Source organism: Jutongia sp. (assembly GCF_057878315.1).
Window position 1 is genome coordinate 1 of sequence record NZ_DBLXSO010000005.1, and the last position, 91,096, is coordinate 91,096.

Consider the following 91,096-nt stretch of genomic DNA (forward strand, 5'->3'; position numbering starts at 1 on the left):
GTGAACTTTCTAACTGGAATGGTCGTATATATAAAATTTCTCGAAACGAGCTTTCCGAATTTGCAAAACGTAAGGATTCGGAAAACACTGGCGTGTACTTTTTATTTGGTAAAGATGAAAGTAATTTTGACACGGTCTATGTTGGCGAAGCCGAAAAAATGTTTACACGTCTCAAACAACATCTCAAAGAAGATTACTGGAACGATTGTATCGCAGTAATAAGCAAAGACAACCTTCTAAATAAAGCACATGTAAAATATCTTGAAAACAAATTTTACAATATTGCCCTAGCTACCGGTCGAGCCAATGTGTTAAACAGTACAATTCCTACATGTTCATCCATTTCAGAATACGATGAAGCCATGCTTTCCGAATTTATTAGTAATACAAAATTACTAGTAAACACTTTAGGATATAAAACATTTGATTCCATCGAAGATTCCTCTATCAAAGCTGGACCTAAACAATTACTCTTTTATATTGACGGAGCAAGAGGTGCTAGTTCCAAAGGTGTTATTGTTCCCGATGGTTTTGCCGTTTTTAAAGATTCCAAAATTGCTTCCAGTACCGTACCCAGTATGTCTGCACCTCTAATCAAATTACGTACTTCTCTTATTGAAAAAGGAGTCATTGATTCAAACTTTTGTTTTACAAAAGATTATATATTTACCAGTCCTTCATTGGCTGCTGCTATTGTTATGGGCAGAAACGCAAACGGAAGAACCGAATGGAAAACGGAAGACCATAAATCTATCAAAGATATTGAAGAAAAACTTTAAAACAAAAAAACCTTACCGACTTCAGTCCTCACAACTGAAAATCAGTAAGGTTTTTATATGCAATAAAATAATTTACTCAATGAATAACGGAAAAAATGTTGCCAAATCGTTGCCACATTCTAAACAAATTTGTTTGGAACAGGCATAAATTATAGCTTTATTTTCCCATACACATTATTCAAACTCTATCGTCCCCGGCGGCTTGCTGGTCAGATCATAGAATACTCGATTGACCCCCTTCACCTCGTTGATGATCCTGCTCATCACCTTCTGCAGCACCTCAAACGGGATCTGCGCCGCCTCAGCGGTCATGAAATCGATCGTGTTCACGGCACGCAGTGCCACGGCATAATCGTAAGTACGTTCATCGCCCATAACGCCCACGGAGCGCATGTTTGTGAGTGCAGCGAAATACTGGTTCGGCATCCATGCCGGTGCTTCGCCGTTCTGCTGCTCGTACTCTTTCGCAGCCTTGTCCACTTCCTCGCGGTAAATCGCATCGGAATCCTGAACGATCTTGACTTTCTCGCCGGTTACTTCGCCGATGATTCGAATGCCAAGTCCCGGACCAGGGAATGGCTGACGGAAAACAAGCTTCTCCGGAATACCCATTTCGAGACCAGCCTTACGAACCTCGTCCTTGAAGAGGTTGCGAAGCGGCTCAATAATCTCTTTGAAATCTACATAGTCTGGCAGTCCTCCAACATTGTGGTGGGATTTGATGACTGCTGACTCACCGCCGAGACCACTCTCAACAACATCCGGATAAATGGTTCCCTGAACAAGGAAGTCAACGGCACCAATCTTTTTCGCCTCTTCCTCGAATACGCGGATGAACTCTTCGCCGATGATCTTTCGCTTTGCCTCCGGCTCGGTAACACCGGCAAGCTTCTTATAGTAACGCTCCTGCGCATTGACGCGGATGAAGTTCAGCTCGTATGGACCGTTCGGTCCGAATACTTCCTCGACCTCGTCGCCCTCGTCCTTTCTTAGCAGACCGTGATCAACAAATACACATGTGAGCTGGCTGCCGATTGCCTTGGAAAGCATAACGGCTGCAACAGAAGAGTCGACACCGCCGGAAAGAGCGCAAAGCACTTTTCCATCGCCAACCTTCTCGCGGATCTCCTGAATTGAATGCTCTACGAAGGAGTCCATTCTCCATGTGCCGGCACAGCCACAGATGTTGCGCACGAAGTTGTGAAGCATTTTGGTACCTTCCTTTGTATGAAGTACCTCCGGATGGAACTGGATTGCGAAAAGCTTCTGATCCAGATTCTGTGCTGCCGCTACCGGACAATCTGCTGTTGTCGCAATGACCTCAAATCCCGGTGCTGTCTGTGAAATATAATCAAAATGACTCATCCAGCAGATGGTGTTCTTACTAACATCCTGAAAAATCGGAGAGTCCTGATTTACGGACACCTCTGTTTTACCATATTCGCGGACAGGTGCTTTCTCAACTTTTCCGCCGAGCACATGCATCATTAACTGTGCACCATAGCAAAGTCCTAAAACCGGTACACCAATTTCAAATAATTCTTTCTGATAAGTTGGAGAATCTGCTTCGTAGCAGCTGTTCGGTCCTCCTGTCAGAATGATTCCTTTCGGATTCATTGCCTTGATCTGCTCTAAATCCGTTTTATAGGAATAGATTTCGCAATAAACGTTGCACTCGCGCACACGTCTTGCCACCAGTTGGTTATATTGACCACCGAAGTCAATAACAATAACCTTTTCCTGATTCATCTGTGTCTTCCTCTCTTTCTGTGCAATAATCAGCATGCCCCCTGACACAACAAATTAGATTCTTCATTTATTGTTGTTTACGAATCATTCGTCGTACCGGCATGCACCCTTCTTTCATTATAAATTACTGCCCCAATAATAACAAGGGCATTTTACACTTTCCCTTCCTGCTCTGAAGTCAAATCCCCTGCGGATGCGCTCGGATGGAACAAATTTATTTTTCTATCCTCTCTTTGTCTTCGCGTGAATAAAATTGTAACTTCTATTTTTCTTTGCGCCTGTAAAATGACGCTTTCGATCTACGATCTTTCTTCCAGATAACCGTTCAGATCCTTCCGCAAATCCTCGAACATCTCCGCTGTGTCCGGATTTTCGGACTGAAATGACATCATTTGGTTTAAATATCCCTGCTCTTTTGCAATCCGCAGGCTTTCCGGATAAACGAGTTCAAATGTCAGTGACCCGTGCGCTACGATGTAATCTGCGGGACATTTTTTCAGCTTGCGAAGCACGGCATGATGCTCGTAAAATGCCTGCATAACTTCCGGCGTGATTGCCGAACGGAGAATGTCTTTGGTCTGAAAGCCATACACTTCCTCCATTGGCGTATCGCAGATCACCCGGAAAATGTCGACCTTGTCCGCATCCCGCAGAATTTGGCAAAACATCCGTGTCCGTTCATCCAGTCCCTTCTGAATCCGGTACGCACTGTGTTCCCCAATGGCTATGCGAAGCGTCTGCAATATATCGGATAACGGCATGTCCTCACTCTGGGCAGTGGGGGACTCATTCGCTCCCCCCATCGACCACCACGTCCTCGCGCCAGCAACTAATTCTGTCGTCGATATCTCCGGCACATAATCCGCGATCAATCCCTCGTCATAAAGCAGCTCCACCGCAAACCTTGCATGATCAATGGACTGCGCATCCGAAAATGTATTGTACCGGCGCAGCTGCTCGAATCTTCCGACGTCATGCAGCATCCCGCTAAGCCACGCAAGGTCAACCTCTGCCGCCGAAAGCTCCAGAGACTGCGCAATCTGCTCACACAGATTGGCAACGCGGTAGGTATGATCAATCTTTAATTTGATTTTCGGATTTGTACTGTCATAACGGTCGGTATATTCCTGAAAGGTCTTTTTTATATGTTCACGGTTTATTTTCATTGTCATCCTCTTTTCTCTTGTTGTATTACCAAAAGGAAAAGACACAGCAAAAATAACAAAACTATCTTTGCTGTGTCAAGCTATTCCAATTCATTCTGCTGATCCGGCTATGCCTGCGCTTTCATCTGTGCGTTCAAAGTTGCAGACCGGCTTATCTATTTCGAAATGTCCGCTCTCATGAGAACAGATCAAAAATATCCATAGAGTCCGCCACGCCATCTACGACATTACCGATCACACTGCCACGATCAGCCTTTACTGGGAATCATTTTGGCGATTCGTCCGGCAAATTCGGCAAAGTTCTGCGTCTGCAGAATGACGCGTCCCGGACCGGTAAGCTTGGTAAGGAATAAGCCCTCACCGCCAAGGAAGATATTCTTCAGCCCCTTGACCATCTCGACCTCGTATGCCATTCCCTTCTGAAATGCAACGACATTTCCGGTATCAACCTTGAGAACCTCGCCCGGTGCCAGATCCTTGATGACCTTATCGCCATCGATCTCCAGAAATGCCATTCCCTCTCCACTGATCTCCTCGAGAATAAATCCCTCACCGCCGAAAAGACCGGAAGAAAACTTCTTGGTCAGTGTAACGTTTAAGTTGACTGTTGGCTCTGCGCAGAGAAATGCTCCCTTCTGGCAGATCATTCCACCGGACTCACCGACATTGAGCGGCATAACCTCACCTGCCACCGTAGAGGCAAATGCAATCGTTGCTCCCGGCTTGCTTGCGGTATAGTTTGCCATGAAGAGTGATTCCCCCGCAAACATTCTGCCAACGCCTTTAAACAGACCGCCTCTGGTATTGGTATCCATCTTGACACCATCTGACATCCATGCCATTCCTCCGGACTGTGTATACATGGATTCTCCCGGCTGATCAAATAAAATTTCCACCGCCGGCATGGTATTTCCTACGATTTTGTACTGCATTTTCCTACCTTTCCCTATACAACAATTGTTGTATTAGTACATGTGTCTCTAAACATACTTATGCGTTATCATGTTACGTATGCCTATAGTGTACCATAAAGGTGTCTGCTTGACCATCCCGGATTCTGTATAATTCAGAAATATTCCAGGTATTACTCCGCAGTACAAAATGAACGTGTTCTTTATTTTCAAATAAGGTGTTGGTACCGCAATGCTTGTTAAAATCCGGCTTATATTGTTCTCTAATTTAACTGTATGCACGGATACACTGCCTTATTGTTCTAATTCACCAGTATGCACGGATGCACTTTCTTATTGTTCTAATTCAACAGCAGAAGCGGATCCACCGCCTTGTCATTTTCTTTTACCTGGAAGAAAAGATTGCTTCCTTCCTCGCTGAAATATTTGGTCGGTGCTGCAACATTTCCCAGAAGCTGACCTTCCTTGATCTCATCTCCCTTTTTCACCTTGATGTTTTTCAACTGACCGTAGGTGATCTTATAATTGCTTCCGATATCTGTCGTAACCATTGTGCCGGTGACGTCATCCTTGCTGATCTCCGTCACGGTTCCTGCCGCTGACGCTATAACCTTAGTTCCTTCATCTGCGGATATCTCGATTGCCGGGTTGCTTTTATACTGTGCCAGCGTCTTAAAATAAATATTGTTGCTTTGGCTGAATTTCATCAATACATCGCCCTTGACCGGCCAGCTTAATCCCTTTTCCTCATTAAAGGTTCGCTGTGACGCTGACATCATGGTCGCTTTGGATGATTTTCTGGCTGTGGTCTGCTTTTTGTTCGCTTTCACTTCCACATTCTTTTTGTTTTTGGCGGTTGTTGGCTTTGCTGCATTCATCGTGGTGCTTGCCTGCTTGCTGTCATTCCCTGTGATGTCCTGTGCATCCGCTTCCCACTTTTTGTTGATCGCCGCCTCCCCGGCTGTTGTTGCCACCGGCTGCTCTGCGAGCTTGCTGTTCCCGGCATTTCCGGTTTTCTGTGTCTGAAAATATGCTGTTCCCAGCACAGCAGCGCATGCAAGTACAGCGCACGCTGCTACATAAAAGCTTTTCTTTGACTGCGAGTTCTGATTTTTAAAATCATTGCGTGTGTATTTCATCCTGTCCCTCCATTCTGAGACGCTGCCGCCTCTTTTCATAAAAACCTTATTCTTTTCCCAGCCCATAAGCTTCGGGCTGCAGGTACAAAGGCGCACCTATAAAAGAAAGAAAAGCATCTCAAATCTATCGAGATGCTTTCCGATATCTTCTGTTTTTATTTTTGACAGGCATTTTTGAATTTATTCAATGACTTTAAAAATCTGTCGGATCGTTTTCCTGCTGAACCGCTGTCTCCTGTGACACCGCCGTCGACATATCCGCTTTGCTCTGCGGTGGCATGCTGTCTGCCTCCTGTGCCATCGGTGGATTCGCATTACTCTGTGGTGACATGCTGTTGCTGTCTGCATTCTGCGGTGTCTGTGAATTCGCATTACCCTGCGGTGGCACAGTATATCCCGGCTGTGGCACCATATTGCGATAATTCATCTGTGTATGCACATACACTTTCTTTTCATGGTAATAGATCACACTGGTATCTGCCAGCAGATCGTGAATCCCACGGTGCTCCTTCTGCGCAAGAATCAGCAGATAGCCGAGATTCATAATAACCCCTGACAGAAAGCGACCGATGCTCTCACGGTACAGCACCTCAAAAAACGTCATTTTGCGATCCTCTGTGCTGACCACACGAAGCTGGAATAGCTTTTTGCCAAGCGTTGCGCCTGTGTAATAGGTCATCAGCACGAAGTAGAGTACCGTCAGCAGATAGCAGACGATATCCACGATCGAATACTGAAAAATAAAATTCCGTACCAGCACATTATCCGGATTATTCAGCGATACAAACCACATGGGTACCCGAATCACGGCTAATGCAACACTGACGATGATCATGTCTATCAGGAATGCCGTCAGACGTACGAAAAATCCGGCATATACCTGATCCTTCGTATTAGTCTGCATAATACATCAACACTCCTTTTCCCTTATTTTCAACAATGTCGACTGCCAGCTCACTGTCAGACTTTGGCATTATCTTCTGTACAGATCCCATCAGACCGGAAAGAAAATCAGAGCCGGAACTCTTGGCAACATCATAAACAACGTCCTTGCCGAGCTTATTTTCCTTCCGGATCAGTGCCTTCAGCTCATCCTCGGAACCGATCTCGTCCACAAGACCTTTCTCCTTCGCCTGCTTTGCCGAATAAATACGACCATCGGCAATCTTCTTGACCGTATTGATATCCAGTCCACGTCCTTCGCTGACAATTCCGGCAAACTGATCATACGCCTCGTCAACAAGGCTCTGCAGAATATCGCGCTGCTCATCGGTCAGATCAAGTCCGCCGGAACCCATAGACTTATTCTTACCACTTGTAATATCAATTTCCTTGATGCCAAGCTTATCGTAGAGCTTCTTGTAATTGGTCAGGGATACGATCACACCGATGGAGCCGGTCCATGTATTACGGTTGGTATAGATCTTATCCGCTGCCATGGAGATATAGTATGCACCGGAGCAAGCCTGCGATCCAAAGTATGCGTATACCGGTCGCTTTGTTTTCTCCTTGTACTCCATCAGCTTCAGATAAAGCTCATCGCTCTCGTACACTGTTCCACCCGGGCTGTTCACATATAAAAGGATCGCTTTATTGTTCTTTGATTTTTCAAGCTGATCAACATAGTTCATATAAAGATCATGGTTATACTGTCCATCATCCGATCCGGTCAGGCTGACATTTCTGGAAGAGCTTGCCTGTATAGTACCTACAATATTAAGAACTCCAACAAAATCGTCTGTCGGAAGGGTAATCTCTTCCTCTGACTTTCCCCAGATACTGCTCAGCACATCCGTAGTATTTTTCTTGTCTTCGGTTGCTGCAGTCAGCTTTGACTGAACCACATTAGAGAGAATCCCCGTTGCACATACCGCAATAAATACGGCACCTGCCACAACGATTCCGATTAACTGTTTCTTCTTCATAATGCCTCCTACATGTTTCGTCAGATCTTAGAATATCCAAAACTATTTACGATCGCATCAAGCTTCTGTTTCTGATCACAGAACGGACAGGAACCCGGACGGTATGTCGCATAGTCTGGGATATCACTGGTGGTAAAGATGGAATCCACATCCACGCCTCCCACATTATCTACAGCAGAGAACAATGCGGATACACCCTCTACGATACCGCCATAGTAGCTGATACCATCAATACTCTGCTGAATCGTCTTACCCGTGGTTGCACTTGCAATCAATACCACAACATGCTTATGTAATACCATCGGCTCTACATTCTCACGGAAAATGATCTGACCACTGGAGTTGATCTCCGGCGTAATTACATTGACACACTCATGCGAATTGAGTGACATGATTCCCGCTGCTGTAAGCTCCTCCGCAAGATAAGCTCCGATGACTTCGCACCCATCCATACAAACAATCGCATCAACCGCAGTCGTGTGACGATATTTCTTAACCATTTCCTTTGCCACAAGCTGTGCCTCGGTATGACGGTATTTGATCGGCGTCATATCCAGATAATAATTGATGTGCGAATGATTTGTTGCAAAATGTCCCGGGATCGCCTTTAACTCGATCTTACGATTGCACTTTGCAGGAATCTTAATAATGTTGTCCATACTCATTGTGTCCACCTTCCCTTCTTTTCATAACTGCCCTATGCAAACACAATGCATAGGGCAGCGATACAATGTTTCATAAACTGAAACGGTTATTTAATTATTCGTTATCCTCAGGTACTTCTACTTTTACCTTCTCAAGATGCCAGATTTCCTTTGCATACTCCTCAATGGTACGATCCGATGTGAACTTACCACTCTTAGATACGTTCAGAAGTGCTGATCTGGCCCAGCCTTCCTCATCGCGATATGCTTCCTCTACTCTCTTCTGTGCATCTGCGTAAGAACGGAAATCCTTGAGGATAAAGTACATATCTGGACGTCCTCCGTTGCCATCAAGCAGGGAGTTGTAGATATCACGGAACTCATCAAGATTGCCTGATGCATAAGTACCGTCAACAAGCTGTGTCATTACGGCACGGATATCAGAATCGATGTTGTAGATATCGCGTGGATTGTACTGACCATTCTGCTCATATGCGATAACCTCATCGGAAGAAAGACCGAAGATAAATGCATTCTCCTCGCCAACCTCGTCAACAATCTCTACATTGGCTCCGTCCATTGTTCCCAGTGTCAGCGCACCATTAAGCATGAACTTCATGTTACCGGTACCGGACGCTTCCTTGCTGGCAGTAGAGATCTGCTCAGATACATCAGCAGCCGCAAAGATGATCTCTGCATTGGATACACGATAGTTCTCAATAAATACAACCTTGATCTTATCCTTAATGTCTTTATCGTTGTTGATCACATCACCAACACTGTTGATCAGCTTAATGATTGATTTTGCTCTGTGATAACCGGCAGATGCCTTAGCTCCGAAGATGAAAGTACGTGGATAGAAGTCCATATCCGGATTCTTCTTCAGCTCGTTATACAGATACATAATATGAAGAATATTCAAAAGCTGACGCTTATATTCGTGAAGTCTCTTAACCTGTACATCAAAGATGGAACGAGGATTTACCTCTACACCGTTGTGCTCCTTGATGTATTTTGCAAGACGAACCTTGTTCTGATACTTGATGTTCATGAACTCCTTACGGCTCAGCTCATCGTCTGCATAAATACCAAGCTCGTTGATATGTGCCAGATTTGTGATCCAGTCATCACCGATCTTCTTAGTCACCCAATCGGCCAGAAGCGGGTTGCCGTGAAGCAGGAATCGTCTCTGTGTGATGCCGTTTGTCTTGTTGTTGAACTTCTCCGGCATCATCAGATAGAAATCCTTAAGCTCCTGATTCTTGAGAATCTCTGTATGAAGCTTTGCAACACCGTTTACAGAGAAACTTGCTGCAATTGCCAGATGAGCCATCTTAACCTGACCATCATAAATGATAGCCATCTTCTCAACCTTGCTGTTATCTCCCGGATAAGCAGCCTGGATCTGAAGAATGAAACGGCGGTTGATCTCCTCTGTAATCTGATAAATACGAGGAAGCAGTCTTGAGAACAGCTCGAGTGGCCATTTCTCCAGTGCCTCTGACATGATCGTATGGTTTGTATATGCACATGTCTTATTAGTAATGCTCCATGCCTCATCCCACTCAAGACCATAATCATCTACGAGAATACGCATCAACTCAGATACTGTTACGGTTGGATGTGTATCATTTAACTGGAAGCATACCTTCTCGTAAATCTTACGGATATCGTCATGCTTCTCCATGTATTTTGCAACGGCTCTCTGAACACTTGCAGACACGAAGAAATACTGCTGTTTCAGACGAAGCTCTTTACCTGCCATATGGTTATCATTCGGATAAAGCACCTCGCAGATGGTACGTGCCAGATTCTGCTGCTCTACTGCCTTCTGATAATCACCCTTGTCAAAAGAATCCAGATTGAAGGTATCAATTGCCTCCGCATCCCAGATACGAAGTGTATTTACTACATTATTGTTATATCCAACAACCGGCAGATCGTAAGGCACTGCCAGAACTGACTGGTAGTTCTCCTGTACGAACTTGTCTCTGCCAAACTCGTCTTTGCGCATTGCTACATAGCCGCCAAATTTAACCTCGACAGCGTACTCAGGACGCTTGATCTCGAATGGATTGCCATTCTTAAGCCAGTCATCCGGCTTCTCAATCTGATAACCATTCTCAATAACCTGCTTAAACATACCATATTTATAACGGATACCACATCCATATGCCGGATAGCCCAGCGTAGAAAGAGAATCCAGGAAACATGCTGCAAGACGTCCAAGTCCACCGTTACCAAGTGCGGCATCCGGCTCCTGATCCTCAATGACATCCAGATTCATTCCAAGCTCCTCAACAGCTTCCTTGATTGCCTGATTGCCTTTGAGGTTAATAATAATGTTTCCTAATGCACGTCCTGTCAAAAACTCCATGGACAGATAGTAAACCGTCTTTACATCCTGCTCCTCATAAGTCTTATGAGTTGCCATCCACTGGTCTACCACAATATCCTTTACCGCATAAGAAACTGCCTGAAACTTCTCCTGATCGTTTGCCTCTTTGATGGATTTACGGAACAAGACCTTTGCATAATTCTCAATGTCTTTTTTGAATTCTTCCTTGTTAATTTCGTTCATTCGTAGTATCCTCCCTGAAATTATCTACTTAAAGATTCTATTCATAGTCACCATATCATCATATACTATAAAAGTCAAAAAATCAACGAATGGTATGCAATTTCTTGATAAAATAACCTGATTTATACAACGGTTTCCCACGTTTTTGACATACGTAACATTATTTTGAATAAAATATATCAAAATTGTATTTCGTCCTGTGCATCAGGCATTTTCCTGATCACATCCATACGAGGAGACTCTTATGTTTTCATTTCATATCCCTTTCCGAGCAGCCTTTCGTCACCCATTCCACTGTTTATACCGCATTCCTGCGCTGCTTATCCTGCTTGCACTCTCATTTTCCCTTACCGGCTGTCACAAAAATGAGCTTCCCGCCAAAGAAAAGGAGCTTGACTTTACCGTGGTCGCAGGAACGGATATCCCTGCCGAGCTGCAGGAGCTCATCGATGAACGTCTGAAGGATCCGTTTGAACTGACCTACTCCGACGGCACATGCCTTTATATCGTCAAGGGCTATGGCTGTCAGCAGACAGAAGGCTACAACATTACAGTCAATAACTTCTATCAGTCAGCAGACGGACTCGTTTTTGACACAGAGCTGACCGGCCCCCACAAAAATGAAGAAATCAGCCAGTCCCAGACATATCCTTATATTGTGATCAAAACAGAATTTATTGATGCACCTGTTACCTTTTCATAAAATATTCATACATTTCTAACTTTTACAACATTGAATCCCCTCCCCTTATTTTGTAAAATAAACAAAAGTATTACATTTATTTGCCGAATTACAGAAAAGGAGCTTATACTATGCCAGCATTTCCATGGAAATATCAGTTATCTGATCACTCCTGTGCCATCGAAGCAGGAGATCTCTTAAACAAATATACAAACTGTCCGGGCACACCGCTTCAGATCGAAGCGGTTACCGACAGCACTCTACGCATCCACGCAAGAACACAGAAGTCCTTTGCAGTCGAGACAGCCCCGTCTTCAACCGGTACTCTGCAGCTTGTCGAAGCTGCTTCCGGCGATTCAGCAGAGACGTCTGTTCTTGTTCTTGCCACAGATTCTCTCCGCATCACCATTGATGACGCACTTCATCTGCAGATTTCCTCTTCCGATGGTACTGTTCTTTGTTCCGATTATACCGGACCTTTACAAGAAGCAGAATCTCTCACAGAGGAAGAAATTGAGCAGATGCGCCAGGAAGGACATGTTGTTCATGCCGGGGATGACGCCTGCCGTTTCCAGATTACCAAAAAGCTTTTTGGTGATGAAGCTTTCTACGGTCTCGGAGACAAAACCGGTTTTCTCAATAAGATTGGCTATGACTACACCATGTGGAATACAGACAACCCTGATCCACATGTTGAGAATCCAACCTTCAAGGCACTGTACAAGTCCATTCCTTTCTTCATTGCACTGCGAAATGACTGTGTCTACGGTATCTTCTTTGATAACCACTTTAAAACAAACTTCGATATGGGATACAGTTCTACCGACTACTATTCCTTCGGTGCTGCCGACGGCGAACTTGACTACTACTTCTTCTACGGAGACACCATCGCAGATATCATCAGTCAGTACACTGCCCTGACCGGTCGCTGTCCTCTGCCTCAGCTCTGGACCCTTGGCTACCATCAGTCCCGCTGGGGTTACTCCTCACAGCAGGAGGTTCTTGATCTGGCTCAGAATTTCATTGACAATGATCTTCCCTGCGATGTCATCCATATGGATATTGACTACATGGATAACTACAAGGTGTTCACTGTGGACAAGAACCGTTTCCCGGATCTGACAGCCCTCAGTGACATTCTCCACCAGAAAGGTATCCGTCTGGTTACTATTATCGATCCGGGCACCAAAGTTGAGAATGGATACCACATGTATGAGGAAGGTATTAAAAACAACTACTTTGCTCAGACTCCGGACGGAGAAGTCTACGAAAACGTTGTATGGCCGGGAGACTCTGTGTTCCCTGATTACACCTCCTCCATTGTCCGCAACTGGTGGGGAAGTCAGACAAAGTTCCTGTTAGATCAGGGAATCTCCGGTATCTGGAATGATATGAACGAACCTGCCAGCTTCCGTGGACCTTTACCGGATGATGTGGTCTTCCCGGGGGATGACATGCCTCGTCAGCACAAAGAGGTCCACAATGTATTTGGTCATCTTATGGCAAAGGCAACCTACGAGGGTATTAAAAAGAACAGCGGAAAACGTCCTTTTGTCATAACCAGAGCCTGCTATAGCGGCACACAGAAATACTCCACAGCATGGACCGGTGACAACCAGAGTATCTGGGCACACCTTAAACTTTCCATTCCTCAGTTACTTAACCTCGGCATGTCCGGTATGCCTTTCGTCGGAACCGACATCGGCGGATTTGGTTCCAATACAAATCCAGAGCTTCTTAGCCGTTGGATCCAGGCAAGCTGCTTTGCACCACTTTTCCGTAATCACTGTGCTAAATTCTCCCGCTGTCAGGAACCATGGCAGTTCGACAAACAGACGCTTGATATCTATCGCACCTATGTGCGCTTAAGATATCGGTTCATTCCGTATCTGTATGATCTGTTCTACGAGGAGTCCCGCACCGGTATGCCAATCATCCGGCCTCTCGTCATGCATTACCAGAACGACCCTGAGGTACGCGAATGCAATGATGAATATCTGGTCGGCGACCGCATCCTTGTTGCTCCGGTCACGGACCAGGGAGTGCATGTCAAAGCTGTTTATCTTCCGGAGGGAACCTGGATAGACTACTGGACAAAGGAGCGCATCTCAGGTGGCAAATACATCCTCCGCGATGCTCCGATCGATGTTTGTCCGATCTACATCAAAGGCGACAGCATCATCCCTGCATGGCCACAGCTTGATCATATTCCGGATGGCGGTTCCGAAGAACTGATTCTGGAATATTATCCGGCTTCTGCCGATTCTTCAAAATATGTCCACTATCAGGACAATGGTGCTGACTTCGCCTACGAGGCCGGAGAATACAACCTCTATCGGTTCCGGGCGGACAAAGATGGAGAACTCTCTGTCTCCATGGAACACGAGGGATATGAGCACCATTACGAAACATTAAGCGTGGAAGTGTATTAATATATTATCTCATCCGGTACATAGCAGGTATGTGATATCCGCAAATGAAACGATATCACCCTCCCGGCAAAGTACCGGATGTTCTTTTATCAGACGTTTTCGATTCAGAAACACTCCATTCACCGAGGAAAGATCGGTCAGATAAATTCCATCTTCACCAATCTCCAGCCGTGCATGCTGCCAGCTCACCTGGGCTGCCGGTATCACAACGTCACTCTCCAAACCTCTCCCCACTACCAGCATCTCCCGGTCAAGCTCCACTCTTTCCGGCACATAAGAATATTTTGATGTGTTTTTAAGATAATACGGAAACACCTCCTTTCGACTCTTTTTTCTCTTTGGTATCGGTGTTGCTGCGACTTTTCCGGATAACCTCTTCCGTGTATCACTATTCCTCCTTATATCACTTGAAAAGCTATCTCTACCGGCAACCGTTTCTACAACTGTCCGAACTGCCCCATCCGCTTTTGATGGATCTGTTTCTAACGGCGGCAGGTCTTCTTTTCCTCGATGCATTTCCTCACTTTGATACCCCTCCCTTTTTCTTCCACCACGTTCTTTGCCATATTCTTTCAGATAGGCATCCAGTTCCGAAATATAAAACTCCCTCTCTCGGATCCGGTCATACAGACCATATACAAATGTCCTCCCTTCCTTGTCCCGGTGATCGGTCACTGTCAGAAGATATTCGCACAAAGATTGCATCTGTTTTCCCAAAAGCTCCTGTCTTCCCGGAAAATAGCAAAACGAGAATTCCTTCACATCCGGATTCCAGAAAATGTACTCCGGCTGCATCAGAAAGTGATCCGGATTCAAAAAAAACTTTTCACTTTGGTGACAACACTGACAGATATCACTGCACAACTGATATGCCGTCGTATAATTTAGTTTGTTTTTTTCTAATAACCCGGAAAGCGAAATCTTGCCACGAACCAAATAATAATAAATGCACTGATTATCCACATATCGAAGCTGCAATGGCACAATTCCCGCCACCTCATTATGCAGAAGCATCTTAATATCAAGCTGCTCTCCGTAATCCTCCGCTCCCTCTACCACCAGAGATCCACTCTCCTCCCGAAGCTCCCAGCTATCCCGGCTCGTTCCTGCCATACTCCGCTCCCTCCTTTCCTTTGATCCGCAATGCTTTTTCCGGCTGTACTGCAGAAATGCTATGCGTTATATTACTCTGAAAATGATTTCCTAAAAACATCTGCATTACCGGTATGTGCCATACTGCCGATGCCGACAGCCTGCCTTTGATCACCAATGCATTCTGTTTGATATCCAACTGATCCACCGCTGCGATCCAGAGGCATTTCTGTATCTTTTCTTCCCAGTCATCGAGCTCCGCTTTCCGGTCAGCTCCTTCTTCTGCCAGCGGTTGCAAAATCATTTCCTGCAGCATGCCGTCCATCACCATCTGATCATGCAGATAAAACAGTTGAAACATCCACGCATACATAATCCCCAGTACCATAGGAACAATAAATGCAGCCTCCACCGTGTAACTTCCATCCCACATGTAACGATTCATTCCTCTCACTTCCTCCTCATACCGTTAATTAATTTTAATAACAACCGCTACGAAAGCGTCATCTGCTGCCAGAGCATCGTCAAATATCCCAACAGCAAAAATGGCAGAAATGGTATCCTCGTCTTTCTCTTTTTACGCAGGAACGCCACCAGAAAAACTGCCACCGCAAATGCATAAAACAGGCTGTACGCCATGAAACAAATTCCCTGTTCCATGCCTGCTGCCATAACCAACATCCCCATTACGATCCCATCTGCCCTGCCAATCTGTCCCTGTGTCAGCACACTTGCCGTATACAGAATAACCGCTACAAGCACGCCGGGAAGAAACTGTGTCATAATTCTTTCACCCGAAAATTCTCCTGACATCAGTGTCCAGATCAAAATATAAACACCCATTCCCCAGACAAGCGGCATCCAGACCTTTTTCCAAAGGCAGTCCATCACAGCACAAATCCCCATTATAACGATCACTCCCACATTCCATCCAATTTCCGTCACTCTGTTGTTTCCTTTCTATTCCCACATTTGCTGCAAGGCGGCAGACTGCCCGCCTTCGACCGGCGAACTGACCGTACGGTTCTCTTTAATTTGGGGCAATCTTCCCGAATATGATACCGTTCCCCGTATGAAGCATAGTAAACATGCATTCCTGCCGGCTGCGTTTCCGACCGGCAACAGCTCTCACACGGATAATAAATTCCACCTGACTGGTTCCGTTTTCTTTTCAATACGAACACCGTATCCTGCCTGATCCTCGGTCGCAGATAAGTACATTCGCGGTCCATATGGTATACCCGTCCATTCTCTGCGATATAAACAAAATAATCTCCCTCCTCATCCGAAACCATGCTGAGACCGGAATAATCAACCGCTGCCATCTGCTGGTACCGGTGCAGTCCAAACAATCGTGAGCCAAGAAACGGAATTCTCTGATAATAATCGGTACAGACAAACTCTTCTCCTCCCTGCTCCTCCCAACGGATCAGCACCTTCTGATCTGCTATTCCCTGCAGCGCTGATGTCCTGCTCTGTGTCATTCCATATGCCTGAACCGTCTTCAAAAGCGCCATCTGGACATTATTCTGCTTTACCGCACCGGTAAACAGACAACTAAGAGACATCAACACCAGAAATCCAAGCGGCACCACAAAGGCCGCTTCGACCGTATAGGAAGCCTGCTCCCACCGCCTTTTCATCAAACCATTCCGATTGACCATCTAATCCCCCCTACATTTCTGTTACTGACACACTGTTTATACTGCGTCTGTTGTGTAAACCGCTGTCATCCCTCGATTCTGCCGGAAGTTATGTAGAACGCCTTCTCAAAATTATTGAAGAGAATTATACTGAATTTTTAGTTATCAAAAAGGTTTCGTTTATCAAAAAAGTTTTATTGAGAATGAACATTCTATATCTATAATATATTGGTAGGGAAAGCCTCCGATAATTTTCAATGCGTTTCATTCTATAAATTCCGCAAAGGAAGGCGTCCCACATAACCTCCGGCATACTCGACAGACCATTATCTGAAATCACATCAGGTGTATCCATACACAACACAAATTCTTCGCTGAAGCGTTCCATTACGGCTTATCTTTCCCCGTTCTGATACCAGCCCGCCCGCGAGCCCGGAAAGCAGAACCGGAATCGAATAGGTAATCTCTACCCTTGTGCTGCAGATGCATTTGTCGATGGAAAAGGTCTGGTTAAACTGCTCACGCAGATCAAACTGGATCACATCCAAGGTTCTCTGATAAAGATCCTCCCAGGTATTCATCAGAAGCATAAGCCAGAGATACTGCATGTATCCCAGTCCACTTCTCATATCTGTCAACCGCGTCGCACTTTCTGCTTTGGGATAATTCTGTGCTTTCGCACGAAACAGTGCCTTCCCTGCTGTACAGATCTGGGCATACTTCATCTGGAAGCTGCTCTGATTCTTAAGGACAGGAACTCTTCTGCCCAGCAGTAATGCCGTGACATCCACGCAGGCTTCTTCCATGGCAAGCACCAGCAATATGCCGTGCTGAATCACCGGAATAAATGCTTCTGCCATCAGCGTTGCTGCCAAGGCTGTCGCTGTCTCCAGGCTCTGTGAGAGCAGGATCGGATCCTTTTCGACATACAGAAAATTGATCAATGCCCGCATTGTAAACAAACGACTGACAACGGATGCAAAAGCATCCTTCTGACTGCTTTTCCCACTGACTAAATACTCCAGACCATACGGAACCGCCTCTCCCTGATGGGAAATATACGATCCCAGCTTGTCCATCACATACACGATCAATTCACCCTTTTTCTTCTGATCATCCAACATTTCATCGTTCCACATAGAATCCGACTGCGCAAGAAACTTCTTAAGTATACCTGTTCCCGACTTTCCTTTTGTCCATTCCAGCTCCTCATTCTCCACCACAGAAGCCTCCCTTGTCTCAAGCTGACGTTCACAGAGGGCGGTTTCATCGCATACCAGAGACAATACACCATCCCTCATCAGCTCTTTAACAAACTCCAGCGGATTCTCTTTATTCCTATTTCCACCCTTATTTTTCCTTGTATCGGTTCCACCGTCTGCATCAGCACCAGATTTCTCCTCACCCTGATCCGCCTGCTTTATATCCGAAGACTCTTTTGCCTTCTGCAATCGATCATTTTGTTCCATATCATCAAGAAGACCTTCTCTCTGTCCCCGATCCGTTCCACGAACCTGTCCACGCAGCGATTTGGTCATGTCCCGAAGACCTTCTGTAGTGATCCACTGACGTAGCTGCTTTCGAAAATATTTCTCCTCGGTCAGATAATGCACCTCCTCCAGCTGCGTGCTGATCGCACTCATCTGGTAGATGGAAGCATACCTCCCGGGAAGAATGCTCTTTTCCTGTGATACCGGTCGCTCCCGCAGATTGTCTGACAGAATCTCTTCATAACGTTCCAGCCAGTCCCCACATCCTTTTCCGTTGCAGCCGCCATAGCCAAACAGACCATACTCCGTAAAAAGCTCCCGGTTATATTCTCCATACACAGCAACGTCTGCTCCATATGCCGATGTTGTCACATAACCTCCTGACCCAAAATATCTGGCACTATCCAGCGCCGCCCCGGTAAGGGTGAACAACAACAGGAAAATAAATGTCATGAAAACAGTAATACTCCCATCCTCCATACCATTCTCTCTACATAGTGATCTCATCATTAATCGTTCCTGCTCCGTCGTCAATCTGTGAAAATGCATTGCTGATAATGGTTGATATCTTATCCTTGAAAATTACGATCAACGCAATCAAAATTACAAGAATTAACACAATCTCCACTACACCAATTCCATCCTCGTTATCCCAAAACTCTTTCATAAATCCCATATACTCACCTTTCCTTCCTTTCTGTTCCTCTTACATCGACTGAAATGCTGCCGCCATGATCAATGCAAATACGACGACAAGCATCATGATCATTGGCAATAAAAGCTTTGTTCCGGCTTCTTCTCCGAGCTGTCTGGCAAACTCTCTTCTTGCACGCAATGCATCCTCTGCCTCAACCTCCATCCGCCGCAGCAGATCGTCCGAGCCCTTCCTTAAATTCTGCACCAGAAGCGTGCTGAACTTCATATACGAAAGCATGGAGATCCGCCTGCCAAACGCCTGATACGCTGCCGCCTCGTTTTTCCCGTTCTCCATTTCCATCTGGGTCAATATCATCTCTTCATACAGATAATGACCGGAAATCTCACCACACTCTCTGCGTGCCTCGTAATCCTTTGTGATCCGCTGCCATGCCCCTCGTATTGTAAGACCTGCTCCAAGAAGCAGAATAAAACGCTCTATCATCTCGGGATACTCCTGCTGCAGCTGCAGTTCTCTTTTCCTTATCCCCTGCTCTAACTGATAATCGAAAAGAAACGGCAAAATCAGGCTAAATAATATTCCCATCAGCAAAATCCTGCGCCATAACGGATGATTCACCTCGCTGTAATGCATTGTCTGGTTCCCAATACGTCCCGGCAGCGACACACGTTTCTCCTGTGATGAGTTCTCTTTCTCCATCTGCCACTGCTTTTCCCAACTCTCCCAAAATCTCTGTTCTCTGCTTTTGTTTGGGGGACACAGCAGTAAATTAAGCATCATCGGCTCCTTTACATCACAGTAAACCATCTCTGCTGTAAGCGTGACTTCGGTCTCTTCCTTCAGATCGTCTGTATTTAATGTTCCGTCTTTATTGACATATCCGGCTGCATCCAGTTTCCATCGCACCTTGACTGCACTGTCCTGTATTGTGGACACCAACCGAAGTGGTTTTGTTATCTTCTCTGCAGACGGATTCTCTCCCAGATAATGTTTTTTAATATACTCCCTGCCTTCGGCAAGCTTTGCTGCAAGTTCCTCCTTCCGATACTCCCTCTCGGGAATCTCTATCTCTATGGTTTTCCGGTTGCCACCTCCCTGAACGGTGATCTCCGTCTTCCTGCTCCCTCCCCCGGGTTCAAGCCGTTTCAATTCTCCGGTTCCTGTAAGCACCTTTGTTCCCTGTCCCGCAAACGCTGCAATCGCCACAAGTACAATCGTAAAAAGCACAGTCCACAGCCCTGCCTGAAACCTCCGGCAATCATCCCACACCTCAAGCTCCTTTACCGGACTTCCCGGTCGGAGCATCTGCAGATGCTTTCGCCGTCCCTCCGAAAATGGCACATGCAGCCGTAATCTCCAGAACCGATGCAGACAATATGCTAATTTGTCAATCCCTTTGACGCTCTTCATCCTGTCTTCCTCCCTGTAACAGCTCATTTTCCACTTATCCTCTAATGTGTGCATATCCGCAAGCTCAGACAGTGATCCGGCATATTTTTTCACTGAGCAGGTATGCCGCAAGATAGATCAGCAAGAACACACTCATCTCGATCCGTCCCCGGATTCCACCGTAAAAACCATCCAGAAACCCCGGCGAACATATCCAAAAATAAAGGATCATCCCCAAAGGTACGATATTCATAATACATCCCTCCATCTGCTTTCCGGCGATCATCGTGTGAATCTCCCTGCTCACCTCTATCTTCTCCCCGATCCGGTCTGCACTGGCCCTCGTGATCTCAACCAGATTGCCACCCGACCGGCGAGCTGTCCGGAACACCTCCGCAAAGCTTTTGATATCCTGCACACCGCTTCGCGCGGCAAATTCATCCATAACCTGTTCCACCGGCCGATTCAGCTTTAACTGCTCCAGCATCACCTGAAATTCCCAGCTAAGCAAAGATTCTTTGCCATATACAACCAGCAGATCCCGCCGGCTTTCTTCTATTGCATTTTCAATGGAATAGCCTGCATTTAAAGCTGCCGCAAGTCCCTGAAGCCCCTCCTTAAATTCCAGATTAAGCTGCCAGCGGTGCTGCAGCTCCCACTTTCTTTTCAGCCGCCGGTACTGTAAAAAACACAATGGCGTTCCAATCAGCAAAACCCATAACAGACTCCGGTAAAACAGGATCAGTAATACAATCACCTCTCCTCCGGCGCGGATGCAGTCCCAGACCCGTCTATTATTCATCCGCTGTCTCCTTTCCTGCCATGATCAGTTTGTCCCTGTTCGCCAGCCGGTGATCAGTCGCCACCAGATGCCCTTTCACATGCTCCTTACTGCTGCCCTTCGTCTCTTGAAACTTATACAAAGGACGCAATACAATCTCGCCATCCTCAATGCCGCATACCTCATCAATCTCCAAGACCTTTCTTGACTTATCGCGCAGTCTGCCAAGCTGCACCACGATCTCAATCGCCGATGCGATCTGACTACGCACTGCCTGCAACGGAATATCCATTCCTGTAAGCACAAGCGTCTCCAACCGGCGCAGCATATCGACCGGACTGTTCGCATGACCGGTTGATATACTTCCATCATGTCCGGTGTTCATGGCACTGAGCAGTTCAATCACCGCCGCATCCCTGATCTCGCCGATAATAATTCTGTCCGGACGCTGACGAAGTGCTGACCGTACCAGATCCCGCACCGTAATCTCATTCTTCCCCTCCAGGTTGGCATTGCGTGTTTCCAGACGAACCAGATTCGCAATATTCTGAATCTGTAATTCTGCCGAATCTTCAATTGTCACAATACGCTCTGTGGATGGAATATAGTTTGACAATGCATTGAGAAAGGTGGTTTTGCCGGATCCGGTGCCACCACTGATGAAAATGTTGTATCTCGCCTCTACCAGTGTCCGCAAAAACACGGCTGCCTCTTTCGTGATACTTCCAAGCTCCAGAAGCTTGTCCATATCAAACGGATTCTCCGGAAACCGCCGTATTGTCATGACCGGTCCATCCAGCGCAACCGGTGGAAGCACGACATTCACCCTGGAGCCGTCAAGCAGCCGCACATCCACAATCGGTGATGCCTCATTAACCACCCGGTTCACCTTCGACACGATCTGCTGGATCACATCCTCCAGCTTTGCCTGACTCGGAAACTTCTTACCCGAATCCAGCAATCGTCCTCCCTTCTCGATAAAAATGTGATCCGGTCCATTGATCATGATCTCCGTAATATCCTGATCCTCCAAAAGTTCCTGCAGCACATCCAACCTGCGCACAGAATTAAAGATTTTTTTGACAAGCTCCATCTTCTCTTCGATGGTCAGATATTCCATCTGTCCACGTTTCAGGACACGTATCTCAATTTCATCCTGCATCTGTTCATCTGAGAAGCTGACACCCTGCTCCAGTTCCCGTAACAATTCCTCCTGTATCTCCTGCTGAATCTTCTCCAGACGTTTCTCACTCATATGTTCCCTCCCTCACATTGTATAAAATGCTGTAGGTCGCTCCGCTTTCATCTGCTTTTGCCCCCTTGCGTCATACGTACTGTATATTGTCAATTACTTCCTCCAGTCCTTCGCGCACCAGCAATCGTTCCAATGCGGCACGTCTTTGTTCCTCCCAGCGGCTTTGCGCTCTCGGTATATAGATGCGGTCACAGCAGTACAGCAGATACAACGAAGAATCGGTGAGAAATCCCACATCAAACACAACTCTTTCATATCCGGTTTCGTGTGCAAACAGTGATAACAGCCTGTCCACATCCTCCCGGCAAAGCGTATACAAATCTCTGAAATCCTCAACCGCTCCCAGATAATCCATTCCGTCGCACTGCGTGATCATTCTCCGAAGTTTTGCTGCCAGCTTTTCGCTATGCTGCTTCAAATAAAAGATCACCTCCGACATACCACTGTTCTCTGCAGTCCCGGCAGCTTTCATCACCTGTTGTCCTTCCCCAAAAAGCTCCAGATCAACAAGAATACTCTGTCTCCGGTCCTTCACCTCCGGCAGGAGCCGCTGCAATGGAACCGGTGCCCCGTACGGGCGGTAAATCCCTATAAACTCGGTCTGTCCTCCCGTTTTAGTGGCGGTAACAGACGAAGCTCCCTCCCCCTCTTCCAGAATCTGAAAAATTTCCTGCAGGATCTTTTCTGCCGACTGATACTTAAAGATTAATGGACATGTCTCTCCACCCTCTGCCACGCCGTTGCCCTCCGACATGATCACAAGATGTCTCGCCCGGTCAAGGTATTTTACCCCGGTCCGGTCGACATCCTCTCCCAGAAGCAGAACATCCGGCTGCCTGTCCTTCAAAAATTCATTCAAACTCTCGAGCTTTGTAAACAATCGGCTGTCTAACAGAAAATTCTTTCTGCCAAAATAATCCGCCAACGACCTCATATACCCCTGCGTGTCATACAAAGCCACCAGTAATTTATTCAAAAAATCCCCCCTGTTCTCTCAAGGCACACGATATAATACGCCATTGCCGCCAATGGTGCCAACGGAATTACCATCTCATAGCCATCCCTTTTCACATTGTAATATGTCTTCCTCCTGTGTAAGACCGCACAACAAACGAAATACTTCATTCTTTCTAAAAATTGCCGCTTTCCCAGCATATGAAGCAACGACGCCACCGCCGCCAGAACAGCAAACACAATTCCGGTATGTACCCAGAATTTCATTCCATACATTCCTGCAATTACCGATAACAGCTTAATATCCCCCGCTCCCATTCCGCGGATACAAAACATCGGCAGTAACGCAGCTGTCCCTAACAGAACACAGCAGACTCCGGCTCCCACTCCGACAAGTCCCTGTTCATACCAGCGCAGTAATAACGCCACCAGCCATCCTGCCACGATCAGATCGTTCGGAATCCGATACTGTTTCAGATCGCTGACGGAGCTTAACACCAGCAGGATCGTCATAGCAACACAATGGATTCTCCCACCTCCCTTTGCTTGGTGCCGCCCACTATAGCACCCGTCGATCCAGTCTGTCAAACGGAGCAATTCTGTGCATTTCTGCCAAAGTTTTTACCCATGAATTGTAAAAAACAACTGCAAAAGATAGAGACCTGCTACACCACTTATTCCTAAAATCGTGGATACACAGATTGTAATTTCGTTAATTTTGACGACGATATTTCCGCCAAAATAGCTGATCAGACCGTTACACACATAGACACAAACTAAGCAAAACAGGCACCTGATCAGTGCATTCAAAATAATTTTCCCAAGATTTCCCCAGATACAAATGATAAATAAAGTACATAAAATGATAAATGCCGCCATATACACTGCAATTTTCTCCATTTGCAACTTTGTACGTTGCATTTCTTTTCATTCACTCATAATTACTAACAGTATATGCACGTCCATCGGCAGTATTCCCGCAAAAATTTTACCGATAAAATTTCACGTGTGAAATGTATAATTTCCTATTTGCATACCTATACTTTAGATATGAGTCTTGTACAAAAATATGGAGGTAATGATTCATGATCCGATTATTATGGAAAGAAAAAAAGAAAATCCCCCCAAAACGGAAGGATTTCCTAAAAAAAGCAATCTGTGATTGTCAACAGGCGATCAATGACGCCTATCTCGGTCTGCAAAATACCAACGAGCCGGATTTGATCGACCGATATATTTATGAAATGAACGCTGCAAATGTGCGCTACCGTTTTCTGCTCAAGGAAATGCGTGAGCTTTCTGCGTCTTCTGCACCGAGCATCTCCCCGACAAACCTGGAAACCGACACCTCTTTGCTGAACCGTTCTTTCAGATAATAGATATGCAGATGCGACTTTGCACGCGTCATTGCAACATAAAACATCCGACGCTCCTCCTCGATGTCCTCTGTCAGCACTGCCTTGCTGTACGGCGTCACTCCCTCATTGACATCCGGGATAAACACGCACTCAAACTCCAGCCCCTTAGCACCATGCATCGTCATCAACAACACGGCATCCTCCGGCTGCCCGTTATCCCTCTGGCGGCTTTTCTCGCTCTGCTTTTTCAACTCTTCCCCATAGCTTTCAATATAGGCAAACCACTCCTCAAAATCCTTAAAGCCCTTGCTCGCCTCCTGCAGCTCGTCTAAGATCTCGTACATATCTCCCGCACGGATCCCGCGGTACTCCGCATATTCCTGAATATAATCGTCATACCCCACGCCACGGCGGATAAAATTGACCGCTGCATACGGACGCATATCTGCGATCAGTCCCAGATCCGCGCGCAAATTCACAATACGGTCCACCATCCAGTCCTTATCCTCATAGAAAAGCTCCAGCTCCTCCAGATCAATATAGGCATCGGTCAGTGCATTCCGGTGGACATAACGTTTCGGACGGTTAATAATGCGCATGACATTGCCACGCTCGCGGTTGCCGCACGCCACCTTAATATACGTGAGAATATCCCGCACGATCCAGTGATCGTAAAGATTCGGCACCATCTCCTTCATGACAAACGGAATATTATATTCCTTCAGCTTCGCACTGATCGCACGCGCCTGCGTATTCGTCCGGAAAAGCACCGCCATCTCCCGATAAGGGATTCCCCGATTGCGATAGACAAGAATCTCCTCACGGATCTTTTCATTTTGCTCCGTCATCCCCTGAAATTCCTGCACTTGCACGGCAGAACCCGGCTTAAAATCCTTCTCGGTTCCAATAATTTTCTTGTCCAGACGATTCTTATTGTGACCGATCACACGTCCGGCAAGCGCAATGATCTCACCTTTACTCCTATAATTTACATTCAATTTACAGATCTCCGGAGAAAATTCCTTTCCAAAGCTCTGCATAATGTCCGGTCTCGCCCCGCGGAAACCATAGATCGACTGGTCATCATCGCCCACGATGAAAATATTATTGGCAGGCTGTGCTAACAGCTTCACCACATCGTATTGCACCTGATTGATATCCTGAAACTCATCGATCAAAATAAACGGAAACCGCTGTTGCCACATCTTACGGATATCCGGACGCTGCTCCAGCAGCTCATAACAGTACACAAGCATATCATCGAAATCAATCAGCCGCCGCTTTACCAGACCATTCTGATATTTCTCATAGATCCGTCGAAACGTATCTCCCGGACAATTTGGCGAATAGTAATGTGCCAGATCCATTCTGCCGCCTTTCACACGGCTGATCTCCGAACCAAGATCATTCAAAAATTCATTTTCGTCCTGAATCTCAATATCGGTCTCGTCCACAATCTCCTTCAAAAGCTGACGTCTGACGTCCTCCTTGATGATATTGCTCGCCTTATAATGATATGCATGCTTCAAAATAGTGAAAAAAATCGAATGAAATGTACTGAAAGATACCGGTGCACCGTATGCCGGTGCCATCTGCTGATAACGCTGGCGCATCTCCACGGCAGCCGCCCTGGTAAATGTGATAACAAGAATGTTGAACGGATCTATGCCTTTTTGCTCTATTAAAAAACGGACCCGGTGGGTTATGACTCTGGTTTTGCCAGAGCCCGGACCCGCCAGGACCATCATCGGTCCCTCGAAATGAGAGACCGCTTTCTTTTGTGATTCGTTTAATTCCATACTAAACCCATATGTCTTTCTCAGCCCACAAAGTCTGCCGTGCGAAAATCATGTCCACACGGAATCTGATAACATATTACTGCGCTGCTTCCAACAGTTCAATTCCCTTTTTGATACGGGCGATCGTCTCATCCTTACCGATGATCTCAATGATCTCATACGCTCCACCCGGTGTCATCTGCTTGCCGGAAACTGCAGTACGAAGTGGCCATAAGCACAGCCCGTTCTTAATCTCCTTCTCGGCAATATACTCCTTGCAAACAGCCTCAATACCCTCATGACTGTAATCCTCAAGCTGCTCCAGACGTGGAAGCATCTCCTTTAATACAACAAGTGAATTTTCGCTGTTTGTTTTCATTTTCTTGTGCGTATACATTGCGATATCATACTCCGGAAGCTCCTCAAAAAAGTCGATCTTCTCCTTGATATCCGGGAAGATCTCAATTCTTGTCTTCACAAGATCTGCAATCTTCCTGAGATCGTAATCCTTTGTAATAACCTCTTTGATCACAGGAAGTGCTTGCTCATAATACGCCTCATTGTCCATCGCCTTGATATATTCGCCATTCATCCATTTCAGCTTGACAATATCAAATACCGCCGGTGACTTGCTGATATGATGATAATCAAAGTTCTCCACCAGTTCCTCAAGACTGAAGATCTCACGGTTATCTGTCGGACTCCATCCGAGAAGTGCCACATAATTGACAACGGCCTCTGACAAAAATCCCTGCTCGATCAGATCCTCATAAGAGGAATGACCGCTACGCTTGCTGAGCTTCTGATGCTCCTCGTTAGTGATCAGCGGACAGTGGATATATTTCGGCTCTTCCCAGCCAAATGCATGGTACAGTCTGGTATATTTCGGTGCGGAGGAAAGATACTCATTTCCACGCACAACGTGTGTGATCTTCATTAGATGATCATCGATTACGTTCGCAAAATTGTAGGTTGGATATCCATCGGACTTGATCAGGATCATATCGTCCAGCTCTTCGTTAGGCTGGGAAATATCACCATAAATCTCATCATGGAATGTCGTCACGCCCTCATTCGGCACATTGGCACGGATAACATACGGCTTGCCTGCTGCCAAATTCGCCTCGATCTCCTCCTTGGACAGATGGAGACAATGCTTGTCATATGCAGTGATCTCCTTGCCGCCAATGTTCTGCTTCAGAGACTCAAGACGCTCCTTATCACAGAAACAGTAATAAGCCTCGCCCTTGGCGATCAGCTCCTTGGCATATTTCATATAAAGGCCGCTCTTACAGCGCTCGCTCTGGATGTACGGACCATAGCCGCCATCCTTGTCCGGACCTTCATCATGCTTGAGTCCGGTCTTCTCCAAAGTACGGTAAATGATCTGCAGTGCTTCATCAAAAAAACGCTCCTGATCAGTATCTTCTATTCTAAGTACAAAGTCGCCGCCCTCATGCTTGGCGATCAGATAGGTGTACAACGCCGTTCTTAAGTTTCCTACATGCATTCTGCCGGTAGGACTTGGCGCAAATCTTGTTCTAACCTTGCTCATTTTAACAATCCTCCACTAAAGAAAAATCTCCATCCGAAAAAACTCCGGACAGAGATTTATTTTAAACCGTTTTAAGGCGTTTTGCAACCTTATCCGGCTTTATTTCTTAACTTGTGCCATCTTTTCTTCTGCCTTCTCCGGAAAAACCGCATCTGGATCATAACCGGTAATGTAAGGAACAATCTCGCTCAGACACCCATACAGCCTGTAATCTGCCCGCGTATCCCCCAGCTTTTCCTCTGTATTTACAAGAATAAACTTATTACCTTTGTAGTATCTCTCGAAATGCTGGCAGATCGGATCTCTGACAGCAGAACCAAGCACAAGCAGCACATCCGCTGACTCGACGATGTCGCACACCTCGGACACCTTGCCATTGTCCACGCGCTCACCAAGCAGGATAAATCCGGGACGGATCGGAATCCGACACTTGTCGCACACCGGCTCTCCCTTCGACTCCTTTATGTACTTCATATCAAAAAGTTTCCCACACGCCGGACATATATTCTTCTCAATGGAACCATGCATGTCAAGCACATGCTCACAGCCCGCCTTCTGATAAAGCTCATAAACGGTACGCGTGATGATATGAGGCACCTTCCCCTTCTGCTGCAGCTGACGGACCGCCTTGTGAACAACCGTCGGCACTGCCTCCTTATTAATCGTCACATTCTTAATATAATCATAAAATATATCACTACGTCTTGCATAAAATGCGGAGGATACAATCTCATCGTTGGAATATCCGTACTTTTCCTCCGTCTCATACGCCAGATGCTCTGCCCGCACACCGTTCAGTCCGGTCTCACGCATCGTATTCAGTCCACTCAGCACAACAATATTTCTGCTCTTATCAATAATCTCCTTAATTCTTTCTGCAATCTTCTCCATAACACATCCCCCTCTGCCAATTACTCGCCAAGGTAAGTGCAAATACTCTCCACCGCTTTATCAATACCGGCAATATCACTGCGGACAACCATGTCATAGTTGGTCAGATTCGTCCACTTTTCACCCACATGATAATTGTAGTAGTTCGCACGGCGCTTATCATTCTTTAAAATAATCTCCCCTGCTTTCTTCTCGCTCTCACCGTAAACATCAACGACACGCTTGAGACGATAATCCAAAGAAGCCTGTACAAATACGTTAAAAATATTGACCCGCTCCTTTAATACGTAGTCGGCACATCTGCCAACAATAACACATGGTCCGTCATCGGCAACCTTACGGATCACATCGGACTGTGCCAGGAAAATTCTGTCATCCAGAGACAACCCGGAAAATCCAAAGTCCTGATTCCCGTAAACATTAATTCCCATTGCCAGAGAATATAAAAGGCTGTTCGTTGCCTTATCCTCTGCCTTTGCAAAGGTCTCCTCCGCAAATCCGCTCTCCTTTGCAGCACGCGTGATTAACTCGTTGTCATAAAACGGGATACCATAATGCCCGGCAAGCTTCTGACCAACCTCTCTGCCGCCACTGCCATACTGTCTGCTGATTGTAATTACTTTGTTCATATAAAGGCCCCCTTTTCACGTTCACATAAACAATTTTATAGATTTATTATACATCATTTTGGTTATTTTCACAAGGATTTTTATATTTTATTGTCATTTATTGTGAAATATTCCTAATTATTTCGTGTTAATTTGGTAATATTTTTAATACTACGTTTTTCTCGTTCTATGTTTTCTCATGGAATATTTTTTGTCTTCGGAAACAGATTTCCCAATATACAAAAGGACGCTGATATCTCTATCAACGCCCTTGTCAATTTACAAAAAGATTAGCATACCGGTTTCATTTTGTAAATACTTATTATTGCATCATTACTCCACCGGTGCGATGCTCGGGATCTGTACATCGGCATCCACATCTGCGCTGTAGTCCACGCCATCAATGCAGAATCCGAAAATCTCATAGAACTCCTGCCAGTATCCTTCCAGATCTGTCACTTCCTCGAGATTGTCCTGATCAATCTTCTCCCAGATTGCAGCGACTGCCTCCTGCACCTTCGGCTCCATCTCCCAGTCATCCATGCGGATCAGACGGTTCTCATCGGTCACCACCTCGCCACCATTACAGAGACGGTCATGGATCATGCGGTACATCTGCTCAATACAGCCCTCCTGCACATTCTGCTCCTTCATCACCTTGAACAAGATCGCCAGATACAATGGCACGATCGGAATGGCTGCGCTGGACTGTGTCACAACTGCCTTATTCACGGAAACGTATGCCTCCACGCCGTCAACCTCTTCCTGAATCTTGTCTGCAGAAGCGTAAAGATCCTTCTTTGCCTGTCCAATAGAGCCTTCCTTATAGATCGGATAAGTCAGCTCCGGTCCGATATAGGAATATGCAACCGTCTTGGCACCGTCCGCAAGAACACCGGCATCCTTCAGTGCCTTGATCCAGAGGATCCAGTCCTCGCCGCCCATAACCTTGATCGTGTTGTTGATCTCCTCCTGTGTCGCCGGCTCGATCGTCGCTTCCGTAAGCTGGTTGCTGCGCAGATCAATCGTGCGGTTTGTGTACGCCTCACCGGTTGTCTTAAGTACAGACTTGTATGTCACTCCGTCCGGAGCCGTACGGCGCGGTGCCGCAATACTGTAGATCACCATGTCTACCTGACCGAGATCCTTTTTGATCGTCTCAATGGTCTGCTCCTTCATCTCTGCAGAATACGCATCACCGTTCAATGTCTTCGCATACAACCCGTCCGCCTGTGCGATCTGCTCAAACGCTGCTGTATTATACCATCCCGCTGTTGCTGTTCTCTTGCCCTTTGCCGGCTTATCAAAAATAATTCCGAGCGTATCTGCGCCGCAGGAATATGCTGCCGCAATACGGGAAGCAAGTCCGTATCCCATGGAACAGCCGATCACAAGAACCTTCTTCGGTCCTACTGTCTTAGGCTGTGCCTTTACATAATCAATCTGTGCCTGTACTGCTGCGCGGCATCCTGCCGGATGTGCCGTGGTGCAGATAAATGCTTTTACCTTTGGTTCAATTACCATGAAATAACCCTCCATAAACACTATTTCCTAAATATACAACAAAAATCGCAGAATCCATAAGAATCCTGCGATGCGGTCAAGCAGGATACGGGAGTCGAACCCGCCTCCTCAGCTTGGGAAGCTGATATACTACCGATGTACTAATCCTGCACAGAAGCCTGTAGTTTCTGCTCCTCTTCATTTTATACATATTGCTTTTGTTTGTCAAATATAAAAAGGACAAAACAACACCCGGTCAGAAACCTTTCGATTCCTGACCGGGTGCAATTTTATTGGCATGAATGGGTATCACTCACCGCCTTAGCGGTGCAACTGCTTTATCCCTCAATAGCGATGGTCTTGGTTTGTTCAACCGCCGGCTGTGGTTCCTTCTTTGGGACGGAAATCTTCAGGATACCATCCTCAAACTTCGCTTTGATATCCTCCTCGGTAACCTCCTCACCAACATAGAAGCTACGGCTGCAGCTTCCGTAATATCTCTCACGGCGAAGGTACTTGCCGCTCTTGTCATCCTTCTCATCGTTCTCGGATTTCTTCTCTGCGCTGATGGTCATGTAACCGTCCTTCAATTCGGCCTTGACATCCTCTTTCTTATACCCTGGCAGATCTATATCAAGCTCATAACCGGCATCTGTCTCTTTCACATCGGTCTTCATAGCGCTTGGCGTCGGGGTTGCATAATGAATCACATTCATTGGTCTTGCAAAATCATCAAACAGATCATCAAATAAATTCTCTCCAAAAATACTAGGCATCAACATAAGTCATTCCTCCTTCAATTAAACCTTATTGAACTGTTCTTCTCAGAGCAAGTAGGATGAAGTCCCGGTCATTTCTGACTTCCTATTACCTCTTCCCTTGTTCTGTAATATGTTATACCACTTTTATTAGCACTCGTCAAGAGCGAGTGCTAATAATTTTTGTGAAAGTTTTGTGAACTGCTTTTTATTCAATTCCACGAATGCGTTCTATCACGCTGCCCTGCCCGGACAACCTCTTCCATGCTGCCACCGGAATGACAACACACACGATTACCGTTACAAGCGCCGCTCCCAGAAGCGGAACAACCGGCACGCAGAATGCAACCTGACAATAGTTCATAGACTGATAAATCTCGTAAACAGCTGCCATGCCAACGGACATTGTCACAAGCCATGCTCCCCCTGCATACAGGATTCCCTCCCGGATCAGCATCTTAAGTATCTGCCACTGCGTCATCCCGATACTTTCCATGACTGAGAGCTCGGTTCGTCTGTTCTGTATATTTACCACAAAGGTGTTCATATAATTCATAGTTCCAATAAATGCAAGGATCAACACAATCCCCATACCGATCTGAGGCATATTCCCCTGTGCCTTTCGCATCTCATCTGCCTCCTCGAGCTTGGATTCCCAGGAAAAATTTCGTGTATTGGCATCTTTTTTCAGAATTGCCAGAATCTCTTCCTCCGTCCTACGGTCATACTCCTTCTTATACCGGATCCCTGTCTTTAGGATAAATGCTTTCGCATCAAATGCCTTTACCACCTGATCACTGACAATGAGCGTTGGCGGATATCCTAAAAGTGCCGTGTAATACGAATCATCCGTCACACCTGACACTGTAAAGCTTTTACTCTTTTTAAGATTCCGATAGAGCGTGCATGTCACTGTTTTGCCGATAAGATCTTTATCCGCAAGCTCCACACCATTTCGGTAAACAATACACACCTTTCCCGCGAGAAAATCGTTTTTGGACACCGGCATGTCGAGCGTCTGATTCAGATGATCAAATTCGTCCTCGTCGATGCCAAGCATACTTGTTCCAAAGTTCTCCGGATGCTCTTTGTACTCCTTTCGATCCTTTTTATAAGGAATGCTCATCCATTTTGCATAAAATTCCTTCATCCACTTTTCCATAAGATCCGGTTCCCACGGAATCGTAATTTCCGAAAATACAATGGAATGCATTTCGGCAACACCTTGATTACTGCTAATCGACTTCTCGATGGAGCCGGTCAGAATATCCTTCCGATCCTTTGCTTTTTCCTTTATGCCGGTATCATTCTTAATGACGAGATCTGTGTTCATACTATTCGATACGATTGTGCGCGCCGCCTGACTGGAGATCAATGTAACAACGCAAAGATACACCGACAGACTCATCGCCAGAGACACAAGCACCATCGCCGTCCGCTTCTTATCCTTTACAAACTGCTCCCAGGAAATCCGCGCAATCACATTCCCCCGTGCCGCTTTCCTGCCGCTTCTTATCCCAGTTCCTTTCCTTCGGGACACCTTCATTCCAGCCCCCGGACGATATCCAAGCGCTTCTATCGGAGAAACCTTTGCTGCCTTGCGCACCGGTTTCCAACCCGCCAGACTGATCGTGATACCCGCCAGCAATACGGTCACCACCAGAACCGCCGGATGAAACTGCACTCCGATTCCATCAATATATCCACTTTGGATTCCGAGATTTTTCACGATCACCGGGATCAGAAAGAACGAAACGAACGCCCCCGTTACACAGCCGGTTCCTATCCCCATCGATCCTATCAGAAGCAGCTGCTCTTTGAGCATCACCTTGATCTGCCGTTCTGTCATACCGATTGTCTGAAGCAGTCCATAATGTCTTACTCTGCCTGCCACCGAAAGATACATGATATTATAGATCAGCAAATAAGCACACAGACAGGTAACAAAGATCAGTCCGATCAATCCTCCAAGGATCTCAACCGATTCTCCCAGATCTGAGACAAAGAAAAGAGCCTGCTGTTTCCCCAGTTTCATACTTTTTATAAATGCATTCTGCGTCTTCTTTGTCATCAGTCTCTGCCGAAAGTCCATGAAATATCTTCCTGATGCAGCATCGGAGCGCTTCCATCCCGACTTTTCATAAAACGCTTTGGACATATAGAACATCTTCTTCGTTCCATAGCCATCCCATATGCCACTGATCCGAAAGGTGCCTTTCTGAACACCATCGTATACGCCATACGTCACTGTGATCGAATCGCCGACTCCTAGCTCGTCATATCCACATTTCTCCAATGCTTCTCTGGTCACCATGATCTCATCTTCCGCAACCGGGTATTCCCCCTCCAGCTTCTCTCTCGCCGGTTTCATCATCTTCGACCAGTAATTCTCATCCGCCCAGCCAAGCCCAACACTCGGCGTATCATCGCGGTCTGTTTTCTCGATCCACCCACAGATGCCAAGAAAACCGGTCAGTGTAATATCCGGATTATTCTCACATTTCTGTGCCTGCTCATCCGTCACACCATACATGAGCGCATCAAACTTTGCCCCGGACATCCGGATGTTTTGAATCTTCAGCATTTTGAAGTAAGTGACACCCACCGTAAATATCGTAAATATCATGAAGGAGGAAAGAAAAACCGCAAGAAACATTGTCGCTGTTCTCCTTCGTCCGGTCTTTAGGGAATGACGTGCCATCCGCTTAACAACAGCGTTGTTAGTATTCTTAAGCATCCGGATCACTTCCCTTCTCTAAACCCCCGATGATCCTGCCATCTTCAATATGTACAATGCGGTCAGCAAGTTGTGCAATGTCCCTGTCATGTGTAATAAGAATCAGTGTCTGGCAAAACTGTTTTGATGCCGTCTTTAGAAGTCCAAGTACGTCGTGACTCGTTGCAGAGTCAAGATTACCCGTCGGCTCGTCCGCCAATATGATCGCAGGCTTCGCCGCAAGCGCTCTGGCAATTGCCGCCCGTTGCTGCTGCCCTCCCGACAGATTCCCCGGTAATGCGTCTCTCTTCTCGGTCAGCCCCAAAAGTCCCAGAATCTCATCCACATACGCAGTATCGACCCTTCTCCCATCTAACTCGACCGGTAGAATCACATTCTCGTAAACATTCAGATCCGGAACCAGATTATAATTCTGAAAGATGAAGCCGATCTTCCTGCGGCGGAAAACGGCAAGCTGATCCTTCTTCAGCCCCTGAATACTCTTCCCCTCCACATACACCTCTCCCTCCGTCGGTATATCAAGTCCCCCGAGCATATGCAGCAGTGTACTTTTGCCGGAGCCGCTCTTGCCGATGATCGCCACAAATTCATGCTCCTTCACACAAAAATCAACGCCATCCAATGCCCGGATCGTGTTCTTACCCATTTGGTAATATTTCTTTAGATGATTGGTTTGTACAATATAATTGTCCATTGGTCTGCCTCCTTATTTTGATATTCACAGAATACCCGGTAAAAATCACAAACCTGTCTCAATTACGAAATATCACAATATTGTGATCACACCTTGTCCTGAGCATCCCGCCATGGAAGGTACAGACGGAACTCTGCACCCTCTCCCGGCTCCGACTCCACTTCTATGTAACCCTTCTGCAATTCCATAATCCTGCGTGCAAGATACAAACCAATCCCAACTCCCGGCTTATCGTGAACCTCCGGTTCCCGGTAGAATCTCGTAAAGATCTCCGCCTGTCTCTCCGGCACAATTCCCTTTCCGGTATCCGAAATACTGATCTTCAAGAAGATTTCCTGTCTCGTCAATGCGACATGAATCTCACCGCCGGACTCCGTGTACTTCACTGCATTGTCCAGAATATTAAAAACAGCCTCCTGCGTCCACCTGCCATCATGATCGATCATCACTTCTCCACTGCTCTCCATGAAAAGGTCGATCTGTTTCACTGCTGCATCCGGAACAACCGCTGCCACAGCCCGCCGCAGCGTCTCACAAATATCACCCGGTTCCTTCTGTATCTGCAGGATCCCCGTCTCCAGCCGGGACATTTTCACCATACTCTGCATCAGAAAATCGAGCCGCTCCACCTGAGTCTGCAGCTTCTTAAGGAATTGTCGTCCGTCCTCCGAAAGTTCCTCCTCACCAAGAAACTCTATATATAGTTTCATGTTGGAAACCGGTGTCCTCGTCTGATGAGAAATATCCGAGATCAGTCCTTTGATCTGCACCCGCTCTCTCCGGCTCTCCTCGGACTTACGCTGAAACAAATGTGCCGCCCTTGCTAACTGCGTCTCCGTTCTGCCCCAAAGGCTGTCCTCCATCTGTGCCTCTGGCTTCCATTCCCCACCGGAAGAAATCACGTCCAGAGCCTGCTCCACCTTTCCGGCAAATTCTTCTATATTCTTATGCAGCCGGTAATTACGCCACAGCAGTGCCATAACAATGGCTCCCGCCGCCACCGGCACGATCCACATCATCCAATCCATTGATATCCCACCCCGTATACATTAGAAATATATCTATGCTGTTCATCCTCAAGCTTCGCTCTCAGACGGTTGACATTCACCGCCAGCGCATGCTTATCAACAAACTGTCCACCGCTGTCCCACAAACGATCCAGTAAAACATCGTACGTCAGAAGCTGCCCTCTGTTGATCAGAAACTGTCGCAGCATCCTGCTCTCCGTCGGCGTGACCGAGCATTCCTGACCGTCCACTGTCACCACGGCTTGCTCCAGATCGATCTGCAAATGATCATCCGAAAAGATAAGCCGTCCGGAGCGGGAATTTCTCCTTAAGATCACATCCAGTTTATGAAGCAGGATCCGCATGGAAAAAGGCTTCATAATATAATCCTCCGCTCCGGATTCGTATCCGTTGATCGCATCCTCCTCGAGATCTCTTGCCGTCAGATAAATCACCGGGAGCTCCGCCTGCTGTTCCTTCAGCCACCGGCACAACGTATATCCCTCACCATCCGGAAGATTTACATCCAACAAGACAAGCTCCACCTGCCGACTTACAAATATCCTCCGGGCTTCTGCAATACTTTCCGCACTTACCACACCGTATCCGGCCTTCTGAAGTGCATAGCAGACCGCCTGATTCAGATCACTGTCATCCTCTACCACCAATATATTGTGCATATCTCTTCCTCCCCTGGAGTAAAACTGTATGTGCCTTATTGTAACACAGTCCGCCTCCTTGAACAGAGAAAACAAAAAGATTCTCAATTTTGTGATATTCTGTGAGATTCAAACTCCGTCATATGCTTCCGGTAATGCAAAGGAAGATTCGTTCTCTGCAGATCTGCATTCTCCCGCTCCGGGATCGCAATACTTTCAAAGAATGCCTTCCACAGATCCGCATACTCCCGTTCTCCACTGTGCTCAAGCCGGTCTAACAAAATGCATTCGTCCGGTTCGAGCATCCGCTGATACCATCGTCTCCCCGGATTGTGAAACGCTGCCTTGTGATGCGTCTTGTCATAGATGATAAACCACTCCGGATTCAGTCTGTCCGTAAAATGAGACGCTACCGTATCGATCACCTCATTCTCCGGCTCGATCACAGCATACAGGACCGCCTGTCCCTGCCATGAAATCTCCTCGAAACGGATAAACTCCAGATAATAGTGCGCCTCATTGCGCGATCTACGGTATATCTCAAACATCCTCTGTACCCACGGCACATGAAGTGCCTCCGTGACCTTCCGGCCCAGTGCAAAACCATACACGATGAAATGATAGATCACATCTGCCTTATCCGGCTGACGGCTTCCTGCCGCCGTCATAATATATTCGTATGCCGTCTCCGATATCCGGTTGCGCACAGTTCGCAGAACCTTCTGCATCTTCTCCGGATCCGGCTGTACATCCACATACTCACTGAACAGGATATAGTTCTGTTCTGCCTCCGGCATGATCACCTCCAAACGGATGTGGTCGTGTCCGTAAGCAGACTTTCCTGCATCGTAAACCGCTGTAAATATGCCCTCCGGTGTATCCTCACACCGATATACACGCATCTGTTTCATGATACTAACCACGCCTTTCAAAAACCTGTCCTTACATCAAACTCCCGCAAACAGATAACAGCCTATCGGCAAACCTGCACCACGATCTGCTTTTCCCTCCCGCATCACGTCATAAAGTCAAACAATGATAACTGCTGATAATGGATCTGATTCTGTTCATAGCTTTGCTGCAGTGCCTTCTCCTCTCCCACAAGCCGCCTCGTAATAAAATCCTCCTCCACCTTCAGGAAATCATACATCATCCGCCCGTTGCAGGTGATAAAATAGATCGCCCGCTTGAGCACAACTCCCATCTTCTTGAGATGGCGGTAATCCAGCGAACCTGTCCGTCTCGCCCTAATAATGCGGCTGGCAGACTTCACACCAATGCCCGGCACACGAAGCAGCATATCGTAATCCGCAGTGTTTATCTCCACCGGAAACGACTCCATATGCCCCAGCGCCCAGTCACATTTCGGATCCAGAAATACATTGAAATTCGGTCGGGACGGCGATAACAGTTCATCTGCCTCAAAACCATAATACCGAAGCAGGAAATCTGCCTGATACAGCCGGTGCTCCCTGCGAAGCGGTGGTCCGCTCTCCAGTGTCGGAAGATCGGCATCCTGATTAACATTGATAAATGCAGAATAAAACACCCGCTTCAGATCAAAACGCTGATAGAGTGCCTCCGACACGGTCATGATCTCATAATCGCTCTCTCCTGCTGCTCCGATGATCATCTGGGTGCTCTGACCCGCCGGCACAAAGCCCCTGCCCGTATCGTGACGCCGCCACTGGGTCAACCCGGCAGCGGTATCCGGCAGTACGAGTGAGGATGCTTCCCTCTTCGATACTGCCGACTGCTGCGCAGGTATACCGGAAGATTGCTGTTGATGCGCAGCACCGCTGCGCTTCTGTAATAAATGATCCTGCATAACCGCACCGGAACGATCGCTCTCAGCATTCTTATATACACCACCGCTTCTATCTGCCCGTTTGGAAAACGCACACTCCGCATTAGCTGCCTTTCCTCCGGAAACCACAGCCACCTTCCCCACATGACTCTCCTCGCGGTTCAGCGCCTTCAGCCTCGGTGCCTCACTCCTCTGACTGATCCCATCGGGCATGCTCCTCCCCAGCCTGCGGCTGGTATGCCAGTACGCACTGCGGTTGCCTCCCTTCATCCCCAGCGCTTCGCGGCTCTCCTCCATCCCGGACTGGATCTGGCGCATCGGTGTCAGAATCTGCCGGCGATCCTTATTCGGCGCAAGCTGCCGCAGCCCGTCCGCCGTAGGAAGCTCCATATTCACACTCATGCGATCCGCATACCAGCCCGCCATCTCCACCAGCTCCGGCGAAGCTCCCGGTATCGCCTTGCAATGAATATAGCCGTGAAACCGATGTACCGTCCGCAGATCATGAAGCGTCTGACAGATCAGCTCCATCGTATGATCCGCCGACTGTATGATCCCGGAGCTTAAGAAAAGTCCCTCGATATAATTCCTCCGGTAAAACTCCATGGTCAGCTGACAGACCTCCTCCGGCGTAAACGTCGCCCTCGGAACGTCATTCGTCACACGGTTGATACAATACTTACAGTTATAAATGCACTCATTCGTAAATAAAATCTTAAGCAGAGAAATACATCGCCCGTCCGCCGAAAAGCTGTGACAGATTCCCGCCGCACTCGAATTGCCAATATATCCATCCTTCCCCTGACGGGACACACCACTGGAGGTACACGCCACATCATACTTGGCGGCATCCGACAATATCCTCAGCTTCTCCTCCAGAGACGCATGCTCCGCAAAGATCATCGTAATCTCCCCCTCTCAAGTCAACCGCTGTAGCTGCTGCCACAGACAAATCATCTTCTGATCAATATCTCTTAATAAACATTTGTTCCGAACGTCTGTTCTATTATCATACGCTCGTCCCCGTGCAATGTCAAGAGGAAAAAACTGACAAAATTAAAGCCGCCAAGAACGGACAAGATCAGAGTGGACAAAACTGCTTTCACAAAAAACATCCCGTTCCCCGATACAGAAAAAGACCCATCATATACGTTCATAAAAACGTACACAACGAGTCTTCTTTTCGATCTTCTTTTATTTATTTCCCTTTTGCTGTCTAATCTTGTGAGATCAACGACATTCCAAACGCTTCCTCGTCAGGAACCGCTTTGCCGTCCTTGTAAAGGAAGAACCACTCCAGTCCCTCCAGCAGTTGGAACTGCTCCCGCTTTGCAAGCTTCTTCCGGTCGGTCGACTGTACGGAATTTGTCTTAGAATACTGCTTTACATCATCCGCCGGCGTCTTCTCGTAATATGTATGGATGACCTCTGCGCAGTCCTCACGTCTCATAAGCTCCGCAATAAAATTGTAACGACAATAGTAATAGCTTAACGCCTGAGCATAACTGTCAAATGCAAGCTGTGACCAGGAACCCGGAGCTTTCCGGATAAACCGGTACAGCTCATCGGTACTCATCGCATCCAGCATTTCCTGCGGAAACTGCTGCGCCGCCATCACCTCATCATCCGACGGGATCCACTGAATTTCATAATCCTTTGGATAACACCAGTTTCCATCGGAATCCTTCCAGTCAGAAATATTATCCTTTCGCACCTTATCATACTGCTCTGTAAAATACTTCTGGTAATAATCTCGCTCCTCGTCCGGAATCAGCTTCTTACCGAGCAGATCTGCGATCTCATCCCCGGACTGCTCTGCCACTGTCTGTGCCGGCTCAGCCGCATTCGAGGACGATGCCTTCTGTGAATCTCCATTCCCACCGGTATTTCCGCAGGCACAAAGCGTCACTGCCATCCCGAATACTGTCAGCACCGCTAATAATCTTTTCTTCATATTGCCCTCCGTTTCAAGGAACCCCTTAATATGAGTCCTTTAGGACTCATTATATCTACATCTACTCCCTGATCACCTTCCACGCCTCTACCAGCCGGTCAACGCTCCACGCCGCATTTGCGGGACTGGTTGACGGCAGACAGACCGCCTTAAGACCGGTCTGCTTCTCCTGATATTTGCGGTAAAGCTGCTCTGCCTTCCTGCCGTTCACATAGATCTGACGGATCTTCCCCTTTGCCAGGATCTCTCCCAGATCTGTCGGCTGTGCGTTCCGGATGCTGCTGTCCGCAGAACCCTGAATATCACAGGATGCAATCACATCCCAGACTGCCACGCCATTCTCCAGCAGAAACGCTTTCTTGTCCTCGACGGTCTGCGGCACAGGCTTTTCATACACCGCCGACAGCACCCGCCAGAAACGGTTCTGCGGATGACCATAGAAAAATCCCTGCTCTCTTGATTTCACTGACGGAAAACTGCCGAGGATCAGAACATTGGAAGCCTCATCGTAAACCGGTGCGATCGGATGCTGTATCATACATTGCCTCCGTCCTGCACCTCCGAAGCTGTGATGCTGGCGTGTATATTTCCGATCCAAACCACAAGCAGATACAGTGCAACCGAAAGCGGAATAAAGGAAGCCGCACCGTACCAGTCTCCAAAATGCACTCTGTCAATCGTAAGCAGAAGAAAGCCGATCTGAACCACTCCATAAAATACGATCTCCGGCAGCTTCTGACACCGCAGCCTTAACTGCATCGGTTTTACACTTCCGATACAGAAAAAGCCGACGCCACCCATAACAATAAGTCCTAAGATCATCAGAAAAAGCACCGGATATTTTAATAAAAGCGTCAATCCGAATGCTGCCGATGCATTCAGTCCGCCTTCCCATGACGAAACTTCCCGCAGCACCGTCTCATACAGCATATACATGCCACTAAAACTGCTTACACACATCAACACATAACAGATAATTTTCTCCGTTCTCTTCATAATCGTTCCCCCTTATACTCCCCTCTATTCATCATTGAACCATCAGCACAAACTCCGTACTGCTGTTATTCACCGGCGTTCCATCCTGTCTCGCCAGATCCGTATTGATCCGGTAGGTTCCCGATGTTACCGGCTCTTTTGTCTCCGATATCACAAAGGAAGCCTCTGCCTGCCCCTGTGGTTTGATCAGCCCCATCACAGCCGGAATGATCATATCCTTTGCAGACTGTACTTTTATCCACTGACCGTTTTCAAGCTTTTCAATGGAAAACTGATAGCTGAACGTTGCGTTCACGTCCGATCCGTTATAAAACTTCACATGTACACTGATCGCACTTCCGGATGCTGTCGCACTTGTTGCGTACACGCCGACTGCCCCCGGAGTCACAACATTTGTTACATCCTTTTTCTCTTCAGTCTTTGCCTTCTTGACCACAACGCGGCACTTGAACTTCTTCGCACCGACCTTCGCGGTGATCACGGTTTTTCCGGCTTTCTTCGCCTGAAGAACGATGGTCTGTTTCTTCTTCCCGGTTGTCTTTTTGATGACGGCAATCTTCTTATTGCTGCTTTTCCAGACAACCTTCTGTGCCGGATTCTTCACCTTTAACGTGGCTGTCGCCGTGGACTTCTTCCCCAGTGTCAGCGTGAGCTTCTTTTTACTGAGTGACATCCCTGCCTTTTTCGCCTGCACAGATACCGTTTGCAAACCGCCCGGCAATATTAACGCCACCAGCAGACACGCCGTGAGCATCAATGCAGTAATCTTTCTGCATTGGAATCTGTTTCGCATAAAAAATACCTCCTTGTCTTTTGTTTCGTGCGCTTTAAGAAGCATTCCCATCCTACCTGCGTAAACTACTCCTATTATTTCTATGGTAACACAAAACATTTCCTGTGCCCGATCGATGTTGTGAATTGATATCTGAAATGTTGTGAATTACCCCTGACTTTCCCGATCCGCACTATGATAGATCGGCAGCATCACATGCACGGTAAATTGATCGGTCGTATGTTCCACCATAAACTGTCCCTGCAGCTTCTCCACCGACCGCTTCATACTTTCCATACCATAGCCGTGTTTTGATGTGTCCCATTTATGGGTCAGCAATCTTCCGTTACGAATCTTAAGTTTTCCCTGATAAGAATTGCTGAGAAGTAAATTTAACACCTGCTTATCATAGCTTAAACTAAGTCTGATCCACGCATCCGTACACCCCTGCGCCGCCTCCAGTGCATTGTCAAGAAGATTGCCTAAAATGCCGGCAAGATCAAATTCATTCAACTGCAGTCCTCTCGGGATCCTGGCATCGACACTGCATGTAATTCCCAGCTTTTGTGCCTGTGAAAATTTATAATTTACAAAACCGTCCATCTCGGGATTGCCCGTCTGCATCCAGATGTGTTCCGATTCCACATTATCCAGCACTTGCTGCAGATATTTGATCACCTTTTCATTTTCGCCCTGTCTTGCCAGCTCCCGCAATGCAAGGCAGTGATTTTTCGTGTCATGCCGCATCCGGCGCACTGCCTCCTCCTGCTCCCTCAGGATGGTCAGCTCATTTTTGTAGACCTGATTTTTCATATCGAGCATATCACTTTTCTTCGCCTTCTGATACTGCTGCGTCAGCATATCATAGCTCCATATGATCAAAATAACGAGCGCTAGGATAACCACGCTGGTGATCGTCACAAAAAACGGTTTTCTTGCAAATATTTCCTGATAGATTACGACCTCCAGATACACGCAGCCCGCCATGATCAGAAACAAAATCCCCAATTGATAAAAATGAAATTCGCGCTTTTTCCGTCCTCCCACTTTGACGATCGTTTCAAAAAGAAACAACTCGATCAGACGTGACAGATATACCGTAAAAATATTGGCATACTGCATATTCTCAGAGGCTGCATACATCGGAACCTCTCCCATTACAACCATCGCCACCGTCTCGCTGCAGGCGAGCAGCCCGCACACAAGAAACACATAAAAGATCCTTGCCGTCAGCTTTCCGTCATACAGCATCGTCAGCGCAAACAGCACGATCATACTGGAAACCATCGTCAGCAAAGGAAGATTCCAAAACAGATACACCGCCCCGGTCACAAGACCATAGACCGGATAGCAAAGCACCTCCCAGACATGCTTTACCCTGCATTTCCCGGACAGACCGCGAATCAGCCGATATATACAATAGCTGTCGCACAGCTCCGACAGGAAAAATAATATTACATAGATCATAGATCCTCCCTCATATACTCTGCGATCTGCACCCCCACTTCCTTTCTGCGCGACGCAACGATCGAAAGAACATCTCCCGTCGGAAGTACGATCTCATTTCCTCTGTATTCCTCAATCGACTGATAATTCACAAGTTCGGAACGACTGATCTGTACAAACCTACCGGTCGCCGTCTCCTTCTTGATCTCTGACATTTTCCCGTAAAATTCGATCACTCTTCCATCCGTTGTGTGAAGCAGGATCTTGCGGTTATCAACCCGGAAATACATAATGCGGTTCCACGCGATCCGGTTTTGATTGCCCTGTATCTGATAGCGGAACATTCCCTGTCCCTTTTCGGACAGACGGCAGTACAGCTCCCATATTTCCTTTAATCGTGCTTCCGTCACCGGCTTGATCAGAAAATCCATCGGTCTTACAGCGAAAAGATCCATGGCGTAGCTTTCCTGCGAGGAAATATAAACGATCCTGCAGTCCTCATCGCCCAATATATTGCGGATCGCACGACCAACCGCAATGCCGTCCATGCGATCCATTTCAATATCCAGAAAGAGCAGATCAAAACGGTAACCCTGTTTGAGATAATTCCATAAAGTATCTCCGTCAAAAAACAGTTCCGTCTGTAAAACCGTCTGCTCTTTTCTTCCTAATTCCAGTAACATTTCCTCCAGATGATGACAAAGAATCTGATCATCATCGCAAATTGCTATTTTCATTTGTAATAACCTCGTAACATCGATTGTTATCTTTCTGCCCTTTGCCTTATTATAACGCAACGACCGTGCATTTGGTATATTTTCGGTATTTTGCGACCACTTTTTTCGGAACATGTACGGTGACATTCTTACCGCAGGTCCACTGCTTCATTGATTCGGTGTGGAATTTATCACTGTGTATGTAAATATCTATTTTATCTTTTCCGTCGTCAAACAGGCATAACCCGGAATATCCCCACGGCACCGGTCCCCATATAAGCTTTTTGCGTGACATGATATGCAGCTCTTTCAGGGATCTTGTCGATCCGAAGCAACCTGCCGGAATGACAGGGTCCGTCTCTTTTCCGACAATGATCTTCTCTGCATTGCAGCCACTGAAAGTGTCCTCGCTCATTTTTTTTACATTGACTAACTTAATTGTTTTTGCCTTGCTTTTCTGAAATGCCCGTGACATGATCTTTTTAATTTTATTGCCGCGGATCGTGACTGTTTTGGAGCCCTTTCCTGCATCTAACAGACATTTCTGGTAAATAACCATTCCATTTTTCCGGACACACTTATCCCACCACCAGGGCAGATCCTTCAATGCATCAACGCAATCCAGATTGGAAAAGTCATCAAATTTTATGCTTTTTAAATTCTCACAATAGCCGAAAGCACCGTCCTCCATCGACTTCATCCCCTTCGGAATAACGATTTCCTTCAATGAGGTACATCCCTTCAGGTCTATATCATCCAGATATTCTGTATCGTCTGCCATTTCATAATATTCCAGATTTTTGCAGCCTTCCACACGGCAGAACAGAAGATCCTCATCCTGCGACTGTATGGAATAATCGCGCCAGCCACTGTACGCCGCCTGCACACGAAGACTTTTGATCTCATCATGGTTAATAAAACTGTTGCAGTCAATTACCGGAATTCCATCAATTTCCTTCGGCACTACGATATCCGTATACTTTGCATTGCCGTTCTCGTCAAATTCCTGCTCAAACGCAAACAGCTCATAAACCGGATCTGTGTCCTCAAATCCGTACTTCTTCGGATTTCCCCATGCTCCTCTCGCTGTTGTCTTATAATAGCAGAGTCCATCCTGTTTCAAGGAGACCTTCTCTTTCTGAATCGGAGACAGCGTTACTTTCGGTCCCGGTTCCTCTGCCTGCACCTTCGGTGCACTAAGCCAGTCTTCCTGCTTACCCTCTCCGTTTCCGATTCCGCCACCTGCTGCCATTGCGACAGCGGCAGCAATCGCCACTACCCATAATACATTTTTCTTTTTCATAGTTTCATCCCCTTCAATACATTATCCTGTGCGGTTTACATCTTCCCAACAATTCCGATACCGTATCCGTAATACCCATCCGGACGGTTCGCCCATTTCACCAGCAGAACCGGCTTGTTGTTCTGATCCCATCCGTAGAACTCATATCCAATGATCATTTCCACATGATAAATTCCCTTGTATCTGCCATTGGATGCACCGGTCTTAAACATCAGATCGCCTGCCTTGAACTTGAGCTTCTGTGCATTTTTCTGGCTAAATCCTCCTTTCAAAAGCTTGTTTCTGTTTGCAAGATACTGTGCCTCCCCGGCTGCTGTCGGTGCATACCCGGTGACGCCAAAACGATATCCGTATTTTGCGTAAGCTCTCCAGACAAGAGAACTACAGTCGTAATATCCCTTCAACATGCGCTTCGGCTGGCTGTACTGGCTTGTGGACGCCATCTTCTGCGCACGGCGGATAACCTTTTTCTTGGTGGTCGTTGTCACAGACACCACGCAGCCCACACGGACATTGCCAACCTTCGCCGTAATGATCGTGTTGCCGGTCTTCTTCGCACGTACCTTACCATTCTTTGATACACTTGCCACCTTCGGACGGCTGGACTTCCAGACAACGCTTCCCTGATATCCCTTCACCCGGAGCTGCTTCGTCTGATGACCGGCCAGCAAAGTGGATCCGGCAGACATTTCCAGCACGGATACCTTCAACTGGATCTTATATTCTTTCCCATAAAGCTTGAGCGTCAATGTCGTGCTCCCGGCATCGCTGCAGGTGATCACAATCTTACCGTTCGTGATCTCTGTCGAAACATACATTTTCTTATTGGAAGAGATCACTTCGTAGATCAGATTTTCATTTCTGTCGCTGTCAAAAATCTGGCTGTCACCGCCCTGAATGGCGATCTGTACACTGTTGGTGCTGTTATAGCTGTTTTTCACAATGTATATCTGCACCGCCTGCTTCGCAAGTGTTACCTTGGACATGTCCGGATATACGGACACCGTATAAGTACAGTAAAACATCGTATTGCCATCCCGGTCGATACCGGTTACGGTCATTACCGTCTCCCCAACCTTCATGGCATGATAGCCGCCGTTTGCGGTCACTTGAAGCACACTGCTGTCATTACTGCTATAATGTAACTCCACCAGATCCTCCAACGGATACGATGCAAAGCTTACGCGGTCAATATCAAATTCACCGGTTGTACCAACCGTTAATACCACATTCTGAAACTCATTTTTCAGAGAAATATCTGCCTTTGGCTTTGCTGTTACCGCAGGTCTTTTCGTCGGAGTCGGCACCGGTGTCGGTGTCGTGATCCCTCCTCCTGTTGCTGTCGCCGACGGAGTAGCAGATGTATCACTGTCCCAAAAACCGGACTCACTGTATGTTCCTTCTCCTGCAGCCGAAGCTGTGTTTATCTGCCCCATCGGTTCCAATACCATACAAATGCAGATTGCTGTCAAAATATACCATGCTGTCCATTTTCTGTTTTTCATTTGATTTCCTTTCCCATCCCTTACAAGTCTCAAACTGCAGGAATTATCTTTTCTTAAAAATGCCATATATAAATTTATCAAACTTGTACCATATCTTTCTGTCAGAATTATGGCAATGTCAAAAGTTGTCAAAGCCCCGGAATATCACACCCGGATAAAGTCCCGTTTGCGGACGGAATAAATAATCTTTTCCCGGACCGCATGCCCCGTCACACGCTCCAGTGCCTCCGCATAATACTCCAGCTGGATCCGGTATTTGTCTGCCAGCTCCCGGAGATCGTTTCTGACATGATCGGTCTTATAATCCACAAGCACGATCTCGTCATCCTCCCAGAACCACGCATCAATAATTCCCTGCACCAGCACCATATCGCCGTGAGTGACCTCCGGATACAGCTTATCGGCATCAAAGCCCATCATAAACTGCTGCTCTCTCTGAAGCTTTCCCGCCAGTGCAGCCGCCCGCATCCGTCTGCCGATATCCGTCCGCAGGAATGCTATGAAATCGTCTGCCCGGATCACGGCAAGCTCCTGCGGTGTCAGATATCCCTTTGACGCAAATGATTGCAGCCAGCGTTCCAGCACGGAGGCATCCGAGTGCTCATCGAGCAGTTCATAAGGAAAATGCTCAAACACCAGATGGTACACCGTACCTCTCTGTGCGCCGGAAAGCTGCTCCTTTTCGGCGAGAAACCGTGGTCTTGGAATATCACTTATTCCATTAGTTTCTTCAGTATTCTCTCCGGTCTGCGGCAAATCACGCTTCTTCTCTTCCCCTGTCTGCGGCAGATCCGCCTTCTCCTCAGCTCCGCTCTGTGCCGGCTCAGACTCCTCGTTCCCTTCGATCTGCGTCAGGTCAGGCATCCTGATTCCTTCAGCCGCCCCGACTTCCGGAAGCTCGCTGTCCACCCAGACGTCCTCCTCCATCTGCCGCGCCTGCAGCTCGAGACGCTTCAACTCGGTCACGGAAATCTTGACCGGCACATTCTGCTCCGCTTCATACGGATACACATACGCTTCCTCCGCACAGATCTCGTCCCGGATCTCCTCGTCATAGCACACACTGCTGTCCCAATGCTTCAGATCCTCATAGCTTAAGATATCCTCCGCCATCTCTTCCGCCGCCTGTGTGGTCAGCCGCGAGCTGTCCCATGTCTCGATCGCAAAATAAGGCTGCGCCGACACATCCGTGATCAGCGGCATCAGCATTGCAAGAAAGCTTTTCGCCCCGATCAGATCGACAAGACCATATTCCGGCGGCTGTGCCTGCCACTTCGCCAGATCCTTTTCCAGATCCTTGGAGGTTCCCGTTATGATCAGAAGCTCCTTGGCTCTTGTCAGTGCCACATAAAGCACACGGATCTCCTCCGCCATGCTTCCCGCCACGCTCCGGTCTGCCAGATAATTTTTCAGGATCGTCTTCATTTTATAGCGGTCCTCCAGATTGATATAATCAATTCCCATGCCGTAATCGTTGTCCTTCACGACACCTCTGGCATCGACCTGATTGAACTGACGTGCCGTTCCCGCAAGGAACACCACCGGAAACTCAAGACCCTTACTTTTGTGGATACTCATAATGCGTACCGCATTCATTCCCTCATTCGTCAGGGACGCTTCACCGAAATCAATCTCGGATTTCTTCATGCTCTCAATGTAACGCACAAAAGAAAATATGCCGTGATTACCTTTACCCGCATATTCCAGCGCGCGCTGCAAAAGCAGATCCAGATTTGCCGCACGCTTCTCCCCGGCAGGCATCGCCGCCATAATATTGTAATAGCCCGTTTCCCGGTAAATCTGCTGCAACAGATCATACACCGGAAGCACTCCGGCTCTCTCACGGTACTTTGTGACCATGTCCCAAAAATCGGACACCTTCTTTTTCGTTGCATCCGACAGAGAATCCCGCATCAACGCATCATAATAATTGATCCCCTCCTTATCCACGCCGATCTCCGCAAGTTCATTGTCCGTAAAACCGCCCAGCACCGAACGAAGCACTGCTGCCAGTGGAATGTCCTGTCTCGGATTATCAAGAACCCGCAGGAAATCAAGGATCAGCTCCACCTCCATCGAGCTGAAATATCCGGTCTTCGTTTCACAGTACGCCGGAATTCCCATGCTCGACAGCACCTCAATATATTTGTCCGATACTCTGGACGGACTCCGCAACAGAATGACAATATCCCGGTAGCACACCGGACGGTAGCCGTCATCGTCATAAACATAAAGCGGATCCCCGCCCTGCACCATCTGACGGATCTTCTCACCGATGACCGAGATCTCCATCGAATCCCGGTCCAGAAAGCTTTTATTCTCTTGGATCAGAAGCACCTCGCTCTTCCCCGCCGTTCTGTGTTCATTCTCCGGAAATGCCGCACCCGGCACAAGGCTTGCCGCCTCATCGTAAACGATGCCCCCCAGACATTTCTGCATCACCTTATCAAACAGGAAATTCGCCGAAGCAAGCACCATTTCCCTGCTTCGGAAGTTCTGGTGAAGATCGATCCTCTGTCCCATTTCCGGGTCACACCCGTAAGCCTCGTATTTGCTGTTAAACAGCTCCGGTCTCGCCTGACGGAACCGGTAAATACTCTGCTTCACATCACCCACCATAAACAAATACGGGCGCATGCCCTGCTCCGCCCGGCTGATACTGGACAGAAGTGCCTCCTGAATATAACTGCTGTCCTGATACTCGTCGATCATGATCTCCTGATAATACTCCTGCAGCTCCTTCGCAACCTCGCTCGGCGCATCATCATGCTCATGATCCACAAGGATCTCCAGCGCAAAATGCTCCATATCATCAAAGTCAAGAACACCATCATCTCTTTTCCGTGCCGCAAATGCCTGTGTAAACCGTCTTGTCGTCTGCACCAGACCTCTCATGGCAGGTGCCATATGATGAAGCTGCTCCCACAGCTCTTCTAAGGTCTGTCCGAAATATTTATCCCGAAGCTGCATAATTCCGTTATCCATATAGGATTTGCGCATACCCTGTATATTCTCCCGAAGCTCCTTGTTCGCCTTGCTGGATGCCAGACGTGCCTTATTCAGATAATTGCACAGCTTATCCGCATAGCCCTCAAAGGTCGTCTCCTGCGCACACATCTCGAGCTGTTCAATATCAGATTGGATCGCACTGCTGTACTCGACCGGTCCCTCTGTCTCACACACTCTGAGCGTCCGGCACGCCTGTGCCAGATAGCCCCGGATCATATCTCCGGCAAACTGTTCCATTTCATGAAGCCACGGTGCTTCCCGTAAACTGTCCACATTTTCGTACAGATACAATCCCTCTGCCTGATCCAGCCAGTCGGACGGCCACGGCGCACTCTGCGCCATGTCGTACATACTCAGAACAAGTGCCTCGACCGCGCTGTCATCACGTCCGGTCGAAAGCATATCTGCCATCGCAATATAATCAATATTTTCCTGCTCCTCCGGTGCATTTGCAGCCCGCTCATAGCACTCCTCCAGAACGTCCTCAAGCACCTCCTGTTTCATGATCTTGATCTCGGTATCATCCGCCACACGGAACACCGGATCCAGATCGATCACATGAAAATAATTGCGGATAATATTCTGACAAAAGCTGTCGATCGTTGTGATCTGTGCATTGTGCAACAGGGAAAGCTGGCGCTGAAGCCGCTTGTCCCCCGGACGGTCGGTAAGCGCATTTTCCATGGCTCTGCCTACTCTCTGCCGCATCTCTGCTGCCGCCGCCTTTGTAAATGTCACAACCAGAAGCCGATCAATATCGATCGGATGCTCGTCCTGTGTAACCTCCTGTATGATCCTTTCCACAAGAACGGCTGTCTTTCCGGAGCCTGCTGCCGCAGACACGAGAATATTGCTGTCCCTTAAGTCGATGACCTTCTGCTGGTCTTTGGTCCATTTCATCTCTCCCATATTCCCGAACTCCTCCTATTCCTTCTCCGGATACCGGCTGCGCAGATTCGTGTACACCTCATCGTCAGTCAGCTCCTTTAGATTTCTGTATTCCTGTCCCAGCCGCGGATCGAACCGGCACACCGCATGATACGGACAATAATCGCAGGAGGTCGAATCGTCCTCCTTCCGGTAAGGCCGGATGCCGATCCCGCCGCCCATGATGTCCTCGCTCATTCCCTCAAGGGTATCTCTCGTATACTGCATGAGCAGATCAAATTCATCCTCGGTCGCAAGATATTTTTTGGAAACCTTCGCGATATCTCCGTCTTTTTTCGTTGATATTGGTACAACACCGGAGTGAACTCCTGCCGCCAGACCGCTTCCGCTCTCCGGACGCAGCCTGTAATCCACCGCATGCAAAACCTCATCGGCTTCGTTGATCAGCCCCTTCATCCGGAAGGATTTCATAATCTCTGCCTCTCTGTTTTCTTCGGTGGTATAACCGTCCAACATCGGATCCTTCGGATGGAAATAAAAGATTCCCGCCGGCACGATCTCCTTCTTCAGACTTCTGCGTCTGCCGGTTGCCTCATCGACCGCCGCCTGCAGATAAATAACAAGCTGCATTTGAAGTCCGTAATAAAAATCCGACAGAGAGATTTCCTTCTCACCGGTCTTATAATCCACAATGGAAATGTAGTCGGTGTCCTCCGTTGAAAGCCGGTCGATGCGGTCCACACTTCCCCGAAGCACAAGCGGTCCGTGAACCTGCTCAAAACGAAGCTCACTTCCGATTGTCTCAAACTCACCATCCCCCATCTGATTGGAAATGGTCTTGATCGTACGATTAAGCACACGCTTCATAGTCTGCATCATATGACGGCTCCGGAAGGTATCCTGAAGCAGACCGTTCTTGTACTGATCCGTCACCTCCGTGAAATATTCCTCCGCCTTCTCCTGACGCTCCTCCTCGCTGATATCCTGCCATTTACGGTGGTTTTTGATCATATCCTTTGTGTAAAGCTCCAGCGATTCATGAATGATATTTCCGATGTCATAAAATGCAACCGCCCGTTCCTCACGCTCCTTCAGGCAAAGCCCATATTGCAGAAAATAACGGTATGCGCACGATGCATACAACTCAAAACGCGATGCACTCCCCCGGAGCATATCCTGATACAGCATGTCCGCTGCTGCCTTGGTAAGTGCCGCCTGCGCCGGCTGATAGAAGGCTGCCTCCAATATTTTCTGCAATGCCTCTTCGTGCTTTTCTTTATAATAGCTGAATATCTGCTGCCATTTTTTATCCTGAAAGGACCGGTTCCGCAAGCCACGGATCAGATAGCCAAGTCCTGTATCCTGTCCCAAAATATGGACAGCATCCTTTCTGCGCTCCTCCACGCAAACGGTAAGCTCCGGGTACAGTTTCTGCATGCGGTCGATCAGATAGGCCGGCTTTTGCTCTTTGCCATCGTTGCCGGACTCGCACAGACACAGATAGAGATGCTCCTCCGGCTTGGTAAGTGTCAGGTACAGATAAAACTGCTCGGTGTATATTTTCTCCCGGTCGGTCGGTGCAAGCGTAAAATCCTCCTGTGCAAGAAAGCTTCTCTCAGAAGAAGAAAGCACTCCGCCGCTCCCGGTTGCTGACGGAATATTGGCATCGGTTGCCCCAAGAAAGAAAAGGTGTTTGATGTGATTTAATCTTGTTCGTGTCAGATCACCCACAACGATCTGATCCACTCCCGGCGGGATCATGCCGACACGTGCCTCACTAAAGCCGGTATCCAGAAGCTCCCGAAATTCCTTCAGCCCCGTCTCCTCTGTGCCAAGTAACTCCACCAGTCGATCAAGCACATCCAATACAATACCGTAGATCTGCTCATATTCCTTCGCCGATTCGGAATCTCCCTCTGCACGGAACTTTTCAACATCCGCCTCCAGCTTATGATAGAAATCCTCCTGTTCCATAAATCGGACAAGTGCCGCCGCATATTCTTCCACAGTGTGCTTTCCGGTGCGGGTGCTTCCATTGATCTCCTCAAACGCTGTCCATACCCTGCTGCGGATATCGTTGATCGACTCATTGAGCTTTGCCGCCTTACTCTCTTCGCGAATCCGGAACACACCTGCCGCCTCCCATTCCTGCGACCATCGGCGCGATCCACGGATACCGGATGCCAGCAGATAATTATCTAACAGATCCGTCTCTTCTCTGGTAAGCGGCGAATATTTTCCACGCAGATAGCGCATCACGGTATCATACCGGAAATCGTACTGCATCATATCAAACAGCGCATCGAGCATGCTGACAAACGGATTCGCCAGAATGCTTTTCTTCTGATCAATAAAGCATGGGATCCCAGCCTGCGCAAACACATCCTTTGCGAGCGTTCCGTAAATCTCCATATCACCGGCAACAACACCGATATCCCGGTATCGGTAACCCTGCCTGCGCAATTTCTTCACGCATTCTGCGACAAAGGTGATCTCCTGCTGCGGCTGTGCAAGCACATGGATGCTGACGTCACGGGTTCCTGCCTGTGACTGTGGAGCCGCTATAGTGCTTTCACCGGCTGCTATATCGCATGTTTCTGCCTGTGACTGTGATCCCGCCGCGGTGCTATGCCCGGCTGCAATGTCACCGGATTCCGGCTGCCCGCCCGCACGGTCACTCCGTTCACCTGTCTTATACGGCTTCACCGGGAACCGGAACAGCTGCTTCTCCAGATGGTCAAGCTCCGACGATTTCCGGAATCTCGTCTTGCCGGTATCTTCCCCGACCCGTATGATCTCCGGCTCCGCAAGCCCGTTTTCCTCGATCATTTTCATGAAATGCACGGTCGTTTTTCTACTAAGATAGAATAATTCATGCTTCTCCCCTGTGCGGAATACGCTCTGCTTCTCGTCCATGTTCACCGTCAGATACATGTCGCTGCACACCTTCATCAGCTCCCGGATCAGCCGGTACTGCACCGGGGTAAAGCCCGTAAATCCATCAAGGCAGATTACGCAGTCCTTTAGCAGTTTCGACTGCGGCACTACGCCACTGAGTACTGTCAGCACCTCCTCCGAGGTAATATAATGATCCTCCAGATAATCGCGAAAGCCGCGGTACGCCGTCTTCATATCCTCCAGTTTCTTCTTCAGTGCTGCCTTAGAGCCTGCCGCCCGGATCATATCGTCAAGTCCTTCCTCCTCAATCCCGTACTGCATCATCTCCGAAAGAAAGGATTTAATCTGCGCAACATATCCCTTTTTGTGGACATTCTTCCCAAAGTAGGGTAACTCCTTTTCCTTCGCCAGAAGCACCTTGTGAAGAATCATCGTCTTTCCCATATCATCGAGTACAGGCAGACTTGCCGTTCCGGTCTCCCCAAAGATACGGTACGCCAGACGCACAAAGCTCTGTACCTCAATATTCATGATCCCGCGGTTGCTGCTGATCTGCACAATCTCGCGCTGCACCTGCATGGTCGCCTGCTCCGGCACCAGCATAATAAAAGTTTTGTCCTTCTCCTCCTGCGCCCTCGCCGCCACAATATGATTCAGATAATAAGATTTCCCTCGCCCGGAACCCCCTAATATAAAATGAACTGCCATCTCTTTCCTCCATTCCCACCGCTGACACCTGCGGCACAGATAGCCTTGCCAAACTGCATGCAATATTTTCACATCATTTCTACAATTCTGATAATTCATTCACATATAGTTTACCATAATCACACACTGAGGTTCTATCTTTTTTCTAATTGAATATACTGTAATAACCGGAAATTTATCTATTGGGAGGTTTTCCTATGTCGCGTACCAGAATTGTTATTTTTCAGTTGAAGGAGATCATTTACACTGCTATTTTTGTAGGTCTGGGCATTCTTCTGCTCATACTGCTTTTTTTCATGTTCTGGCCCGGCAAAGGAAAAGAGTCCGCCGGCACGACCACAACACCCTCTTCTGTATCGGGACAGTCGGCTGATACCGGCTCTGCCAAATACATAGCAGGTGTTTACACAAGCAAACTTACACTCGGCGATGCCAAGATCAATCTTAAGGTTTCGCTTGATCAGGACCGCGTCAAATCCGTCGAAGTTGTCAACCTTAAGGAATCCGTGGAAACGATGTATCCGCTGATCAAGCCTGCTGTCAAGGAAATCTCTGACCAGCTCGCGCAGAATGTTGCACCGGATCAGGTTGTTTTGTCCGATGATTCGCCATACACCTCTCAGCTGATCCTTGACACGGTATGTCAGGTAATGAATGAGGCCGCCGCAGAATAAAATCAAATAAAAAACGACAGCTTATCCCTGAGACCTGTTAAAGTGTTCCCGGTCAACGATCGGAAATACCACTTTGGGATAAGCTGTCGTTTTATTATATCATATATCTGCGTACGCTTTCTGCGCATGACGGAGTTTCGAAGAAACTCCTAATATGAGTCCTTTGGGACTCATTATATCGTGAATTCGCAACGCAAGGGAGCTTGTTCACTTGCGCAGAATTCATGAACGACAAAATCTTAAAGCGCAAAGCGCGACAGATGCGTAGCATCTGGATTTTGGAATTGTTATATCGGATTAAGTAATGCCGGATACGGAAATTGCTCTGTAACAAAGCAATCTGCAGCATCCATGAAATCCGGAAGCCGTGTCAAACTCCACAGCATTGCATCCCCTACTGCTTACTGCGCACACCGGATGCCGCGGCATCCTCCTCTCCGTTCTGGAAAAGTATATAGCGGTATGGCGTCAGTGCCTTGATCAGGATCGTTCCGAGGATACAGCAGGTTACAACCTCGCCAATACCTACGGTCAATGCCTGAAACGGAATGGATACATCCAGACCATGCACAACAAATTTAATGCCGTACGCATATCGAAGAACGAAAGGGATGATCGCCATATTTGCAATCACCGGCGGTAACGTTACAAGGAAGGAATGCTTGCGAAGTGCATAACTTCCCAGTGCACCAACCAATGTAGCCAGGCTGCCGAATACCACATCCGGAAGCATCGCTCCTGTAATCAGATTACTGAGCAGACATCCGATAAACAGCCCAGGCACTGCCGCCGGTGTGAAAAACGGAAGTACGGTAAGCGCCTCAGATATACGGATCTGGATCGTTCCTGATGCAAGATTAAATGTGTTGATAAATACGGTGAGTACAACGTAGATTGCAGCAATCATTGCTGCCTGCGTGATAAAATAGAGTTTCTTTCTGTTCATTGCTAAATCTCCTTTAGTTTTGTTTTACGAGTGGAAGGTCTCGAACACTCGGCTTTCTATCGATCGCTGTCCCCTATCCTATCACGTTTGTCCGTGCAATGCAAGTCCTCTTTCATTTTCCTGTAAAAGGCAGTCTCAACGTTTCGTCTTTTCTACTGCGTTATTTGTATTTCCCATAAAAATACAGCCCCGGGAATTTCCCGGAGCTGTATCCGCTATACATAATCGTTCAAGATCGTGTTCTGATTAGTTCTTAAGCTGATCCTCCAAAGACTTACGTGTAGCAGCCTCTTTCTGAGACCACTTCAGACACTTGTCATAACCATATCCTGCAGTGTCCTTCTTCATCTTTGCAACAGCCTTATCGAACTGAGCATCGTTCTTAGCATAAAGAGCGTTCCAAGACTCGTTCTTGATCGTATCTGTTACCTGTTTCCAAACAGTCTTTAACTCGTCAGACTTAGCACTTGCTGAGTAATCGGTTCCTGGAGATACAGTATATTTACCCTTCTCCATGTAATCGTTGATACCCTCACAGCCTGTCTTCTTCTTCCAGTCTTCCTGGATATCATACTTAGATGACTCCTGAGTAGAAGCCCAGTTATCAGCATTGTATGTCTCACCATCTGTCTCAGGGTTCTCAGCATCAATGTTCCATGTAGATACAGCCATCTGAAGCTGACCATCCTGGAATGTACCCTCATGATCTGTCATCTTTGTCTTCAGGTCTTTTCTACAAGCCTCACCAAGCTCTGTCAGATGTGTCTTCTTATCGTCGCCATAGTACCAGCACTCATCCTTAGGACCATATGCGTACTCAAGACGTCCGGTTGGAGTACAGAAGTAATTCAGTACCTCAAGAGCAAGCTCTGGATACTCACAGTTAGCACCGATAGATGTTACATAACCTGTACCAAGTGTGCTCATACCATAAACGATAGGAGATGCCTCTGAAGGTTTCATACAGTACATGTACTCACCCTTCTTCATATGCTTATCTGTGTTGAATGCGAGAGATCCGGAATAGTTGAAGATAGAGAACAGTACACCACCGTTGATTACCTTCTCGGACATCTGCTCATATGTCTGTGTCATTGAGTCAGGATCTACAAGACCGTTACGATACAGCTGATTGTACCACTTGAGCATCTCAAGATATGGTCCGTTCTCCTCTAATGCATCATGATACTTACCTGTGGTTGGATCATAGAGACCAATACCCAGCTCATCGTATCCATAGTATGCAGTAGCTGTTGCCTTAACGTACATAACCATTGCATCATCCCAGTCCGGCCACAGAGAAACAGCGTATGTCTTTCCGCCTGCATCATCCTTAGGATCCATCTTCTGCATCTTCTTAAGAAGATCAGCCATATCGCTCATGTTCTTAACCTTTGGATATCCCATCTTCTTGTAGAGATCCCAACGAGTATCCCATGTATAGAAGAATGACTGATGATCCTTACTAGATGTAGCAACCTCGCCGCCCCATCCGTAAAGCTTGTCATTTCCATCACCAAGGATTGTTGCTGAAAGTCTCTTGTTCTTTGCGAGCGCATCCTGCATATTGTCATATACATATGGTGCGTTCTCTTTGAGGATATCATCCTCCTCCAGATCATAGAGCAGTCCGGCCTTGAGAGCTGCTGCGTAGTTATCGTCTGTGTGACCCCAGATAATGATATCTCCAAGATCCTTATCAGACATTCTTGTCTGGAATGTACCACTCTCGTCAGGTACGATGTTAAGCTTTACATTGAACTTATCCTTGATAAGATCTGCTGCCCATCCTTTCTGTAATCCTGATGAGTTTGCTACCTGACTGTATACAGTCAGGGTAATTGGCTCGTTGCTGTTGCTGCCGAACTTACAACCTGTGGCTGCAACTGTTGTTCCTGCTACCATGCTAGTCGCAAGGAGCATGGAAAGCATTCTCTTTCCCAGTCCTTTTTTCATGTTATCCATCCTTTCTTATTGTTGTTAACACCTACCCGATTATACTATGTCAGTCGCACAGCTGCAATAGCCCTGTGCGAAATACATTCAAACAAATCGAAATATAATGGTCGTTTATTCTTCGTCTGTATCCTCTTCTTCCTCCTCAGACTCAAAATCCTCCTCGTCATCGGAAGCTTCAGCAGTCTTCTCATCAACCTCAGCCATGAGATTTTCTCTCTCGATGACCTCGAAGAACGTATTGGCAAAACCGCTGATCGTGAAAATGATACATGCCGGTCCAATTAAAACTCCGGCAAACATAGTTGTCAGATTCCACATAATGATCGCCATCTCGATCACCAGAAGCACTGCCAGAAATGCTGTTCTGCCAAGAAACTTCGCCGCTATGGAATAAGAATTACGCATCGTATTAATGATGCTGTTCTCGTAACGCGCCATTAACGGAAACGCATATACCATATGCATAAAGATCAGATATACTCCAACTACACCAATGATCAAAAACATGATGTTATGATGCTTCGCCGCATGATACAGCTGAAAATCCAGATATACCGCATAGCTTGCAACCATGCCAATAACCCCGAGAATACTTCCCTTTTTCAGGTTCGCCTTAAACTCCTTCCAGAAAGGACCGGCAATGTATCCTTCTTCATCCTTCACCATCTTGAGTGTGATCGTATAGGCTGCGGTCGTTGCAGCTCCCATCGTTACAATCGGCAGGCTGCATAAAAGCCACATACAGTTGAGCTTAAACACATCCATCAGACGGTTCATAAATTTGTATAAGGGACTATCTACACTAAAAAATTTCATTCTGTCTTATTCTCCATTCCGTGTAATCAGACCTTTCTCCTTTATATGCACATCGCTTACATACTGCTTAAAAATACCAGGGGCGCCAAAAATGCCCCCGGTATCTCATAATCTCTTAGAATATCAGTCTGCACTTTGGCATTAACCCTTGACAGCACCCAGCATGATACCTTTCTCGAAGTATCTGTTCATGAATGGGTACACAATCAAAATAGGGATAACGGAAATCATGGAGATTGTATACTTGATAACCTTTGTATTCAGTGCAGCAGCAAATGCTGACTTGGCAGCCTGACCACCTGCGTTCATGGAAGCCTGCAGGTTGGATGACTGGTTCAGGTAAATATACAATCTATGCTGCAATGTATACAGCTTTGGTGAGTTACTCATGTAAATCAGGGAATCCTGGAAGGAGTTCCAATGACCTACCGCACCGAAGATTGCGATTGTTGCAAGGATTGGCTTACTTAAAGGCCAGACAATCTTTGTAAATACCTGCATGTAGGAAGCACCATCGATAAATGCACTCTCCTCCAACTCAGCCGGGATAGACTCGATATAAGTCTTAACCAGGATGATGTTGTATGGAGCCACGATACCAGGAATGATGTATACCATGTAGTGGTTTGTCAGACCCAGCATAACCAGGTTCAAATATGTTGCGATCAAACCTGCGTTAAAATACATTGTAATAACGATTGCACGATACCACAGACTTCTGTGCCACATCTCCTGCTTGGTTACGAGATAACCAACAAATGCAGAGGCAACTACCATCAAAGCAGTACCGAAGATTGTTCTTGTGATGGATACGACGAACGCATATCCAAGATCACCTACACCGGCAAGTGCCTTGTAGTTGTTAATGTTAAGTCCGTGAGGGATGAAGTTGATCAATCCCTGCTGTACCATTGCATTATCTGAAATCGTGTTGATGAACAGATAATAGAATGGGAAGATACAGGTGAGGGTGAACAAAATGAAGAACAGATAGTTCAAAATATTGAACACAATGTCACCTGGTTTCAATTTGTACATACGTTTATGTTTCTTGTTGTACTCTTTCTCTCTTTTAGCATCTAATTTCTCTTGTGCTGTCATTGCCATTTGTGTTCACCTCCTTATACAATACTCTCGCCACGGAGTGCCTTAGAAAGGGAGTTCGCTCCGAACAGCAAGACTACACTGATGACCGACTTGAACATACCGACCACGGTTGAAAGCGGGATACTACCACCACTACCAAGACCGAGGTTGTAAACGTAAAGATCAAGAACCTCAATGTGGTTCTTATTCTGTGGTGTACAGAATACCAGGTACTGATCAAGACCGTTACTCAGAACTGCTGCAACTGCCATCAGTAACAGTACGAAGAAGGTAGGCAGAAGACCAGGCACTGTAATATGCCACATCTTCTGGAAACGACCGGCACCATCCACCGTAGCAGCCTCGTACAACTGCTGGTCGATACCTGCGATACCGGAAATGTAGATGATCGCGCTCCAGCCGACACCCTTCCATGTTCCCCATGCCCACATCTTAAGCCATGTGAAATGGTCACCCATCAGGAAGTTATGTCCATCAGCGCCCTTAGCAATAAGTCCGATACTCTTTGCAAATGTGTTAATGAAACCGTCAGTTGAGAAAATAGCAATTGCCAAAGCGTATACTAATACCCAGCTGATGAAGTTTGGTACTGTTGTAAATGTCTGAATAAAACGACGGAATGTGAGGTTCTTGATCTCGCAGAGGAAGATAGCGAATGCCATTGGAATCCACTGTGTAATCAGACCTAAAGCGGACATTGCCATTGTGTTACGGATAACACGGATGATATCGCTTCGGGTTGCACCGTTCTGGAACAGATATGTAAACCACTTGAATCCTACGAAGTTTGACATACTCAGCGTTCCACCTGTCTGATAATCGAAGAATGCATATCTCCATCCCCAAAGTGGCAGGTAGCAGAATACGAATGCCAGTGCCAGGAACGGCATAAACATCAGGAACAGCTTGTACTTAGGATCCATCTCCATCCCCTCATCCGGTGCTGCCTTTGGAAGCATCATCAGGATAGCGATAGACATAATGAGCAAAGCAACAGCGATCACAGTATAAACAACTGCTGCAACCGGGAAGGTTGGTCCGACTCTGTCAAGCTTTGACTGCATTGTTGTGCTGCATACCATGTTGTATGCCAGGATCGTAACACCAAATCCTACGATCTCTACGATACTACCAAGGATAGACCAGAGAATACCTGCTCTCTTCATCTTAGTATTACCAAGAGACATGCATCCGCCTACTACAACGAATGCCACACCGATCAGTGCGACTACTGCGCCTGCATATAATACATAGAAAGCGCTTGGACTCAGCCAGTTCATACGAAGAGCACGACCGGCCTCGCTGGTCAGGGTTGAATAAGATACAGCCGCTGTAAAAAGCGAAGTATTCTCATTCACCAAACTACAAATCCTTGTCGGATTCATAAAAGGGAAGAAAACGGAAATTGCAGAGAAGATAGCAATCACTCTCTGTAACATATAGATATAATCTACCGTTCCCCTTTTCTCTGTTTGTGATTCTTTCATAATAACCTCCTGTATTACTTATTTCATCCCACCGTCAAAAGCCCTGTAAACAGACCAGAGCAGACATTCAAGATGATAAATAGAGTTTACGCTATTTTTATTATACATGCATTTTCCTCTATCGAATACCATAAATAATAGAGAAAAAATACACGACTTTTCATTCGACACGCTACGAGTATTTTCCTATGCCCTTAAAAAAGGAGACAGGTTGTCGCCTATCTCCTTTCAATGATATCTACTTATTCAGCAGATGTCCGTTGCAGGAATTATTTCTTCTTCTTAACAACGACTACTGCTACAACTGCTACTACTACAACTACGATCACGATCGGAACAACCGGTGAAGACTTCTTAGAAGATGTTGTAGAAGCATCGCTTGTTGTGTTGGCATCACTTGATGCACTTGAAGCATCATCAGCAGGTGCAACTGCATCCGGATTGTCTGAGTTGAAGCCGGATACGGTAAATGTGATCTGGATAGAATCTGTAGGAACTACAGTGATGTCAGGGCTGTCTGCGTACTCACCCTTATCCTTCTGATAAGAGTTCATAGCATCGAAACGAAGAAGTCCGGACTCATCTGTGTACTCAGATGGGAAGAATGGCTCAGATGGAAGAGAGATTTCCTTTCCATCGCATGTCAGCTTCACATCAGAGATTGTTACAGGGTTATCCTTTGCAGTCATAGGAATATCTGTATCAACATAGATCATAGAAATCTTAGTCTCTGCATCACCCTTTGTATCAAGAGCGTTGTTCAGGTTAGAAACACCAACAGTATATGTACCGTTACCCTTGATCTCAACATCCTGTACCTGTGTACCCTCGATTGCCGTAACACCGTCTGTACCAGACTGGAACAGTGTACCGTTATCGAATGTCAGGTTTGCTTTCTTCATGTCCTTACCATCGATACCAAGTGTATCGGAATACCACTCATCACGGAAGATCCATGTACCGGTCTCCTGTATTCCGAAGTATGCATGATAAGTGCCGTCTGCGTCAAATGCAGCCTTAGCTGCCTTCTTACCGGCCTTACTTGTTGCTGCAGATACATCAGTAGGTACTGCTGTTGCTGTAACAGCCAGAGCCAGTGTCAAAGCGCTGAGAGTAGCTGCTACCTTTCTTAATGACTTTCTCATTGTATCGTCCTCCTCAAAATAAACGGTGCAGTCATAAATCAGTGCTTCCCGCCGGAAGACTCATCCTGCTGCCCATATTCTCATTTTTGTACATCATTGCCATAGCATAGGTGTACAATTTAATTGTTCTTGTCTATTTTACCAAATACATACGGAAATAAAACCATAATAATTCGACATTTTTACACGATAAATTATACATTTTGGTCAATTTCGGTCTGATAAGGAATATGAATGACCACTTTTGTCCCTACATTCTTCTCGCTGTCGACCTCAACGCCGTATTCACCGCCAAAAAGCAGGCGGATACGCTGATTTACATTACGCACGCCGATGTGATTGTCATCTCCCTGCTCATCCTTCATGATCTTTCGCAGATGACCAAGCTCATAGTAGTCCATTCCCTTTCCGTTGTCCCGGATCTCGATGAAAATATCGTCTTTCTTCTTATATACATGGATCACCAGTCTTGCATCACATGCCTTTTCCTCCAGACCATGCACAAATGCATTCTCCACAAACGGCTGCAGTGTCAGCGGAAGGATCCTCGCCTTCATGTCCACATCAGGGTCGATCGTCAATTCAGACGTAATTCTGTCTCCAAACCGGTACTCCTGTATCTTCAGATAATATTCCACCATCTGAAGCTCCTCCTTTAATGTCACAAGACGGTCTGTCACCTGAATATTGTACCGCATGGTCTTTGCCAGCATCTTGACCAGTTCAACGATCTCCGGCTGATGATTCACCACTGCCTTCATACGGATCGTTTCCAGCGTATTATATAAGAAATGTGGATTGATCTGACTGGCAAGCATCTTAAACTCCACTTCCTTCTGCTTTGTGTGAAGCTTCTCCTTCTGGACCTGCTCGTCCACCACATTACTCATCAGCAGACGGATATCCTGCATCATCTGCTCCAGCTCTGTGTAAAGCTCACCGATCTCATCGTTACCCTCGATCCGCTCCACCTCATCATATTCTCCCTGCGCTACACGATGCATCTGAACCCTGAGCTGGAACATACGATTACTGTAGGAAGCCGCAAATGCAAAGATCAACAGCGCAGAGACGATCATTCCGATAATCTCCGGAATAAATGCCTGCATACTGATCTGGTTGACCTCCGCCATGATATCCTGATAATTCTGAACACTGACCACCGAATAATAATCATCCGAGCCATCCATCTGCAGACGCTCGTATGAGATCAGATATTCCTCAACCCCATAGGAAATCTGTTTTGTCACTCTGCTCTTATTGATCTTCTGAATTTCCTCCTTGAGAAACGGATAGTCCAGAGAACTGCAGTTGCCGGATATCCAGTAATAATCATCGTATAGAATCGCCGTATCCTGCCTCTGTTCATTCAGTGTAACCTTATCGTACTGAATCTGTATCACAACAATGCCAACCACATCGTCATCGTCATCCCGCACCGCACGGCTGATCTGCATCGTCTGATCCTTTTCATTGTCTCCGGACGTTTCACCAAAATACCAGTACCCTTCATCAACACAGTCCACCGTCTCCTTGTACCAGGTCTGCGTCCGGACAGATTGCTTAAAATAGGAAAGGTTATTGATCCGGTTCAGATCGTAGGTGTCAACGGTCGGGTTGTCCAGAAACAGATTGATCGAAGAAATATCCTGTTCATAGAAATTGATATAATCCTCCATTACCATATTGGCTTTGCGGTAATCGCTGTAAAACTGTGTTTTATTTTTGTATTTGCGGGTGGTAAGCTTTAAAATCTCATCATTACTGCACAGAAGACGTGCCACATTATCTAAAACGGCCATAGACTCACGGATCGAGGAACTGAGCACGGACAACTCCTCTGCCTGTGTCTCCTCCGTCAGCTTGATCATCATCTTGCGCGTCTGCATATTGGTATAGATGCTCATTACGAGAAGCGGAATAATTCCACCGATCAGATAGATTAAGATCATCCGGTGGAGAAATTTCATATCTTTAAATAAGTGAAATCTTTTCTTGTAGTTTAATTCATTCATAAGCTGTCTGTCATCCGTCTATTTTGAACTGTACCTGAAGTGGTTTCTTGAGCGGCTGCCCTCCCAGTGATGTCACCTTCGTTGTGATGTTAAGAATATAGGATTCATTCTGGGCGTACGGTTCTAACGGCTCGATCTCGATCTCATTTTCCAGAGAATTATAACGGATCGCTGTACGCAGCGGTGAGAGATTCATGGAGGTCACATACAAATTGACATTATTCACGGTCTTGGGATCTAACGGAATATTGAACTTGACCTTCCAGACGAAATTGCCCGTCTTAAACTTCAGATCCTGACGCACTTTACTCTCAAGTCCCTCTGTCATAGATTCAAATTCCAGATATTTAGCCATGACACTCTCCTGCCTTTCTTTCCTTATAATAAGGTATTCTGATCTCTTTTATCATCTTAACACATTCTCTTTTTTTTGGATAGACTCATTCGCAAATTTTCCTGCGGCAAAACACAGTTTTTCTTTGAAGTCATATTTGGTGTGTGATATACTTAAAAGTGATATTCAATTGCAAAATAATATGATCGAAGCTGCCGCAAGTGGCGGCGAATGAGGACCTGTTATCATGAAAAAAGTAAATTTCAAACCAGGAAATATGATCTATCCGCTTCCTGCCGTCATGGTAAGCTGCGGAGATATGGATCACGTATCAAATATATTAACGGTTGCATGGACCGGTACACTCTGTACCAATCCGCCGATGGCATACATTGCTGTTCGCCCGGAGCGTCATTCTTACCCGCTGATCCGCGAGTCCGGCGAGTTTGTCATCAATCTGACGACGAAGGAGCTTGCTCACGCGACGGATTACTGCGGCGTTCGTTCCGGACGGGATCACAACAAATGGACGGACTGCCGTCTGACGCCGGTTCCTGCTGACACCGTGAAATGTCCGCTGATTGCGGAAGCACCTGTCAACATCGAATGCAAAGTACGCCAGGTTCTTGAACTTGGCTCCCATCATGTTTTTGTGGCTGACGTGACTGCCGTTCACGTTGCCGAGAAGTATATGGATGAGAAAGGAACCTTCCATCTGGAGGATGCCGGTCTGCTGGCATATTCTCACGGAACCTACTACAGTCTCGGCAAGTCCCTCGGTCATTTTGGATATTCCATCCGCCGCCGAAAAGGTAACGGACGGAAAAGCACCAAACGTCCCACCGGAACATACAATAAAAAAGGAGCTAACGCGTGCGGAAATGAGGGGTAACGTATGAAGATAAGCTATATCAGAATACAGAATTTTAAGTCCATTCGCGATCTGGAGATCACCGAACTGGAAAACGCACTGATTCTTGTCGGCAAAAACAACACCGGTAAAACAAACGTCATCGATGCCATTCTTGCCGCCACCGGATACCACACGGTATGCACCGAAGAATTTCTGGATCCGCAGAAGAGCATCGACATTACCCTGTCGATCGAGTTTACCGAGGAGGATCTTCAATCCTATCAGACCCGTGGTATGGTCAGCAGGCACCGCGACTACGAAAAGTGGCTGGAGGAGTTTCGCTCGCTGATTCCTTCCTTTCAGGACAACACCGTGACCTTTACGTTTCATATCAATCCGGAACACAAGGTTCGCTACAACGATGGCTTCCAGAAGAATAACCCATACATCCGGGAGATTTTTCCGAAGATCTATCACATCGACCAGACCAGAAATCTGGACACGTTACAGAATGATGTTTTTAGTTTTTATGACAAAAAATCCTTCGAGATGCTCAAGGATAACACCTGTACCTTTGACCCCGCCCGGAAATGTAACCGTTGTTTCCAGTGTATCGGTGTCATCAACAAGAAAACGCCGGAGGAGCTGACATTATTTGAGACGACACGACTGCTCCAGTATAAGCTTTTCCGTACCAATCTGAACGAATTTGCCGACAAAGTGAATTACTATTTTCACCGCAACGGTAATCCTTCCCAACAGATCCGCTACGTCTTGAATTTCGACCTGGATGATCTGCTGCATATCGACACACAGCTGATCAATCGCGAGCGCAACGATTACGTTTCCTCCCTGAGTTCAATGAGTGAAGGTATCCGCAGTATTTATGTACTTTCTCTTCTGGAGGCGTATATTGACGAGGCGCAGACCCTGCCCTGCATCATCCTGATGGAGGATCCGGAGATTTATCTGCATCCGCAGCTTCAAAAGGTTGCCAGCGAGATTTTGTACCGCCTGTCCAAGAAGAATCAGGTGGTCTTTTCCACGCACTCGCCGAATTTGATCTTTAATTTCTCGTCCAAACAGATCAAGGAGGTCCTTCTGGATGAAGAATATTACACAACCGTGCGCCCGGAGACCGACATCGATCAGATTCTCGATGACCTCGGCTACACTGCCAACGATCTGATGAACGTCAGCTTTGTTTTCATCGTCGAGGGCAAACAGGACAGCAACCGGCTTCCGCTTCTCCTCCAGAAATACTACTCCGAAATCTACGACGAAGACGGCAAGCTCAAGCGCATCACGATCATTCCGGTCAACAGCTGTACGAACATCAAGACATATGCCAACTTAAAGTACATCAATAAGCTGTACCTCAAGGACCAGTTTCTGATGATCCGCGACAGTGACGGCAAGAATCCGAAATACCTTAAGAAGCAGCTCTGCAGCTACTATGGTCAGAGGGCGAAGGAGGACGCCGGTAACCTGCCAAAGGTTGAACCGAAAAATGTCTTGATCTTAAAGTATTACTCCTTTGAAAATTACTTTCTGGAGCCTTCCGTCATGGCAAAGATCGGTGTCATTAAAAATGAGGAAGATTTTTACAATATTCTTTATAAGAAATATAAGGATTACCTTTTCAAATTAAACAGCATGAAACGGATGCAGCGCATCAACAACATCCGCATCAAAAGCAAACAGGATCTCAAAGACAACATAGAGCTGATTAAAATTTACGTCCGCGGGCATAATCTTTTTGATATCTTTTACGGACGTTATCACGGGCAGGCAGAACAGGAGATTTTGCAGAGATATATTGACGTTGCTCCGCGTGAAACCTTCCAGGATATTTTCGACGCGATCGACTCTTTTGTTTATTTTGAAAACAGAAGAAAATAGGTTGACATTATAAACGATTTCGTTATAATGTATGGTATGTATGTCTTCACTATTCTACAGGAGTGGTGAAATGTGTTTTGCAAAATAAGTGTTTGATGAGGTGCAAAATGGAAAATCAGTATATTATTAAGGGAGGAAATCCTCTTCACGGCGAGGTTGTCATCGGCGGCGCCAAAAACGCTGCTCTTGGAATTCTTGCTGCTGCCATCATGACAGATGAGACAGTGACGATCGACAATCTACCGAACGTAAGAGATATCAACGTCCTTCTTACAGCGATAGAGAGTATTGGTGCTACTGTAAACCGGATCGGACCGCATGAGGTTCAGATCAACGGAAGCACTATTTCCGATGTTACAATAGATTATGATTCCATCCGTAAGATCCGGGCTTCTTATTATTTATTGGGAGCTCTTCTTGGCAAATATAAAAAGGCACAGGTAGCCCTTCCGGGCGGATGCGATATCGGAAGCCGTCCGATCGACCAGCATCTGAAGGGATTCCGTGCACTGGGGGCCACGGTCAACATCGAGTATGGTATGATCAATACCTTTTCCGATGCGCTGATCGGTAACCATATTTATCTGGATGTTGTTTCTGTCGGTGCGACGATCAATATTATGCTTGCATCCTGCATGGCACAGGGTCGTACCGTTATTGAGAATGCTGCCAAGGAACCGCATATCGTAGATGTTGCCAACTTCTTAAACAGCATGGGTGCCAACATCAAGGGTGCCGGTACTGACAAGATCCGTATTGACGGCGTTGAGCGTCTTCACGCCAGTGAGTATTCGATCATTCCTGATCAGATCGAGGCAGGTACTTTCATGGTAGCCGCTGCTGCCACCAAGGGCGATGTCCTGATCCGCAACGTCATCCCAAAGCATCTGGAAGCAATCTCTGTCAAGCTGATCGAGATCGGTGCCAAGGTTGAGGAATTCGATGATGCCGTGCGTGTATCCGCTTCTGACCGCCTGGGTCACACACAGGTAAAGACACTGCCATATCCCGGCTTTCCAACCGATATGCAGCCACAGATTGCAACGTTGCTGGCTCTTTCCAATGGTACCAGTACCGTTACTGAGAGTATTTTCGAGAATCGTTTCAAATATGTCGATGAGCTTGCCCGCATGGGCGCCAACATCAAGGTCGAAGGAAATGTCGCGATCATTGAAGGTGTTACCGGACTGACCGGTGCTTCCATCACCGCGCCTGATCTTCGCGCCGGCGCTGCTCTTGTTGTTGCAGGTCTTGTTGCCGATGGATTTACAACCGTAGATTCCATTCACTTTATCGAGCGCGGTTACGAGGATTTCGATAAGAAAATGACAGCTCTCGGTGCCTGTATGGAGAAGATTCCTGTTGATGACGAGAGAGAGATGCTCAAGTTTAAGATGAAGGTCGGATGAAACACAGAGACTTAAAACGCTGAGGCAGACAAAACCTCAGCGTTTTTTTTGCATAAAATTTATATTTCGTAAAAAGGAAAAACCAACATTTTGCCTTTAACAGATTTCTTTCACATCCAGCTCCTGTACCATCGCCAGATTCACGATCAGACCGTTGATCTTCACGATCGGATTACTCTGATCCATCGGGTTCGTATCAACGATCAGGGCGCGCTTATTATCCGAGAGAACCACCTCGCAGCCAATATAAAACGTTGCAACACCCTCCATGAATATTGCCATATAATTCGGATCAAACTTCTCATGCTCCTCCTGCAGCATACGGAACACCTCAAACGGACAATGAGGCTCTCTGTACACTCTCGCCGAGGTCAGCGCATCATAACAATCAGCGATCCCGACAATCTTTGCAAAATCATCGATCTCATCTGCCTTCAAGCCATTCGGATAACCGGAGCCGTCACATCTCTCATGGTGCATCAGCGCCGCATTCATGATCCGCTCATCCAACGGATGCTTCTTTAAGAAATCATATCCCTTCTGCGGATGCTGCCGGATCACAGAGTATTCCGCCTCCGTGAGTGAGCCTGCCTTCTTAATGATCTTGCCCGGCACCCCCATCTTCCCGACATCATGCAGAAGCCCCGCCAGCGTCAGAATATCCTGTTCCTCCTCCGTCATGTACATCCACTTGGCAAACTCATGGCACAATATCGCCACATTCAGGCTGTGTATGTATGTGAGATCATCATACCGGCGCACTCTCCGAAGAATCCGGAACGTATGCGTCGGATCATCACTGAGCGCAATGATCTCCCTTGTCTCCTTCAGAAGCTTATTGGTGTTCAGATCCTCGTCCTCCCTGACGATATATTCGGACAGTGATTTCTCCAATAGCTGTGCGGATTGGATCACCCGTTCGCTGAACAGACGGTAGTCCTTTGACTTTCTCGCAGGTCCCGCCTTGTTCTCTGCCAAAAATTTCCATTCCATCTTCCCGTCTCCTTCGTATCTGTGTCATTTCATTCCCTCAATATGAGATAAAATACCTTTTATTCCCTATATTATTCTATTATGATTGCACCAAAATATCAAGTCATGGTCTTTGTTGCAAAAGTTCCGAAAAAAGCGTATTATATAGTGTGAGATAATTTATGATGTAACAGGCAGAACAGTCGGCACTGTGATGCCCCGTGACATCAATAAAACGTTTTGATGTATTGACATTGGAGTTTTAGAAAGGATAGGTACATTATGGTTTCTAAAAATGGCTGTTTTATTGTATTTGAAGGCATTGACGGCAGTGGGAAATCCACACAGATCTCCCTTTTGAAGGAGCACATTGAGGAACATTCCATCAACTGCATGACCACGATGGAGCCAAGCAATGGTCCGATCGGCACACTGCTGCGCCAGTTTCTCTCCGGTCGTATCAAGGGAGAAGAGACAACATTGACAGCTCTTTTTGCGGCAGACCGTCTGGATCATCTTAACAATCCGGTCAACGGTATCCGCAAACTGCTGGAGGACGGCATCGCCGTTATTTCTGACCGTTATGTATTTTCCAATTATGCATACCAGAGCGTATCCGTTCCTCTCGAATGGATCATGAAATGCAACGAAATGGCAAATGAGACTGTTCGTCCGGATTGCCACATCTTCATTGATGTTGCCCCGGAAACAGCCATGGATCGTGTTTCAAAGGGACGTCACCAGACAGACATCTACGAGACACTGGATCGTCTCACAGATGTCCGGGAACGTTATCTTGACCTCATCCACCGCATGGAGGATGTAGAAAATATCATTATCATAGACGGCAATCGTCCTGAGAAAGAGATTGCCGATGACATCTGGGCAAAGGTCTGTCACTATTTTGTATAAATCAGACCGCATTATCTGAGCAAAGAAAAAGGAGGAGGAATCATGAATCTGCGTGTAAACCAGCTGCAGCAGCCGACACAGCTTGAACCAAAAGCACCTGTCACTGAGTCTGATGGTTCCTTTCGTTTTACCCTGCTCAGCAGCATTGAAGAACAGGAGCTGCGCGCCAGTCTGGCTGTGATGATGGAGGATATCACCCAGCAGGGCAACAAGCTCAGCCGCAAGATGGACATCCGCGACATGAAGCTGTACCGCAAAATGATCAAAGAATTTATGAATGAGATCGTTACACACTCCCATTCCTTCAGCCGCGAGAACTTTCTCGATAAGAAAGGACGGCACAGAGTGTACGGCATGGTAAAGCTGATCGATGCCGCACTGGACGATCTCGCCGAGGAGCTCATGCGCGAGGAGAAGGACCATCTGGCAATACTCAATAAAATCGGTGAAATTCAGGGAATGATCCTCGATCTGTTTACCTGATCTATCATAGGAGGCATTTATGGCAAATTTTAAAGATATCATTGGACAGAAGCAGGCAAAGGAACACTTCCAGACAGCCATTGAGACAGGGAACATTTCCCATGCATATATCATCAATGGCGAGACCGGCTCCGGCAGACGCATGCTCGCTGACGCCTTTGCAAAGGCACTGCAGTGTGAGAAGCATCCCAATGCAGACTCCTGCGACAGCTGCAAGTCCTGTCACCAGGCAGAGTCCGGCAATCATCCTGACATCCGCTATATCACCCATGAGAAAGCGAGCATCAGCGTTGATGACATCCGTGAGCAGCTCAACAACGATATCCAGATCAAGCCATACAGCAGTGAGCATAAGATCTATATCATACCGGATGCCAATAAAATGACTGAGCAGGCGCAGAATGCGCTCTTAAAGACCATTGAGGAGCCACCGTCATACGCTGTCATTCTCCTTCTCACAGATAATCTCAACGCACTTCTGCCGACGATCCGGTCCAGATGTGTGACGATCAATACAAAACCGATCTCCAAAGAGGAAATTGCCGGTTATCTTGTCAGCCACCTCTCCATGGAGCAGGAACAGGCTGATATTGCCGCAGGCTTCTGTCAGGGCAATATGGGCAAGGCGATCCGCTTTGCAAACTCCACTGATTTTCAGGAAATGAAGGAGGATACCCTTCATTTATTAAAAAATGTCGAGCACATGGATGTTTCTGAGATTGTTGATTCGATCCGTATATTCTCCCAGAAAAAGGGCATGATCGATGATTATCTCGACCTGATGCTGTTGTGGTACCGCGATGTACTGATGTTCAAGGTTACAAAGGATGCAAATCTCCTGCTCTACCGCGACCAGTTCCACAACATCTCCCACCAGGCGAGCATGCACACCTATGAAAGCATCGAAAATATCCTTCAGGCAATCGACAAGGCAAAGGTCCGTCTTGGTGCCAACGTCAACTTTGACGTCACCATGGAACTGATGGCACTTACCATGAAAGAATAGGCATAATCCGCCAATAGAAAGGACAACAAATATTATGATATTAATTATCGGAGTCAGATTCCGTAAATCAAGTAAGGTATATTATTTTGATCCCACCGGCTACGAAATAAAAAAGGGCGACCATGTTATCGTTGAGACTGCGCGCGGCATCGAATACGGCACGGTTGTACTCGGACCGAAGGAAGTAACCGATGACAGGGTTGTTTCCCCGTTAAAGCCGCTGACACGTACCGCAACGCCGGAGGACGAAAAAACCAATATCGAAAACGAGCAAAAAGAAAAAGAGGCTTACCGGATCTGTCTCGAAAAGATCAAAAAGCATGATCTGAAAATGAAGTTGATCGATTCTGAATATACTTTTGACCGAAACAAGCTTCTGTTTTATTTTACCGCAGACGGACGAATCGATTTCCGTGAGCTTGTAAAGGATCTCGCTTCTGTTTTCCGAACACGTATTGAACTGCGTCAGATCGGTGTCCGTGACGAAACGAAACTTTTAGGTGGTATGGCTATCTGCGGAAGACCGCTCTGCTGCCACACCTTCCTCTCCGAGTTCGCCCCGGTATCTATTAAGATGGCAAAGGAGCAGGGACTTTCCCTGAACCCGACACAGATTTCCGGCGTCTGCGGACGTCTGATGTGCTGTCTCAAAAATGAGCAGGAAGCCTATGAGGAATTAAACAGCAACTTACCTGCCGTCAAATCGCAGGTTAAGACGATTGACGGTTACGTTGGCGAGGTGCAGAGCACAAGCGTATTAAAGCAGCTTGTCAAGGTGGTGATCACCAAGAAGAACGGTGAACGTGAGATCCGCGAATACCCGGTTACCGATCTTAGCTTTAAGGATCACCAGATCAGCAGCGAAGGTTCTGAACTGGAGGCATCCTTAAACGAAATGGTTGATGAGCAGGGACTGGAGCAGCTTGAGATCATGGAGAAGCAGGACATCGAGGATCGTCAGGAGGAAGAAAACGAGAAGCGTGGCAACAGACGCGACAACAACCGTCGTGGACGCGGACCAAAACGCGATAATAATCGTAGCGGACAGGACCGTGACCAGAGACGCGACAATAATCGTGGCAGACAGGATCGTGACCAGCGGCGCGACAATGATCGCGACGGACAGAATCGTGATCAGGGACGTAACAATAACAGTGGCGGACAGGACCGTGACCAGAGACGCGACAATAATCGTGACGGGCAGGATCGTGACCAGAGACGCGACAATAATCGTGGTGGACAGGATCGCGAGCAGCGACGTGACAATAACCGCAGAGACCGTGAACCTCGGAGTAATAACCGTGACAAACGCCCTGCAAGAGGACGCGGCGGTTATGAGAATCAGGCAATCCATCTGACCGATACCGAGAAGCAGGATCAGAGCTTCCGCGGCGGCTATGAGCGTCAGACCGACGGACGCCGTGACAAGGGACGCCCTGAGCGTTTCCGTGAGGAGCGCAGTAAGAGAGGCGACCACGATAACAGACGTAACAACCATCGCCGTCAGAACAACAATAAAGGACAAAGCACACCATGAAAGCAGAATTAAGACCGGGAGAACGCCTGGACGATCTTCAGATCAATGATTATTATATTATTCAGAATCCCGATAAATTCTGTTTCGGTATGGATGCTGTTTTGCTGTCTTCCTTTGCACACTGTGCACCGGGCAGCAAAGTTGCTGACTTTGGTACAGGTACCGGGATCATCCCAATCCTGCTGACCGCCAAAACAGAAGCCGCGCATATTGATGCACTCGAAATCCAAGCCGAAAGTGCAGACATGGCGCGACGCAGTGTCCAATATAACGGACTAACCGACAAAATCAATATTATTAACGGGGATATTAAGGAAGCCTCTTCCCTTCTCGGAAAGGCTTCCTGTGATTATGTCATTACAAATCCCCCTTATATGAATAACAACCATGGATTGAAGAATCCCGAATTACCCAAAGCGATTGCCCGCCATGAGATACTCTGTACCCTTGACGATGTGATCCGGGAAGCCTCCCGGGTATTAAAGCCCGGCGGACATTTTCTGATGGTACACCGGCCATTCCGGCTGATCGAGATCATCAGCTGTCTGACGAAATATAGGCTGGAACCAAAGCGGATGCGGTTCGTTCATCCATTTGCAGACAAAGAACCCAATATGGTTCTGATCGATGCCGTCCGCGGCGGTAATTCCATGGTCAGGATCGAAGCCCCGCTTGTAATATATGATACGCCCAGCGTATACACGCAGGAAATTCTCGATATCTATAATACTTAAACCGGATAGGAACAGAAAGCCTCTCTATGAGACATTTCTGCTCTCCTATTTCCGATACAGGAAACGGAGAAAACCATGACAGGAACTTTATATTTATGTGCCACTCCCATCGGCAATCTGGAAGACATCACTTTCCGTGTTCTCAGAACCTTAAAGGAGGTCGATCTGATCGCCGCAGAGGACACTCGCAATACGATCAAGCTTCTCAATCATTTTGAGATCAAAACTCCTATGACAAGCTATCATGAGTACAATAAAGTGGACAAGGCTGCCTATCTTGTCTCAAAGCTATCCGAGGGGACGAATATTGCCCTCGTCACAGATGCAGGAACTCCCGGAATCTCTGATCCCGGAGAGGAGATCGTTCGTCAGGCATATGCCGCCGGCATTCCTGTGACCTCTCTTCCGGGTGCCTGCGCCTGCGTTACGGCACTTACCCTGTCCGGTCTTTCCACCCGTCGTTTTGCCTTTGAAGCATTTCTTCCCCCGGACAAAAAGGAACGGGCAGCGATCCTGGAATCTCTCAAAACAGAGACAAGAACTGTGATCCTTTATGAAGCACCGCACCACCTTCTTGCAACCTTAGAGCAGCTTTACCGGACACTCGGCGACAGACGCATTACGCTCTGCCGTGAGCTGACCAAGCTGCATGAAACCGTCCGGCTTATGACCCTCTCCGAAGCACTGTCCTATTATTCGGACACATCTCCAAAAGGAGAATATGTTCTTGTTCTCGAGGGAATCTCCCGGCAGATACTGGATCAACAGAAGCAGGACAGCTGGAAGGAAATGGATCTGGAAGATCATATGCAGCTTTATTTAGACCAGAATCTTTCCAAAAAGGAAGCCATGAAAAAGGTCGCAGCCGACCGCGGTGTTTCCAAACGTGATATTTATCAACAGCTTTTAGACCGGTAATGACGACAGCGTTTTTCCCTGCGGCAGTTCATTTCATTACAGAGCATGATCTCTACCATCGGTCGCAGCCATTTCCGGTCAACACGATCCTTCTGACAGCAGTAATGACTGCAGATTCCTGCCGCCATGCGCCCCATCGTAACCTTATCCGGATACCGGTCGTACATCGGACTTCCCTCATATTCCATCTGATCACAGACATTCATCACCATTTCACTTAATTCAGACACCTCTAACGGATACAGATATTTTAAATCCTTCATCTTCTCTTCCTCCGGCACCTGTGCCAGCTCTAACGGAAATACCATCGCATTTCCCTTCGGATAAATTGCTCCCTTTTTCTCCATATTCACCAAACCTTTCTGCAGACACAGACTGCTTGCTGCTCCGCATAAGAAACCTCTTTATCATACTATGACATTTCTTAAATTTTAGTGACTGTCCTTGCCTTTTTTTCAGGAACAATCTATACTAATGACAGGAATGTTTTTGTATATCAGGAGGCTAATTTTGAAATATTTTTATAAAGGATTCGGACTTTTTATTTTATTTTGCGTGTCCATTTTTATATTTGGACAACATATACCCAGCATAAATGTGGGTACAGCGACGGCAACCAGTCTGCAGGACTCTGCGTTTCCGCTTGTTAACCTTTCCGTAAGCGGTTACACGATCAATACGCTTCACGGCTACAGCAGTGAGCTCGACAGCGGCAATATCCGAGAGTCTGTCACACCGATCGGTGCTGACAAGACCTTCGATGTGATCATTTCCGAAAGCACATTGAAGATCAAGCGGCTGGATTATGATCTGAGGGATATCGCCAATGACAAAAGCATCGGAAGCGGTACATTATCGGCATTTGATGAGAGTAAGGATCAGAAAACCGCCCGTTTAAAACTGGATGCTGCGATGAACGCCAGCACCGAATACGGACTGGAGATCACGCTGACAACCAATTACAGCAAACAGATCCATTTTTATACCCGCGTCAAATATTACGAGGCTGACTGTTTCCTCAAACAGAAGCTTGATTTTGTCAGCCGGTTTCATAACGCAACCTTTAACATGGAAAAGAACTTCGAGATCAAAAATTATCTCGAAACCAACGGAAGCAACGATTCCACTCTGGCAAATGTAAATATTTATTCCAGCAAGAAAATGATCACCTGGAATAATCTCAAGCCGAAGGTTGTTTCTGCCTGCACACCGACGATCAAGGAGTTAAACATTGAGACAGCTGCTGTGGAACAGGTTTATTACGTAAAAGCAAAGACAGACACCGGAACAGAAACGTATCAGGTGAAGGAGTTTTACCGAGTCCGCTACACAACCGGCCGCATTTATCTGCTGTATTTCCAGCGCACGATGGAAGCTGTCTTTGATCCGGAGCTGACCTCAACCTCACAGAGTGAGTTTAAGATCGGTATTTCCAACGAGGAGGATCTCGGTATTTCCTCCAGCGAGGATAACAGCAAAATGGCATTTGTCCGCAACGGCAATCTCTGGTACTATGATCTTCACTCCGAGAAGCTGAATCAGGTTTTCTCCTTTGTGCAGAATTCGACTGATTATATCAGAGACTATTACGATCAGCACAACATCCGCATTATCAACATCGACAATGACGGCAATATTGACTTTGTCGTTTACGGCTATATGAACTGTGGTGATTATGAGGGACGTGTCGGCATCATTCTTTACAGCTATGATGTGAAGAAGAATCAGATCAACGAGCGAATTTATCTTCCTCTTGAAACAAGCTATCAGCAGCTCAAGGAAGACTTTGGCGATTTCTGTTATGTAAACCGCAAGAATGTATTTTACTTCTCTTTATATGACAGAGTATACGCTTATAATATCACTTCCAGACAGTATACGGTTCTGACAAAAAACGCATCCAGCGGGAATTTCGCTATGCTGGAAAAGGCAAAATGCTTCGTCTGGTCCAATGCAACCTCACAGAAGCCGGCAACGCGCATCACGATCCTTGATCTGGAAACAGAGCAGCGCCGGACTGTTACCGCCCGCAAAAGCGAAAGCATTCGTGTTCTCGGTGCGATTGATTCCAGTGTTGTTTACGGCTATGTACGCAATTCAGATATGTATAATTCCGAGGACGGCGAACGCATTTCTCCGGTTTATAAGCTTGTGATCGCCGACAGCCAGGGTGAGATTTTAAAAGAATATCAGACGAAAAACGTCTATATCATTAAAACAAATGTTGATAAAGATATTATTCAGTTAAAGCGTGTCCGTAAAATCGGACAGAAGTTTAAAAAGATTGCTGACGACAGTATACAGCATCAGCAGGATAACACAGCGAAATCCTTTGATCTCACCTCGCGTGTGACAGACAAAATGCTGACCGAGAAATATATTACTCTGCCGGCAGGCTTCCTGATGAAGGGCAAGCCAGAGATTACCTACACCAAGTATGTGATGGTTACAGAGAATACGACATTTTATATCAACAACCCAAGCAAAAACGCTTCCGATAAGTATTATATTTATGCTTATGGCGGGATCACCGGCTCCTCTTCCGATGCGGGCAATGCGATCCGTCAGGCGGACGAACAGATGGGTGTTGTTATGGATAACCACAATCACATTGTCTGGGAGCGCGGCGGCAAGTTCCTAAGTAACACTGTTTCTCTCATGGATAAGACAACGGTATCCGGCAATGTTTCCAGCATGAAGGCGTGCATGCATATGCTCCTGCAGTCTGCGCAGGTCACGGAAGATGCCTCCGCACTCAAGGGTGCATCCACCATGGATATTCTTAAGAAATATATCAGTACCCCGGTAAATCTGACCGGCTGTACTGTCGATGAGATTTTATATTTTGTAAGCAGCGGTAAACCGGTGATCGCCATGAAGAATTCTTCACAGGCAGTGCTGATCAACGCTTACACCTCAAGCTCTGTGAGCTGGTTTGATCCGTCCACCGGAGCCACCACGAAAATGTCACCAAATGGAGCAGAACGTTTCTTTGAGAATGCAGGATATGTATTTATCAGTTATATTTAACGACTGTTTAATTATGTGATTTTTTCAGTCTTTTAGAAAGGTATGGTGATCAATATGAAAAATGAAAAACGTGTATTTCTGATCGTACTGGACAGCGTTGGCGTTGGCGAAGCACCCGATGCCGCCGACTTCGGCGATGTTGGCAGCCACACCGTTTATGCAGCATCAACCGATGAGCATTTCTATATGCCTCATATGCAGAAGCTTGGTTTCTTTGAGATTGAGGGAAACCGTGTCGACAAACGACATGCCTGGGCGCAGAAAAAGATTACGCCTGCCGGTGCTGTCATGCGTATGCAGGAAGCATCCCGCGGCAAGGATACAACCATCGGTCACTGGGAGATTGCCGGCATTATTTCGCCAAAAGCAATGCCTACTTTCCCTGACGGATTTCCGCAGGAGCTGATCGATGCCCTCGAGAAAGAAACCGGCAGAAAGGTCATCTGCAACAAGCCTTATTCCGGTACGGTCGTGATCGAAGAATACGGTAAAGAACATATGGAGACCGGCAGTCTTATCGTGTATACCTCCGCAGACAGTGTATTGCAGATTGCAGCACATGAGGATGTAATTCCTATTAAAGAGCTGTATCACATCTGTGAAATTGCGCGCCGTCTCTGTCAGGGTTCATGCGCAGTCGGGCGTGTGATCGCCCGTCCGTTTATTGGGACACCGGGTCATTTCACCCGCACCAGCCGCCGTCATGATTTCTCCCTTACTCCACCGAGAGACACGATGCTCGATGATATCAAAAACGCCGGTCAGGACGTTCTCGCCGTCGGCAAGATCAACGATATTTTCGCAGGAAAAGGAGTCACACAGATGACACGTACCGAGGACAACGAGGACGGTATTAACAAAACTTTGACTTACATGGATCAGGATTTCCACGGACTCTGTTTTGTCAATCTGGTCGATTTTGATATGAAGTACGGACACCGCAACGATGTTCCGGGATACGCCGCTGCTCTCTCCTACTTTGACAAGCGTCTTCCGGAAATCATGGCAAAGCTCAGACCTCAGGATGTCCTGATGATCACAGCAGACCACGGATGCGACCCAAGCACTCCATCCACTGATCACTCCAGAGAGTACACTCCTCTTGTGATCGCAGGCGATCCGATCCTTGCAGGTACCAACCTCGGTACAAGACCGACCTTTGCAGATATCGGCACAACCATCTGTGATTATCTTGGTGTTCCACAGCAGTTAGACGGGACATCTTTCCTAAAAAATATCATCAAATAACGTCAATATTACCAAAAATATTTTTTTCAGAGAGACAGATTCTGGTAAAATCTGTCTCTTTTTTACTGCAATTTTTGTGACCTATTACCTCTAGCATTTTCCAAAAAAATTCGTTACAATGAATTTGGTTTTGAGGTGAAGAAAGGAATTTTTATGAAAAAACATCTTTTCTTCCTGTATTCTATTTGCATCATTATGATATGCGGTCTGTTTCCATATAACATACCGTTTGATCTTACGCATTCTTATTCTGAGAATGAACCCATTCAGGTCATGGCAGCATCTGCCGGACATACCGACATTAAACATGCCAAAACCCTTCGAAGCGGTACATCTTTTCAAACAAAGGCTGCTCCGGAAGGCTTTCATTACTATTGCCTTTTTGCGCCTGCATCAAGGGGAGAAATGACGATAAAGATCCGCTCTTCACAGAGGATCTCCCTCTCATTTCAGCTATACGACCAAAAAGGGCTTTTGTATCCTCCCTCCGATTATACCTATGATCCTGAGGAACATCTTCTAACCATCCACTACGATACCACTGCATACCGGCGCTATCTGCTGGGGCTTTTTAACGATCAGAAGCATTCCCTGCGTTACACAATCACATACTCTTATACAAAGACTGCGCCGTCCCCGTCACCCATTATCAAGCACAAACGATCACCTCAAAAACCAAAACCACTTGGCACTGCAAAGCCATCCGGTACTGCAAAGCCACAGACACAACGTAAAAGCGCACCGTCTTCCGGCAGAAAAACAGCCACTCCCGGCAGGAAAACGGCTTCTTCCGGCAGAAGAACAGCCACTCCCGGCAGGAAAACGACTTCTTCTGGCAGAAACCCAAATAATTCGGTTCAAGCCGGCAGAAAAAACACGAAAGCTTTTGCCGATAATACTTCAAAAATAACTCTTTCAAGCACATTTTTGCACGTCAGAAAAGGCGAAGCTTTTTCTCTTCACGCCACCGCAGTGACATCACAGAATTATCACCTAAACTGGGAATTCTCATCCAGTGGTTTTCTGAAAAAAAGCTCTGTCAAAAGCCGGAAAAACAGCTCTGACATCACACTGACAGCAAACCGTACCGGCATGGTAATCGTCACTTGCCGTACAAAAGAAAACCGGACAATTTCCTGTTCCTGTACGATCAAAATAACTGAATAAAAGGAGTAAATTCTTATGAATAAAAACGAAACTTTTCTATTTCCAAAAGAATTGTCAAACACATGGCATGTTACCGACATTATTTATTTCAGCAAGGATTACACGGTCTGCCGTGTCCAGAATATAAACTCACGTCTCGACTACATTATGAAGGTCTATTCCTCCAGATGTTTTTCAAAAAGAAAGTTTGAAGCAGTGTCCAATTTAACGGACAGATACTTTATCACGCCCAAAACACGTCTTTCTATCCGGCACACAGAATACATCTTCTTTCCGGCAGTTGAGACATTAAAGGATATCCTTTATCATTCCGGCATGTCCTTTCACGACATCCTCTGTCTTGGGATCAATCTGATCGAAGCCGTTCAGATTCTCTCCCGCAATGGGATTTATGAAGCTGATATCAGCCCTAATAACATTTACCGTAATGCCAAAGGAAGCTTCTGTCTTGGAGATCTTCCGCTTGAGAAGAGTCCAATTTTTGGTACACCTCCTTTTATTGCCCCTGAGTATATGGATATTAAATCCTCCCGTTCATTGTCAACCGCTGCTTCGTCTACTGATACATTCACCCCCGGTTCCTTTTCCATCCGTTCCCGGAAACAGGATACCAGACAAGAGCAGTTTGAAACCTCTATGCAGTATTCGATCTGCAGCCTGCTCCTCGCACTCTGTAAACTTCAAAAATATTTCTGTTTCGAAGAAATCCAGGATATACTCACCAAGGGCACAAGCGACTCTCCGTCAGACCGTTACACATCTCTGGATGAATTAAAGCACGTTTTTGCAACGCTGTCTTCACATGAGATTCCATCAAACGAATCTCTTCTTCTACATCGCAAGAATCATCCACTCTTTCACACCAAAACATTACCTATCCCAAAAAACGGACACAACATTGCAAACTATGCAGTTGGTATTCTTCTGATGGTGTCCATCATATGCTTCATTGTTGTTATCCATCGCTATAATCATATGTATTCCGCATCCGCACCAACAAACCATATCTCCGCCGCACAACGTTTTACCAGCGTGCCTTCGTCTCCGGCAGCTGTTGAAGTTGACATTCAGAATCATAATTTATACTCCTTCTCAACTGCTGTGAAGAATATTGACAATGCCGCCGATGTCATCTGCCTGTATGCCGGGAATAATCACTTTTCCACCCTCGATAATATCACAGAGCTTCCCCATCTTCAGGAACTCTATGTCAACGAAAACCGAATTACCGATATCAACGGAATCAACGCATGTACATCCCTCACAACAGCAGTTCTTTCCTGCAATGATATCCGTGATATTTCCGCCTTGTCAAATCTGACAAGCTTAGATTATCTGGACCTTTCCGGCAACCGCCATTTGTCGCAGACAGAACCTTTATATGATCTGGATCATCTCCAGATTTTAAATATATCCAATACAAGTGTGTCCAAAAAACAGTACAGACAGCTTTGTAAAAAGCTGCCTGCCTGTAACATTATTTATTAAATTCTCTAATATCTTAAATTGGAGTATTATCACAGATTTGCAACATTTCGGCAAAAGATTCGAAAAAGTTCCGCTTTTTCCTTTGCACACATTATTGCTTATAAACACCATCCTTTGTGACATAAGCAATAATCTCTTTCATTGGCTCTACCGGTGTATCACTGTATTTATACGCTGTTTTAAGATACTGCACAGCCTGATTCAGCTTTTCTTCATCTGAAGCATAAAGGCGGGCAAGCACCTCTCCCTGCTTTACATATTCTCCGGTCTTGTGATAAAAACGAAGTCCGGCTTTCGAATCGATCCGGCTCTCCTTTGTCTCACGTCCGGCACCCAGAACTACTGATGTTTTTCCGCACTTTTCAGTGTCCATGGACTTAATATAGGCGGACTTTTTCATCACGAAATCTTTCTGATAAGGTGCTTTCTCAAACTTCTCCGGATGATAAATATAACTTTCATCGCCCCCCTGTGCCTTTACCATTGCGGCAAGCTTATCAATTCCCTTGCCGTAATCAATGGCATCCTCAACCATTTTACGGCTCGTCTCCAGATCGGCAATCTCACCCAGATACAGCATATATGCGGCAAACTCCACGCAGATCTGCCGAAAATCCTCCGGACCTTTTCCCTGCAGGGTTTCAATTGCCTCGACCACCTCGATGTCATTTCCAACAGCTTCGCCCAAAGGCACATCCATATTAGTAAGAATAGCAACGGTCTGCCTTCCTGCATTCTCGCCGATTTCCACCATTCGCTGTGCAAGACAGATTGCATCGTCAATATTTTTCATAAAAGCACCGCTTCCGACTGTGACATCCAGCACAATCTTGTCGCTGCCGGAGGCAAGCTTCTTACTCATGATCGAAGCAGCAATCAGCGGAATACTGTCAACAGTCGCTGTAACATCACGAAGTGCATAAAGCTTTTTATCCGCCGGCGCAATTTCTGCAGACTGACCGATCACGCTCAGCCCGATATCATTGACAATTTCAAAGAAACGTTCCTCTGAAATTGCTGTCTGCATACCCGGGATAGATTCCAGTTTATCAATCGTTCCCCCGGTGAAGCCAAGACCGCGTCCGCTCATTTTGGCAACTCTTCCTCCACATGCTGCAACTAACGGTGCGACTGCCAGCGTTGTCTTATCACCGACGCCGCCGGTACTGTGTTTGTCTACCTTAATGCCCTTAATTTGGGACAGATCAACCATATCACCGGACTTTGCCATACTGTCCGTAAAAACGGACAGTTCCTTTTCCGACATACCTTCATAATACACTGCCATCAAAAATGCAGACACCTGATAATCCGGTATTTCTCCTGCCACATAGCCTTCTACCATATATGTGATCTCTTCCGGAGTAAGTTCAGATCCTTTTTTCTTTTTGTCAATAATATCATACATTCTCATTGCCATTCCCCATTTCTATCCTTCCTGATAACAACATTTTACAACAAATCTCCGCCAAAGCTCAGTGGCAGCAATTCCTTCAACAGATACGTTTTGTATTCCTTCTCTGATTTTGCCAGTATGATCTGAAATGTCTCCGGATCACAAAACTCAGCCATCACCTGCCGGCATATACCGCATGGCGGGCAGAAATCCGGTTTTTCATTCTCCCGTCCTCCAACGATCACAATGCATGAAAAATCTGTTATCCCTTCCGAGACCGCTTTAAAAATTGCCGTTCTTTCCGCACAATTTGTCGCCGGATAACTGGAATTTTCAATATTACACCCCTGAAATGTTTCACCGTTTTTCGCTTTCAGACAGACCCCCACTTTAAAATGCGAATATGGTGTATATGCCTTTTCTCTCGCATCAATTGCTTTTGCGATCAATTCTTCCATAATCAATCACCATGCCTTTCATATTCTTATCCCTGCTCCAGTATTTTGACCAGACGGCTTGTTCCGAGCCGGTCCGCTCCCAACTCGACAAACTTTTCAGCATCGTCAAAGGAACTGATTCCTCCCGCTGCTTTAATCTTCACATGAGGTGCCACATTCTCCTTGAAAAGCCTGATATCCTCAAAGGTTGCTCCCGCTGTAGAAAATCCGGTAGATGTTTTAATAAAATCAGCACCACTTTCTGATACAACCTGACACATTTTAATTTTTTCTTCCCGCGTCAGCAGACAGGTTTCGATAATGACCTTTAATACATGATCCCCGCAAATTTGCTTCAAGGCTTTAATCTCATCCTTCACCTTATGAAATTGACTATTTTTCACATCACCGAGATTGATCACCATATCAATCTCGTCCGCACCGTTCTGAAGAGCATCCTCTGTTTCAGCAATTTTCACCTTTGTCGTATTATAACCATTTGGAAATCCAATCACCGTGCACACTTTTATTTTTCCGTTCAGATAGTCGGCAGCTCTTTTCACATAAGACGGTGGAATGCACACGGAAGCCGTATTGTATTTGATTGCCTGACTGCATATTCGCTCAATCTCCTCCCATGTTGCTGTCTGCGCCAGAAGTGTATGATCTACCTTCTCCATAATTTGATTTCTGTCCATAATCAACCCCCATTTCTTTTATTCACAAATATCTTTTTAAACAAATTTCAAATTCACATTTTCCTCTATTTCCAGTTTATACAATGTGCATATGTGTTGCAAGAAAAATAATTTAATCTTTCCATAATAATTATAAAATCTTAAGATTTAACACTTTTCACTGTCACATTTTCATATTATAATAGAATGAGAATCGGTTATACTATAATAATCGGTATATAATAATGCAAGGTAAAGGAAGCATGACAGGTAACATATCCACACGATAAGACCGGGCAGATGACTTATTGTCATGTAACCACGAAAGGATTTTTATGAAATTATTAACAATTACAATTCCCTGCTACAATTCACAGGAATATATGGAACATGCGATCAACTCCGCTCTGATTGGCGGAGACGATATTGAGATTATTATTGTCGATGATGGTTCATCCGATAATACATTACAGATTGCCAAGCAATATGAGGAAAAATATCCCTCTATTGTCCGCGCGATTCACAAAGAAAACGGAGGACACGGCTCTGCAGTTAATACCGGCATTGATAATGCCGAGGGTGTTTACTTTAAGGTGCTTGACAGTGACGACTGGCTTGACGCCTATAGTCTGCAGCGCGTTTTACAGCTTCTCCGCGAGATGATCACAGACGGCATCGGACTTGACATGGTCATTTCCAATTACGTTTATGAGAAGCCAAGTGTTCACAAGCATAAGGTAATGTCCTACAACATTGCTATTCCTAAGGATAAGGTGATCAGCTGGAAGGATTTCAGACATTTCAGAGTCAGCCAGAACCTTTTAATGCATTCGATCATTTACCGCACAAAGCTGCTCAGAGATTGTGGTTTAAGACTGCCGGAACACACATTTTATGTGGATAACCTTTATGCATACAATCCGCTTCCATATGTTAAGAAAATGTACTATCTGGACGTGGATCTGTACCGTTACTATATCGGTCGTGATGATCAGTCTGTCAATGAGGCCATTATGACAAAGCGTATCGACCAGCAGATCAAAGTCAACAAGCTTATGATCGACGCCTATGATCTGATGAACATTAAGGATTTTAAACTACGCAAATATATGATCAAATATCTTGCGATGATGCTGATTGTCAGCTCTGCACTTCTGGTCAATGAGGGATCACCGGAAAGTCTCCAGAAGCGTGACGATCTCTGGAATTACCTGCATAATAAAAATATTATTCTTTATAATATTATCAATCGCAGACGTCTCGGCAAAGTCATGCAGATGAAACACAAGTCCGGTCAGAAGATTATCATCCACGGATACCATATTTTCAACCGGATCTACGGATTTAACTAGAAACAGCATACCAGATTATTTGTACGTCGTATGTTGTTTCAAAAGATATTAATTCACAATTTACACAGGAAAATTCGTGTAAATTCACAATTGGAGTGATTTTATGCAATTACCATTATATTATAACGAAGAAGACGAATGGAATCGTGCACTGCTCCTGTACGACTCTGTTCTTCGAGAGATCAACACAAAGCTTGAGATATTAAACAACGAGTTCAAACAGGCACACCAATATAACCCGATTGAGCATATTACCTCCCGCATCAAATCGCCGGAGAGCATTGCCCGCAAAATCCGCAAGAAAGGTCTTGAACTGACTGTGGAGAACATCGTCAAATATGTGAATGACGTAGCCGGTGTCCGCATTATCTGTTCTTTTACGTCTGATATTTACCGGATTGCTTCTTCGATTTCCAATCAGGATGACGTTACGGTTCTCCGTGTAAAGGATTATATCGCAAATCCAAAGCCAAACGGATACATGAGTTATCATATGATCGTATCCATCCCGATTTTCCTGACAAATGATGTTATCGACACAAAGGTTGAGATTCAGATTCGTACGATCGCAATGGATTTCTGGGCAAGCCTGGAGCATAAGATTTATTATAAATTTGAAGGAAAAGCTCCTGCCGGTATTAAGGATGAATTAAAAGAATGTGCCAATATCATCTCCTTTTTGGATGAGAAAATGCTTTCGATCAACGAAAGTGTCAAGCACTACCACGAGGATTTCAACGGCGGCGTTGCCATGAGCAGCGACACCCCTCTCCCCGTTGTTTCTGCTGATAACACGGGATCCTCTGCCAACAGCCTGGACGCCCTAAAGTCTTATTATGGTTCTATCGCCGAGGATTAATAACAAGAAACACTTTCAATCCTGCAAATATGCAGGATTGAAAGTGTTTGTAGGATTGTGGGAATTATTTTGTTATGAAGCAATACATTTAAAATTCGTATACTTCTCTCTTATAGAATACGATACACCACATACGCCACAAACATCGTAGCCATCACACACCCATGTATGCGCTGCAGCTCATTATTCTTATAAGCAAATATCCACACACAAACTGCGCTGCAGCACAACGCAATCATATCATAAATTTCAGAAACCGATACCATGATCGGACTGATCACTGCCGCTGCACCGACCACAATTGTCAGATTAACGATGCTGCAGCCAATCACATTTCCAATGACATAATCCTGTTTTCCCTGTTTCCACGCAAAAACACTGATCCACAATGCCGGCAAAACCCCCATCATTATAGCAGCCGAATAATCCACAACACCTTCACTTACCGGCAGAGAAATCACATTTTTCATGCCATTCCATCCACAAGATAATAACAAGGAACCACATATGATCACAACGATACTGCATCCACATTTTAGTAACAAAGCAGACTCTATTTTCACATTTTCATTGTCTTTGACCATCTTCCTTGTGATTTTACCAGTCATATAAATATAATAAATGAAAAATATAATTAGTATAATTCCGTCAACCCTGCTTACCACCCGTACAGCACGTTTTCCATGAAACAAATAATCTGCACTCAAATATAAGACAACAATTGCAACAATGATCAAATAAGAAAATTCTCTCTCCATCGTTCCACGCGGAATTTTCATCTTCCCCGTCATTGCGCAAACTCCCAAGATCAAAAGAATCATAAACAGACTTCCCATAACAGAAGTTGTCATGACATTCTGTGTCTGATGCTGCTCTCCGCACAGAATTGCATTTACAATATTCCAGCCTGCAGCTCCTGAGATTCCAAGCAGTATTGCAGTATTGAACATCGAATTTTTCGTTGTTTTAGCAAAGCAGATACCCTGTTTTACCAGAATATCTGCTCCAACTATCTGTAATATAATTCCTGCTATGATTAAAAATACATACATCATATTTTCTTTTTAAACAAAGGACTGCTGTTTGTCTTTGCCTCTTCCAGCGCCTGTTGTTCCTCCTCAGACAAAATTACAAATGCCTCTCCATTTACTATTTCTTTCGTATATGTGTAGCATCCCTCATTTGTACTATGCATGGAATTGATCAGGAAACCATCGTTATCTGCTGTCAGCAGTACGAGTACAAAACTGAGCTTTCCACCTATCTCCTTAAATGCATCATACTTCACCAATCCAACCTTTTGGTATGCTTTTATCAGACGCGAATCAATATTCTCCAGCTGCTCATGAATATTCTTTGTATCCTCGGAAAGTTCATCAATAGCAGCGAACTTATCTAATATCGCCTTTTCCAGATTCTTTCCATTCTCTCCATCCATAAAAATCTTGTATTTTTTTCTGGTATTTGCATCCTTGATCATTGTAACCAGAAGCAGAATAAATAAAATGATAATAACTGCAGCCATGCCGATCACCACATAGCCCAAATCAATCCCAAATTGTTCAAACAGTTTCATGATTCATCCTCTTTTCTGTATATTTGCTATATAATTATTTCATTTTGTAGCATATAATGACGTTAGTGTCAAAAATAAATTTTACTGTTTCATTGCCATCATCATTGTCATGATGCGGTCAAATTCGTCAGCAGAGAAATATTCAATTTCTATCTTTCCTTTGCCTTTTCCCTTATTATTGATGTTAACCTTTGTACCAATCACAGACTTTAACTTTTCCTCATAATCTTTATAGATCAGTTCTGTCTGTGTGTCCTTTTCTCTCACTTCCTTGACCGGCTTCTTCTTATCTGCAAGATACTTTTTCACCATCTTCTCTGTTTCACGTACACTCATAGAATTGTCGAAGATCATGACTGCCAGCTTGTACTGCTCATCTCCATCGGATACACCAAGAAGTGCTCTGGCATGTCCACTCTTGATTTTATCTTCGATAATCATCTCACGTACTCTCTCATCCAGTTTCAGAAGACGAAGCGAATTAGTAATTGCAACACGACTCTTTGATACTCGCTCCGCCACCTCATCCTGTTTCAAATTAAAATCCCTGATCAGACGATCATAAGCTTCTGCTTCTTCAATGGCATTCAGATCTTCTCTCTGTATATTTTCGATCAATGCAATTTCCATCACCTGCTGATCCGAATAATCTTTTACAACAACAGGAATTTCTTTTACTCCTGCTTCCCTTGCAGCTCGCCATCTTCTTTCACCGGCAATGATCGTATAAAACCCCTTCTTTCCTTTTTGTACGATCAATGGTTCAATCAATCCATGCTGTTTAATAGATTCTGCAAGTTCATGAATCTTGTCCTCATTAAAATTCTTTCGAGGCTGATTATTATTCGGTTCAATCTTATTGATATCAATCGTATCAACCTCTTTGACAACTTCCTTTACAACCTGTTTCGTTTTCGTATTATCTCCGGATATCATTGCATCGATACCCTTTCCTAATCCCTTTCTTGCTGCCATTTTTATCCCCTTTTCTGACTTAATAAAATATTATTTATCTTCGTTCCTTATTTATAACGATCAATTACTTCCTTTGCCAGGTTTCGATAACTTACCGCACCTGCTGATTTTGGTTCATACATATTAATTGGCAAGCCATGACTTGGTGCTTCCGCAAGTCTGACATTTCTTGGAATAATCGTCTTATAAACATTTTGCTTGAGATTTTCTTTTACATTTTCAACAACCTCCATGGAAAGACATGTTCTTCCATCATACATTGTGAAAACTACACCCTCAATCTCGAGGTTTTCATTCAAACGATTCTTTACCAGATTAATTGTATGTATCAACTCACTCAGTCCTTCCAGTGCATAATACTCACACTGAATCGGAACAAGAACAGTATCTGCTGTGGTCATTGCATTGATAGTCAACATACTAAGAGAAGGTGGGCAATCAATAATCACAAAATCGTAATCATCCTTTACTTTGTCTACTTCTTTTTTCAAAATATACTCTCGTTCCTTGATTCCAACTAGTTCAATCTCCGCTCCGGCAAGATCGCGATCTGATGGAATTACAGACACATTATCCACTACTGATGGACTAATACAATCCCATATTGGTGCATAATTAATCATAAGATCATACACTGTTGCCTTTAAAGAATCCTTATCAAGACCCAATCCACTTGTTGTATTTCCCTGTGGATCAATATCGATTACCAGAACTTTCTTTCCTTTTTCCGCAAGACAGGCTGATAAATTGATCGAAGTGGTTGTTTTACCAACACCACCCTTTTGATTTGATATTGCAATTACTCTACCCATTAATTCTCATCCTTATCCTTTCTGCACGTTTTATGTTTCACGTGAAACAT

General features: G+C 46.2%; 78 protein-coding genes, 1 tRNA gene and 1 pseudogene. 20 read left to right on the forward strand and 60 right to left on the reverse strand.

The window, feature by feature from the left end; genetic code table 11:
* On the forward strand, nt 1–779 hold a 779-nt coding region (locus tag ACZLMD_RS01810), incomplete at its 5' end, for a GIY-YIG nuclease family protein (RefSeq protein WP_489495022.1).
* A gap of 174 nt (nt 780–953) precedes the next feature.
* Here the strand turns inward: ACZLMD_RS01810 and guaA are convergent.
* The 8 genes from guaA to ACZLMD_RS01850 all read right to left on the reverse strand — a co-directional run bounded on the left by guaA (nt 954) and on the right by ACZLMD_RS01850 (nt 10,894).
* Nucleotides 954–2,528 carry a glutamine-hydrolyzing GMP synthase gene (gene guaA, locus ACZLMD_RS01815; protein WP_118559612.1) on the reverse strand — a complete coding sequence of 525 codons (1,575 nt, stop codon included), beginning with the start codon at nt 2,526–2,528 and terminating at the stop codon, nt 954–956.
* A gap of 299 nt (nt 2,529–2,827) precedes the next feature.
* Nucleotides 2,828–3,694, reverse strand: coding sequence for an HD domain-containing protein (locus tag ACZLMD_RS01820; RefSeq protein WP_489495023.1), 867 nt, complete (start codon nt 3,692–3,694; stop codon nt 2,828–2,830).
* Nucleotides 3,695–3,942: 248 nt separating this feature from the next.
* A complete protein-coding gene (locus tag ACZLMD_RS01825) occupies nt 3,943–4,626 on the reverse strand; it encodes a TIGR00266 family protein (RefSeq protein ID WP_482521806.1) in 684 nt (227 codons plus the stop codon).
* Nucleotides 4,627–4,946: 320 nt separating this feature from the next.
* A complete protein-coding gene (locus ACZLMD_RS01830) occupies nt 4,947–5,744 on the reverse strand; it encodes a peptidoglycan DD-metalloendopeptidase family protein (RefSeq protein ID WP_489495024.1) in 798 nt (265 codons plus the stop codon).
* A 193-nt stretch (nt 5,745–5,937) separates the two neighbouring features.
* Nucleotides 5,938–6,648: an RDD family protein gene (locus tag ACZLMD_RS01835; protein ID WP_243100545.1), complete on the reverse strand. Its 711-nt coding sequence runs from the start codon at nt 6,646–6,648 to the stop codon at nt 5,938–5,940.
* Nucleotides 6,638–7,669 (reverse strand): signal peptide peptidase SppA, encoded by a 1,032-nt coding sequence (gene sppA / locus ACZLMD_RS01840; RefSeq protein ID WP_489495025.1) that lies wholly within the window; start codon nt 7,667–7,669, stop codon nt 6,638–6,640. The genes ACZLMD_RS01835 and sppA overlap by 11 nt, the downstream gene beginning before the upstream one ends.
* A 20-nt stretch (nt 7,670–7,689) precedes the next feature.
* The gene (locus tag ACZLMD_RS01845; protein ID WP_022305562.1) at nt 7,690–8,334 is read right to left on the reverse strand and encodes a hypothetical protein; all 645 of its coding nucleotides are present in this window, start codon (nt 8,332–8,334) and stop codon (nt 7,690–7,692) included.
* A 94-nt stretch (nt 8,335–8,428) separates the two neighbouring features.
* The gene (locus ACZLMD_RS01850; protein ID WP_455058338.1) at nt 8,429–10,894 is read right to left on the reverse strand and encodes a glycogen/starch/alpha-glucan phosphorylase; all 2,466 of its coding nucleotides are present in this window, start codon (nt 10,892–10,894) and stop codon (nt 8,429–8,431) included.
* A gap of 244 nt (nt 10,895–11,138) precedes the next feature.
* Between ACZLMD_RS01850 and ACZLMD_RS01855 the strand changes: the two genes are divergently transcribed.
* On the forward strand, nt 11,139–11,597 hold the full coding sequence (locus ACZLMD_RS01855) for a protease complex subunit PrcB family protein (RefSeq protein ID WP_022305564.1): 459 nt from the start codon (nt 11,139–11,141) through the stop codon (nt 11,595–11,597).
* Between the two features lie 110 nt (nt 11,598–11,707).
* A complete protein-coding gene (locus ACZLMD_RS01860) occupies nt 11,708–14,008 on the forward strand; it encodes a glycoside hydrolase family 31 protein (protein WP_489495026.1) in 2,301 nt (766 codons plus the stop codon).
* A 9-nt stretch (nt 14,009–14,017) separates the two neighbouring features.
* Here ACZLMD_RS01860 and ACZLMD_RS01865 read toward each other — a convergent pair whose 3' ends face one another.
* The 12 genes from ACZLMD_RS01865 to ACZLMD_RS01920 all read right to left on the reverse strand — a co-directional run bounded on the left by ACZLMD_RS01865 (nt 14,018) and on the right by ACZLMD_RS01920 (nt 24,191).
* Nucleotides 14,018–15,121 carry a DUF6382 domain-containing protein gene (locus tag ACZLMD_RS01865; RefSeq protein ID WP_489495027.1) on the reverse strand — a complete coding sequence of 368 codons (1,104 nt, stop codon included), beginning with the start codon at nt 15,119–15,121 and terminating at the stop codon, nt 14,018–14,020.
* A complete protein-coding gene (locus ACZLMD_RS01870; protein ID WP_489495028.1) occupies nt 15,099–15,545 on the reverse strand; it encodes a hypothetical protein in 447 nt (148 codons plus the stop codon). Before ACZLMD_RS01870 ends, ACZLMD_RS01865 begins: the two co-directional genes overlap by 23 nt.
* A 47-nt stretch (nt 15,546–15,592) precedes the next feature.
* Nucleotides 15,593–16,045, reverse strand: a complete 453-nt coding sequence (locus tag ACZLMD_RS01875) for an A24 family peptidase (RefSeq protein ID WP_022305568.1) — start codon at nt 16,043–16,045, stop codon at nt 15,593–15,595.
* Nucleotides 16,042–16,764 carry a hypothetical protein gene (locus ACZLMD_RS01880; RefSeq protein WP_022305569.1) on the reverse strand — a complete coding sequence of 241 codons (723 nt, stop codon included), beginning with the start codon at nt 16,762–16,764 and terminating at the stop codon, nt 16,042–16,044. The genes ACZLMD_RS01875 and ACZLMD_RS01880 overlap by 4 nt, the downstream gene beginning before the upstream one ends.
* Before the next feature lie 320 nt (nt 16,765–17,084).
* Nucleotides 17,085–18,713: a DUF5702 domain-containing protein gene (locus ACZLMD_RS01885; RefSeq protein ID WP_489495029.1), complete on the reverse strand. Its 1,629-nt coding sequence runs from the start codon at nt 18,711–18,713 to the stop codon at nt 17,085–17,087.
* Nucleotides 18,714–18,723: 10 nt separating this feature from the next.
* Nucleotides 18,724–18,909: a Flp1 family type IVb pilin gene (locus ACZLMD_RS01890; protein ID WP_489495030.1), complete on the reverse strand. Its 186-nt coding sequence runs from the start codon at nt 18,907–18,909 to the stop codon at nt 18,724–18,726.
* Between the two features lie 30 nt (nt 18,910–18,939).
* Nucleotides 18,940–20,301: a hypothetical protein gene (locus tag ACZLMD_RS01895; RefSeq protein WP_489495031.1), complete on the reverse strand. Its 1,362-nt coding sequence runs from the start codon at nt 20,299–20,301 to the stop codon at nt 18,940–18,942.
* Between the two features lie 64 nt (nt 20,302–20,365).
* The gene (locus ACZLMD_RS01900) at nt 20,366–21,082 is read right to left on the reverse strand and encodes a type II secretion system F family protein (RefSeq protein WP_489495033.1); all 717 of its coding nucleotides are present in this window, start codon (nt 21,080–21,082) and stop codon (nt 20,366–20,368) included.
* Nucleotides 21,075–22,316 (reverse strand): TadA family conjugal transfer-associated ATPase, encoded by a 1,242-nt coding sequence (locus ACZLMD_RS01905; RefSeq protein ID WP_455058343.1) that lies wholly within the window; start codon nt 22,314–22,316, stop codon nt 21,075–21,077. Before ACZLMD_RS01905 ends, ACZLMD_RS01900 begins: the two co-directional genes overlap by 8 nt.
* A gap of 70 nt (nt 22,317–22,386) precedes the next feature.
* The gene (locus tag ACZLMD_RS01910; protein ID WP_484107358.1) at nt 22,387–23,292 is read right to left on the reverse strand and encodes a hypothetical protein; all 906 of its coding nucleotides are present in this window, start codon (nt 23,290–23,292) and stop codon (nt 22,387–22,389) included.
* Nucleotides 23,289–23,867: an A24 family peptidase gene (locus tag ACZLMD_RS01915; RefSeq protein WP_489495034.1), complete on the reverse strand. Its 579-nt coding sequence runs from the start codon at nt 23,865–23,867 to the stop codon at nt 23,289–23,291. Before ACZLMD_RS01915 ends, ACZLMD_RS01910 begins: the two co-directional genes overlap by 4 nt.
* A gap of 24 nt (nt 23,868–23,891) precedes the next feature.
* Nucleotides 23,892–24,191, reverse strand: a complete 300-nt coding sequence (locus ACZLMD_RS01920; protein WP_489495035.1) for a pro-sigmaK processing inhibitor BofA family protein — start codon at nt 24,189–24,191, stop codon at nt 23,892–23,894.
* Nucleotides 24,192–24,355: 164 nt separating this feature from the next.
* On the opposite strand from ACZLMD_RS01920, the gene ACZLMD_RS01925 reads away from it, so the two are divergent.
* On the forward strand, nt 24,356–24,646 hold the full coding sequence (locus ACZLMD_RS01925; RefSeq protein WP_022305578.1) for a DUF2508 family protein: 291 nt from the start codon (nt 24,356–24,358) through the stop codon (nt 24,644–24,646).
* Here ACZLMD_RS01925 and ACZLMD_RS01930 read toward each other — a convergent pair.
* From ACZLMD_RS01930 to ACZLMD_RS02040, 23 genes are all read right to left on the reverse strand, one after another.
* On the reverse strand, nt 24,535–26,427 hold the full coding sequence (locus ACZLMD_RS01930) for an ATP-dependent helicase (protein WP_489495036.1): 1,893 nt from the start codon (nt 26,425–26,427) through the stop codon (nt 24,535–24,537). The two genes, ACZLMD_RS01925 and ACZLMD_RS01930, sit on opposite strands and share 112 nt — an antisense overlap.
* Nucleotides 26,428–26,503: 76 nt before the next feature.
* On the reverse strand, nt 26,504–27,961 hold the full coding sequence (gene gltX / locus ACZLMD_RS01935; protein WP_482522959.1) for a glutamate--tRNA ligase: 1,458 nt from the start codon (nt 27,959–27,961) through the stop codon (nt 26,504–26,506).
* A 99-nt stretch (nt 27,962–28,060) separates the two neighbouring features.
* Entirely contained in the window at nt 28,061–28,852 is a 792-nt protein-coding gene (locus ACZLMD_RS01940) for an SIR2 family NAD-dependent protein deacylase (protein ID WP_022305581.1), read from the reverse strand.
* A 20-nt stretch (nt 28,853–28,872) separates the two neighbouring features.
* Nucleotides 28,873–29,481, reverse strand: coding sequence for a cytidylate kinase-like family protein (locus ACZLMD_RS01945; protein ID WP_022305582.1), 609 nt, complete (start codon nt 29,479–29,481; stop codon nt 28,873–28,875).
* Between the two features lie 312 nt (nt 29,482–29,793).
* Nucleotides 29,794–30,984, reverse strand: a complete 1,191-nt coding sequence (gene fabV / locus ACZLMD_RS01950; RefSeq protein WP_022305583.1) for an enoyl-ACP reductase FabV — start codon at nt 30,982–30,984, stop codon at nt 29,794–29,796.
* A gap of 79 nt (nt 30,985–31,063) precedes the next feature.
* A tRNA-Gly gene (locus ACZLMD_RS01955) sits at nt 31,064–31,134 on the reverse strand.
* A 167-nt stretch (nt 31,135–31,301) separates the two neighbouring features.
* On the reverse strand, nt 31,302–31,745 hold the full coding sequence (locus tag ACZLMD_RS01960) for an Hsp20/alpha crystallin family protein (RefSeq protein ID WP_118559577.1): 444 nt from the start codon (nt 31,743–31,745) through the stop codon (nt 31,302–31,304).
* A gap of 184 nt (nt 31,746–31,929) precedes the next feature.
* Complete coding sequence (locus ACZLMD_RS01965) at nt 31,930–34,458, reverse strand: FtsX-like permease family protein (protein ID WP_489495037.1); 2,529 nt, start codon at nt 34,456–34,458, stop codon at nt 31,930–31,932.
* Nucleotides 34,451–35,152 (reverse strand): ABC transporter ATP-binding protein, encoded by a 702-nt coding sequence (locus tag ACZLMD_RS01970; protein ID WP_118559575.1) that lies wholly within the window; start codon nt 35,150–35,152, stop codon nt 34,451–34,453. The genes ACZLMD_RS01965 and ACZLMD_RS01970 overlap by 8 nt, the downstream gene beginning before the upstream one ends.
* Before the next feature lie 86 nt (nt 35,153–35,238).
* Nucleotides 35,239–36,180 (reverse strand): sensor histidine kinase, encoded by a 942-nt coding sequence (locus ACZLMD_RS01975; RefSeq protein WP_022305587.1) that lies wholly within the window; start codon nt 36,178–36,180, stop codon nt 35,239–35,241.
* Nucleotides 36,168–36,839, reverse strand: a complete 672-nt coding sequence (locus tag ACZLMD_RS01980; protein ID WP_118559573.1) for a response regulator transcription factor — start codon at nt 36,837–36,839, stop codon at nt 36,168–36,170. Before ACZLMD_RS01980 ends, ACZLMD_RS01975 begins: the two co-directional genes overlap by 13 nt.
* Before the next feature lie 83 nt (nt 36,840–36,922).
* Complete coding sequence (locus tag ACZLMD_RS01985) at nt 36,923–37,729, reverse strand: TIGR03915 family putative DNA repair protein (RefSeq protein ID WP_489495038.1); 807 nt, start codon at nt 37,727–37,729, stop codon at nt 36,923–36,925.
* Between the two features lie 104 nt (nt 37,730–37,833).
* Nucleotides 37,834–39,528: a putative DNA modification/repair radical SAM protein gene (locus ACZLMD_RS01990; protein WP_489495039.1), complete on the reverse strand. Its 1,695-nt coding sequence runs from the start codon at nt 39,526–39,528 to the stop codon at nt 37,834–37,836.
* A gap of 313 nt (nt 39,529–39,841) precedes the next feature.
* Nucleotides 39,842–40,579 (reverse strand): hypothetical protein, encoded by a 738-nt coding sequence (locus tag ACZLMD_RS01995; protein ID WP_489495040.1) that lies wholly within the window; start codon nt 40,577–40,579, stop codon nt 39,842–39,844.
* Between the two features lie 61 nt (nt 40,580–40,640).
* Nucleotides 40,641–41,117 carry a DNA-deoxyinosine glycosylase gene (locus ACZLMD_RS02000; protein WP_118559567.1) on the reverse strand — a complete coding sequence of 159 codons (477 nt, stop codon included), beginning with the start codon at nt 41,115–41,117 and terminating at the stop codon, nt 40,641–40,643.
* On the reverse strand, nt 41,114–41,575 hold the full coding sequence (locus ACZLMD_RS02005; RefSeq protein ID WP_022305593.1) for a hypothetical protein: 462 nt from the start codon (nt 41,573–41,575) through the stop codon (nt 41,114–41,116). Before ACZLMD_RS02005 ends, ACZLMD_RS02000 begins: the two co-directional genes overlap by 4 nt.
* 31 nt (nt 41,576–41,606) lie before the next feature.
* Entirely contained in the window at nt 41,607–42,368 is a 762-nt protein-coding gene (locus ACZLMD_RS02010; RefSeq protein WP_147403700.1) for an immunoglobulin-like domain-containing protein, read from the reverse strand.
* 147 nt (nt 42,369–42,515) lie between these two features.
* Complete coding sequence (locus tag ACZLMD_RS02015; RefSeq protein WP_489495041.1) at nt 42,516–43,814, reverse strand: sensor histidine kinase; 1,299 nt, start codon at nt 43,812–43,814, stop codon at nt 42,516–42,518.
* Nucleotides 43,811–44,530 carry a LytR/AlgR family response regulator transcription factor gene (locus ACZLMD_RS02020; RefSeq protein ID WP_022305597.1) on the reverse strand — a complete coding sequence of 240 codons (720 nt, stop codon included), beginning with the start codon at nt 44,528–44,530 and terminating at the stop codon, nt 43,811–43,813. The genes ACZLMD_RS02015 and ACZLMD_RS02020 overlap by 4 nt, the downstream gene beginning before the upstream one ends.
* 49 nt (nt 44,531–44,579) lie before the next feature.
* Nucleotides 44,580–45,812 (reverse strand): leucine-rich repeat protein, encoded by a 1,233-nt coding sequence (locus ACZLMD_RS02025; RefSeq protein ID WP_482522951.1) that lies wholly within the window; start codon nt 45,810–45,812, stop codon nt 44,580–44,582.
* 35 nt (nt 45,813–45,847) lie between these two features.
* On the reverse strand, nt 45,848–47,317 hold the full coding sequence (locus tag ACZLMD_RS02030; RefSeq protein WP_489495042.1) for an Ig-like domain-containing protein: 1,470 nt from the start codon (nt 47,315–47,317) through the stop codon (nt 45,848–45,850).
* Nucleotides 47,318–47,461: 144 nt separating this feature from the next.
* Nucleotides 47,462–51,235: a helicase-exonuclease AddAB subunit AddA gene (gene addA, locus ACZLMD_RS02035; protein ID WP_489495043.1), complete on the reverse strand. Its 3,774-nt coding sequence runs from the start codon at nt 51,233–51,235 to the stop codon at nt 47,462–47,464.
* A 15-nt stretch (nt 51,236–51,250) separates the two neighbouring features.
* Entirely contained in the window at nt 51,251–54,820 is a 3,570-nt protein-coding gene (locus ACZLMD_RS02040; RefSeq protein WP_489495044.1) for a PD-(D/E)XK nuclease family protein, read from the reverse strand.
* 197 nt (nt 54,821–55,017) lie between these two features.
* On the opposite strand from ACZLMD_RS02040, the gene ACZLMD_RS02045 reads away from it, so the two are divergent.
* On the forward strand, nt 55,018–55,494 hold the full coding sequence (locus ACZLMD_RS02045; RefSeq protein WP_022305602.1) for a hypothetical protein: 477 nt from the start codon (nt 55,018–55,020) through the stop codon (nt 55,492–55,494).
* Between the two features lie 394 nt (nt 55,495–55,888).
* Here the strand turns inward: ACZLMD_RS02045 and ACZLMD_RS02050 are convergent, their stop codons facing one another.
* The 8 genes from ACZLMD_RS02050 to ACZLMD_RS02085 all read right to left on the reverse strand — a co-directional run bounded on the left by ACZLMD_RS02050 (nt 55,889) and on the right by ACZLMD_RS02085 (nt 65,324).
* Complete coding sequence (locus ACZLMD_RS02050) at nt 55,889–56,440, reverse strand: QueT transporter family protein (protein WP_118559556.1); 552 nt, start codon at nt 56,438–56,440, stop codon at nt 55,889–55,891.
* 246 nt (nt 56,441–56,686) lie between these two features.
* On the reverse strand, nt 56,687–58,396 hold the full coding sequence (locus ACZLMD_RS02055; protein ID WP_022305604.1) for a type 2 periplasmic-binding domain-containing protein: 1,710 nt from the start codon (nt 58,394–58,396) through the stop codon (nt 56,687–56,689).
* A 114-nt stretch (nt 58,397–58,510) separates the two neighbouring features.
* Entirely contained in the window at nt 58,511–59,215 is a 705-nt protein-coding gene (locus tag ACZLMD_RS02060) for a YesL family protein (RefSeq protein WP_022305605.1), read from the reverse strand.
* Nucleotides 59,216–59,356: 141 nt separating this feature from the next.
* Entirely contained in the window at nt 59,357–60,322 is a 966-nt protein-coding gene (locus tag ACZLMD_RS02065) for a carbohydrate ABC transporter permease (protein WP_118559554.1), read from the reverse strand.
* A 14-nt stretch (nt 60,323–60,336) separates the two neighbouring features.
* Complete coding sequence (locus ACZLMD_RS02070; RefSeq protein ID WP_486818405.1) at nt 60,337–61,809, reverse strand: ABC transporter permease subunit; 1,473 nt, start codon at nt 61,807–61,809, stop codon at nt 60,337–60,339.
* Between the two features lie 269 nt (nt 61,810–62,078).
* On the reverse strand, nt 62,079–62,954 hold the full coding sequence (locus tag ACZLMD_RS02075; RefSeq protein ID WP_118559552.1) for a hypothetical protein: 876 nt from the start codon (nt 62,952–62,954) through the stop codon (nt 62,079–62,081).
* 194 nt (nt 62,955–63,148) lie between these two features.
* Complete coding sequence (locus ACZLMD_RS02080; protein WP_178441159.1) at nt 63,149–64,969, reverse strand: histidine kinase; 1,821 nt, start codon at nt 64,967–64,969, stop codon at nt 63,149–63,151.
* A 10-nt stretch (nt 64,970–64,979) separates the two neighbouring features.
* A complete protein-coding gene (locus ACZLMD_RS02085) occupies nt 64,980–65,324 on the reverse strand; it encodes an Ig-like domain-containing protein (protein WP_178441157.1) in 345 nt (114 codons plus the stop codon).
* A 226-nt stretch (nt 65,325–65,550) separates the two neighbouring features.
* On the opposite strand from ACZLMD_RS02085, the gene ACZLMD_RS02090 reads away from it, so the two are divergent.
* The 3 genes from ACZLMD_RS02090 (at nt 65,551) to murA (ending at nt 69,467) form a co-directional block, all read left to right on the forward strand.
* Nucleotides 65,551–66,195 (forward strand): flavin reductase, encoded by a 645-nt coding sequence (locus ACZLMD_RS02090; protein WP_178441155.1) that lies wholly within the window; start codon nt 65,551–65,553, stop codon nt 66,193–66,195.
* 3 nt (nt 66,196–66,198) lie between these two features.
* Complete coding sequence (locus ACZLMD_RS02095) at nt 66,199–68,058, forward strand: ATP-dependent nuclease (RefSeq protein ID WP_118559550.1); 1,860 nt, start codon at nt 66,199–66,201, stop codon at nt 68,056–68,058.
* Between the two features lie 107 nt (nt 68,059–68,165).
* Nucleotides 68,166–69,467 (forward strand): UDP-N-acetylglucosamine 1-carboxyvinyltransferase, encoded by a 1,302-nt coding sequence (gene murA, locus ACZLMD_RS02100; protein ID WP_022305613.1) that lies wholly within the window; start codon nt 68,166–68,168, stop codon nt 69,465–69,467.
* Nucleotides 69,468–69,563: 96 nt separating this feature from the next.
* On the opposite strand, the gene ACZLMD_RS02105 is transcribed toward murA, so the two are convergent.
* Nucleotides 69,564–70,460 carry an HD-GYP domain-containing protein gene (locus tag ACZLMD_RS02105; RefSeq protein WP_484107345.1) on the reverse strand — a complete coding sequence of 299 codons (897 nt, stop codon included), beginning with the start codon at nt 70,458–70,460 and terminating at the stop codon, nt 69,564–69,566.
* A 261-nt stretch (nt 70,461–70,721) separates the two neighbouring features.
* Between ACZLMD_RS02105 and tmk the strand changes: the two genes are divergently transcribed.
* From tmk to rsmI, 6 genes and pseudogenes are all read left to right on the forward strand, one after another.
* Complete coding sequence (gene tmk, locus ACZLMD_RS02110; RefSeq protein WP_482521780.1) at nt 70,722–71,351, forward strand: dTMP kinase; 630 nt, start codon at nt 70,722–70,724, stop codon at nt 71,349–71,351.
* Between the two features lie 42 nt (nt 71,352–71,393).
* Nucleotides 71,394–71,834, forward strand: a complete 441-nt coding sequence (locus ACZLMD_RS02115) for a YaaR family protein (RefSeq protein ID WP_022305616.1) — start codon at nt 71,394–71,396, stop codon at nt 71,832–71,834.
* Nucleotides 71,835–71,853: 19 nt separating this feature from the next.
* On the forward strand, nt 71,854–72,840 hold the full coding sequence (gene holB, locus ACZLMD_RS02120) for a DNA polymerase III subunit delta' (RefSeq protein ID WP_178441150.1): 987 nt from the start codon (nt 71,854–71,856) through the stop codon (nt 72,838–72,840).
* Between the two features lie 34 nt (nt 72,841–72,874).
* Nucleotides 72,875–73,786 (forward strand): annotated as a pseudogene (locus tag ACZLMD_RS02125) (PSP1 domain-containing protein); the annotation flags it as partial.
* A 587-nt stretch (nt 73,787–74,373) separates the two neighbouring features.
* Nucleotides 74,374–75,111: a tRNA1(Val) (adenine(37)-N6)-methyltransferase gene (locus ACZLMD_RS02130; protein WP_489495046.1), complete on the forward strand. Its 738-nt coding sequence runs from the start codon at nt 74,374–74,376 to the stop codon at nt 75,109–75,111.
* Between the two features lie 75 nt (nt 75,112–75,186).
* The gene (rsmI, locus tag ACZLMD_RS02135) at nt 75,187–76,029 is read left to right on the forward strand and encodes a 16S rRNA (cytidine(1402)-2'-O)-methyltransferase (RefSeq protein WP_489495047.1); all 843 of its coding nucleotides are present in this window, start codon (nt 75,187–75,189) and stop codon (nt 76,027–76,029) included.
* Here rsmI and ACZLMD_RS02140 read toward each other — a convergent pair.
* Nucleotides 76,008–76,376, reverse strand: a complete 369-nt coding sequence (locus ACZLMD_RS02140; protein ID WP_489495048.1) for a hypothetical protein — start codon at nt 76,374–76,376, stop codon at nt 76,008–76,010. The genes rsmI and ACZLMD_RS02140 overlap by 22 nt on opposite strands.
* A gap of 250 nt (nt 76,377–76,626) precedes the next feature.
* Between ACZLMD_RS02140 and ACZLMD_RS02145 the strand changes: the two genes are divergently transcribed.
* From ACZLMD_RS02145 to ACZLMD_RS02160, 4 genes are all read left to right on the forward strand, one after another.
* Entirely contained in the window at nt 76,627–79,059 is a 2,433-nt protein-coding gene (locus ACZLMD_RS02145; RefSeq protein WP_482523453.1) for a hypothetical protein, read from the forward strand.
* A gap of 54 nt (nt 79,060–79,113) precedes the next feature.
* Entirely contained in the window at nt 79,114–80,307 is a 1,194-nt protein-coding gene (locus tag ACZLMD_RS02150) for a phosphopentomutase (protein ID WP_118559609.1), read from the forward strand.
* A 153-nt stretch (nt 80,308–80,460) separates the two neighbouring features.
* A complete protein-coding gene (locus tag ACZLMD_RS02155) occupies nt 80,461–81,474 on the forward strand; it encodes a hypothetical protein (RefSeq protein ID WP_489495049.1) in 1,014 nt (337 codons plus the stop codon).
* Between the two features lie 15 nt (nt 81,475–81,489).
* On the forward strand, nt 81,490–82,962 hold the full coding sequence (locus tag ACZLMD_RS02160; RefSeq protein WP_489495050.1) for a leucine-rich repeat domain-containing protein: 1,473 nt from the start codon (nt 81,490–81,492) through the stop codon (nt 82,960–82,962).
* A gap of 91 nt (nt 82,963–83,053) precedes the next feature.
* Here the strand turns inward: ACZLMD_RS02160 and ACZLMD_RS02165 are convergent, their stop codons facing one another.
* The 3 genes from ACZLMD_RS02165 to deoC are packed head-to-tail and all read right to left on the reverse strand — an operon-like array spanning nt 83,054 to nt 85,493.
* Nucleotides 83,054–84,376: a thymidine phosphorylase gene (locus tag ACZLMD_RS02165; RefSeq protein WP_489495052.1), complete on the reverse strand. Its 1,323-nt coding sequence runs from the start codon at nt 84,374–84,376 to the stop codon at nt 83,054–83,056.
* A gap of 38 nt (nt 84,377–84,414) precedes the next feature.
* Nucleotides 84,415–84,816 carry a cytidine deaminase gene (gene cdd, locus ACZLMD_RS02170; RefSeq protein WP_489495051.1) on the reverse strand — a complete coding sequence of 134 codons (402 nt, stop codon included), beginning with the start codon at nt 84,814–84,816 and terminating at the stop codon, nt 84,415–84,417.
* Between the two features lie 26 nt (nt 84,817–84,842).
* A complete protein-coding gene (gene deoC, locus ACZLMD_RS02175; protein ID WP_022305628.1) occupies nt 84,843–85,493 on the reverse strand; it encodes a deoxyribose-phosphate aldolase in 651 nt (216 codons plus the stop codon).
* A 314-nt stretch (nt 85,494–85,807) separates the two neighbouring features.
* Between deoC and ACZLMD_RS02180 the strand changes: the two genes are divergently transcribed.
* Nucleotides 85,808–86,824, forward strand: a complete 1,017-nt coding sequence (locus tag ACZLMD_RS02180) for a glycosyltransferase family 2 protein (protein WP_118559537.1) — start codon at nt 85,808–85,810, stop codon at nt 86,822–86,824.
* Nucleotides 86,825–86,927: 103 nt separating this feature from the next.
* The gene (locus ACZLMD_RS02185) at nt 86,928–87,683 is read left to right on the forward strand and encodes a GTP pyrophosphokinase (protein ID WP_118559536.1); all 756 of its coding nucleotides are present in this window, start codon (nt 86,928–86,930) and stop codon (nt 87,681–87,683) included.
* A 110-nt stretch (nt 87,684–87,793) separates the two neighbouring features.
* Here the strand turns inward: ACZLMD_RS02185 and ACZLMD_RS02190 are convergent, their stop codons facing one another.
* The 4 genes from ACZLMD_RS02190 to ACZLMD_RS02205 form a co-directional block, all read right to left on the reverse strand.
* The gene (locus tag ACZLMD_RS02190) at nt 87,794–88,735 is read right to left on the reverse strand and encodes a sodium:calcium antiporter (protein WP_484107341.1); all 942 of its coding nucleotides are present in this window, start codon (nt 88,733–88,735) and stop codon (nt 87,794–87,796) included.
* Nucleotides 88,735–89,259, reverse strand: coding sequence for a DUF4446 family protein (locus tag ACZLMD_RS02195; protein WP_022305632.1), 525 nt, complete (start codon nt 89,257–89,259; stop codon nt 88,735–88,737). Before ACZLMD_RS02195 ends, ACZLMD_RS02190 begins: the two co-directional genes overlap by 1 nt.
* A gap of 81 nt (nt 89,260–89,340) precedes the next feature.
* Nucleotides 89,341–90,234, reverse strand: coding sequence for a ParB/RepB/Spo0J family partition protein (locus ACZLMD_RS02200; RefSeq protein WP_022305633.1), 894 nt, complete (start codon nt 90,232–90,234; stop codon nt 89,341–89,343).
* A 47-nt stretch (nt 90,235–90,281) separates the two neighbouring features.
* The gene (locus ACZLMD_RS02205) at nt 90,282–91,046 is read right to left on the reverse strand and encodes a ParA family protein (protein ID WP_022305634.1); all 765 of its coding nucleotides are present in this window, start codon (nt 91,044–91,046) and stop codon (nt 90,282–90,284) included.
* Between the last annotated feature and the right edge of the window lie 50 nt (nt 91,047–91,096).

What these genes read in the sequence shown, in the direction of transcription:
- ACZLMD_RS02195 (WP_022305632.1), bottom strand. Translation starts at nt 89,259, where the DNA reads ATGAAACTGTTTGAACAATTTGGGATTGATTTGGGCTATGTGGTGATC.
- ACZLMD_RS01890 (WP_489495030.1), bottom strand. Translation starts at nt 18,909, where the DNA reads ATGGGATTTATGAAAGAGTTTTGGGATAACGAGGATGGAATTGGTGTA.
- guaA (WP_118559612.1), bottom strand. Translation starts at nt 2,528, where the DNA reads ATGAATCAGGAAAAGGTTATTGTTATTGACTTCGGTGGTCAATATAAC.
- ACZLMD_RS02015 (WP_489495041.1), bottom strand. Translation starts at nt 43,814, where the DNA reads ATGATCTATGTAATATTATTTTTCCTGTCGGAGCTGTGCGACAGCTAT.
- addA (WP_489495043.1), bottom strand. Translation starts at nt 51,235, where the DNA reads ATGGGAGAGATGAAATGGACCAAAGACCAGCAGAAGGTCATCGACTTA.
- ACZLMD_RS02140 (WP_489495048.1), bottom strand. Translation starts at nt 76,376, where the DNA reads ATGGAGAAAAAGGGAGCAATTTATCCGAAGGGAAATGCGATGGTATTT.
- fabV (WP_022305583.1), bottom strand. Translation starts at nt 30,984, where the DNA reads ATGGTAATTGAACCAAAGGTAAAAGCATTTATCTGCACCACGGCACAT.
- ACZLMD_RS02040 (WP_489495044.1), bottom strand. Translation starts at nt 54,820, where the DNA reads ATGGCAGTTCATTTTATATTAGGGGGTTCCGGGCGAGGGAAATCTTAT.
- ACZLMD_RS02030 (WP_489495042.1), bottom strand. Translation starts at nt 47,317, where the DNA reads ATGAAAAACAGAAAATGGACAGCATGGTATATTTTGACAGCAATCTGC.
- ACZLMD_RS01855 (WP_022305564.1), top strand. Translation starts at nt 11,139, where the DNA reads ATGTTTTCATTTCATATCCCTTTCCGAGCAGCCTTTCGTCACCCATTC.
- ACZLMD_RS02165 (WP_489495052.1), bottom strand. Translation starts at nt 84,376, where the DNA reads ATGAGAATGTATGATATTATTGACAAAAAGAAAAAAGGATCTGAACTT.
- ACZLMD_RS02090 (WP_178441155.1), top strand. Translation starts at nt 65,551, where the DNA reads ATGAAAAAAGTAAATTTCAAACCAGGAAATATGATCTATCCGCTTCCT.
- ACZLMD_RS02005 (WP_022305593.1), bottom strand. Translation starts at nt 41,575, where the DNA reads ATGAAGAGAACGGAGAAAATTATCTGTTATGTGTTGATGTGTGTAAGC.
- holB (WP_178441150.1), top strand. Translation starts at nt 71,854, where the DNA reads ATGGCAAATTTTAAAGATATCATTGGACAGAAGCAGGCAAAGGAACAC.
- ACZLMD_RS01860 (WP_489495026.1), top strand. Translation starts at nt 11,708, where the DNA reads ATGCCAGCATTTCCATGGAAATATCAGTTATCTGATCACTCCTGTGCC.
- ACZLMD_RS01960 (WP_118559577.1), bottom strand. Translation starts at nt 31,745, where the DNA reads ATGTTGATGCCTAGTATTTTTGGAGAGAATTTATTTGATGATCTGTTT.
- tmk (WP_482521780.1), top strand. Translation starts at nt 70,722, where the DNA reads ATGGTTTCTAAAAATGGCTGTTTTATTGTATTTGAAGGCATTGACGGC.
- ACZLMD_RS01835 (WP_243100545.1), bottom strand. Translation starts at nt 6,648, where the DNA reads ATGCAGACTAATACGAAGGATCAGGTATATGCCGGATTTTTCGTACGT.
- ACZLMD_RS02155 (WP_489495049.1), top strand. Translation starts at nt 80,461, where the DNA reads ATGAAAAAACATCTTTTCTTCCTGTATTCTATTTGCATCATTATGATA.
- murA (WP_022305613.1), top strand. Translation starts at nt 68,166, where the DNA reads ATGGAAAATCAGTATATTATTAAGGGAGGAAATCCTCTTCACGGCGAG.
- ACZLMD_RS02050 (WP_118559556.1), bottom strand. Translation starts at nt 56,440, where the DNA reads ATGAACAGAAAGAAACTCTATTTTATCACGCAGGCAGCAATGATTGCT.
- rsmI (WP_489495047.1), top strand. Translation starts at nt 75,187, where the DNA reads ATGACAGGAACTTTATATTTATGTGCCACTCCCATCGGCAATCTGGAA.
- ACZLMD_RS01940 (WP_022305581.1), bottom strand. Translation starts at nt 28,852, where the DNA reads ATGGAGAAGATTGCAGAAAGAATTAAGGAGATTATTGATAAGAGCAGA.
- ACZLMD_RS01965 (WP_489495037.1), bottom strand. Translation starts at nt 34,458, where the DNA reads ATGCTTAAGAATACTAACAACGCTGTTGTTAAGCGGATGGCACGTCAT.
- ACZLMD_RS01900 (WP_489495033.1), bottom strand. Translation starts at nt 21,082, where the DNA reads ATGAATAATAGACGGGTCTGGGACTGCATCCGCGCCGGAGGAGAGGTG.
- ACZLMD_RS01820 (WP_489495023.1), bottom strand. Translation starts at nt 3,694, where the DNA reads ATGAAAATAAACCGTGAACATATAAAAAAGACCTTTCAGGAATATACC.
- ACZLMD_RS01850 (WP_455058338.1), bottom strand. Translation starts at nt 10,894, where the DNA reads ATGAACGAAATTAACAAGGAAGAATTCAAAAAAGACATTGAGAATTAT.
- ACZLMD_RS02095 (WP_118559550.1), top strand. Translation starts at nt 66,199, where the DNA reads ATGAAGATAAGCTATATCAGAATACAGAATTTTAAGTCCATTCGCGAT.
- ACZLMD_RS02130 (WP_489495046.1), top strand. Translation starts at nt 74,374, where the DNA reads ATGAAAGCAGAATTAAGACCGGGAGAACGCCTGGACGATCTTCAGATC.
- ACZLMD_RS01845 (WP_022305562.1), bottom strand. Translation starts at nt 8,334, where the DNA reads ATGAGTATGGACAACATTATTAAGATTCCTGCAAAGTGCAATCGTAAG.
- ACZLMD_RS02070 (WP_486818405.1), bottom strand. Translation starts at nt 61,809, where the DNA reads ATGAAAGAATCACAAACAGAGAAAAGGGGAACGGTAGATTATATCTAT.
- ACZLMD_RS01980 (WP_118559573.1), bottom strand. Translation starts at nt 36,839, where the DNA reads ATGCACAATATATTGGTGGTAGAGGATGACAGTGATCTGAATCAGGCG.
- ACZLMD_RS02055 (WP_022305604.1), bottom strand. Translation starts at nt 58,396, where the DNA reads ATGAAAAAAGGACTGGGAAAGAGAATGCTTTCCATGCTCCTTGCGACT.
- ACZLMD_RS02180 (WP_118559537.1), top strand. Translation starts at nt 85,808, where the DNA reads ATGAAATTATTAACAATTACAATTCCCTGCTACAATTCACAGGAATAT.
- ACZLMD_RS02185 (WP_118559536.1), top strand. Translation starts at nt 86,928, where the DNA reads ATGCAATTACCATTATATTATAACGAAGAAGACGAATGGAATCGTGCA.
- ACZLMD_RS02160 (WP_489495050.1), top strand. Translation starts at nt 81,490, where the DNA reads ATGAATAAAAACGAAACTTTTCTATTTCCAAAAGAATTGTCAAACACA.
- ACZLMD_RS02075 (WP_118559552.1), bottom strand. Translation starts at nt 62,954, where the DNA reads ATGAGAAAGTCATTAAGAAAGGTAGCAGCTACTCTCAGCGCTTTGACA.
- ACZLMD_RS02150 (WP_118559609.1), top strand. Translation starts at nt 79,114, where the DNA reads ATGAAAAATGAAAAACGTGTATTTCTGATCGTACTGGACAGCGTTGGC.
- ACZLMD_RS01930 (WP_489495036.1), bottom strand. Translation starts at nt 26,427, where the DNA reads ATGGAATTAAACGAATCACAAAAGAAAGCGGTCTCTCATTTCGAGGGA.
- ACZLMD_RS02205 (WP_022305634.1), bottom strand. Translation starts at nt 91,046, where the DNA reads ATGGGTAGAGTAATTGCAATATCAAATCAAAAGGGTGGTGTTGGTAAA.
- ACZLMD_RS02010 (WP_147403700.1), bottom strand. Translation starts at nt 42,368, where the DNA reads ATGCGAAACAGATTCCAATGCAGAAAGATTACTGCATTGATGCTCACG.
- ACZLMD_RS01880 (WP_022305569.1), bottom strand. Translation starts at nt 16,764, where the DNA reads ATGGTCAATCGGAATGGTTTGATGAAAAGGCGGTGGGAGCAGGCTTCC.
- ACZLMD_RS02025 (WP_482522951.1), bottom strand. Translation starts at nt 45,812, where the DNA reads ATGAAAAAGAAAAATGTATTATGGGTAGTGGCGATTGCTGCCGCTGTC.
- ACZLMD_RS02200 (WP_022305633.1), bottom strand. Translation starts at nt 90,234, where the DNA reads ATGGCAGCAAGAAAGGGATTAGGAAAGGGTATCGATGCAATGATATCC.
- ACZLMD_RS02085 (WP_178441157.1), bottom strand. Translation starts at nt 65,324, where the DNA reads ATGGCTAAATATCTGGAATTTGAATCTATGACAGAGGGACTTGAGAGT.
- ACZLMD_RS02000 (WP_118559567.1), bottom strand. Translation starts at nt 41,117, where the DNA reads ATGATACAGCATCCGATCGCACCGGTTTACGATGAGGCTTCCAATGTT.
- ACZLMD_RS01990 (WP_489495039.1), bottom strand. Translation starts at nt 39,528, where the DNA reads ATGATCTTTGCGGAGCATGCGTCTCTGGAGGAGAAGCTGAGGATATTG.
- ACZLMD_RS02065 (WP_118559554.1), bottom strand. Translation starts at nt 60,322, where the DNA reads ATGGCAATGACAGCACAAGAGAAATTAGATGCTAAAAGAGAGAAAGAG.
- ACZLMD_RS01895 (WP_489495031.1), bottom strand. Translation starts at nt 20,301, where the DNA reads ATGAAGAGCGTCAAAGGGATTGACAAATTAGCATATTGTCTGCATCGG.
- gltX (WP_482522959.1), bottom strand. Translation starts at nt 27,961, where the DNA reads ATGAGCAAGGTTAGAACAAGATTTGCGCCAAGTCCTACCGGCAGAATG.
- ACZLMD_RS01825 (WP_482521806.1), bottom strand. Translation starts at nt 4,626, where the DNA reads ATGCAGTACAAAATCGTAGGAAATACCATGCCGGCGGTGGAAATTTTA.
- ACZLMD_RS02020 (WP_022305597.1), bottom strand. Translation starts at nt 44,530, where the DNA reads ATGAAAATAGCAATTTGCGATGATGATCAGATTCTTTGTCATCATCTG.
- ACZLMD_RS01920 (WP_489495035.1), bottom strand. Translation starts at nt 24,191, where the DNA reads ATGCAACGTACAAAGTTGCAAATGGAGAAAATTGCAGTGTATATGGCG.
- ACZLMD_RS01865 (WP_489495027.1), bottom strand. Translation starts at nt 15,121, where the DNA reads ATGGCAGGAACGAGCCGGGATAGCTGGGAGCTTCGGGAGGAGAGTGGA.
- ACZLMD_RS01945 (WP_022305582.1), bottom strand. Translation starts at nt 29,481, where the DNA reads ATGAACAAAGTAATTACAATCAGCAGACAGTATGGCAGTGGCGGCAGA.
- deoC (WP_022305628.1), bottom strand. Translation starts at nt 85,493, where the DNA reads ATGGACAGAAATCAAATTATGGAGAAGGTAGATCATACACTTCTGGCG.
- ACZLMD_RS01905 (WP_455058343.1), bottom strand. Translation starts at nt 22,316, where the DNA reads ATGAGTGAGAAACGTCTGGAGAAGATTCAGCAGGAGATACAGGAGGAA.
- ACZLMD_RS02105 (WP_484107345.1), bottom strand. Translation starts at nt 70,460, where the DNA reads ATGGAATGGAAATTTTTGGCAGAGAACAAGGCGGGACCTGCGAGAAAG.
- ACZLMD_RS02045 (WP_022305602.1), top strand. Translation starts at nt 55,018, where the DNA reads ATGTCGCGTACCAGAATTGTTATTTTTCAGTTGAAGGAGATCATTTAC.
- ACZLMD_RS01995 (WP_489495040.1), bottom strand. Translation starts at nt 40,579, where the DNA reads ATGAAGAAAAGATTATTAGCGGTGCTGACAGTATTCGGGATGGCAGTG.
- ACZLMD_RS01830 (WP_489495024.1), bottom strand. Translation starts at nt 5,744, where the DNA reads ATGAAATACACACGCAATGATTTTAAAAATCAGAACTCGCAGTCAAAG.
- ACZLMD_RS01985 (WP_489495038.1), bottom strand. Translation starts at nt 37,729, where the DNA reads ATGAAACAGATGCGTGTATATCGGTGTGAGGATACACCGGAGGGCATA.
- ACZLMD_RS02115 (WP_022305616.1), top strand. Translation starts at nt 71,394, where the DNA reads ATGAATCTGCGTGTAAACCAGCTGCAGCAGCCGACACAGCTTGAACCA.
- ACZLMD_RS01885 (WP_489495029.1), bottom strand. Translation starts at nt 18,713, where the DNA reads ATGGAGGATGGGAGTATTACTGTTTTCATGACATTTATTTTCCTGTTG.
- ACZLMD_RS01975 (WP_022305587.1), bottom strand. Translation starts at nt 36,180, where the DNA reads ATGGATTGGATGATGTGGATCGTGCCGGTGGCGGCGGGAGCCATTGTT.
- ACZLMD_RS01925 (WP_022305578.1), top strand. Translation starts at nt 24,356, where the DNA reads ATGATCCGATTATTATGGAAAGAAAAAAAGAAAATCCCCCCAAAACGG.
- ACZLMD_RS02080 (WP_178441159.1), bottom strand. Translation starts at nt 64,969, where the DNA reads ATGAATGAATTAAACTACAAGAAAAGATTTCACTTATTTAAAGATATG.
- cdd (WP_489495051.1), bottom strand. Translation starts at nt 84,816, where the DNA reads ATGGAAGAATTGATCGCAAAAGCAATTGATGCGAGAGAAAAGGCATAT.
- ACZLMD_RS02190 (WP_484107341.1), bottom strand. Translation starts at nt 88,735, where the DNA reads ATGTATGTATTTTTAATCATAGCAGGAATTATATTACAGATAGTTGGA.
- sppA (WP_489495025.1), bottom strand. Translation starts at nt 7,669, where the DNA reads ATGAAGAAGAAACAGTTAATCGGAATCGTTGTGGCAGGTGCCGTATTT.
- ACZLMD_RS01970 (WP_118559575.1), bottom strand. Translation starts at nt 35,152, where the DNA reads ATGGACAATTATATTGTACAAACCAATCATCTAAAGAAATATTACCAA.
- ACZLMD_RS02060 (WP_022305605.1), bottom strand. Translation starts at nt 59,215, where the DNA reads ATGAAATTTTTTAGTGTAGATAGTCCCTTATACAAATTTATGAACCGT.
- ACZLMD_RS01870 (WP_489495028.1), bottom strand. Translation starts at nt 15,545, where the DNA reads ATGAATCGTTACATGTGGGATGGAAGTTACACGGTGGAGGCTGCATTT.